Here is a 115,343-nt window from a genome sequence, read left to right as displayed (position 1 = left end):
GCTCGTCACTCGACTCAGAATTTCAATATTGGTCACTTCCAAATCGAAATCCATCACCGACAGCTGACGTTTATAGTCAATACGGCTCTTCATTGTCGTCACACTGACTTTTTCGTTCAAGAACAGGGATGTGATGTCTTTCAACAAGCCGGTACGTTCTAGCGCCTCTACACGCAGTGTTAAGATATACGAGCCTACAAAACCATCTCCCCACACCGTATCGATGATACGTTCAGGGGCATGTAGGTTAAGTTCACTTAACTGCTCACAATCGCTGCGGTGTACTGAGATACCACGCCCTTGAGTAATGTAACCTTTGATCACATCGCCAGGGATAGGCTGACAACAACGAGCCAAGTGGGTCATTAGGTTATCGACACCTTCAACGACGACGGCATCCTTTTTCGGACGACTCTGATGCGCAGGCTTATTGTCAGACTCAAGCAACTTCTCGAGTGCTTTCTTATCTTCTTCTTCAGCCGTCGGCTTATTGACCAGAGCATTGATGTGATTAACCACTTGGTTAATACGCAAATCACCGCTACCAATACCTGCATACAATTCATCAGGTGTATTGACGTTGAATCGTTTCAGCGCGTACTGCTCGGCATCTTTCAGTGTTGCACCGACTCTGCCTAGCTCGATTTCTAGGATGTCTCGCCCAGCTTCTAGGTTTTTCTCACGACTCTGAGCACGGAACCAAGCGTTAATTTTTGCTCGAGCTCGACTTGAATGAACAAAGCCTGTGGTCGGATTCAACCAATCACGTGATGGATTCGGTTCTTTTTGAGTAATGATCTCAACTTGATCGCCCATCGCCAACTTATGAGTAAACGGAACGATTCGACCTGCGACTTTGGCACCGATACAACGGTGTCCAACCATCGAGTGGATGTGGTAAGCAAAATCCAACGGCGTTGCACCCATTGGTAAATCGACCACATCACCGCGTGGTGTAAAGGCATAGACACGGTCATCAAAGACTTGGCTACGTACTTCATCCAGCATTTCGCCAGAATCCGACATCTCTTCTTGCCAATCGATAAGCTTACGCAACCACGTAATTTTCTCATCGTAGCCACTGCGTACACCGCTAGAAGCACCTTCTTTGTACTTCCAGTGCGCAGCCACACCTAACTCAGAGTCTTCGTGCATTTGCTTGGTACGGATCTGAATTTCGATGGTCTTGCCTTCAGGGCCAAGAACTACGGTATGAATCGATTGATAACCATTGGGCTTAGGGTTCGCCACATAGTCATCAAATTCACTTGGGAGGTGTTTATATTTGGTGTGAACCACACCTAGACCGGCATAACAGTCTTGCAGTTGGTCTGCAATAATACGTACGGCACGCACGTCAAAAAGCTCATCAAACTCTAAGCCTTTTTTCTGCATTTTACGCCAGATACTGTAGATATGTTTGGGACGACCGCTGACTTCAGCATTGATGCTTGAGCGGTTCATTTCGGACGTGAGATCATCAACAAAGTCAGTGATGTATTGTTCGCGCACGATACGGCGCTCTGACAACTGTTTGGCAATCTGCTTGTAGGTATCGGGTTGTTGATAGCGGAAAGCGTAATCTTCAATTTCCCACTTTAGCTGACCAATACCGAGACGGTTTGCTAGAGGCGCATAGATGTTGGCACACTCTTTTGCTGCCGCACGGCGCACAGCATCAGGGGCTTTTTTCACTTCTATAAGGTTGCAAATTCGTTCTGCTAGCTTGATAACAACGCAGCGGAAATCATCGACCATCGCCAGTAGCATTCGACGAACGTTATCGACTTGACCCGAGGCAGCACTGCCTTCAAGGGTCACGTTGAGCTGGCCTAACGCCGCCATTTCTTCAACGCCATCAATCAGCTTTACGGTTTCTTTGCCGTAGCATTCTTCAAACGCTTCACGCTCAAAAACGCCGCTTGAGACGACTGGGAAAAGTTGTGCAGCAATTAAAGTGGCACGGTCCATCGACAATGTAACCAAGATTTCGATCATCTCGCGTCCACGCCAAAGCAGGAGCGACGCTTGCTCGTGATCTTTTAATAGCTCTTCACAGTGACGATAAACTTTGGTCAGTTTATTCGAGGTTTTTACGTCTTGATTAAGTGACGCAATCCAACTTTCTAGCTCAAACTGTTCGCTTGGGTTTAAATGTGCGCTTCGTACCGCAACCATCATGCCTTCCTAGTTATTATGTTTTATACCCAATTCAATATGACTAACTGATTCCAAGTTAGTTCGACTCATATTGATATCAGCGCAGGCTTCCCTGCGCCTTTGTAATACATTTTTAAGCCTTGTTTAAGGGCTTCTAAGCCTTGATAAAGAGAGCCATCGATTCTAGATGACTGGTATGGGGGAACATGTCCAACATGCCAAGTTTGGCTAATTGATAGCCTTGTTTTTCTAAACTCTCAGAATCTCTCGCTAGAGTAGCAGGATTACACGAAACATAAACCACACGCTTCGCTCCTAACGCTGAAATTTGATCAACGATCCCACTCGCTCCAGCGCGTGCTGGGTCAAGTAATACTTTATCGAATTTCTCTTTTGCCCAAAGCTGTGAAGATAAATCTTCTTCGAGGTTCGCTTGGTAAAACTCCGTATTGCTTAATTGGTTTAACGCTGCATTGGATGTCGCCTGTTGAACCATTTCATCAACACCTTCTACACCAACGACAAACGCCGATTGTTGTGCGATAGGCAAACTGAAATTGCCTAGCCCACAAAACAGATCAAGCACACGCTCATCCGCTTGAGGCTCTAACCACTCAATCGCTTGAGCAACCATCTGCTGGTTCACTTTCTGGTTCACTTGTATAAAGTGATTTGGCTCAAAAGGTAAGGTCACACCGGTTTCGCTATAAGCTGGCGCGTCCCCGACCAAACGAACCAACTTATCGGTTTCTGGCATCGAGTACAGAGTTGCACTTTCTTCTTTCGCGAGCGTCATCAGCGCTTGCTCATCTTTTTCAACCAAAGGCTTAAGGTGACGCAGCACCATAACAGGGCCAGTATCCCCAATCACTAATTCAACGTGTCCTAAAGACGTAAGGTTGCTGAAAGTATTCAGTAAACTTTTTAGTTTTGGCAGCAGTACATTAAGGCGAGGGTCAAGCACCGCGCAGTCGGTGATGTTTTCAATCTGTTTGCTTTGTTTCTTACGGAAACCAAACTGAAGCTGCTGTGTCTTCTTATCAACAAATAGGCTGATACGCGCGCGACGTCGATAGCCGGTTTCATCCCCCACAATCGGTTCAACAACTTCGGTGTTAGACGTTTGGTATTTGCTCATCAGGTGCGTCAAAGATTGTGATTTATGCTCAACCTGAGATGAGTAACCGAGATGCTGAAGATGACAGCCACCACACTGTTCAAAGTGCTTACAAAATGGCTTTAAACGCAGCTCACTCGGTTGAAGTAATTTGATGAGTTTTGCTCGCGAAAACTTACTTTTGCTCTCTGTAAGTTGAATAACCACCTTCTCACAGGGCAATGCGCCATCAATGAAAACGGGTTTGTTCTTCTGATAAGCGATGCCAGCGCCATTGTGATCCATTCGTTCAACCAAAACCGATTGATGCTTGGTCTCGAGTTGAGTTTTCTTTTTTGGTTGGAAAAAACGTGCCATTGCTTGTGCCTAATGTATCTTTTAATAAGTAATTGGTATCCAGGACTCACTATTCTGTCTTGGAATCATTGTCGAACGTCACGGCTTTGATTAAGCTTACCGTTCACTTAACCGCCATTGTGTGCGTTATTTTCCCATATCCAGACCTCGATGTAATTAAAGAACATGACCAGATATGGCTTAAGAGCCCGTGTAATTACCTTAACTCTAGCTCCAACCCTGATTATTGGGCTGCTATTGAGTGCATTTTTCTCATTTAACCGCTATCAAGACCTTGAGGGTCAAGTGGTTAACACTGGTACTAGCATCATTGAACCACTAGCAATTGCGAGTGAGTCTGGCATGAAGCTCGAAAGTCGAGAGTCTGTTCGTCAGCTGATTAGCTATGCGCATCGAAAAAATTCTAAGCTGGTGCGCAGTATTGCGGTGTTTGATGAACGTCATGAGTTGTTTGTAACGTCAAACTTCCATCCTGATTTTGAAAGCCTGACCTATCCGAAAGATAAACCGATTCCGCATTTAAGCTCATCGAACCTGCTCGATAATACGCTGATTCTTCGGACACCCATCATAGCTGAAGGTCAATACATCAACTCAGCCAACGGTCAATCGCAAGCAAACCAAGCAATAGGCTACATTGCGATAGAGTTAGACTTGTCGTCACTTCGATTGCAGCAGTATCAAGAAGTGTTCTCTGCTTTCTTGGTGTTGATTCTAGGGCTTGGTTTATCAGGCGTGTTTGCGTTCCGTTTGATGCACGATGTAACTCAACCGATCACGCACATGAAAAATATGGTCGACCGAATTCGTCGTGGTCACTTAGATGTGCGTATCGAAGGTAAAATGCACGGTGAGCTAGATTCACTGAAAAACGGTATCAACGCGATGGCGGTCTCGCTATCAGAATATCACGTCGAGATGCAGCACAGTATCGACCAAGCAACATCTGATCTGCGTGAAACCCTAGAGCAATTAGAGATTCAAAACGTTGAGTTAGACATTGCGAAAAAACGCGCTCAAGAAGCAGCTCGTGTTAAATCTGAGTTCTTGGCGAATATGTCTCACGAGCTTAGAACACCGCTTAATGGTGTGATTGGCTTTACTCGCCAGATGCTCAAGACCCACCTATCGAACAGCCAAACCGACTACTTACAAACCATTGAACGCTCGGCTAATAACCTACTCAGCATCATCAACGATATCTTGGACTTCTCGAAACTTGAAGCCGGCAAGCTCGCTCTAGAAAACATTCCATTTGAGTTCCAATCGAGCCTAGAAGAGGTGGTTAACCTTCAAGCCACTAATGCCCATGAGAAAGGCCTTGAGCTTACGCTTAAGATCGACCCGAAAGTACCACCAGGCGTTGTTGGTGATCCACTGCGTATCCAACAGATCCTGACTAACCTCGTGGGTAACTCGATCAAGTTTACCGAGCGTGGCAACATTGATATCAGCGTTGAGCTGCGTTCACAAAGCGAAGACAGCATTGAGCTGCAGTTTATGGTTCGAGACACGGGTATTGGTATCTCAGAGCGCCAACAAGCACAACTTTTCCAAGCCTTCAGCCAAGCCGATGCGAGTATCTCTCGTCGTTATGGTGGTACAGGCTTAGGTCTGGTCATCACCCAAAAACTGGTCAGCCAAATGGGCGGAGAGATCAGCCTAACCAGTCGTCTTCACCAAGGCTCCACCTTCTGGTTCACCCTAAGACTATCGACTACCGATATGCCGATGACAGAACTAATAGAGACTCAGTGTCTGCAAGACAAGCAACTGCTGCTTATCGAGCCAAACATGCAAGCAGCATCAATTACTCAGCAGATCCTAACCCAAGAAGGTTTAGTGGTAACGTACCGTTCGGTTATGCCTGACGAATCTACCTCATATGACTACGTTCTGCTTAACTTAGCCGCGAACCAAGAGTATCAATTTGATACCGTGAGTGGCTGGGCGATTGGCGCGAAGAAGATCGCTCAGAACGTGATTATTGGTACACCAAGTACTGAGCTAGCGTTGGGTGAGCAATTGATGAAAGAAGTTGATGTTCAGTGCATTACTAAGCCTCTCTCTCGCAAGAAATTGCTGCAAACTTTGGTCTCGAATCAAGCTCCAACCTTAATTGCACCCGCTATTGAAACACATTCAGAAGAGAAACTACCGCTTACGGTATTGGCGGTCGATGATAACCCTGCCAACCTTAAACTGATTACTGCGCTACTAAAAGAGCGAGTAGAGACAGTTATCAGTTGTACCAGTGGTCAGAAAGCTATCGACAAAGCGACAGAGACTCCATTTGATGTCATTTTCATGGATATTCAAATGCCGCAGATGGACGGCGTGACCGCTTGCCAAAAAATTAAGGCGTTGGCGAACAATGCAAACACGCCTGTGATTGCCGTTACTGCGCATGCAATGATGGGGGAACGTGATCGACTACTTGAAGCAGGTATGGATGACTACCTAACTAAACCCATTGAAGAGCATGTGTTACAACAGGTTCTTATTCATTGGAGCCCTACCTCTGAGATTGAGCACATTGATAAAATAGACCCAGATCACCCGGCGGTCTCTGCTGAAATCGACCACAGCTCTGTTTCAGAAATTGAAGCCAGCGAGCACAAGAACATCATCATTGATTGGCAAGCAGCTTTGAAACAAGCCGCCAATAAAGAAGACCTCGCACGCGATATGCTGCAAATGCTCGTAGATTTTATTCCTGAAGTTTATGAAACCGCGGAAAAAGCGATCGAAGACAGTGACTACCCCGTTGAAGCGCTGACACACATCATCCACAAGATGCATGGCAGCAGCTCATACAGTGGGGTACCAAGGCTTAAGTCGGTATGTGCAACGATAGAGAAAGAACTTCGTTCAGGCACTTCTGTTGAAGACATTGAACCGGAGCTTTTTGAACTTCAGGATGAATTAGATAAGGTTCAAGCAACCGCGATTCATTATTTAAAACCAGCCAAGACCTAGCGAATATTTCTGACTCAAAATATTCATTAAACAGTTTGCCAGCCAATAAAAAAGCAGAGCTCATGAGCTCTGCTTTTTTTTGTCTAGAACCTAGGGCACTAGATATAATACCAATCACAGTAAGTAAGTGATCAAAAATAGCGTAGGAAAAAGGCTTGAGAACAAGGCGTGATTTTTTGATAAGTAGTTATTCTACAATAAAAAATTATAACGCAGTTTTCGAGCATTTTAACAAGCTAGGGTGACCAGTTATTTACTACGATTGGTATAAAGTAGCGGTAATCTATTTACGACTCGAGTAGTACCGTCGCCACCGCATAATGGCGCTCATCAGAGATAGTCAGGTGAATCGACTTAGTACCACTCGCATCTGCGATTTCACGCGCTTTTTTATGCAGGCTTAGAACTGGCTTGCCATGCTCATCGTTTGAAATCTCGAAGTCGTGGAAGGTCACACCAAGAGCGATGCCAGTGCCTAATGCCTTAGACGCCGCCTCTTTTGCAGCAAAACGCTTTGCAAGGTAACGCCCTTTTTGCTTAAGTTGCTGGAATACTTCAAATTCAGAATCCGTCAAAATACGCTGAGCGAAAGCCTCACCACTTCGTGATAATGCTTTTTCAACACGTTCAATTTCTGCGATATCTGTACCTAATCCAACAACAGCCATGTTTACCCTACTACCAACTTCTATCTATTAACTTTTCGATTCTACTGATTAACCGCTTACAACTAAGCGAATGCCGAGTTAAAGAACTAAGCGTTGTTGCGTGCTGTTTCCATCACGGCTTTCATGTCTGCAACGGCTTTATTCAAACCATCAAAGACTGCGCGGCCCATGATCGAGTGACCGATGTTCAACTCGTAAATCTCAGGAAGTGCCGCAATCGGCGCTACGTTATGATAAGTCAGACCGTGACCCGCATTCACTGTAATACCAAGGTCGTCTGCGTAACTTGCACCTGCAGCAATCTTTTTAAGCTCGTCTTGTTGGTCTTCTTCAGTTTTAGCATCAGCATAGTGGCCAGTGTGCAGTTCAATGAACGGTGCGCCACACGCTTTCGCAGCATCGATTTGCTCACGATCGGCATCGATAAACAGAGATACTTTGATACCAGCAGTCGACAATTTTTCGGTCGCCGCTTTGATCTTTTCAAGTTGACCAACCACGTCCAAGCCACCTTCCGTCGTCAGCTCTTCACGCTTTTCTGGAACCAGACAAACGAACTCAGGATTAGTATCGAGTGCAATTTGAACCATCTCGTCCGTTACGGCCATCTCTAAGTTCATGCGAGTCTGGATTGTCTCAGCAAGAATACGTACATCGCGATCAACAATATGACGGCGATCTTCACGCAGGTGAATGGTAATGCCGTCAGCACCCGCACGTTCAGCAATTTCAGCTGCGTGTACTGGGTCTGGATATTTAGTACCACGTGCATTACGTAGAGTTGCAATATGGTCGATATTAACGCCTAAAAGGATTGAGCTCATTTTCCAATACTCCGTGCTCTAGAGAGGGCTATTGTTGGCATAAATAGCTCTCTACTTTTTAATGGTTTACCGCCAAGATACGGCTTTAAGGCTATGCGTGTAAAGCGTTTTGCTGCTTTTAACTGCTCTTTAGTGATAAACCTACGTTCGCTAATTGCGATAAGTTCATCGCCCATAAATGTCAGGTTATCTCGACGCACAGAAGCGATGAAACCTTTCTGCTCTCGATAGCGATAAGTCATGCTCGGATCAATCGGTTCACCGGTGCCAGCACAATGCAAAAAGTCGACGCCGTACCCCATAGCGGAAAGTAGAGCCAATTCAAAACGACGTAGCGCTGGCTCAGGGTTCTCATTATGAGCTAGCTCTGTTAAGGCATGAAGATAGTCGTGAAAAAATGCAGGCATGGCCACTTCGGCCATCAACACTCGTCCAACTAATTCATTAACGTACATTGCTGAATACAGATTGATACCGGCAAGAGGAAGCCCCAAGCTGATCGGTTCAGCTTGGCGTAACGTTTTCATTGAACCATTGCCTGACCACTTAAGCAGCAGCGGCGTAAAAGGTTGCAGTGCACCTTTTAAATTAGAACGCTTACTCCGCGCACCTTTAGACATCAACGTCACCCGACCGTACTCTTCACTGAAGACGTCCAGAATCAGGCTCGACTCACTGTATGGTCGACGGTGCAACACAAAGCATCGCTGTAACCCTTCGCTCAATCACTTACCCTTCTTACAGATACAAAAAGAGAGAGTTCGCACTCTCTCTTGTATTTATATTCAATTCAACTTTCTTAATATCAGAAAGTGACGTTCAATATATTATAGATCGTCGATGTAGCCTAACGAGCGAAGTGCACGCTCATCGTCAGCCCAACCAGACTTAACTTTAACCCAAGTCTCTAGGTAAACCTTACGACCGAACAATTCTTCCATGTCGATACGCGCTTCACGACCAATCGTTTTGATCTTCTCGCCCGCTTTACCAATCACCATCTTCTTCTGACCAGTACGTTCAACAAGAATCAAAGCATTGATGTGGAAACCATCGTTATCAGGGTTGTAATCGAAACGCTCGATTTCAACCGTTACTGAGTAAGGTAGCTCTTCGCCTGTGAATCGCATCAGTTTTTCACGGATGATTTCAGAAGCCATAAAGCGCTGTGAGCGATCCGTTACGTACTCTTCAGGGAAGTGGTGCGTCGCTTTTGGTAAAGAATTACGAACGTGCTTACGCAGTACATCGATATTCTTACCTTGCTTCGCTGAGATTGGCACAACATCAAGGAAGTCCATCTTCTTAGACACTTCCATCATATGTTGCATCACGTCGGTACGATCTTGAACGTTGTCTACTTTGTTAATACAAAGGACAACTGGGAAATCTGTTTTTCTCAGTTTGTTCAGTACCATCTCATCGTCGTCAGTCCAGTGAGTACCGTCAACAAGGAAAAATACTAGGTTCACATCGCTCAGTGAGCTGTTCGCCGCACGGTTCATCAAACGGTTGATTGCACGCTTTTCTTCAATATGAAGTCCAGGAGTATCAACGTAGATCGCTTGGTAATCACCTTCAGTTTCTACCCCCATAATACGGTGGCGTGTCGTCTGAGGTTTACGTGATGTGATCGAGATTTTCTGACCCAAAATATGGTTCAGAAGCGTCGATTTACCTACGTTTGGTCGACCCACGATAGCGATGAAGCCACAGTGTTGATTTTCCGGTAGGCCCGTTTTTTTGCTATCAGATGAAAAGAATGCATCGATATCGAAATCTTGATTGTTATCAGACATTGCTTAGTTGCTCTAATGCTGTTTCAGCAGCCGCTTGTTCTGCCTTGCGGCGGCTAGTGCCTTTACCGATAACAGGTTTATCCACACCTGCCACTTCACACTCAACCGTAAACTCTTGGTTGTGTGCTTCACCTTTAATATTAGTCACTGTGTAGACAGGTAGGGGATTTCTTCGACCTTGCAAAAACTCTTGTAAGCGAGTTTTTGGATCTTTTTGAGATACACCAGGCTGAATAGACTCTAGGCGAGATTGGTACCAGCTTAAAATAATACGGCGAACAACCTCGGTATCACTATCTAAATAGACAGCGCCGATGATCGCTTCAACCGCATCCGCTAGAATAGAATCACGACGGAAACCGCCACTCTTCAACTCACCTGGACCTAATTTTAAGTAATCTCCTAGTTCGAATTCACGACCTAGTTCTGCCAATGTATGACCACGTACTAATGTTGCGCGCATGCGGCTCATATCACCTTCGTTTACCTTAGGGAAACGGTGGTAAAGATCATCAGCGATAACAAAACTTAAAATTGAATCGCCCAGAAACTCAAGACGTTCGTTATGTTTACCTGCGGCACTGCGGTGAGTCAGTGCCAAATGGATAAGATCGGCATCATTAAACTGATAGCCAATCTTTCTCTCTAGTTTATCAATTGGAGAATTCATGCTCTCTCGATGTGTTATGTGATCGATTAGTGAATCCCACCGATGCGATTAAAACGCACACCAGTAGGAATCCATGTTGGAAGCACGCTGTCTGAACCGCGTTCGAATTCGAAGCTGATCCAAATAGCAACGGCCTTACCAACAAGGTTTGCTTCAGGGACAAAGCCCCAGTAACGGCTGTCAGCACTGTTGTCACGGTTATCACCCATCACAAAGTACTGGCCTTCTGGAACGACCCATTCGTTAACACCATTGCGAGGCTGATACGCTTGCACACGATCACGGCGTAATGGGTTAACTAAAATCTGATGTTCTACGTCTCCAAGCTGTTCATTCAGCTGAATCAGAGGCACACCATCTTGAATAAATTGGCTTTCTTCAACATTACTTAGTTTCACTGGGTCACAGCTACTTGTACCCTTCGCCTGAATACAGATCTCTTTACGAGAGCTGTAGCGAATGGTGTCGCCTGGCATACCTACAACACGCTTGATGTAGTCGATATTAGGCTGAGGTGGGTACTTAAATACGATTGAATCACCGCGTTCTGGTTTACCTGTTTCTACCAATTGAGAGCGCCATACAGGATCTTTTAGACCATAAGCGTACTTTTCTACCAAGATGAAATCACCAACCAATAGTGTTGGCATCATCGAGCCAGATGGAATTTGAAACGGTTCATAAATAAATGAACGCAAAACCAAAACAAATGCAATTACAGGGAAAATGGACACACTGTTCTCAACCCACCAAGGCTGAGCCGTAACTTTTGCGCTGGTTGCAGCGTCTAGGCCATTCGACTGTGCTTCAACGTCAGCCAGTTTTTGTTGGCGCTTCTTCGCCCACACAAACTTTTCCAACGCCCATACAATGCCGGTCACTAGAGTTACGATCACTAAGATAAGCGAAAATGTATTAGCCATTGATATCCCTTAAATTTCATTTCTTTAAAAATAACGAAAGTGAAAGAGTAGCGAGCTACTCTTTCACTTTCAATTATTCGTTTAATGCTGGATAAAGTTAATCTTTGCCAACATGAAGAATTGCTAAGAATGCTTCTTGAGGCAGTTCAACGTTACCGATCTGCTTCATACGCTTCTTACCTTCTTTTTGTTTCTTAAGAAGTTTCTTCTTACGACTGATATCACCACCGTAACATTTTGCGATTACGTTCTTACGCAGTTGTTTCACTGTAGAACGAGCAATAATGTGGTTACCAATCGCGGCTTGAATCGCGATATCGAACATCTGACGAGGGATGAATTCTTTCATCTTCTCAACCAGTAGACGACCACGAGACTGAGCAATGTCTTTGTGTGTAATGATCGCCAGTGCATCAACCGTTTCGCCGTTAAGCAATACGTCAACACGAACCATGTTCGACATTTCAAAACGTTGGAAGTTGTAATCCAGTGACGCATAGCCACGAGATGTTGATTTCAAACGGTCGAAGAAGTCTAGAACCACTTCAGCCATAGGAAGGTCGTACGTCACAGCAACCTGCTTACCGTGATAAACCATATCAACTTGCACGCCACGTTTTTCTACACATAAGGTAATTACGTTACCTAGGTATTCCGACGGCACAAGGATATTACAACGAGCGATAGGCTCGCGAATTTCTTCTACATCATTAGTCGCAGGCAGTTTAGCCGGGCTATCGACGTAAAGAATTGTGCCATCTGTTTTTACAACTTCGTACACTACGGTTGGTGCCGTTGTGATTAGGTCTAGGTCGTATTCACGCTCTAAACGCTCTTGGATGATCTCCATGTGAAGCATTCCTAAGAAGCCACAACGGAAACCAAAGCCAAGTGCTGCTGAACTTTCTGGTTCGTAAAACAGTGATGCATCGTTCAGGCTTAGTTTGCCTAGTGCGTCACGGAAGTTTTCGTAGTCATCAGACGATACTGGGAATAGACCTGCGTATACCTGAGGTTTCACTTTTTGGAAACCTGGTAGACGTTCTGTGCTGCCGCCTTTTGCAAGCGTCAACGTATCACCAACAGGTGCGCCAAGGATGTCTTTAATACCACAAACAACCCAGCCAACTTCGCCAGTGTTTAGCTCAGTTGTGTCGATTTGCTTAGGTGTGAAGATGCCTAGACGGTCAACACCCCAAACTTGGTCTGTCGACATTACTTTAATCTTGTCATTCTTCTTCAGCTTACCGTTCTTGATACGAACCAAAGAAACAACGCCTAAGTAGTTATCGAACCAAGAGTCAATGATCAGCGCTTGAAGTGGCGCTTCTGGATCACCTTCCGGTGGCGGGATAGCCGTTACGATATTCTCAAGAACATCATCAACACCGATACCGGTTTTTGCAGAACAACGCGTCGCTTCCATCGCATCGATACCAACGATCTCTTCGATTTCTTCAGCAACACGCTCAGGTTCCGCAGCAGGTAAGTCAATCTTGTTCAAGATTGGCACTACTTCCAGTTCCATTTCGATCGCGGTGTAACAGTTTGCTAGAGTTTGAGCTTCAACACCTTGGCCAGCATCTACTACTAGAAGCGCACCTTCACAAGCGGCTAGAGAGCGAGATACTTCGTAAGAGAAGTCTACGTGTCCAGGGGTATCGATAAAGTTAAGTTGGTAAGTTTCACCATCTTTAGCTTTGTAATCTAAAGTCACACTCTGCGCTTTAATTGTAATACCACGCTCGCGTTCTATATCCATAGAATCGAGGACTTGAGCTGCCATCTCACGTTCACTTAACCCTCCACAAACTTGGATTAAGCGGTCAGAAAGGGTCGACTTACCGTGGTCGATGTGGGCGATAATCGAAAAATTACGAATGTGCTTCATAGGCTTGGTGTGACTAAACTCTTTGAATAGGGATAATAAGAAAGCCGCAACGCGTCCAATCTACAGTCAGCATTGGTGGCGGCATTTCAATCAAGTTGGCAGATTCTACCCAATTTAAGGGCAAGAAGCATCATAAATTAGATGAGAGACTTACCTAGGATTCGAATCAAGACGACTTCTTGCTTGGATTTGTCTTCCATAGGTTTGGCTAAGCGCTTCGCTAAGGCAATACCACCAGCAGTGAACAGCGCAGCACTTAAGATAACAATGCCCTCGCCCCCTTGGAGTAAGGGTTGTAACAAGAGTTGTCCAAAACCAGCACCAATCATCAACATGAAAAGTGGAATGAGGTAAACAATCGCCGCCGACTGAAGTAAGCTTTTTTCTGGAAAGCCAATTTCTACGATCTGGCCTGCTTTGACTAGACTTTGAGTTTTAAGCTGCCAAAACAAGGATTTATTACCAACAGCCTTGGTCACAATACCCGTTCCGCAGCTTTTTTGAGATGAGCAGCTGCTGCAACTGGTTTGTTGTTCGCAGCTCAATTGAACAAAATATTGCTTACCTTTTTGTTCGACTGAGCTAACGGTCGCCAACGCAGTCATCATTGCGCTGGTGCCGGTTTATTGAACGCGACGGATTGAGCGATACGCTTGGCCGTTGCTGGCGGAATATCACCAACCACAGAGATTTCTTTGTCGCCAATCACTAAGCTGTGCAAGGTTCTTCGCCCTTGGCGTACCAGCTGTCCTTTCAATGAATGTTCGTCTTTATCGGCGATATAAACCGAAAAGCTGAATAACCCATCACTGAAAAGCTGACTTTCAACCATTTTTTCGGTCGCAGCCATTTGGTAACGGCTGAGTTCTTTCGATTTAAATCCTTCTGGTACCCACGAAGCTTGCCAGTCGGTCTCACTCACCAAGCCTTCTGGCAATGACAAAACCTTCGGCAATTTAGCTTGATTCAAGCCGCTCATTGCTTCTGCAATCTTATCGTTCACTACGTAAGATATAGTACGGTACTGCTCAAGCACTTCGCCATCACGGTCTAAAAGGTCGGCACGCAAAGGAAGGTTAGTTTTCTCGTCGACCCAAACCACGTAAGAGTATCGAAGACCGTCTTTCGGCACGACGCGTAATACTTGTGTAGTACTGCCCGCCTCACGAGAGCGCCCAACTTTTACAAAATCGTAGTATTGGTTGAGAGAGTCGATATCTCGATTAATCATCGGAATGACAGGTGCAACCATGCTGCCAGACTGAATTGTAAATGGCTCTGTACCCGGTTCGATGTAGCTAACTTCATTACCACGTCGAATAACCTCACGAACAGGGCCGCTTAGATAAACAAGATGTGCAAGTTGTTGGTCGTCGTTAACTGCATGACGATAAAGCAGAGGTTCAATACTGCTCTTCTTTATCAATATGTAGGAGAGTTCGTAATTTAGATGCTGACTGGCCTCGTTCATTTGATGCAACAAGGCCTTTGCAGTGGTTTCCTCTGCAAAGGCTGTTGGAGACATCAAGCTGAACAGTGTCAGTGCACTGACCAGGATTTTCTTCATTCAATATCCGATTCTAGGTGTACATCTTTCATTGGCGATGCATCACTGTTTAATCTTAGTTGTAGCTCATAATCTTCTAACAATGCATGAACGCGTTTGCGTTGCTCTTGCATGTTAGCTTCAGATACAGGCTTCTCAACAGAGTCACGCGTTAAACTTACTGGCTCCGCAGAACCCGCAAATGGGATCGTTTGTAGCACAGGCAGCTGTTCTGGTGCTGCTGGGTCACTGCCACCATATTGTTGAACACCTAACACAACAGCAAGAGAAACACAGGCTGCAACGGCAACTTGTCCAAATTGTTGTAACCACGCAGGAAGCTGACGCTTCGCTTGCTGAGGTTTAGGCTGCTCTTCAATCGGAGCAACAATAGGTTCAACATTCACTTGGTGCAGGTTCGACATTGAACCATGCGCAGGCTCATCATCAAGCGCTGCCGCTACACTGTTAGCAATGTTCCACTCTGGAGTTTCTGGCGCATCCCCACGCATAACATCACCAATTAAATGGTAACTCTGCCAGGTATCCATGCTTTCTTGATCAGATTCGAGATCTACTATGAGAGCTTTATCGATCGTTTCACCATCCATGAGTGCCGAAAGCTTTTCTTTATCAGCCATTATTTTCACCATAATTATTACAAGTTCTAGCGTTGTAAAAGAGGTTTAATTTTCTTTTCCACCGCTTCACGAGCTCGGAAAATACGCGAACGTACGGTTCCTACAGGGCAATCCATTACTTCTGCAATCTCTTCGTAGCTCAAACCTTCGAGCTCACGCAACGTCATTGCAGTTTTTAAGTCTTCGGGTAGCGCTTCAATCGCTCCAAAAACAACTTGTTTCAATTCGTTTGACAGCGTTAAGTTCTCAGGGTTCGATATTTCTTTTAACGCGCTGCCTGTTTCGTAATATTCTGCATCTTCTGCATCTACATCTGTTGCTGGCGGCCTACGGCTCTGGGCAACGATATGATTTTTAGCGGTGTTCACGGCAATTCGGTACAACCATGTATAGAAAGCACTCTCACCACGAAAGTTAGGTATCGCGCGGTAAGCTTTAATAAAAGCTTCTTGTGCTACATCAGGTACATCACCGGAATTATTCACGTATCGAGAGATAAGATTACAAACTTTGTTTTGATACTTAACCACTAATAAGTTAAATGCCTGCTTATCTCCACTCTGAACTCGCTCAATCAACACTTGATCGGTTAGCTGCTCGTTCATTCGAGCGGGTACTCCTATTGTTATAACCCTTACCTTCACAGATATGGGTACTAATTATGCGAAATGTAGTATTGACACCACCGTCTACAAGAGCACTATTGTGACTAAGCCAAATACCGAAAGTTCCAACTTTCCTAAAATTATTTGCCATTATTGTTTCACAATGTGATGTAATAAAAATAGTTATCCCTATCAATTTGGGGAAACTTGAGCAAAAGCAATGGTATTGAGCAATTAAATATTTCTAGATAGCTGTCTATATATTGATTTTGTGTCGTGTTTTAGGATGACTAGGGAAAGATTATAACAGTCTTAGTCAAACTCCTGAAACAAGACGAAGTCAATTGAGCATGGACAACTCGACTATAGCCCGGGATTTAATAAGTTTTATGAACGCAAACCGTGAACATCAGTGTGATGTATTAGTGGTAGGAAGTGGTGCGGCAGGCTTGTCATTAGCCTTACGCGTAGCAGAACATGCAAAAGTAATTGTATTAAGCAAAGGACCACGCAGCGAAGGATCGACGTATTACGCACAAGGTGGTATTGCGGCGGTGTTCGATGAATCGGACAGTATTGAGTCTCATGTAGAAGATACTCAAATTGCTGGAGCAGGGTTATGTGAAGAAGATACAGTTCAATTCATTGCTGAAAATGCTAAAGAGTGTGTGCAATGGCTGATTGATGGTGGTGTTCCATTTGATAAAGATGAGAACAGCACAGAAGGCCAACCAAAATATCACCTCACTCGTGAGGGTGGCCACAGTCACCGCCGAATTCTACACGCTGCCGATGCAACTGGCATGGCGATGCAAACCTCACTACAAGATAACGTCAATAATCACCCAAACATCGAGATCTTCGAGCGTCATAACGCGCTAGATTTGATCACCGAAGATAAGGTTGGTGGTTCGAAAGACAAAGTTATCGGTGCCTACATTTGGAACCGTAACCAAGAACACGTTGAAACCGTGCGCGCTAAATTTGTTGTATTAGCAACCGGTGGCGCTTCAAAGGTTTATCAGTACACCTCTAACCCAGATGTCTCTTCAGGTGATGGTATTGCTATCGCTTGGCGTGCGGGTTGTCGTGTGGCAAACCTTGAGTTCAACCAGTTCCACCCAACTTGTTTATTCCACCCAGAAGCGCGTAACTTCCTACTAACGGAAGCACTGCGTGGTGAAGGTGCTTACCTGCGTCGTCCAGACGGTTCTCGCTTCATGAAGGACTTCGATGAGCGCGGTGAATTGGCGCCACGTGATGTCGTTGCTCGTGCGATTGACTTTGAAATGAAGCGCTTAGGTGCTGACTGCATGTATGTTGATATCAGCCACAAGCCTGAAGAGTTCATCACGACGCATTTCCCAATGATCCATACTCGCTTGATGGATTTGGGGATTGATATGACCAAAGAACCGATTCCAATCGTACCTGCTGCTCACTACACTTGTGGTGGTGTCATGGTTAATAAGCAAGGTCAAACTGACCTCACTAACCTTTATGCGATTGGCGAAGTGAGCTACACCGGCTTGCACGGTGCAAACCGTATGGCTTCAAACTCACTGCTTGAGTGTGTGGTATACGCATGGGCAGCAGCAAAAGATATCGTTGAAAACATCGACCAATCTCAACTGTGCGCTGAACTTCCGGCATGGGATGAAAGCCAAGTCACCAACAGTGATGAAGAAGTAATCATTCAACACAACTGGCACGAGCTAAGACTGTTCATGTGGGATTACATGGGTATTGTTCGAACGGACAAACGCCTTGAACGTGCAATGCGCCGCATTCAGATGTTGCAGCAGGAAACTCATGAGTACTACAGCTACTTTAAGGTTTCAAATAACTTATTAGAACTGCGTAACTTACTACAAGTGGCTGAGTTAATGGTTCGCTGTGCAATGCAACGTAAAGAGAGCCGCGGCCTACACTACACGCTGGATTACCCAGAACTTGCTGAAGACAGTGGCCCAACGATTCTGACACCAGAGAAAAACCAGTCTTAATTTTTGGTCATGAAAAAACGAAGGGAGCCTAGAGCTCCCTTTTCTTTTGTCTAACGTTTTCTTTTATCTGATGCTCTAGTTTATCTTGCGGGCTCGCTGTAGGTTTGCGAGAAAATGTCGATATTCACGTTCATTGCAACTATCTCGCCATAACAAGACTGAGTGTCCACACTCAAACTGCAATTTAACGAAGAACTGCGCCCAGATCTTATCAACGGACTTAAGTTCGTAGGCTTGCTCATTGAGTCTAATCTCGCCATCTTCTTTATAGTCAAAGCATCCATGTGCTGAATTCAAGATTACATGATTGGCTTTAAACAAACTGAACACTAAAGCTAAACAATAGAGGGCAACAACGAGTGGAATAGAAGAGAAAATGATGAAAAACAAAAGGCACCCAAAAACAGTGCCTTTTGCAAATAATGCGGAATACGAAGGGTTAAGCTGAAGCTTAACGAACCTTGCTGAGGTTATGCGCGACAATTTTATCAACCATTGAAGCATGGCCTAGGTTTTCACTGCGTCCATGTCCCATTACCCAAGTAAACAGGTCTGGGTCATCACACTCTAATAGAGAAACAAACTCGCGCTGTTCCTGCTCTTGCAATGAATCAAAACACTCTTCGAAAAATGGCATGATAACTACGTCAAGTTCCAACATGCCACGACGGCAACCCCATTTAATTCGTGCTTTCTGCTCTGCAGTGTACATTGGCTATCCTCACCTATAATTTTTCTTTCTCGGAGTGTAACAAGTCATACGCTCTGCAACTACTATGTGAGTCACAGTCCCTATCTAAGCTCACAAAAAAACCTAGGCTGACAAAGAAACAGAACCGGATTAACATAGAGCCAAATAAAATTCTTAGGAAAGATAAAATGGATTGGAAAAACACATTTCAGCCGCTCGCTCATACGCAAAATGAATCGCTTCCAGATCTGATGATGACACACGTGTCAGACTGGAGTGCAATCACCATGATAGGCGATGACAAAAAGTCGTACCTGCAAGGTCAAGTAACGTGCGATGTCGTCACTCTTCCTAATGATGAATCCACGTTAGGCGCGCATTGTGATGCGAAAGGAAAGGTTTGGAGTATCTTTCGTTTGTTCCACCACAATGGTGGCTACGCTCTTATGCAGCCTAAGTCTGCGATTGAAATCGAATTAGTTGAAATCAAGAAATACGCCGTATTCTCTAAGGTTGATATCGAGCAAACGTCTGACGTTGTTATCGGTGTTATGGGCGCGTCAGCTGATCAATACATTGACTCGATTTCAGAAAGCCAAGGTAAAGTACGTGTTATCTCTGGTGGCACAGCGGTTCAAGTCTCTGACAACCGTTGGGCTCTACTTGTTACGCAAGAAGCAGCAGAAGCCTTGGTATCAAGCAGCACAGCAGAAAAAGTATCAGAAGCGCTATGGCAGTATCATGAAATTCTTGATGCTCAGCCGAACCTATCGAAAGCTGAGCAAAACGAGCACATCCCTCAAGCGCTTAACCTGCAAGCGATTGGCGGTATCAGCTTTTCAAAAGGCTGTTACACAGGTCAAGAAACGGTAGCTCGTGCCAAGTACCGTGGCATGAACAAGCGTGAAATGCGCATTGTTTCAGGAACGACTTCAGATGTATTGTCTCTAGAGAATACGATTGAACTAGAGCGTAGCGTAGGTGAAAACTGGCGTGGCGCAGGCCGACTATTAAACGTCTATCAATTTGCTGATAACCAAGCGATTGGTTTGATGGTGTTGCCAAACAACCTAGATGACGATGTTCAACTTCGACTGACTGCGCAACCTGATCAAACATGGAATATCCTGCCACTGCCTTACAACCTTGACGAAGAGTAGCCACGTGGAAACACTGATTACACAATGGTTGGATCAACAGCAGGTGGACTATCGCCTGCTGGTACAAAGCAAGCCAACCACCAGCATCGAAGAGACCGCGCAAGAACGAGGCATTGATGCCTCTCAAATGGTGAAGTGCATCCTGCTTAAGGATATGGGAAACCAGTATGCGTTAGCCTGTACTCCTGGTGATCGCTCTATCGATCCAAAGAAAGTACGCTCGGTGCTGAATTGCCGTCGAATGACCTGCGTATCACTCGCTGACGTTGAAGGCATCACCGGCTTTAAAGCTGGATGTGTTGGGCCTCTTGCTCTAAAGAGATACATGCCGATCATTTTTGATCCTTCCATTCAGAGCAATTCGACCGTTACCATTAGCTCGGGTGATCGAATGGCTGGCGTTGCGTTGGATCCCAATGATCTTATAGCACTATGTGCACCGATCGTCGCTGACATCAGTCGATGATCGTTTCGAACAGATCATGCTTCGCAAACTTCATTTCAATATTTCATTGAGTACATTTTTAGTGTGAACTTCGTCATAATAAAAACACACCCACATTAAATAGTTACTCAGAATAAAAGCATAAGTAGTCACAAGATTGAATTTGCGTTATTGTGACTTTACTGACTAGCCTTTAAGCAAATCAGTACAAGTGAATCCACTGAGTAACATCAGTATCCACTTTTGTGTAATGCATCTGTGACTATTCGCCCGTTTTAGACGGGCTTTTTTTTGTTCAAAATTTACAATTTGATTACACAAACAAAAAAATCCCGCCTATTCTTATACTTGTAACATTAACACTGCTTAATACCGGACAGGAAAGTTCGTAGCAGTTCACTACTCAGTATTATTTTGGGGAGGAGCTCACGTAAAAATAGATATTTACTGAAGAAAGTGCTTAGAACAGCACAAATATCTAATTAACGTTAACTCTACTGCATATTACTCCATGCTTATCACAATAATTATCTCGGAGTTTTTCTATAATATGCAGGCTAGGTAAATATAAGGATAATTAAAAATGAGACTGTTTAAGCGCTATACACCGAGTATGATTGCTAAACATGTAAGTCGACTTTTCAAAGGACGAATCTACATTTACGGCGTAGGTAAATTTGAGTTTGATAACGGTAAACTCGTACTACCAGACCGAGCAGAGAAGCGTCACTTTCAAACCGTGAAAGAAATAAATAGTGAAATCATGAAACTGCGCTGCGCGTACGCATGATCTGATATTTTAAGAATTAGAAACAAAAAGGGTTGGCATTATGCCAACCCTTTTTTCGTGTTCGTGATGTCGTCAATTGCGATTAACTTTAGCGACTAACCCTCAACAACAGTCCATCTCACGCGACTATTGATTTGCGATTGTTGATTATTGGTGCGTAACTGGACGCTTAGCTAAATCGGGAAGATTGCCCGACAAACCTAGCGCTCGCTTCATGATCTCATCTTTCGCACCCGGTAATTGACCCGCAAGCTTCATACCGATACCACGAATCAGCTTCTTAGCTGGGTTATCGCCTTCAAACAGATCTTTAAAGCCCTGCATTGAAGCGATCATCTTCGCCGCCTCTGCTTTTCTCCAGCGCTCGTAGCCACGAAGGTTACGCTTGGTACCAATGTCCTCGCCAGCAGCCCAAAGCGTTAACAGCTCTTGCGCTAAGCTTGCAGCATCTAATAGGCCAAGGTTAACGCCTTGCCCCGCTAACGGGTGAATCGTATGAGCTGCATCACCAACCAAAGCGACACGCTCTACAGCAAAGTCACGTGCATAGCGCATGCGCAGTGGGAAGGCAAAACGCTCACCAACCACTTCACATAAACCAAGTTTTGAGTCGAACTCTGCCGTTAACTGCTTATTAAAATCCGCGTCCGACATTGATACAAGCTTCTCGGCACGATTAGGCTCCGTAGACCAAACAATCGAGCTCATATTCGCTGGCTGCATTGGTAGAAATGCCAATGGGCCTTGAGGTGTGAATATTTGACGAGCAACGCTGTGGTGCGCCTCAGTGGTTTTGATGTTCGCGACAATCGCACTGTGGCCGTAATCCCAATGTGTTAATGGAATGTCTTGCTGCTTACGAACCCAAGAGTTTGCACCGTCCGCTCCAACAACCAACTTCGCTGTCAGTGCTTGTCCATTATCTAGCGTTAGCCATGCTTCGCTTTCACCAATCGCCATCGTTTTGCACATCGCGGGCATGTACAGGCTGACATTATCTTGCTTCTTAACCTGATCAAGCAGCGCTAATTGAATCACACGGTTTTCAACGATATGCCCCAAGTTCGGCTGAGCCAAACGTGTCGAGTCAAACTCAATACGAGCGAAGCTGTCTTGTTCCCATACTTCCATCGCTTGGTAAGGTGCAGCACGTCTTTGTTCAATGCCTTGCCATGCCCCTAGGTTACGAAGAATCACTTCACTAGAGCGGCTCAATGCCGACACTCGCACATCAGGCAATTCGCTAAGCCCTTCACTGGGAGCTCTGCCTTCAATGACCGCAATTCTTAGGTCGCTGTCTTTCAGTGCAGCGGCAAGCGCTAGGCCAACCATGCCTCCACCTACAATCGCGATATCAACACTTTGCATCATTATTTATTACCTTATCTTTCTACTAGGCCAAGCGTATGACGCAAAAGTGGACCTTTAAGTGGTGGAAGGTTATCTATTACGGTTAACCCAAGATTACGCCCAATGCGAGCGGTCATAAAATCGTTTGAGAACAGATGAACGAGACTTGAAGTCAGCGTAATCGTTGTATTTCTGTCTTGTTCTCTACGCTTTCTAAAGTTAACAAGACCACGGTAACGACCCACATCATCTAACTGAGTACACAACTCTTCCGCCAAGGAAGCCACATCACGGATGCCAAGATTAAAGCCTTGCCCTGCAATTGGGTGAAGCGTTTGAGCGGCATTACCAACAATCGCAAATCGATGAGAGATATTTTGCTGTCGGTGGCGAAGGATCAGAGGGTAGCTTGCACGTTTACCGACTTTCTCTAATCGGCCAAGTCGCCAGCCAAAGTCACTCTGCAACTGCTCTAGAAATTCATTGTCGTTTAGCGTCATCACTTTTTGTGCTTGCTCCGGTGGCAAACACCAAACCAGTGATAAACGGTTCTCACTCATCGGCAACAGAGCGACTGGCCCATGATGAGTAAAACGCTCAAATGCGCGACCTTGATGAGGTTCGCTCGCCACGATATTGGCAATCACCGCGACTTGTTCGAAGTCATGCTCACTCAATGAGATATTGAGTTGCTGACAACAGGTTGAGATAGCACCGTCAGCTGCAACCAGTAACTTAGTCGTTATGGTTTGCCCACTTGTCAGTTCAACAGTCGTTTGCAACTCTTCACGTTCGACTTTACTGACAGACTCAGGGCAAAACATCGTAATTGCAGATTCTGATTCAAGCTTCTGCTGATAGATTCGCCCCACATCCGCCAACTCAACCACATAGCCGAGCGCATCAACAGCAAGCTCTTCACTGTAGATATCCGTCATTCCGGCATGCCCTCTATCCGAAACATGGATATCTTTAATTGGGGTCGCTACCGGAGCGATAGATTGCCACAAATGCAAAGAATCGAGGATCTGCACCGTGCCATAAGACAAAGCAATCGAACGAGAATCAAAACCAGGGTGAGCTTGATGATCAACCTGATAAGGCTCGACTACCGCGATCGATAGTGAACCTTGACTGAGGTGATTCAGAGCAAGGGCTAGGGTCGCCCCTGCCATTGCACCACCAGCAATTACAACATCATACTGAGCCATTATAACCTCAAACCGACAAGCGGATTAATGAATGGTTGGAGCCGCATCTTCAGATGGACGCGCACCGAATTCAGCATGAATGGTTAATGCACACGCTTTTACGTGCTCAATAACGTGCTCTAGAAGCTGCGCTTGCTCTTCCATGTCATCTTCTTCGTCAATGCCTAGCTTTGCCATCTCTTCAAGATCAGCTAATGCTTCTTTGGTACCATCAGACGCTTTATTCAATTGAGCGCCAACCAAGCCTAAGCCAGAAATAAAGTGGTTAATCCAATCAGACACGCCATCAGCCAAATCAAACAGGCTTGCGCTTGCGTCTTCGTCAGGCAACAACATAGACAGCTCCATGCCTGAACCTGTGATTTCGCTGGTCGTTACTTTCAGTGTCGCTTCCGCTAGCGTTAATGCGCGATCTGGCCAGCCCATGCCTTCATTGGTGTAATCAAAGATAAGTGGTTGCCAGCTTTTATCTGCTAGGTTTAAGCCTCCGCTCAACATACCCGTTAATAAACCATGCATCTCAGCAGGGTTTACGGCTAGGCTTGCCGATTGAAGTTCAGTCGCAACCGTTAGGTAGTCAGGTAAAGTAGTTTCGCTCATCAGATAGCTCGCTCAGTTATTCTTTATATCGATATTATAATCGTACCACTTCACCCCAATTCTGGTAAGCATCGATCCTGAGCAATTGAAGGATGACTGACTACCAATTGTTCAATTTGCTGAATTACTGTGTGCTCAAGCTCTCATTTACAAACAGTCACTCTGAAAAGCTTGAATCTTAATAGCGGTTTACCTATAGTTTCTCCCTCAGAGGAGATTGCTTCCTCATCGGTACTTGCACTTTTTCTTTCTCAATAATTGATAAAGGGCAACAGCCTTAAACAGTGCGTTAAAGAGTTCATCCATCATGAGTAATCAAGCGGTAGACGTTGAAATATTAGGAAAACTGACTCGAGTTAATTGTCCTCCTGGGCAAGAAGAGTCATTGATTGCAGCGGCGGTCGATCTTGATAATCGATTGAAAGAGATGGCTGAACGTACTAAGGTAACCAATGAAGTGAAGCTGCTAACGATCGCAGCTCTGAACATTTGCTATGAATTACAAACTAAGAAGTTTGAAGCAAATGATGAACAAAACGCACTGACCGAGCGAATGGAACAGCTCACGACATCACTTTCAGATGTCCTCAGTAAAGTTAAGCACGGACAGCAATAGCGTACACAAAATTTACCCTGGAGTGTTTGTCAGAGGATTCACGTCCCCGAGCCGATAAGCAATCCCTAAGGGTTAGTACTTGAGTGCTATTGAGCATGCTCGGTCCGCCGAGAAGCCTACGGTAATCATTGCTGATCCGCCTTGAACTCGCTGGTTCAAGGGCCATCTATTCTCAACGGCACTTTGGGGTATCCCTTCTTATGAAGACGCTCACACGCAGCGAATTTCGCAAACAGATCCGTATCAAACGTAATGCCTTATCTGGCAACCAACAAACTCAATCCGGTATAGACTTAGTTAAGCAGTGTTCTCAGCTTGATGAGATTCAGTCAGCTCAACATATCGCCCTCTATATTTCCATTGATGGCGAACTCGATACCCAGCCTTTAATTGAATGGTTATGGGCGCAAGGCAAGCAAACTTATTTACCGGTATTACACCCCTTCTCTGCCGGCCATCTCCTGTTTCTACATTACTCTCCAACCACACCCACTATGTTGAATAAGTACGGCATCGTTGAACCTCAACTCAATCAATTACTCGTCAAGCCATGTCAGCAACTTGATCTGATTCTCACACCACTGGTGGGCTTTGACTCTCAAGGGCATCGCTTAGGCATGGGCGGCGGATATTACGATCGCACCTTGGCTCGATGGTTCGAAACGGGCAATGGCGCAACACCTATTGGCCTTGCTCACGATTGCCAACATGTCGATCGCTTACCAATTGAAGGTTGGGACATTCCGTTACCTAAAATCGTGACTCCGAGTAAAACTTGGCAATGGGAAAACAACCATTAAAGCGCTATAATCGCGCCGCAAACGTTAACCTCGATATCTAAACGTTAACCTCGATATCTAAACGTTAACTTCAATACGCGAACGATTAATTCAAAGCGCAAGACCTTATTCAGGAGAATGGCATGACTCAAGATGAAATGAAAAAAGCAGCGGGCTGGGCAGCACTTCAATATGTTGAAGAAGGCAGCATTGTAGGTGTAGGTACTGGCTCAACAGTAAATCACTTCATCGACGCACTTGGCACAATGAAAGACAAAATCAAAGGTGCGGTTTCAAGCTCTGTAGCCTCTACTGAAAAACTAGAAGCACTAGAAATCAAAGTATTCGAATGCAACGACGTATTCAAGCTAGACGTCTATGTTGATGGTGCTGACGAGATTAACGCTTCACGCGATATGATCAAAGGCGGCGGCGCTGCTTTGACTCGTGAAAAAATCGTAGCAGCTATCTCTGATAAGTTTATTTGTATCGTTGATGGTACCAAAGCCGTTGATGTGTTGGGTAAATTCCCACTGCCTGTTGAAGTTATCCCAATGGCACGTTCATACGTTGCACGTGAACTCGTAAAACTTGGTGGTGACCCAGTTTACCGCGAAGGCTGCACAACCGATAACGGCAACGTGATCTTAGATGTGTACGGCATGGCGATTGAAAACCCGAAACAACTAGAAGATATCATCAATGGTATTGCTGGTGTGGTGACGGTTGGCCTGTTCGCTCACCGTGGTGCTGATGTGGTTATCACAGGCACGCCTGAAGGTGCAAAAATCGAAGAATAAATAATAGAAGATTGAGTTTTTCTGTTACTTCATTACAGACGGTGCCCTAGGGCGCCGTTTTTTTTGCTTTATTGCTGTAAAATTATGTCTTATTCCGTAATTTTCTTACCCAAAACATTTTTTTTTTGTTACTTTATTGTTCAGAAGACGCACAGGGAAAACGTTTGTCTCCTAACAAAGTGGTGAATTTGTTCCCCTTTCAGCCATTTTGTAGCACGTGCGCCGCATTTGCCCAACCTTTCCATTTTAAGGACGAGAACAATGGCCAAAGTTTCACTGGAAAAAGACAAAATTAAAATCCTACTTCTAGAAGGTCTTCACCCTTCTTCTGTAGAAGTACTGCAAGCCGCTGGTTACACAAACATTGAGTACCACAAAGGCTCACTACCTGAAGATGAACTTCTTGAAGCAGTTAAAGATGCTCACTTCATTGGTATCCGTTCTCGCACCAACATCTCCCAAGAAGTTATTGATGCGGCTGAAAAGCTGGTTGCCGTCGGTTGTTTCTGTATTGGTACTAACCAAGTCAACCTTCAAGCAGCAGCTAAGCGCGGTATCCCTGTTTTCAATGCACCGTTCTCAAACACTCGAAGCGTTGCTGAACTCGTTCTAGGTCAGGTTCTATTACTGCTTCGCGGTATCCCAGAGAAGAATGCTCTTGCTCACCGTGGTATCTGGAAAAAGAGTGCAGACAACTCTTACGAGGCTCGTGGTAAGCGTTTAGGTATTATTGGCTACGGTCACATCGGGACTCAGCTAGGTATTATTGCTGAAAACCTGGGTATGCGTGTTTACTTTTACGATATCGAAAACAAGCTGTCTCTAGGTAATGCCACTCAAGTTCATACGATGACCGAGTTGCTGAATAAGTGTGACGTGATCTCTTTACACGTACCTGAAACCAATGAAACTAAAGACATGATGGGTAAAGAAGAGTTCGAGCGCATGAAGCCTGGTTCTATCTTTATCAATGCAGCTCGTGGCACGGTAGTTGACATCCCTGCTCTGTGTGGCGCTCTGGATTCTGGTCACCTTTCTGGTGCAGCTATCGATGTATTCCCAACAGAACCAAAAACCAATGCTGACCCATTTGAGTCACCATTGATGCAGTTCGACAACGTGATTCTAACGCCTCACGTGGGTGGTTCAACTCAAGAAGCACAAGAGAACATCGGCGTTGAAGTTGCTGGTAAACTAGCGAAATACTCTGATAACGGCTCTACGCTATCAAGTGTTAACTTCCCAGAGGTATCACTGCCACTGCATACAGGCACATCTCGCTTGCTACACATTCACGAAAACCGCCCAGGTATCCTAACTCAGATCAACACCATCTTCGCTGAAGAAGGCATCAACATCGCGGGTCAGTATCTACAGACTGCGGCAGATATGGGTTATGTAGTTATCGATGTAGAAGCGGATCGTTCTGAAGAAGCACTGCTTAAGTTGAAAGAGATCGAAGGCACAATCCGTGCTCGTCTACTTCACTAATCATCGAATTAGATCATAAGTAAAAATAGAAAAGGCTCTCGTAATGAGAGCCTTTTTAGTATTTGGCCTACTGTAGGTAAATAGATCATGATGATCCAATCCCTCCCTGAGGTATGCTCACTACTCTTCTAGCTGGTAGATCACATTCACTCGATCACGAATGGTGATCGTTGAGTCTTCATAAGAGTTCGATTCTGTTCTTGCATCCATCGCCATTGAACGCATCAATACAGGCTGAGAAGATTGTGCGTTGTAGTCAACTCGCCAAACGTCACCTAACTCTCGTTCAAAGCCACTCGCTAGCGACTTAGCTTTCGACCTTGCATCTTTGATTGCTTCTAAACGTGCTTGCTCTTGATACTTAGCTTGGTCACGAACTTGAAGCTGGATGTTATCGATCTGGTTAATGCCCTGCCCAATAGCAATATCCATATACTCATTGAGATTCGCTAACTCATTCACTTGAACGGTCACATTACGTGACGCACGGTAACCAACCAGTTCAGGTTTGCCATTTTTCGGGTAATGATATTGAGGAGATAAATACAGGTTCGAGCTGTGTACGCTCGCCTCATCTACGCCGGCTTGATGCAGCTTATTAAGAAAACCCGTTACCACTTTATCAACAGTACTTTTAGCCTGTTCAGCCGTCATCGTTGACTCAACCACTCTCACTGAGAATGTCGCCATATCTGGTGTTGCGATGACTTCACCATAACCTGTTGTTGAAATATGCGGAAAGGATGGGGAGTCAGCCAGTGATGGAAAGCTCACAGCACTCAACGCTGCAGTAAGAGTAAGAGACGTTGCTAACATCTTTGGTACAAACTTCATTAGGTAGACCTATGCTAAACAAATGTCCTTTCATCATAGAGCAATTTATCGTTTAGCCAATCCTGATTGCACACATCTAACAGAACTTTGACGCTGAAAAAACCAACAACTTACTGAGGTAAGTGATTGTGAGCAAAACTTAATATCGCTTGGGATACCTCTTTTAGCACCCCGCTCTCAAGCTGCCAATGGTGCCAATAGATGCGATAAGACAGCAGAAAGCCCGGTGTAATATCAATCAAAGCACCGGACTCTAGCTCGTCGATGATCTGTAATCGAGGAATCAAGCAATAGGCAACACCCGATAATGCCAATCGCACAAATGCTTCTGAACTGCCGACCGTATGGTTAATCACACTGTCTCTGGGTACATTGAAATGATCATGCAGAAATTTCTTATGCAGATCATCGTATTGATCATAGGAAACCGCAGGCGCCTTGCTTAAGGTGGTGTAGTTAACGCCCTCAGAGAAGTAACGCTGATGAAAGTCAGGGCTCGCCACACACACATAATCCATCCTACCGAGGTAATCAGCACTGCATCCAGGAATCGCTTGGGGCTCCAAACTGATCGCACCGGCAACCTCACCGCTTTTTATTTTTTCAATGGTTCTAGACTCACCATGAATCGCGAGGTTCAACTCGACTTGACGAGACTTCATCACATCCGACAGTGCTGGTAACAACCATGTCGCCAAACTATCAGCGTTGGTGGCTATGGATATCGATAGTGGCTGAGCACCCTCTTCATTCATTAACTCAGGCACAAGCTCGTGCTCTAACAAGCGAACCCGACGATACAAACCCAACAGTTTTTTTCCTGCTGGTGTAGGCCTTGGTGGACTTTCTCTAACAAGAGCAGGTTGGGCTAACCACTTTTCTAGCTGTTTGATACGTTGAGACACCGCTGATTGGGAGATGTATAACTGCTCCGCAGCCCTCTCAAAGCTGCGTTGTTTCACCACGGCATCCAGTGCTTCTATCCATTTATAATCCAATCCACGCATCAATTTACTTCCTTTTTAAGCTAACCCAACACCACATTAGCAACTCTAATAATGGATTAAAATCATTAATTATACTTATTTTCAGGGTCGGAGTATCTTCGCCATATAGCACGTAAATATCGTTAATTAAGTGGAGGTTAAAATGAGTTTTTGGGTTTTATTACAAGGTTTTGGTCTAGGGGCAAGTATGATAATCCCGATAGGCGCACAAAATGCGTACGTCCTAAATCAAGGAATAAAACGCAATCATCATTTAACGACTGCAACGATTTGTAGCCTGCTCGATACCCTGTTTATCTCATTGGGTATTTTTGGTGGCGGAGCGATTCTATCTCAAAATGAATTGCTGCTTACCTCGGTAACATTAGGCGGTATCGCTTTTCTAACGGTATATGGTTTACTATCACTGCGTAGTGCATTCAAAACGCGCACCAGTGATGAATCAAAAGGTGAGGTATTGGCTCGTGGCAAGCGCACCGTTATTTTGGGTGCATTGGCAGTAACAGTATTAAACCCACATCTCTATTTAGATACTGTAGTAATTCTTGGGTCTATTGGTGGGCAATTTGAAGGCAACGACAGAATTGCTTTTGCTATGGGAACTATCTTAGCTTCATTCGTGTGGTTTTATTCTTTGTCATTGGGCGCAGCAAAGCTAGGTCCAACGCTATCGAAACCTAAAGTTAAGAAAGGAATCGACATCACAGTGGCAGCTATGATGTTTACTATTGCTGCTGTACTTACCAATGGGCTCATTGAGCAGTACGGGTAAATCTGTTCTTTTTAGTCATCAAACAAACGTTACTCCAACAAAAAAGGCGGATAACCTAAGTTATCCGCCTTTCCTAATAAAAGCTTATGGCTATAAAAGCCGATTAAAAAGTTAAGCTTCTACTTTATTCATGTGTACATCCATTTGCGGGAATGGGATTTCGATACCTTCGTTATCCAAGCCTTCTTTGATAGCTTGCATAAGGTCGAAATAAACATTCCAGTAGTCAGCAGTGCTAACCCATGGACGAACAACAAAATTAACTGAAGAGTCAGCTAGCGTGTGAACACCAACTTGAACACCAGGCTCTTTCAGTACACGCTCATCAGATTCACAGATCTTAGTCAGTAGCGCTTTTGTCTTCTGAAGATCGGCGTTGTAAGAAACACCAATCATTAGATCAATACGACGCGTATCATGACGAGAGTAGTTAGTAATTGGGCTACCAATAACGCTTCCGTTAGGTACTACAACCATTTTGTTGTCTGGTGTTGTTAAAACAGTTTGGAAGATCTGAATTGAATCAACTGAACCCGCTACACCACCAATTTCCACGTAGTCACCAGACTTGAATGGACGGAATGCAACGATAAGTACACCCGCTGCAAAGTTAGATAGTGAGCCTTGCAGCGCTAAGCCTACCGCTAAACCAGCCGCACCAATAACAGCAACTACAGACGCAGTTTGAACGCCTAAACGACCAAGTGCAGCAATTAAAACAATAACAAACAACAAGTAACGAACTAAACCGTGGACAAACTCCACAACTGCTCGGTCCATTTTCTTCTTCTGAAGAACCTTAGACACGCTATTCGCTACCGCTTTTACAATAATGTTACCAATAAATAGAATTATCAGTGCTGAGATAATGTTTACACCGTATTGAATAAACAGATCTGAGTTATTTGTTAACCACTGTTCTGCGTGAGACAGGCCATCCACAAGTGGGGTCTCAATCGCTGTCGAACTATCAGCCATAATGTGCATCCTTTATATAATATGCTATGAACTAAACTGCCTTAAGCCAAATTCACTCAACAATAAGAAACAGAACAACCTCCGTTAAGTCATTGTGTTGAAAGCAAATAAAAGCCAAGTCCTTTTTATAAACTGAACCAGGTCCAGATTTTCGGCACGATATCCTATCTTTGACAGATTGCAAAGTCATATTTATGTAAGCTTTTGAATTAATAAAACTTACCAATAAACACAAATACCGATAACTAAAAGATTACGAAATTTATTCACCGTAGGCTAGGTTTTTCACAAATTTAACACAAGTTTTTATCAGATATAAAAAAACCCGCTCAATGAGCGGGTTTTTAAAACTTAAAGAGTACTTAATTCAAAGAATTATAGTACGTCTACAGCATTAAGGTCAGCGAATGCTTTCTCAAGACGAGTAACCATTGAAGACTGACCAGCACGTAGCCATACGCGTGGATCGTAGAACTTCTTGTTTGGCGCAGCTTCGCCAGTTGGGTTACCGATTTGACCTTGAAGGAAGTCACGGTTCTCAGCTTCGTAAGTACGAACGCCATCCCATGAAGCCCACTGAGTATCAGTATCGATGTTCATTTTGATAACACCGTAACCGATAGACTCTTGGATTTCAGCTTCTGAAGAACCTGAACCGCCGTGGAATACGAAGTTTAGTGCGTCAGCTGCAATACCGAATTTCTCAGCACAGTGTGCTTGAGAGTCGCGTAGGATAGTTGGAGTAAGAACAACGTTACCAGCTTGGTAAACACCGTGTACGTTACCGAAAGAAGCAGCGATAGTGAAACGTGGGCTAACAGCGTTTAGTTTCTCGTATGCGTATGCAACATCTTCAGGAGAAGTGTAAAGCTCAGATGCGTCCATATCAGAGTTATCAACGCCGTCTTCTTCACCACCAGTACAACCAAGTTCAATCTCGATTGTCATGTTTAGTTTAGCCATGCGAGCTAAGTAAGCTGCACATGTTTCGATGTTCTCTTCTAGAGACTCTTCAGAAAGGTCTAGCATGTGAGAAGAGAATAGTGGCTTACCAGTTTGAGCGAAGAACTCTTCACCAGCGTCTAGTAGACCGTCGATCCATGGAAGAAGTTTCTTAGCAGCGTGGTCAGTGTGAAGAATAACTGGAACACCGTAAGATTCTGCTACTGCGTGAACGTATTTTGCACCAGCTACAGCGCCAAGAATTTGTGCGCCTTGACCTTCAAGTTTAACGCCTTTACCAGCGAAGAATGCAGCGCCGCCGTTAGAGAACTGAACAACAACTGGAGCTTTAGCTTTAGCAGCAGCTTCAAGAACAGCGTTGATAGTATCAGTGTTGATTACGTTTACTGCAGGAAGAGCAAATTTGTTTGCTTTTGCTACTTCAAATACTTTCTGTACGTCATCGCCAGAAATTACACCAGGTTTTACAAAATCGAAGATCTTAGACATGGAAATAGTCCTATTTATTCTATTCGTTTTAAGATAAAAAACTTAAGTTTAAAAATTTGCAATCGTTTGCTCACAACTTGTGCCATTCTAGCAAAAAAGTGTGATATGCAGCAAACGTTAAAAGGCGAGATTTGCATCTCGCCTTTCTAAATCAATTACGCTTTAGCACGCTCTTCAAGCATTGCTACTGCAGGAAGTACTTTACCTTCAACAAACTCAAGGAAAGCACCGCCGCCAGTAGAGATGTAAGAAACATCTGCTTTGATACCGAACTTGTCGATAGCTGCTAGTGTGTCACCACCGCCTGCTACTGAGAAACCTTCAGAGTCAGCGATTGCTTTAGAAATACCAGCTGTACCCGCTTCGAAGTTCTTGAATTCGAATACACCTACAGGGCCGTTCCAAAGAATCGTTTTCGCGTTGCCGATGATTTCAGCTAGAGCTGCAGTTGAATCTGGGCCAAGGTCGAAGATCATGTCGTCGTCTTGAACTTCAGAAACGTGCTTGATTTCAGCTTCTGCGTTTTCGTCAAATGCTTTAGCACATGCAACGTCAGTTGCTACTGGGATAGCACACTCTTTCATTAGCTTCTGAGCCGTTTCAACTAGGTCAGCTTCGTATAGAGACTTACCTACGTTGTGGCCTTCAGCAGCGATGAACGTGTTCGCGATACCACCACCAACAACAAGTTGGTCAGCGATTTTAGAAAGAGATTCTAGAACTGTTAGTTTAGTAGAAACTTTAGAACCACCAACGATAGCCACTAGTGGGCGAGCTGGGTTGTCCATTGCTTTACCAAGCGCTTCAAGCTCAGCAGCTAGAAGAGGACCAGCACATGCTACAGGAGCGTAAGTACCAACGCCGTGTGTAGAAGCTTGAGCACGGTGAGCTGTACCGAATGCATCCATTACGAAGATGTCACATAGTGCAGCGTATTGCTTAGAAAGAGCTTCTTCGTTCTTCTTCTCGCCTTTGTTAAAGCGAACGTTTTCAAGAACAGTTAGTTCACCAGCATTTAGCTCAAGACCATTTACGTAATCTTTCGCTAGTTTAACGTCACAGTCTAGTGCGTCGTTTAGGTAGTTAACTACAGGAGCTAGAGAGAACTCTTCGTTGTACTCGCCTTCAGTAGGACGACCAAGGTGAGAAGTAACCATAACTTTTGCGCCAGCTTCTAGGCAAAGTTTGATAGTTGGTAGAGATGCAAGGATACGTGCATCTGAAGTTACTTTACCGTCTTTTACTGGTACGTTTAGGTCAGCACGGATGAATACGCGTTTACCTGCAAGTTCCAGGTCAGTCATCTTGATCACAGACATGATTTGTCCTCTCAAATTTAAATAAAAATAAAGTTTTGGAAACTCAGCAACCCTGCTAAGCCTATAAATTATTCAACTGGTAATGCTTTAACTGCTAATAATATGTGGACACTTAGTATTTATTTCAAGGTAAAAAATAAATAATCCGCACATTTGCTTCTAGGTCTTACTTCTTGCCTTCAGAAGCTTGCATTGCAAGAACCGTATCCAGCATTCGGTTCGCAAAGCCCCATTCATTGTCACACCACACCAGCATTTTCACTAAGGTGCCATTGCTCACTCGAGTTTGTGAACCATCAACGATTGCGCTATGGGGATCGTGATTAAAGTCGATGGAAACGAGCGGCGCTTCAGTATAGTCAACTATATTGTGTAATGTACACTGGGAAGCATTAACAATGGTTTGATTTACGTCATTAACTTTCACATTTGTATTAATTGTGACACTTAAATCCATCGCGGTTACGTTTACCGTCGGCACACGCACAGATATAGCTTCGAACTTGTTAGAAAATTTCGGGAAGATTCTTTCTATACCTTTATGTAACTTGGTATCGACAGGAATGATAGATTGGCTTGCCGCTCGAGTTCGACGAAGGTCGCTATGGTACGCATCGATAACTTGTTGATCATTCATTGAAGAGTGAATGGTCGTAATGGTACCTGACTCAATACCAAAGGCATCATCAAGCACTTTAATGATAGGGACAATACAGTTAGTGGTGCATGAACCGTTGGAAACGATTCGGTGGTCAGCTTCGATAGTATCGTGATTTACACCATAAATAATGGTGTTATCAAGGTCGTTAGCACCAGGGTGTGAAAACAGTACCTTTTTAGCTCCAGCAGCGATGTGCGCTAGGCCGTCATCTCGGCAACCGTAAACACCAGTACAATCGAGAACAATATCGACTTCAAGATCACGCCAAGGCAACAGCTCAATATCAGCCAGATGTAAGATACGAATCGTATCAAACTCGCCTTTATCTTCAGCACCAATGCCATGATGCACATAGATGTGCTCTTGATCGTTAGATATTTTCTTGCCGAAGCGGCCGTGACTGGTGTCGTACTGCAATAGGTGAGCCATAGCGTCAGGCTGAGCAAGCTCATTGACCGCTACTACTTTGATTTGTTGGCTTTTGCCACTTTCATAGACAGCGCGTAATACATTACGCCCTATTCGTCCAAATCCATTTATCGCGACTTTTAGCATAGTTCCGTACATCTAACCAAAATTTCGTGCAACAGATGATAACTGAATCCTACTCAAAGCGCATTAGTTGAATACTAAAGCTGTCATAAGTTCAAAACTTTAAATATAAATAGACGCCACCAACCATAACGTTGATAGCGTTACTATTTATGTATAAGAGACAACAAGCTTGTTGTCATCAGCTTTATCAGAAGTAGCCCGTACTTTTAACTTGGGTTAGTTGATAGTGCACTTGGTGACTCACCAGTTCTTTCACTCATAAGATCAGCCACAAATTGAGCTCTTGAGCCCAAAATAATTTGCAGGCCACTTGAACCTACTTTTATGACCCCCATAGCACCTAGGTCTTTGATTCCTTGTTCATTAACAAGAGCCTGATCTTTAATCTGTAAACGCAATCTCGTAATACATGCTCCTATCGAAGTAATGTTAGCGGCACCACCAATCAAGATTGTGATTTCACTAGCTAAATCTTCATTGTCCAAAGTGATCGCCTTACTTTGAGTATCCTCACGTCCTACTGTTTTCAAATTGAACTTTCGAATAGCAAAACGGAAAACCGTGTAATAAATAGCGGCCATGGTTAGCCCCCAAAGAATCACATTGATCCAGTTAGTTTTGAACCCATCCATAGCGGGAAGAACACCAAAAGACACGAAATCAATAATGCCGGCTGAGAAGGTTTTACCAATATGAACATCCAACGCATAAGTCACCGCGTAAGACACCCCCGCCATGATTGCAGAAAACACATAAAGCAAAGGTGCGACAAAGATAAAAGCAAATTCAACGGGTTCTGTTATACCTGTAACAAAAGAGGTAAGAGCAGCAGAGCCTAAAATACCTGCTGCAATTTTTTTATTTTTATCATTCGCTTCATGATACATAGCTAAACATGCAGCAGGGAAAGCAAACATATAGATAGCAAAATTACCCGATAGGAATTTGCCTGCTTCTTGGTATTCACTGGTTGAGAACGTTTTTACTCCATCTTCAAGCATTTTAAACCAAATTGTATGATCGCCATTTACAATAGTACCCGCGGCAGTTGTGTACTCACCGAAAGAGAACCAATAAGGGCTATAAAAAATATGATGGAGACCAACTGGAATTAAAGCGCGCTCCATAAATCCGTAGATGAAAGTTGAGACGTACATGTTTCCGCCATTCGCCATATGCGATAGCGCATCAATACCTGATTGAATATATGACCAAATATGGGGTAAAACTAAACCAATTAGGAATGCAGAAAACGCAGTCACAATCGGCACAAAGCGTTTACCGGCAAAGAAACCAAGGAAATCAGGCAGCTTAGTATCATAAAAACGTTGATACATAACGGCTGCGAGGATACCTGCAATGAGTCCGCCAAAGACACCCGTTTGCAATGAAGGAATACCCATCACCATTGCATAACGACCACCTCCCATCGCCATCTCAGGTGTAATACCGAGCGCCACCCCCATTGTCGCATTCATCACGACCATAGCGACAATCGCGGCTAAAGCGGCAATCCCTGACTCCTTAGTCAAACCAACCGCGGCTCCTACCGCAAACAGTAAGGCTAAGTTATCAAATATAACGCCACCAGCACGCATCATTAGGGGAATGTCGAGCTTAGCACCGAAGGCAAGTAATAACCCCGCAGCGGGTAATATAGATATGGGCAACATCAATGCTTTACCAATTAAGGAAAGCTTAGATAAGCCGCTTTTAAAACTATCTAGCATAATAAAGTCCTTTAATATCGTTAGAATACCAACGAACTTTATCAAGCTAATTGAATCTCAAGGTTACAAATAGCAAGTGGTTTGTAACTCGATTTTTACAAACTAAATATCAACAGCAAAAAGGCACCTTTAGGTGCCCTTGTTTTGTAATCATTATTAGTTAATTAGCTAATTAGCTAAACGACAGTAATCTGAACCATCACAATCAATATGTGACCTTATGCTACCGTAACTCTTTGGATCCCAAACATATAACACCTCTCGTACATTCGACGTCAGTGGGTCAATATACCCTTGGTCATATTGAGTTACGTAGTATTTTTTAAACTTATTAAGTTTAATCGTCTCAGTAGTTCCTGGCTCTAGCGGAATATCATAAAATTCTTCACTTATTGAATTGAGAGGTAATCTATCTCTTAATGCTTCAACTTCAATGTCAGATTCTTGTGGGTTTGCATCTGTATAAGGTTGGTCTTGACCAAACATTATTTTGCATTTAGCTTCATTACCTAACTTATAAGCTGCTGTAATAACCGCTTCTTTTGTCATGAAATGATCAATATGAGTTCCATTAGCTATAGGGACTAATAGCGTACAGTTGTCAGATTTTAAAATTGTAGTGAAATTATCAACCATACTATTAAAAGTCTTTATTTCTGATTGTCTAAAATTCTTAAACGTTCCTCCAGGACCTCCCCCTGCGGTTTGATCACCTACGTACTTTCGCAATGGAGCATCATAGTACCCATAGCTACGAAATTTAAATTCATCCCAACTAGTAAAAAGATCGGTTAATGCATCATAGTCTTCACTATAACGATTTTTTGTAATCGTCAAAACTCGTTCATTTGTTAATACGTCATGATGGTTTGTTGAATAGTTAGAAGCACCAAACATCACATCGACAATTATCTCATCATTTTCATTAGCCAAATTCAAACTAGATATATATCCAGAGAAAACCAATAATGCATCATCATGATGTGGACTAACAATCCTATATTCTTCTGCCATAGTCGGTACAGAAAAAATCAAAGAGGTCAAAGTAGCTATTAGGGGAAGTGATTTCATAATCTAATTTTCCATTGTTTTATATTTAAACCTCCATAAATATTACCCTCTCTACAGAACCCTAGGTTTCATTTTGTAATTCATTTGTAAGTGAAAATTTAGAAACAATAGAAAAATCAATATCTAAATAATCCCCCCCACGAGAAGTTTATAGGCCTTAACTATCGAAACATTTCATTATTAATAGCATTAAGGTGACCGATAAGTGTTTTAGACGTTATCGATGAATCAATAAAATAACGATAGAGTTCATTCGACACTGCATTCTGAATGACGGGATTAACAGCCATTGAATCGGTCAAGCTTGGCATTGCCGAACCATCCCGACTCGCTCGTATATAGTCATCATAAGATTTCTGTTGGCACCGCGATAAGTCATCAATTGGAATATTAGCTTGTGCTGGTATTGAGCCCTTTTTTTCACTGAACTCTAAAAGAAACTTAGGGGCAGATAGCGCGGCCATAATTGAGGTTATATTCTGTTCTTCATTTGAGCGAGTGGAAAAAAAGGCTAGGCTATCTACATTGTAGATAAACCCATTTTCCGTGGAAGGAAATGGGCTGCATTGAATGTAATCAGGAATGCTAGAGCCTGAGCTTAGCATTTCTCCTAGAGCCCAATCTCCTGTAAATTGAAATGCGTATTCCCCCTTGAGCAGTGCTTTCGTTCCTTGATCCCAACTTATTTTTGATAAGTCATTTCCAACAATATTAGCAAGAGCTCGAAAGCGATCTAGTGCTTCTAGTGTTTTGGGGCTGTTCAAAGCTTCGGGGTCTAAATCAACAAAAGCCTGGCGATAATAGTGAGCACCACCCACTCCGAATGCAATGTTTTCAAAAATTTGAACAACTTGCCAAGGGTCTTCCCCCAAAGCAAGTGGTGTAATACCTTTGTTTTTTAGTACATTCAATGCTAGCAATAATGAATCCCAGTCATTAGGGGGGGGCAGCTGGTGTTCAGCTAATACCTCTGTGTTTATCCACATCCAGTTTAGTCTATGAATATTAAGAGGAATGGCAACGTAGTTCCCATTGTATTTGTGAATGGCTTGAATATCAGGGTACAGCGATTGATCCCAGTTATTCAATTTAGCGACTTCATTCATGTCCATTAAGAACCCTAGTGCCGCCCAAGACTGAATAGCAGGACCTTCCATCTGCGCTATATCTGGTGAATAGCCAGCAATCGCTCTCGCTTGAAGGATAGATTTAGCAGGCCCACCTCCTCCTCCTGCAATTGGATCACTTTTTAATGTAAAAGGCAGCAGACGAAACCTGTCTTCGATCACCGACAATGCTGAGTCTTCACCTTCTGCCGTCCACCAATGCAACATCTCTATAGAGGGGGTAGATAATGCTGGCTGTGTAACAAAAAGAGCAACCAAGAATACCCACATTTTCATAAGCTGCTTACCAAAATAATGTCGACTTCTAGCCCTCCTTCTGGTGCATTCGATAATTTAATATCCCCTCCATGGCTTCTTGCGATACTGCGGGAAATCGCCAAACCTAAACCGGATCCATCCACGCTGGAATCGCTACCTCTAAAATAAGGCTCAAATACTTTTTCTAGTATGCTTTCGTCAATCCCTGCACCTGAATCGCGCAGTACAATATGAATAGAATCAGAGTTAACAAACATGCTGATATTCACGACATCCCCATATTTAATGCCATTATCTACCAAATTAAAGAGACAACGCTTAATTGCTAATGGTTTACCGTAGAATTTAACATCTGGCATATCGACAAGATTTACACATAAGTTGTTTTTGTTATGGATAGCCGCACATTGCTCAAAAATATCATTCATGTCTATCCACTCAAACTCTTCATGAATATCATTATCTCGCATGCACTGTAACGCTCCGTTTAACATCATCTCGACTTCATTCAACAGCTTTTCAAATTTAAGCCTTGTCGTATTGTCGCTGAGCATTTCTGTACGAAGTTTTAAGCAGGCTAGAGGTGTTTTTATGTCATGTGAAATGGCATTAAAGAACATATTCCGGTCGCGTAAGTTCGCTTTAATACGACGATTCATTTTGTTGAAAGCATGGATCGCAGCTCTGGTTTCTGAACTTCCTTCTTCTTTGATTTCTTCAATCTGCATTTCCGACCCCATAAGCGTTGCGGAACGAGCAAGAGATCGAAAAGGACGAATTTCTTTTTGTAGCACGACGTAAGAGACCCCCATTAGCATAAAAGTGACTATTAAAAGAAAGGTGATCTGGCGACTATCTATAAATTTATCGGTCAAGCTATCGAAAGACAGAGGAATAACGGTCGCTAAATAGAGCCACTCATTATTTTCTAGTTGAACTTGAATAACCGCTATTGGGAGATCGAGCTTACCTAACACTAAGCTGTAATCTTTCCACAATGCAGGCAGCTCATCCAGCTTGATACCTGAGTTGAATAATAGAAGATCGTCTCGCTTGGTCAAAGTGACATGTACTGAGTGTGACGTTTTAAGTTGTTGTTCTAAAAGATCTGATGCTTGCACCTGCATTTGAGGCACTAAAGAGTGATGATTAAGCGAAGGAACAGGAAGCTTATGATTATTCATAGAAATAAAGAATCGTGTTCCTCCAATATTTCGTAATTGATCGAGAACCAAATGACGATAATTGACGGGAAGTCCTGAAAAGTAATTTATAGTGTCCGAAGCTGCAGAGGCTATCGCAAACATAGCGTGGCTCGCCGATTCTCGTTTAGATACGGAGGTCGTGGAAAACCAAGCAGCACCTGCGAGAACTTCAGCCATGACAATAACCAAGAACGTAGACAACGTAATACGTACGACCATTGACTGAAAGAAGTTTTTTTTCAACATTGAAGTCCATGAGAGTCGATCACAAGCATGTAGCCACGATGCCTTACCGTCATAATCGTATTTCGGTCATCGTCCCTCAATTGCCTTCTCAACCGGCTAATTTGTACATCAATCCCTCTCTCTAGTGGCTCTGCATCCCTCCCCCAGAGTGCTTGTGCAATGTCATTACGACTTAATAATTGATTGGGAGAGTCAAGCATAAGGGTAAGCAAGTTATAATCGGCGCTAGAAAGAGAGACTGCCTCACCATCTTCATGTTTCAATTGTCGTTTTAGAGTATCGAACGTCCAATCCATAAATTTTAACTTACGTTCATTTGTGCTGTGACTGAATGTTGAACGCCTGAGTAGAGCTTTGATTCTTGCTAATAGTTCACGAGGGTTAAACGACTTGGTTATGTAATCATCAGCGCCAATTTCTAACCCCGCAATACGATCTGCATCATCAGTTACTGCGGTTAGCATAATGATAGGGACTTGAGATCGTAAGCGTAATTTTTGGCACAAAGTTAAACCATCATCTCCTGGTAGCATGATGTCTAAAATAATGAGATCTGGGGTGACAGTTTCTAGCTGTTTCCACATCGCGTTACCTTCAAGAGCAGTAATCACAGTGAAGCTTGAGCGTTCTAGATATTCGCTTAAAGCATCGAGAATTTCCTGATTATCATCCACAATCAAAACAATCTTATTAGCCATGACCCAACCTATGCCACTAAATGATTATCAACACATTTACTCACTTTATAATTAGTTTCAAGAGGGTTAGTAACAAAATGCGTCAAAAACCCTAAATGTAAGTTGTAAGTTACAAATAGGTTGCCCTTATCATCCGATAATTTAGGCCTTCACCTTTATGTATACTTCCTTACATTTCAATAAAAACAAAAAGTTAGAATACAGAATTAAGTGAAATAGGCACGACACACCAATTTGAGTAATCATTACGTTTCTTCAATTTGAACGCATAAAAAAACCGAGCCTGTGGGCTCGGTTTTCTATTTTTAACTAAAAAGGTAACGATTAAGCTAGAAGCTCTTTTGCAGTGTTTACTACATTTTCAGTAGTAAAACCGAACATTTTGAATAGCTCGCCTGCTGGTGCAGATTCGCCGAACGTTGTCATACCGATGATCTTGCCACCGAAACCAACGTACTTGTACCAGAAATCAGCGATGCCAGCTTCTACAGCAATACGTGCTGTAACGTCAGATGGAAGTACAGACTCACGGTACTCAGCGTCTTGCTTATCGAACGCGTCAGTTGCAGGCATAGAGACTACGCGTACTGCTTTACCTTCAGCTGTTAGTTCAGCAGCAGCGCTAACCGCTAGCTCAACTTCAGAACCCGTTGCAATGATGATTAGCTCTGGCTTGCCTTCACAATCTTTCAGGATGTAACCACCCTTAGCGATGTTAGCCACTTGCTCAGCGTCACGATCTTGTTGTGCAAGGTTTTGACGAGAGAAGATAAGTGCAGAAGGACCATCTTTACGCTCAATTGCCAGTTTCCAAGCAACTGCAGACTCAACTTGGTCACATGGACGCCATGTGCTCATGTTTGGAGTCAGACGTAGAGAAGCGATCTGCTCAACCGGTTGGTGAGTAGGACCATCTTCGCCTAGGCCGATAGAATCGTGAGTGTAAACTTGGATGTTCTGAACTTTCATCAGAGCCGCCATACGCATTGCGTTACGCGCGTATTCCATGAACATCAGGAATGTTGCGCCGTATGGTACGAAACCACCATGCAGAGCGATACCGTTCATGATAGCCGTCATACCGAATTCACGTACACCGTAGTGGATGTAGTTACCAGAAAAATCTGTTGCTTCAAGAGACTTAGAACCAGACCACATAGTTAGGTTAGAAGGCGCAAGGTCAGCAGAGCCGCCCATGAATTCAGGTAGCATAGCACCGAATGCTTCTAGAGCATTTTGAGATGCTTTACGTGACGCGATGTTTGCTGGGTTAGCTTGAAGATCAGCGATGATTGCCGATGCTTTTTCTTCCCACTCAGCTGGAAGCTCGCCGTTTGTACGACGTTTGAATTCTGCTGCTAGCTCTGGGTGAGCTGCTGCGTATGCGTCAAACTTAGCATTCCACGCTGCTTCTTTCGCTGCGCCTGCTTCTTTCGCGTTCCACTCAGCTGCGATATCCGCAGGGATTTCGAAAGGACCGTGTTCCCAACCAAGTGCCGCTTTAGTTGCTGTAATTTCATCAGCGCCTAGTGGAGCACCGTGACAGTCATGCGTACCCGCTTTGTTTGGAGAGCCAAAGCCGATGATAGTTTTAGTACAGATAAGCGTTGGACGAGGATCCGCTTTAGCCGCTTCAATCGCTGCATTGATAGCGTCAGAGTCATGACCATCTACTGCAGGGATTACGTGCCAGCCGTATGCTTCAAAACGCTTAGGTGTATCGTCAGAGAACCAACCTTCAACTTCACCATCGATAGAGATGCCGTTGTCATCCCAGAAAGCGACTAGCTTACCAAGACCTAGCGTACCCGCTAGAGAACATGCTTCGTGAGAGATACCTTCCATCAGACAACCATCACCCATGAACGCATAAGTGAAGTGATCGACGATATCGTGGCCTTCTTTGTTGAACTGTGCAGCCAATGCTTTCTCAGCCATTGCCATACCAACAGCGTTGGTGATGCCTTGGCCCAGAGGACCCGTTGTTGTCTCGATACCAGGTGCGTAACCGTACTCTGGGTGACCTGGAGTCTTAGAGTGCAGTTGACGGAAGTTTTTTAGATCTTCAATTGAAAGCTCGTAACCTGCTAAATGAAGCAGAGAGTAAATCAGCATAGAACCATGGCCGTTAGACAGGATAAAACGGTCACGGTCAGCCCACTCTGGGTTTGCTGGGTTGTGGTTCAAGTGGCCACGCCAAAGAACTTCAGCGATGTCAGCCATACCCATAGGTGCGCCAGGGTGGCCTGAATTTGCTTGTTGAACACCGTCCATGCTAAGTGCGCGGATTGCATTGGCTAGATCTTTACGAGAAGGCATGTCTGCTCCTGGATACATAAGCGATTTAAAAAAGAGATGGATGCTAAAGTTTTCATTTTTATTAGCGCGGGTATTCTCTCAAACGACTATAGCGACTGCAAACGTTTTACTGGCACTTTAACGGTCATTTTCCGCAATTTTCGATCATTTACATCACTTAACATGGCTTTCCACAACCAACACGCAAACGTTTGGTTATGACATATCATAAAAAAGAGCTTGTAATTCGACCGTTGGAATTTAAAATAGCCGTCTAGATGTAGAAACACCTACAAAATATACTGTATTTAATGGCGGCGCTTCCTTGATTGCGACGGCATAAATTATTTGCATTTAACTATTTGCAACTAAAAACTAAACTAAAAGTGGAGCTCTCATGGCTAAGCACCTATTCACTTCTGAATCTGTATCAGAAGGCCATCCAGATAAAATTGCAGACCAAATCTCAGATGCTGTTCTTGATGCCATCATTGAACAAGATCCAAAAGCACGTGTTGCTTGTGAGACTTACGTAAAAACCGGCATGGTTATGGTTGGTGGTGAAGTAACTACGTCAGCATGGGTTGATATCGAAGAAATCACTCGTGAAACAGTACGTGAAATTGGTTACGTTCATTCTGATATGGGCTTTGACGCTGACTCTTGTGCTGTACTAAATACCATTGGTAAGCAGTCTCCAGACATCAACCAAGGTGTTGATAAAGCGGATCCTAAAGATCAAGGTGCGGGCGACCAAGGCATCATGTTTGGTTACGCAACGAACGAAACGCCAATCCTAATGCCAGCTCCAATTACTTACTCTCACCTGCTTGTTAAGAAGCAAGCTGAAGTACGTAAGAGCGGCAAGCTTGACTTCCTTCGCCCAGATGCGAAATCTCAAGTAACGTTCCAATACGACCAAGGTAAGATCGTTGGTATCGACGCTGTTGTTCTTTCAACTCAACACTGTGATTCAGTAACAACACCTGACCTACGTGAAGCGGTAATGGAAGAGATCATCAAGCCAGTACTTCCTGCTGAGTGGATCAACAAAGACACTAACTTCTTCATCAACCCAACAGGCCGTTTCGTAATCGGTGGCCCAATGGGTGACTGTGGTCTAACAGGTCGTAAGATCATCGTTGATACCTACGGCGGCGCAGCTCGTCACGGTGGCGGTGCATTCTCTGGTAAAGATCCATCAAAAGTTGACCGTTCTGCAGCTTACGCAGCGCGTTACGTTGCGAAAAACATCGTTGCTGCTGGCATGGCTGACCGTTGTGAGATTCAACTGTCTTACGCTATTGGTGTTGCAGATCCAACCTCTATCATGGTTGAAACGTTCGGTACTGAGAAAGTAGCTCACGAAATCATTATTGAAGCGGTTCGTCAAAACTTCGACCTACGTCCATACGGTCTTCAAGAGATGCTGAACCTACTTCAGCCTATCTACAAGCAGACTGCTGCATACGGCCACTTCGGTCGCGAAGAGTTCCCTTGGGAAGCTACTGATAAAGCAGCAATCCTAGCGGACTTCGCAGGCCTGTAAGCATTACGCAACACGCCTAGCTGCAACGTAATTTTAAAAGCCTCTGCTCTCAGAGGCTTTTTGCTTTCTATTCTTCTATTCTTCTATTCTTCTATTCTTCTATTCTTCTATTCTTCTATTCTTCTATTCTTCTATTCTTCTATTCTTCTATTCTTCTATTCTTCTATTCTTCTATTCTTTCACTAATCAATCCTAACCCTTTCAAGTAATACAAGCGTTAACTAATAGTTTATTTTAATAATTGTGGGGATTTTACGTGCTGAGATCAATGTTACGCAAACGTTTAAATTTTAATGTAATAGCACTTGTTAAAAACAAACCATTCTCAGTAACTCATGCTTCTTTGCCACAAACTTTCAGTTCAACAACAAAACACTCGACGACTGCACCCACTCGATCTGAAAATTAATCAAGGTGAGCGCTGGGTAGTCATTGGACGCAATGGTTCCGGAAAAACCACGTTATTAAAAGCACTGGTTAATTTGCTTCCCTTCAAAGGCGAAGTCGTCATAAACCAATTGCCGCTACGTAAGTTAACTTGCCAGCAAAGAGCAAAACAAATCAGTTACCTTCCACAACACAGTCAAGTGGATGGTCGTTTAGCACTCAGAGAGTACATTCAACTAACCGCTTCCAATCAAGCCACTTCTAGCTTTTCACTTGACCAAATAAGTAAAGCACTAAAGATCGATACTTTCCTCGAACGAAGAATGGGACAGCTCTCAGGCGGCCAGAAGCAGCGAGCGCATATTGCACGATCTTTATGTCAGAACGCCGAGTTTCTGGTGTTGGATGAGCCTCTAAACCACTTAGACCCATGCGCTCAAGGGGAAGTCTTATCGCTATTGAAAGAACTGGGTAAAACACTGATTTGCTCACTGCATGATATTTCCCTTGCTGCCAAATTCGCGACGCACATTGTGATTTTGGAACACGGTGAACTGGTCGCGAAAGGAAAAGTAGAAGAGCTACTGACCCACAAACAGCTTCAGCCGATTTTTGAAGTAGATTTAATCAGCACAACCAATAAGCGCACACAGAAAACAAGCAAGTTTTTCGACATTGAACTCGACCAAGGACAGGACCTTTCATGAATAAATTATCAGCATCAGCTTTAACTTTTACTTTCTTACTTTCCATGTCCGCACAAGCTCAAATCACGGTAGAAAACTGCGACTCGACACTTACGTTAGATACGTCGCCTAAAACCTTAATCACTCACGATATCAATATGTCTGAGATGGCATTTTCTCTCGGGCTTGAAGAGAATATGATCGGAGTGACCGGTATTAGCGGGTACTACAAAACGACTCCTGAATTTAATCGCCTTCAGGGCAGCATTCCAGAGCTCGCACCGAAATATCCTTCTTTGGAGGTGTTAGTCAATGCAAACCCTGATGTTTTCTTCGCAGGATGGAATTATGGTATGCGTCTGGGCGGCTCAGTCACGCCAGATTCACTGAAAGAGTTTGGCATTAACACTTTAATTCTTAATGAGAGTTGCAGCCACATCCGTAAAGATAAGCAACCAGCTAGCATGGAACAGATGTTCGATGACGTGACGCGCCTTGCGACTTTATTTGGTCATCAAGACAGAGCTCAAACACTGATCTCCACGTGGAAAGAGCAATTAGTACAGATTCAACAGCAAACCAAGAATCAAACTCCGCTTAAAGTCTTTTTGTATGATTCAGGGGAAGATAAACCATTCACTGCTGGGAAATACGCGACAGTGAGCGCCATGATAGAAGCAGCGGGTGGCGCCAATATAATGAAAGATCTGGATATCAGCTGGGGAACCACATCATGGGAGTCAGTTGCGATGCATAACCCTGATGTCATTATTCTTCTCGATTATCAAAATGGGACAGGCGCTAAAGGCATGCAAGCCTTTTTGGAACAGCACCCAGCGATGAAGCTGACCACAGCGGTAAAGACCATCCAATACCTTCCTCTGCGTTATGAGGAAATTACTCCCGGGCCAGCAAACATAGCTGCAATTGAAAAATTGGCACAGCGCATCCAAGAAATCCATGACAAGTCTTAGTACTAACCTGAACCGAACCGCACTGAACACCTGCGTATTCAGTTCTGTTTTTGCCCTCTTAGCGATGTTTTCTCTGAGTTTAGGCAGCGTTCATCTATCTTTTACACAAGTCGCTACGATTTTTTCAGCGGCGATGAGTCAACAGATCGACTCTCCGATAGATCAAGTGGTACTGCATTTACGCTTGCCAAGAACAATCATCGCGATTATTTGCGGTGCTGGGTTAGGTATTGTTGGGGCGTTATTACAAACCGTCACAAAAAACGACCTTGCCGACCCTTTCATTTTTGGATTGTCATCCGGTGCTGCGACTGGAGCTGTGTTTGTGATTACAGTCATCGGCAGCGCTATCGGTATTTGGACACTTCCACTCGCCGCTTTCATCGGTGGAATAATCTCGGCTTCGGCTGTGCTATTTCTAGTCAGAAAAGTAAATGGGCAAGCGTCTTCTCAAATTGTTTTAGCTGGGCTGGCTATCTCATTTTTATTTACAGCCTTAACCAATTTCTTGGTCTTCCACGGTGATCAACGAGCTGCCCATTCGATTCTATTTTGGTCGCTAGGAGGCCTAGGAAATGCGCGCTGGGACAATGTTTTAATTGTGCTTGCAGGACTTCTCGCCTTGATAGCCCTAAGTATATTTAAACATCGTCAATTAGATTGTTTACTTGCGGGAGACGACGTAGCACAAACGATGGGCGTCGACACAAAACGTCTGCAAACCGGTGTTTTTATTGTTTGCGCTTTTGCAACCGCATGTTTTGTTTCTATCATCGGTGTCGTCGGATTTATTGGCTTGATGGTTCCTCATATCGCGAAGAAAATCATCGGCCCATTGCACAAAAAGTTACTCATCACTTCAGGGCTGATTGGGGCTTTGCTTATGTTATTAAGTGATATTTTGGCGAGAACCTTAGTTGCTCCTCAAGAACTGCCTCTTGGTGTTGTCACCACCGCGTTTGGCGCACTATTCATTGTTTCCATTTTGATGGAGAAAAGTAATGAAAGCTGAACGCTTCACCATCATTGCGATTCGTCATGGCGAAACCGAATGGAACCGAATTGGCAAAATGCAGAATCAATTGGATAGCCCTCTGACAATGGAAGGCAAACGACAGATGCATAACGTCGGCCGTTATCTTGCGACTCAAAAGTCATTGACCCTCAATGCTATTTACACCAGTCAATTAGGCCGTGCTATTTCGAGCGCGAAAACGATCGCACGCTACCTGAAAGTGCCCGTCATTTCTCAAATGGAGCTCAGTGAGTTCGATTCAGAACAGCAACGAAGAACAATGGCGATTCAGTGGATCCAACGAATTTCTCGTCACCACAACAATCAGAACCCTATCTTGCTGCTCGGACATGGCGACTGGATAAAAACATTAGCCAGTTTAGGGACACCAAAGCAAATCATAGAAACACCTAATAACGGAGAAATCCTCAGAATAGATATCGAAATATAACGTCAACATCAGGGAATCAGGTGTAACTCCTGGACTGTACCCGCAGCTGTAAGCGATGAGCCCTTTACAAACCACTGAGTCACACGACTTGGGAAGGAGTAAAGCGCAATGAGAACCTCAACATCGTAAGTCAGAATACCTGGGCATACATGAATATCGAGCGGGAAAACTCAACACCTATCCATACCTTGTCTAACAAGGGAACGCTCTGTATTCGTCAATACCTCAAACGTAGATGAAGAATACTGTGGTCACAAAAGTTAAACGATCCAAAAATAAGTCCGATCTCCGCAGTGGGTTTACCACAGGTGCGTGCGCAGCTGCAGCAAGCAGAGCGGCAGTTCAAACACTGTTAACCGGACAGCAGCCTGACTATATCTCCATCACTTTACCGAATGGTGAGCCCGCTACGTTTAAGGTCGCGTTTATCCAAACATCCAACGATGCGGTGACCGCCAGCATTGTTAAAGATGCAGGAGACGATCCCGACTGCACCCATGAAGCCCATATTCAGAGCATTGCCCGCTGGCATTCAGACCCCGGTTTTCACATCGATGGGGGTGTTGGCGTAGCGCGTGTGACGCTACCCGGATTAGAGCTTCCTGTTGGTCAAGCGGCGATTAATCCCGTTCCACATAAAAACATTCTCGACATGATCACCTTAGAGTGGAATCAATCAACCGATGGGCAGAGAAAATCAGCCGGTATCTCAGTGGAAATTTGTGTCCCTGACGGTGAAGAACGCGCCAAAGAAACCATAGGCCCACGCTTAGGTTTAATCGGCGGTATTTCAATTTTAGGGACGCGCGGGACCGTAAAGCCCTACTCCACTTCTGCATTTTCAGCATCTGTCCGCCAATCGGTACAAATCGCGAAACAAAATGGCCAAGACCACTTAGTTCTCACGACAGGCTCTCGAACTGAAAAGTCAGCGATGGCCATGCTACCCACTTATGACTCGATGTGCTTTATCCAAGCAGGTGATTTTGTTGGGGTGGGACTTCGCGCTGCGAGACGTTACCAAGTGAGCAAAATTACCGTGGTCGCCATGATAGGCAAGCTCGGAAAAATGGTCGCGGGACACATGATGACTCACGTATCCGGTAAATCGATCGACTTTTCATTGCTTGCCGATCTCGCCACTCAATCGGGCGCGCCGAGTGAATTTTCCGAAGCTGTTAGCCAAGCCAACACAGGCCGCCACGTACTCGATACATGGAAAGAAGCCCAATCGGACCAAGAGACACCTAATTACGACTTTCTTACCTTGCTCTGCAAACAAGCTGCAGAGCACGCTGCTGTGTATGTCAAACATCACGTCAGCATTGAATTCAAATTGATCGACTTTAATGGCGATCTGTTAGCAGAACATCTCTGCTCAAAAGGAAGTGATGTGGGTATTCAAACCACAGACTTTGATGACGAAGCATGAACAAGGAAAACACTATGACTAATGATATGCGTCAAATGACCAAACAAGGCCGTCAAATTGAAAGTGATTCTTTCTCTATCATTGATGACGAAATCGAAACGATTCATGGTGGTCACAACTTCAATCAAGGCGAATGGAATGTGGTTCGTCGTGCCATTCATACTACGGGTGACTTTGAATACGCAAAACTGTACCAATTCAGTGAGGACGCGATCGAGTCGGCAATCACTGCATTAAAATCGGGTGCCAATATCATTACTGATGTCAGCATGATAGTGACAGGCTTAAACCAAACTCGCCTTAACGCTTACGGCAATAAAGCCCAGTGTTTCATTAGTCACCCAGACGTCATTACTACCGCGAAAGAGACTGGTGAAACGCGTGCCATTCACTCCATGCGCTACGCTCGTGATAACGGCTTACTCGACGGCTCTATCATAGGCGTGGGCAATGCGCCTACAGCACTCCTTGAGCTACTGCGTATGATTGAAGCAGGAGAAGCTAAACCTGCACTGATCATTGGCATCCCCGTTGGTTTCGTAAAAGCGGATGAATCTAAGCAAGCATTAACCGAACAAAACACAGTGCCTTACATTGCCAGCTTAGGACGTAAAGGCGGTAGCCCGCTTGTGGTGTCAACCATTCACGCCCTACTTGCCGAGTCAGTAAAATGAGCAATGTAAGTACTCACTCTTCTTTAGGGTCATGCTCTCAATCAGCCATTACGGTTGTTGGTGTACCTGAAGATGGCTGCTTAAGTTTAACCAGCCGCGCAGTTAATGCGGTTGAGTCTGCACGTGTCATAGCCGGAAATGACCGTCTACTCGATTGGTTTCCTCAATTTAAAGGTCAGCGTTTATCAATGAAAGAAGGCTATCAATCTTGGTTTTCTAAGCTCATTGATGAATGTGAAGAAGGCGGCGTCGTGGTATTGGCTTCTGGCGATCCATTGTTCTTTGGCATTGGTGAATCGTTATTAAAAAAATTGCCTAATGATGAAGTGCGCTTTATTCCCTCCCCTTGTTCAATGCAACTCGCTTGTAGTCGAGTGGGTATTGCATGGCAAGAAACCAAAGCCATTTCACTTCACGGTCGAAAGCAGCATTACGATGGCATTAAAGGTCTTGCAAGCCAAATGCAATGGGGCACTAGCTACTGCTTACTGACAGATATTCAAAATAACCCAGCTCAAATTGCGAAACACTTAGTCGACTTTAATCAACAAGGTTGGACGGCTTGGGTGTGTGAGAACTTAGGTGGCATGCAAGAAAAAATCAGCCAGTGGACACTCGAAGATCTCGCACTAAAAAATGCCGACGATTTCTCAGCCCTGAACGTGATGGTATTGCACCGAGCGCAACCACACGCATGGGGTGAGTTAGGTCAATACGCAAACGACGATGACTTCATGAAACGCATGCCAAAACGTGGACTTATCACCAAACAACCCGTTCGTCACTTAGCGTTAGCGAGCATGAGAATTCAACCTAAATCTGTGGTGTGGGATATAGGTACAGGCTCTGGTTCGATTGCGATTGAAGCTGCGAAACAGTGTAGCCAAGGGCAAGTATTTACCATTGAATCAAATGAAGAGTGTTACGAGTCTATCGAAGCGAATTTTAGAGCGCACGGTACCGACAACGTACAACTGATTCGAGATAAAGCCCCAATGCAGCTCGACACATTGCCTCAGCCAGACAGTATTTTTATTGGTGGAAGTCGCGGCAATATGCACACCATTTTAGATTTCTGTTGGTCAGCACTGAAACCCGGTGGCGTAGTGATAGGTTCAGCCGTCACAGTCGATTCAGTGTGTGAACTTCATCAATGGAGTAAAGACAGCAAAGCGCCAACACAAGTCCAACTAATCTCGATATCAACGGGCGTACCACTCGCTCACTACACCCGTTATCAATCAGAAAATCCGATTCATTTATTTATTTTTACCAAGCCGTTTATTCAGAAATAGGCGCTTAATTTTTTAATTAAGCGCCACTCAACATATTAAATAAAAACATAATTAGAGAAAGCACAGATGAAATTAGGAACTATGTACGCAGTAGGTGTCGGCACTGGAGACCCAGAATTATTGACACTGAAAGCTCACCGACTACTCAGCACCGTTGACGTTGTTGCGTTTCCAGAAAAAGACGCAGGCAGTAATCACTCTTTTGCTCAACAAATTGCAGTGGGTTCTATTAGCCCTGAGACAATGAAAGGCGAATACCTTTTTTTGCACTTCCCTATGACGCGCGACCCAAACATTAATGTACCAGCATGGCGTAAAGCCGCCGTCACAATTGTTGAACTATTAAAGCAAGGTAAAGACGTGGCATTTGCAACCGAAGGTGATCCATCGGTTTACAGCACATGGGCATACATCCAAGAAGAACTTACAGAGCTACTTCCTGAACTTGATCCGGTGATCATTCCAGGTATCACTTCAGTTACCGCTATTCCATCACAGACAAAAATTCCACTTGCTGACGGTCAGGAGCGTTTTTGTGTTGTACCTGCGACATGGGGTATCGAGTGTTTAGAAAAGCTAGTCGAAGATTTTGACACCATCATGTTAATCAAGGCAGGTCGCGTTATCCCTAAGCTGATCACTCAACTTGAGTCGATGAATATGTTGGATTGTGCAACCTACGTGTCGCATGCCACCACAGAGAAACAAGAGCTTTACTCTGATCTGCGCGATGTACCAAACGAAAACCGTTACTTCTCTATGGTTCAACTTTCCGTCCGTGCTCGTCGTGGCGTACTCCGTGGTACCAATGAATCAAAGAAGTGTGCCGTTCTTGATGGTGATAAAGCTGATAGTGATAAAGCTGACATCGATAAAACTAGTAGCGGTAAAGCGTAATGAAAATCGCTATTTATGCCATCACGCTACACGGAGCAAGACAGGCTAAACGCTTAGCCAAAACCTTTCCGTTTGCCGATGTCTTTATCGCGCCTGTTGGACAAGAAGAATACCCAGGATCCGATGAACTCACATTGCCATTGTCTGGTTTTCTACCGCCTAGATTTAAGCAATATGATCATCATATCTGCTTCTTTGCCGCGGGCATTGTGAGCCGAATGATCGGCCCCTTACTAGAAGATAAACGCACCGATCCGGGCGTGATCTGCATTGATGATCACGGTCAGTTCGTGATCCCAATGTTATCTGGTCATCGCGGTGGTGCAAATGGGATCGCGTTACAAGTATCACAAGCACTCAATGCAACGCCTGTGATCACCACAGCTTCAGACGCAGCCGGCAGCTTGTCGGTTGATATGCTGGGATCGCCATTTGGTTGGACGCTTGATCCACAATGCGAACCGGCGATCACCGCCACCAGCGCGGCGGTTGTAAACGAAAAACGCATTCTAGTGGTTCAGCATGCCGGTGAACAAAACTGGTGGCAGAACAAACGTTCCATGCCAAGACACATCATTACCCACCCGGCGTTAAGCAATACTGATCTTACACAGATCAGTACCGACGATTGGGATGGTGTAGTACTTATTTCAGATGAAGCACAACCAAAAGGTTACGCCGACTTTGAAAGCAAAACCGTACTCTGGCGACCAAAATCCCTCGTGCTTGGAATCGGCTGCGACCGCAATACCCCATTGCATGTATTGAAAGCAGGTATCGATGTTTTTGTTGCTGAATATAACCTAGCCAAAGCCAGTGTTTCTGCTTTAGCCAGCATCGCTTTAAAAGCAGATGAAAAAGGTATTTTAGAACTTTCAGCAGAAAGCCAAATCCCTTTCCACACTTATTCAGCCGAGCAACTCGACGGCGTAGAAGGGATCGAAAACCCATCCGAATACGTGAAAAAAGTCACCGGTGTCTCATCCGTTTCTGAAGCTGCTGCGTTAAAGCATGGCAAGCGTGATCAACTATTGGTACCTAAGTGGAAATTCAAACAAGACGGTTTCAACATGACTTTGTCTTGTACTCGTATCGAATACGATGAACCACTCGCCAAGAAGAAATGGAAAAACTGGTTAGATGAAAGCGTCAAAATCAACCTGCACGGTAATGAAGTGGTAGATGGTTTTCAGTGCAAACCTAAACATGTCGATTTAAACCGCCCAATGCTTTACCACCGTCATCACGTATTGCTATGTGAAGGTGGCCGCTGCGCCAAAGAAGGCAGCAAAAACCTAGCGCACGATTTAAGACAAGTGCTTAAAGCGCTCGATTTTGCAGAGGGTGAACAACGCATCAAGATAAGCCGCACACACTGTGCGGGCACCTGTCGTAACCGAGCCGCCATGGTGATTTACGAACGTTTACTTGAGCATGAAACACCTGTGAACAACGGGCTTTGGGTTCGAGGTATCGAAGAATTTACCGAGCAAGACTGGAAAGATTTTTTCACAAACCTTGTAGAAAGAAAGCCATTAAAGGCTTGTCTTGACCCTAAGTTCATTGCGCCAATTGAAAATGCAGACGGTACCACTGAGCTTTAGGAACTACTGAGCTTTAAGAACCACTTAGTTTGAAGAACTACTGAGCTTTAAGAACCACTTAGTTTGAAGAACTACTGAGCTTTAGGAACCACTTAGCTTTAAGAGCAACTGAGCTTTAGAAACATGGTAGGCCAAATACTTAGCAAGCTATGAATATGACATTTCAAAGCTCACTTTAACCTCATTACCAACATGAGATAACCCGTTTATCTTGTGATATAGATTTGATAAGGACAGCGACAATTATGAAACGACTTCGTCATTATAACCAAGGCACAGCCATCGTACTGAGCTGCTTTGGTAGCGTCGTAGAGCAACAACGTTACGAAACTCTCGCAGAACGCGTACGTCAAAGTTACCCAGATGTACCAGTGCGCATTGCCACCAGCTCCAAAATGGTGATCAAGAAATTGGCTCGTAAAGACACGCCATGTTTCAGCCTACCTCAAGTACTCGCCGATCTAGACACACAAGGTTACGAGCGTATTTTGATTGTTTCAGTGTACTTGTTCCCTACCGATGAACATCGCTACATGACATCTATTGTCGATGGCTTCAAGCAGTTCTCATTTGCACGCATCGAACAAACACCAGCGATAATGCATCACAGTCAATTGACGACCAACTTGCTTTCAGCCCTCCATGATCGTTTTGCTCCACAAGATCATTTCAACGTGTTCGTTCACCACGGTGCGCCTATGTTAGATAACCCGGGTCACCAGTCGATTCATTACTGTGATGATCTATTAGGCAAATTATCGCAACGTAATTTCACTTGTTCACTAGAAGGTGCATGGCCATTTAAATTGATGAAAGATGAAATGGTTCGCCGTATCAAAGAGCAACATACAGGCGAAGGTAAGCCTCTATTAAACCTTGTACCACTGCTGTTGGTATCGGGAAATCACTTCATCAACGATCTTAAAGAAATTAAAGAGATGCTAGCGGAAGACGCTGACGTTCAAGTGGCAGAGCCAATTCAAGGTGACAAGTTCTGTATGCTCGATATGCCAGAGCTTCTACAGATTATCGATAAGCAAATTAAAGAAGGTTTAATTCGTTTAGGCGCACCAGAGGAAGAGAAATAATCATGGCAAAATTAACACTGGTAGGCTTAGGGCCTGGCGCAATTGACCTAGTCACACCTGCAGCGCAACAAGCCGTTAAAAATGCAGATGTCGTTGCAGGCTACAAGCCGTACGTTGAATCCATTAGAACGCTTATCGACACACAAGAAGTCATTCAAAGCGGCATGACTCGCGAGTGGGATCGTGCTCAAGCGGCAGTAGAAGAAGCAGCGAAGGGCCGAGAGGTCGTTCTAGTATGTTCTGGCGATTCTGGCATGTACGCGATGGCGCCTTTGGTGCTTGAGTTATTAGAGCAAAATGCAGAATTAAACGCACAGGTGGAACTGGATATTATCCCGGGCATCACCGCGGCTAACGCCTGTGCTTCTTTAGTTGGTGCACCTCTTGGCCACGATAGTTGTACCATTTCTCTGTCTGACTTATTAACGCCTTGGGAAGTGATTACCAAGCGGATTGAAGCCGCGGCAATGGCTGATTTTGCGATTACCTTCTACAACCCTCGCTCTAAAAAGCGAACTCAGCACATTGAAACTGCGCGTGAAATCCTTTTGGAACATCGTGACCCAAATACTCCCGTTGCTATCGTGAATGCTGCGTATCGTGATGAGCAAAAAGTCACACTGACAACACTGGCTGAATTTACCAAAGTGGAATTTGGTATGAACGCCGCGGTCGTGATAGGTAACAGCAACAGCTACCGATTTGGTGATTGGATCGTAACACCGCGTGGCTACACCAATAAATATCAACTGAAAGATGGCAAGGTACTAGAAGGTCAAAAACGTGGCCATTCATTAAAAGTTGAACCTAAAACAAAATCAGTGACGGAAGAGGCAAACTAGTATGACGGTATTTTTTATCGGCGCAGGGCCGGGTGACCCAGATTTAATCACAGTGAAAGGCGCACGCTTAGTCGAAGAGTGCCCTGTGATTGTTTACGCAGGCAGTTTAGTGCCAAAAGCCGTCATCGATCGCGCTCACCCTGATGCACTGGTCTATAACTCCGCTGACATGGATCTTGATGATCTAACCAATGTGTACCTAACCGCACACAAAAAAGGTCAAAACGTTGCACGCGTTCAAACTGGCGATCTTTCGATTTACTCGTCGCTTGCCGAACAAACTCGTCGCTTGAACGAACTTGGTATCGATTGGAAAGTGGTTCCTGGTGTGTCTTCTTTCCAAGCGAGTGCTGCGGCTCTTGGCCAAGAACTGACTCTGCCTGAAAAATGCCAGACCATTATTCTTAGCCGAGCATCAGGTCGAACGCCTGTCCCTGAAAAAGAGAATCTACGCGCCCTTGCCTCTCACGAAGCAACACTGTGTTTATTTCTTAGCGCAACATTGATTCGTAAAGTAGTTCGTGAGCTATCTGATGTTTACCCACAAGACTGGCCTGTGGCTGTGGTAGAAAAAGCCAGCCATCCTGAGCAACGTATTTTCCGTGGTACATTAGGTACTATTGCGCAAATCATGCACGATGAGAACATACGCTCAACAGCGATGATCATCGTCAGTAAAGTGTTGGGCGATAATGACTTTATTGACTCTAAACTCTACGATCCCACCTTCTCACACGCTTGCCGTAAAGCTCGCGTGGTCGAAGATGATCAAAGCGCTAGCTAGCACCATTCATTATATATGCTGGCAATTTCTGTCAGCATCATTATTTAGCAGAGACTATGATCTTCTTTAATTTCAATATGAGTCATTCAACCTTGTCTATCTCTTTAATGATGATCGTAGCGTTAATGCTTGATCAGATTTTGGGTGAACCAAAAAAGTTTCACCCATTGATCGGCTTTGGCAACATGGTTCAGAAGATCGAAAATTTATTAAATCGAAGATCTAAAATATCAGGCTTCATTGCTTGGTTAATTGCCACTATTCCACTGCTACTGACTAGCTTTTGGCTTCAAGATCTCTTTTTGAGTAGCACTAGCACATTTGGTTTTTGGCTATTTAATATCGTGGTTTTGTATATCGCGATAGGTCAACGTAGCCTGCTTGAGCACGCACAATGGATCCACCAGCCGTTAAGTCAAGGTAACCTAGGTCTTGCACGAGAAAAGGTAGGTTGGATCGTAAGTCGAAATACTGAAACCATGGATCAACGCCAGATCACGTCATCGACGATTGAGTCGGTATTAGAGAATGGCAATGACGCGATATTTGGCACCTTATTTTGGTTCGCGTTGCTTGGTGCTCCGGGGGCATTACTGTTCCGATTAGTGAACACACTTGATGCGATGTGGGGCTACAAAAATGAACGTTGGCTAGAATTTGGCTATGTGGCAGCCAAAGTCGATGATGTGATGGGTTGGGCGCCTGCTCGCTTAACCGCACTTAGCTACAGCCTATTAGGCAACACTAAGTTGGCTCTGAAATGTTGGAAAGAACAAGCTAAACACTGCTCCAGTCCAAACGGCGGCCCCGTGATGACATCAGGTGCTGGCGCACTAAAAATCATCATAGGTGGCGATACTTATTACCACGGAAAGCTCGTAAAGAAACGCCCTATGGGTGAAGGCACTATTGCAACCTTGGACGATATTCCTCGTTCGATTTCTTTAGTGCGAAAAACCAGTGTGCTATGGGTAGCTGTGATGCTGACGCTTTCCCTTTCGGCTCTTTATTTATTTTAACTCTTTACTTTAAGTACGCTAATGACGATTAAACACCCCTCAAACGAACTTCCGCATCACGGTGGCAAGCTGATCGAATTTTCATTGCGCTACCAAAGGCCGGTCGATCAATGGGTCGACCTATCGACAGGGATTAGCCCTCATCATTATCCAATTCCAGAGATTCCAGCGTCAGTATGGAATCGACTACCGGAAGACGACGATGGCTTAATCACAGCAGCGCAAACCTACTATCAAAGTAATTTGTTGTTGCCTGTTGCGGGCAGTCAGGCGGCTATTCAAGCCTTGCCTAGCGCCATTAGCCAAACGCAATCAAAAATCGCACAAGTGCTTCTACCAACCACAGGCTACAAAGAGCATCAACATGCGTGGCAAAAGTACGCAGAACAAGACATACAAGCCGTCTTATTCGACTTTTACCAACATAAACCGACAATTGAACAGCTCAATACGGCAGACGTGGTCGTAGTGATCAATCCCAATAATCCAACCGCACTGAATGTGCCACCAAGTGAAGTACTGACTTGGCTAGATCATATCCAAGATCATTCAACGCTCGTGATTGATGAAGCGTTTGTAGACTGTACTCCTGAGCTTTCAGTGTTACCGAGTTTCCCAACAGGAGTTCCAGATAACCTGATTGTATTGCGCTCAGTGGGTAAATTTTTTGGACTAGCAGGGATTCGCGCAGGCTTTTGTTTTGCCTCGCCATTGCGTTTAAATATTCTTAAACAACACCTTGGCCCTTGGACACTCAGTGGCCCAACTCGCTATGTCACCACACATGCCTTGCTCAATTCTCACTGGCAAAAAGAAAACCGCCAACGCCTACATGAAGAGGCTGTGCGTATGAACCAACTCTTACAACAACATTTTGGCCAAATGGCGGGCTCGGTAAAAATAACATCACAGATACTCTTTCACCGAGTTGAAATTTCGGATTCGGCATCATGGCACCATCAACTCGCCAGGTTGGGAATTTTTACTCGTCATAGTGATGAAAACGATGCACTTCGTTTCGGGTTACCCGCCAATGAATCACAATGGCAAGCGCTCACTCGCGCACTCGAACAACTCAAGGAATAATTATGTCTACAGCTTACTGTTCTGCCCTAGTGGTGGGCGCTCCCTCTTCAGGAAGCGGAAAAACAACCGTTGTTGCCGCATTGGCGAGAGCTTTGGTTCAACAAGGAAAGAAAGTTCGAGTATTCAAAACTGGGCCTGATTTTATTGACCCACAGTTTCTTTCTATTGCGTCTGGCGCGCCAACTTATCAATTGGATTTATGGATGTGTGGCGAAGCAGAGTGTCAGCACCTTATTTACCAAGCCGCTCAAGAAGCCGACGTCATTCTTATTGAAGGCGTGATGGGTATGTTTGATGGTAAATGCTCAAGTGCTGATATTGCCGCTAAATTTAACCTTCCGATGCTCGCGGTAGTAGACGCAGGTGCTATGGCACAAACCTTTGGAGCCATTGTAAATGGCTTATCTACTTTCCGTGATGACGTGGATGTATTTGGAGTAGTCGCTAACCGCGTAGGTTCCGAGCGACACGCTGAAATGCTGAAAGAAAGTCTAAAACCTGAAACCGCATTTTGTGGCTGGTTACCAAAAGATATAGACTTATCTCTGCCTGAGCGTCATTTAGGCTTAGTGCAAGCTCAAGAATTAGATGACATAGAAGAGCGACTGAATCACGCAGCCAAGCTACTACTAAAACATGGCGATATCCCATTACCAACAGCACAACCATTTGAAAAACCAAAGCAAGTACTACCAGCCAGACATGAATCATTAACCGGTCATACTATTGCAGTAGCTCGTGATAATAGCTTTGCTTTCTTGTATCAAGCCAACCTTGATTTATTGATCGAGTTGGGGGCAACACTGTCATTTTTCTCACCGCTTGCGCATGATGATTTACCACAATGTGACGCTTTGTATTTACCAGGAGGTTACCCAGAGTTACACATGGATAAGTTGGCGCTCAATCATGCGCTAAAGCAGCAAATCATCACACATATTGAACAAGGGAAACCTTGCCTAGCCGAATGTGGAGGCATGCTGTACCTCAACAAAGCACTGACTGATACTGAAAGCCAAACAGAAAACATGGTTGGAGCGTTAAATGCCAAAGCGACTATGCAAAAGAAGCTAGCCGCGCTAGGGATCCTAGAAGCTAATTTTAATGGTCAAATGCTGCGTGGTCATACTTTCCATTATTCAAAAACAGACAGTAAGGAAACCGTGCTAACTCAACCTGAATCTCAATATGGTAGGCCAACCGATCCTGTTTGGATAAAACAAAGCACCATCGCTTCTTATGCACACTGGTACTTCCCGTATAACCCTGATTTGGTTGCGAAAATTTTCAAAGGAGAGCTTTATTAGGCATGAACGAAAAATACGCCTTGAACGCTTTTATCTCGAACAAAATTTAACCACAAAAGGTCAACACGCCCTAATAACAGCCTGTCAAAAGTTGATATTTGCCGCTTCACGGTCAATAGTTAAAATAATGTTAACGAACAAACCGAAATCAGACTTTGTTTCGTGAACTATTTAGCTGATGCGCGCTTACATCAAAGACGTCGCCAAGTCGGGCATCGAGTTTCGTTCGCTGCAATTTAATTTAACTGCAGCGCAGGTAGAAAACCGATCAAGGAGGATCTATGCCTCGTACATTGAATACACAAGACTTCGACGATAAACAAAAAGAAATCAAAGACTCAGAATACGCTCGTACAATACCATGTAATCAGGTGAGTATTTCCGCGCCCTTTCATTGGTTGTCGCTTGCTCTGCACGACTTAGTGAGAATGCCATTAATCAGCGCATTTTACGGTTTGTGCTTTATGGGTGCGGCCATAGCCATTGTTCAACTTGTCCAATGGCAAGGAACACATTTGGTCGTTATGCCAAGCTTGATTGTGTACATGCTGATAGGGCCTTTTCTTGCGCTGGGGTTGTATGACGCCGCCTGGGAAAGAGAAAAGGGACACAACGCTAGCCTGCTGCACTCGATGAAAGCCATCACACGCAACTCAACCCACCAGTGGGCGTTTGCGATTGTATTAATGGTCGCGATGATATTCTGGATGCGTATCGCTGCATTATTACACGCACTTTACCCTTCGGTACAAGGGGCACCATTAACCGAATTTGCTCCCTTCTTAATTACAGGGTCTGTGATTGGTTTTGTTATCGCTAGCCTGATATTTAGTATCTCAGCATTTTCAATTCCACTAATGATGGAGAGACGTGTAGATGTAATGAGTGCGATTTTTACTAGCTTCAACGCTGTTAAATCAAACATCCCTGCGATGGTCGTTTGGGCTGGTATCATTGGTACTGGTATCTTAGTCGGCTTCGCGACCTACGGTGTGGGTATGATTGTAACGATGCCATTACTTGGTTACGGAACATGGCATGCTTACCACGAAGTCATCAAAAAGAAACATCACGTTTAAATCGTTTCACGATCGATGAGCAATGTTATGATGAGGCCTTAGCTTAAACGCTGAGGCTTTTTTTTTTGGAGTTAACAACGCTTGTCTTACACCCCGCAACAACATCGAGTAAATAAAAAACTGGGCGAATGCCTAGCTATTGCTAATCAACATTTTTCTCGTGAATTTCCATGCCCAACCGTCACTTACAAGTTAAGAGGAAAAGCAGCGGGAAAAGCCTACCTCCAGTTAAACGAGATAAAACTCAACCAAGTGCTATTCAGCGAAAATGAAGACGCCTTTATTAACGAAGTCGTGCCTCATGAACTCGCGCATCTGATCACACATCAGGTCTTCGGACGAGTTAGGCCTCACGGCAATGAGTGGAAATACGTGATGGAAAAGGTATTCAATGTACCGGCCAGAACGACCCACAGCTTGGAAATCACCTCAGTGCAGGGCAAAACTTTTGAGTATCGCTGTGATTGCACCACTTATCCCCTATCGATAAGACGACACAACAAAGTCATCCGCAACCAATCAACGTATCGTTGCCAACAATGCCAGCAAACCTTAGCTTTTACCGGCCTTCAATTGAGCTAAGTCTTAAGCTCACAAGGTAACGCGAATAAATGTAATAGAGAGAACTAACATTTGAGTGATAGACTGTTGTTTATCATACTTTCATCAGTCTTTTTCTATGCAAAAAAACACTTCAAAAGTATTTGGCCTACCGGTGTCCTTTTACCTATCAATCGTATTTGGCTTACTGGTAACCCAAAGCGTTTTCGCCGCTCCACCAAGTTCATTCTCCAAAGCAAAAAAAGAAGCCGTGAAGATTTATCTCGATCACCCGACTTCATTTTATTGTGGTTGTGATATTACTTGGAAAAACAAAAAGAAAGGTATCCCCGACCTTAATGGCTGTGGTTATCAAGTCAGAAAACAGCAAAAGCGAGCAAGTCGAATAGAGTGGGAACACGTGGTTCCAGCATGGCAATTCGGCCACCAGCGTCAGTGTTGGCAAGATGGCGGACGCAAGAACTGCACTCGCAATGACAAGATATTCAAATCGATGGAAGCCGATCTTCATAACCTAACTCCGGCCATTGGCGAGGTGAACGGTGATCGTTCGAACTACAACTTCAGCCAGTGGAATGGAATGGATGGCGTGAGCTACGGTCAGTGTGAAATGCAGGTCAACTTCAAGCAGCGTAAAGTTATGCCGCCTGACCGAGCAAAAGGTTCTATCGCACGAACCTATCTCTACATGAGCCAAGAGTATGGTTTCAAGCTATCTAAGCAGCAGACTAACCTGATGATGGCTTGGAACAAGCAATTCCCTGTCGATAAGTGGGAATGTACTCGTGATGAGCGAATCTATGCGATCCAAGGTAATCACAACCCATTTGTTTTCCCTGCTTGTAAATAACACGACTCAGGCAACCAACATCTCCAATTGCCTCCATCTCAAACAAGAGTTTCAGAATTGCCCCTGAAACTCTTGCGCTACCCTTGTTTTTTCAACTAAAAGCATCCATGTTAGGCAGAGACAAAATACCCAAATGACACTATTTATAGGTTTACCAGCATGAGAATCCCTCGTATCCATCACCCAGAACGCATTCATCAGTTAGGTTCACTCGCTTTAGGCGAAGATGCCGCGGGTCATGTTGGTCGCGTCCTTCGAATGAAAGAAGACCAAGACGTTCTTCTATTTGATGGCAGTGGCGCTGAGTTCCCTGCAACAATTGCAGAAGTATCCAAGAAGAACGTCACGGTTAATGTTACTGAGCGCATCGAGCGCAGCAGTGAATCTCCATTAGACTTGCATTTAGGCCAAGTTATTTCACGTGGTGATAAAATGGAGTTTACGATTCAGAAATCGGTTGAGCTTGGTGTAAACACCATTACCCCACTGATTTCAGAGCGCTGTGGCGTTAAGCTTGATACTAAACGCTTCGAGAAAAAGCTCGCGCAGTGGCAGAAAATTGCTATCGCAGCATGTGAGCAATCTGGCCGTAATACGGTTCCAGTTATTCGCCCAATCATGCAACTTGAAGAGTGGTGCAGCGAACCGAGTGAAGCGTTAAAGCTAAACCTGCATCCTCGTGCAAAATACTCAATTAATACCCTTCCAGAACCCATCAGTAAGGTGCGCCTATTGATCGGTCCAGAAGGAGGACTGTCAGCTGAAGAAATCGGCATGACTGAACAATACAAATTTGAAGAGACGCTACTCGGCCCACGTGTACTTCGTACCGAGACAGCGGCTCTAACCGCAATTACTGCCTTACAAGTCCGTTTTGGCGATCTAGGCTAGGAGAAGAAAATGATCAAACTTGGCATCGTAATGGATCCAATTTCATCCATTAACATCAAAAAAGACTCTAGCTTTGCCATGATGCTTGAAGCTCAGCGTCGTGGTTACGAAATCCATTACATGGAAATGGATGATCTACATTTAGATCAAGGCGTAGCCATTGCTGACACTAAGGTTGTTGAACTCAAAGAAGATCCAAACGGCTGGTACGAGTTCAAGTCAGAACAGACTATCGCGCTATCTGATTTAGATGCGGTTCTGATGCGTAAAGATCCTCCGTTTGATACTGAGTACATCTACGCGACTTACATTCTTGAGCGTGCTGAAGAGAACGGCGCACTGATCGTCAACAAGCCACAAAGCCTACGTGACTGTAACGAGAAGTTGTTCACGGCATGGTTCCCTGAACTGACACCAATCACCATCGTGACTCGTAAAGCTGAAAAGATTAAAGCGTTCCGAGAAGAGCACGGTGACGTGATCCTAAAACCACTTGATGGCATGGGCGGCGCGTCTATCTTCCGAGTGAAAGAAGGCGATCCAAACGTATCAGTAATTATCGAAACGCTGACTAACCACGGTCAGAACTACGCAATGGCACAAACCTTTGTTCCAGATATCAGCAATGGTGATAAGCGTATTCTTGTGGTTGACGGTGAGCCAATGCCTTACTGTCTAGCGCGTATTCCTGCAAAAGGGGAAACTCGAGGTAACCTTGCTGCTGGTGGTACAGGTGAAGCTCGTCCTCTAAGTGAAACCGACTGGGCTATCGCAAGAGCAGTTGCTCCAGCACTGAAAGAGAAAGGCTTAATCTTTGTTGGGCTTGATGTTATCGGCGACAAGCTGACTGAAATCAACGTGACAAGCCCTACTTGTATCCGTGAAATTGAAGCTGCTTTTGATATTTCGGTAACGGGTAAATTAATGGATGCAATCGAGCGTCGCGTTAACGCTAAATAGCCTAAACTAAAGAAAGCCTTAGCTATTCGAAAACACAAAAATATCTAGGCAAAGAACAATGAGCGGCTTTACGCCGCTCTTTTTCCTTTACTGGGAACACACTGGCAGGAGGCTCTATGAATTTAACGAACCACTTTCTGGTCGCTATGCCCGGAATGAAAGATCCATACTTTCAGAATTCGGTGATCTATCTTTGTGAGCACAATGACGAAGGTGCGATGGGGTTGATGATTAACGCCCCTATCGATGTCACTGTCGGCAGTATGCTTAAGCAAGTTGAGGTTGATTCTGAACAGCCTAAACCCAACCAAGCAAGCCTTGATAAGCCAGTACTTAATGGTGGGCCAGTCGCAGAAGATCGTGGGTTTATTTTGCACAAACCCAAAGGCAGTTATCAATCCAGCATCAACATGACGGATCAAATCTCGGTAACAACCTCGAAAGATATTCTGATGGTGTTAGGGACAGAAGATGAACCTATGCATTATCTGGTCGCACTTGGTTATGCAGGATGGGAACCAGGACAACTGGAAATCGAGCTGACTGAGAACTCATGGTTAACCGTAGAAGCTGATCCAAAGGTCATCTTCGATACGCCCATTTCAGATCGCTGGAAAGTCGCTGTGCAGATGTTAGGAATTAATGCTGCCCAGCTTTCCGCTGACGCCGGTCATGCCTAACTCAAATTCAGTATATAAACTATCAAACACAGATTAATTTGGAAGCCCCATGTCACGAACAATTATGGCATTTGACTACGGTACGAAAAGTATCGGCAGTGCGATAGGACAAGAAATCACAGGTACAGCAAGCCCTTTAAAAGCCTTTAAAGCCAAAGATGGTATCCCCAACTGGGATGACATAGAAAAACAAATCAAAGAGTGGCAGCCGAATCTTATCGTGGTTGGCCTGCCTACCGACCTTCATGGTAAAGATCTAGCAACCATTACACCCAGAGCAAAGAAGTTCGCTAACCGCCTGAAAGGACGCTTTGGTGTTGACGTTGAACTGCATGATGAGAGGCTATCGACCGCAGAAGCGAGAGCCGATCTTTTTGACATGGGTGGTTATAAAGCACTAAGCAAAGGCAACGTTGATAATCAATCAGCTGTCGTTATTCTAGAAAGCTGGTTTGAAGCACAATATGGCTAAGTTATTTATTTAGCAAACTCGAGCAAGCTTATGATCCCTTGCCATTTTAACTGCGTAATGAAGGAGCGATAAAGGAAAAGAACTTGGGAGTTCATATGAAAATTTTTCTAGCAATATTCATAGCGTTATCTATAACGGCATGCAGCTCAATGGGAAGCGGTTCCGCGGGTTACGACGGTCAACAGTACCCGTCAAAAATCAAATTAGAAAAGGAGCGCGGTTACTCATATGATAACCATCGCTCCAACATGCAATCATCTAACATGCATTAAGCTATAAACGAATAAAACCCGCCACAGAAGCGGGTTTTGTGTTTATCAACAAAGCCGTGACTTAGCCCATATCAATCTTAACGCCAGCCAACGCACCAGTTCCGTAGTCATCATCGCCACGTTTGGTCTTGAGCATTAAACGCAAGTCATTGGCAGAATCTGCACTATGGAATGCATCATCCTCGCTAATCTTGTCCGCAACTACTAAATCATACAAAGCTTGGTCAAAAGTCTGCATACCAATCTCTTTCGATTTGGCCATGGTCGCTTTTAACTCATGCAACTCACCACGACGAATCAAGTCAGATATACGAGGGCTATTTAGCAGAATTTCGAAGACACCATGACGACCATTGCCATTTTTATCGCGTATTAACTGCTGAGCAACCACACCACGCAGATTCATCGACAGATCAAACAAGAACTGCTCTTTCTGCTCTTTCGGCACCAAGTGAAGAATACGCTCTAGCGCTTGGTTAGCGTTATTGGCATGCAGGGTTGCCATACACAAGTGACCCGTTTCAGCAAAGGTCATCGCGTATTCCATGGTTTCACGACTACGGATTTCGCCAATCAAAATCATATCAGGGGCTTGGCGTAACGAGTTTTTAAGCGCGACTTCATAGCTTTCGGTGTCGAGTCCAACCTCTCGTTGAGTCACGATGCACTTTTTATGTTCGTGTACGAATTCAATCGGGTCTTCAACCGTCAAGATATGACCTGAACGATTGGTATTGCGATAGCCTGTCATTGCGGCCATCGAGGTTGATTTACCCGACCCCGTAGCCCCAACCACCAGCACAAGTCCGCGCTTAGCGATAGAAAGGTCTTGTAGTACGTCAGGAAGCTTTAATTGCTCAAAGGTTGGGATGTTAGTCTCGATGCGACGAATTACCGCTCCAGGTAGCTCTCGCTGAAAGAATGCACTGACACGAAAACGACCAAAATCACGCACGATGGCAAAATTAGCCTCACGCGTTTGCTTGTATTCATCGCGTCGATCTTGATCCATCATTGCATCAAGTAACTGAGATACTTGATCAGCATTCAACTTCTCTCCCTGAGGTCGTAGTTCACCATCCACACGAAATAGGATTGGCGCATCGACTGTGATGTAAAGATCCGACGCCTTTTGAGAGAGCATCCCTTCAAGGATTTGATTCAATTCCATAATGTCCACCTTGATTAAAACAATGAGGTTTCAATTTCGATCTTTTTCTCGACCTCTTCTGAGTCAACCAAACCTTGCGCCATCAGCTGTTTCGCGTTTTGCTCCATGGTTTGCATGCCATGAGCGGCACCTGTTTGAATGATCGAGTACATCTGCGCAACCTTGTCTTCACGGATCAAGTTTCTGATCGCTGGCGTCGCCATCATGATTTCATGACAAGCGACACGACCACCACCGACACGCTTTAGTAACTTCTGGGCAATTACCGAACGTAGTGATTCAGACAACATTGAACGAACCATGTCTTTGTCGCTACCCGGGAATACATCGATAATACGGTCTACGGTTTTTGCGGCAGAGCTGGTATGCAAAGTACCAAAAACTAGGTGACCCGTTTCTGCGGCCGTTAACGCTAAGCTGATCGTCTCTTGGTCACGAAGCTCACCAACAAGAATCACGTCTGGGTCTTCACGTAACGCACTGCGCAGCGCCGCTTTAAAGCTGTGAGTATCACGATGAACTTCACGCTGGTTAACCAGACATTTATTGTTGGTGTGAACGAATTCAATCGGGTCTTCAATCGTCAGAATGTGTTTGTTGTGGTTACGGTTTACGTAATCCACCATCGCCGCCAACGTTGTCGATTTACCAGAACCCGTAGGGCCCGTCACCAGCACTAAGCCTTTTTCATAATTGGCAATTTTTTCAAAAATATCAGGTGCGCCTAACTGCTCTAACGTGGGAATTTCTACAGGAATGGTTCGAAAGACAGCAGCGCACCCACGAGCTTGGTTGAAAGCATTAACACGGAAGCGACCAACATTGGGTAATTCAAAAGAGAAGTCGACTTCCAATTTTTCCTCAAACTCACCGCGCTGTGAGTCGTCCATGATCTCAAAAACTAAACGATGCACATCAGCATGACTCAAAGCTGGTATTCCAAGCTTCCTTACTTCACCATCTATACGTACCATTGGAGATACACCCGCAGAAAGATGTAGATCTGACGCGTTATGCTTTACACTAAAATCTAGTAACTCAGTGATATCCATTTATTTTCCCTTAAGTAAAGTCAGCTATGAGTAGTATTCAACAAAATATCGAACAAATCACCTCACAGATTCGTAGTGCTGAGCAAAAGTGCGGACGAGCTCCAGACTCAGTGCAACTTTTAGCCGTCAGTAAAACTAAACCTATTGATGCGATTCTAGAAGCCGCACTCGGAGGCCAAGTTACCTTTGGTGAAAACTATGTTCAAGAAGGTGTCGATAAAGTAAAACACTTTTCAGAACAACATTCTAACCTAAATTTAGAATGGCATTTTATTGGCCCAATCCAATCTAATAAAACTCGCCCTATTGCGGAAAGCTTCCAATGGGTGCATTCCGTTGATCGCGATAAGATCGCACAAAGGCTTCATGATCAGCGACCAAACGAGCTTCCACCTCTACAAGTGCTCATTCAAGTGAACACCAGTGGGGAAGAGTCAAAGTCTGGTACTTCTGAAGAGACAGTTTTTGCACTTGCGGAGTTGATTTCGTCGCTCCCTAACCTCACCTTAAGAGGATTGATGTCGATTCCTGCAAACGTCTCTGACTATCAATCACAGCTTAATGCATTTTCTCAACTGGCAGAGCTTAAAGATAAGCTGGCCGCGAAGTATCCAAACATCGATACCCTGTCTATGGGCATGAGTGGCGATATGGATGCAGCAGTTGAGGCTGGAAGTACCATGGTTCGTATTGGAACGGCCATCTTTGGTGCTCGTGATTACGTAAAATAGCTACAGCACGTAACAAGGAAAAGCTACAGCAAGCACCAAGTAGCAAGTAGCAACGAAAATACAGTATTGATACCGCTTCGCTTGAACCGCGCAGCGACACGCTCAGGATTTTATATATGGAACATAAGAACATCACCTTTATTGGGGCGGGAAACATGGTTCGCTCTATTGTAGCGGGCTTAGTGGCAAGTGGTTACCCAGCGCAAAAGATTACTGCTACAGCACCTTCAGACACCAGAAGGCTGCCGCTAGAGCAAGAGTACGGCATCAATACCACCAGCGATAATATTGCCGCAGCAGAGCAAGCAGACGTTGTTGTGCTATCAGTGAAGCCACAAATGATGGCTGATGTATGTAAACCCTTACAAAGCATCGACTTTAGCAACAAACTGGTTATCTCGATTGCAGCGGGTATTAATGCGAATCGACTCAATGAGATGTTAAACTGCCAACTGAACCTTGTTCGTGTGATGCCAAATACACCATCACTGCTTGGTAAAGGGATGAGCGGCCTTTATGCCGATTCGACTGTTAGCCAAGATGATAAAGATTTTGCATCTCAGCTGATGCAAGCCGTAGGTGAAGTGAGCTGGGTTGAACAAGAGTCTGGTATCAATAATATCATTGCAGCGGCGGGCAGTGCTCCGGCTTACTTCTTCCTGTTTATGGAAGCGATGCAAGCTGAAGCAATTAACCAAGGTTTTGACCAAGAAACCGCTCGTAAATTAGTGCAGCAGTCGGCATTAGGTGCGGCAGAGATGGTGGTTGCAAATCCAGATACAGAATTATCTACACTGCGTGAACAAGTGACTTCAAAAGGCGGCACAACCGCAGAAGCACTGCGCATGTTTAACGACCATCAACTTTCAGATATCGTAGCAAAAGCCATGCAAGCGGCGGTTGCTCGAGCTGAAGAGATGGAAAAACTGTTTTAATACTAATTACAGTAAAAAAGCATTTTGTCGCTCGGGTTATATCTAAGCGGCAAGTAAATCCGAAAAAGGAAACAATATGAATTCGATGAGCTTTCTGATCTCGACCGTTTTTGATCTTTACATCATGGTTGTGATCTTGCGTATCTGGCTACAAGCATCACGTGCAGATTTCTACAACCCATTCTCACAATTTATCGTAAAAGCGACACAACCGGTTGTTGCACCACTACGCCGAGTAATTCCATCAATCGGCAGCCTTGATCTTGCGACGGTTGTTTTCGCTTATGTGCTATGTGTACTTAAGTTCGTCGCTCTAAACCTGATTATCTCTGGCGGTGCGGCTGTATTTGACATCAGCTTCCTGATCTTTGGAGCGCTATCTCTGCTTAAAGCGGCTGGTGGTTTGATCTTCTGGGTTCTGCTAATCCGTGCAATCCTGAGCTGGGTTAGCCAAGGTCGTAGCCCAATTGAATACGTGTTCCATCAACTGACTGAACCAATGCTGGCTCCAATTCGTCGTATTCTTCCAGCAATGGGCGGTTTTGATTTAAGCGTACTGGTACTGTTTATTGTTCTGCAATTCGCGAACTTCTTAATGGGTGACCTAATTGGCCCGATTTGGTATCAGCTATAATTCAAGTACGAACCTCAGGTACTTTGACGATGCCAAAAGCGGTTTGGGCCGAGGAAGACGATATTCTCCTTAGGCTCTATATCCAACCCAAGGCAAGCCGAGACAAAATTGTCGGCTTACACGGCGAGGAACTGAAAATTGCCATTACTGCACCACCGGTTGATGGCAAAGCCAATGCTCATTTAGCGAAATACCTTGCGAAACAATTTAAGGTAGCGAAAGGGCAAATTAAGATAGAAAAGGGAGAGCTCGGTCGGCATAAGCAAGTTCGAATATGCTCACCAAGCCAGATCCCAACTGAAGTCAAAGCCATCCTATGATGGCTTTTTGCTATTTATTGGAGTCATTATGCGTCTATGGATAACAGCACTACTCACCGCTCTGATTGCCCTACCAAGCTCGGCAGGACAGTTTAAAAGTATCAAGGATGTCGAGGTTCATTACTCGGCTTTCAATTCCACGTTTTTAACAGCGCAGGTTGCTAAGCAATATAAGCTAAAACGAAACGGATACTCAGCGATTCTAAATATCAGCGTGCTAGACAACGCTTCCCTAGGCAAGCCAGCAACAACGGCTAAAATTACGGGAACAGCACGAAACCTAGTAGGTAACACTCGCACGCTTAACTTCCGTGAAATAAAGGAAGGCGATGCGATTTATTACCTTGCAGAGTTCCCTATCACTCACGAAGAAAACATCACTTTTAATATTGATGTTAACGCAGGTTTGAAAGGCACTGGCCCACTGCGATTCACACAAAAATTCTATATAGAAGAGTAGCTTCAATCACCACTTTTCTGTTCACTAACTTATTAGAGCCACATCCCCATGAGTAAGATTGTTTTAGCAACAGGCAACCAAGGCAAAGTTCGCGAGATGGCAGATATTCTGTCTGAGTTTGGTTTCGATGTTGTCGCGCAAAGTGAGTTTAACGTTTCAGAAGTCGCTGAAACGGGAACAACTTTCATTGAAAATGCCATCATCAAAGCTCGCCACGCTGCGAAAGAGACGGGGCTACCAGCCATTGCTGACGATTCTGGCTTAGAAGTTGATTACCTTAATGGTGCACCCGGTATCTACTCAGCGCGTTACTCAGGTGAAGGGGCGACCGATAAGCAAAACATCGAAAAGCTATTAGACGCCATGCAAGGTGTGGCTACTGAAAAGCGTACCGCTCGTTTCCACTGTGTGTTGGTGCTAATGCGTCACGAAAACGATCCAACACCATGGGTATGTCACGGCAAATGGGAAGGTCGTATTCTGACTGAAGAACACGGTGATAATGGCTTTGGCTACGATCCTGTATTCTTTGTACCAGAAGATAACTGCGCTTCAGCAGAACTTGAATCGTCACGTAAGAAGCAACTGTCACATCGTGGTAAAGCCCTCGCGTCATTATTTAAGACTCTCAAGGAGCAAGCTCTGTAATGCACAATGCAGCGCTAATACCACCCGCACTCAGTCTCTATGTCCACATCCCATGGTGTGTACAAAAGTGTCCGTATTGTGATTTTAACTCTCACGCTCTAAAAGCCAAGATTCCTGAAAAAGAGTACATCGATGCTCTGCTTGAGGATCTCGATACCGATATCGAAAAATACCAACTCAATGGCGCACCTCGCCCATTGCATTCGATCTTTATTGGTGGCGGCACGCCGAGTCTATTTTCTCCAGAAGGAATAGGTCGATTGCTGCAAGGCATTGAACAACGCATCCCGTTCAAACCTGAAATAGAAATCACCATGGAAGCCAATCCGGGCACCATAGAGGCAGAACGTTTTGCAGGTTACCAAAAGGCAGGTATCACTCGAATCTCGGTAGGCGTACAAAGTTTTGAGCAAGAGAAACTGGAAAGGCTTGGCCGTATTCATGGTCAAGCTGAAGCGGTCAACGCAGCTCACCTAGCGCATAAAATCGGATTGAACAGCTTCAACCTAGATCTAATGCACGGCTTACCGGATCAAAGCATTGATCAGGCCTTGGCTGATTTGGACAAAGCGATCGAGCTCAATCCTCCACACTTATCTTGGTATCAGCTAACAATAGAACCTAACACCATGTTCTATTACAAAACACCAAAGCTACCTGACGATGATGACCTTTGGGATATCTTCGACTTAGGCCATAAGAAGCTCGCAGACGCAGGTTATGTACAGTACGAAATTTCAGGCTACAGCAAGCCGGGATATCAGTGTCAGCATAATCTCAACTATTGGCGCTTTGGTGACTACCTAGGTATTGGCTGTGGCTCTCATGGCAAGCTGAGCTTTGCAGATGGACGTATTGTTCGCACCACTAAGGTTAAGCACCCTAGAGGCTACCTAGCAGCGTACCAGAATCTGGTGAAGCCCTATCTGTCGGATGAACTTGAAGTCCCTAATGAGGACCGCCCTTTCGAGTTCTTCATGAACCGCTTCAGGCTAATGGAAGCGTGTCCAAAGCAAGACTTCATTGATACGACTGGGTTAGAGTTTGATTCGATTCAGCCAACGATAGAGTGGGCCAAAGATCTCGGTTATCTCAATGAAACCGACACTCATTGGCAGATCTCTGAAAAAGGAAAACTGTTCCTCAACGATTTGCTGGAAGCCTTTATGGCTGAAGAAGACGAATAGTTCGAACACTAGAATGCAAAAAGCCTCTCATCACGAGAGGCTTTTTTGTCGGACTTAGAACTTAGGACTTAGAACTTAGAACTTAGAACTTAGAAAATAGAACGACCAATTCGCTCTGAAAGCAACTCTAGCGCCTGAGTTCCCGCCAGTGAATTACCCGATGCGTCCAGTTCTGGAGACCACACCGCGATCGTCATTTCGCCAGGAACAATCGCAATAATCCCGCCACCGACACCAGACTTTCCTGGCATACCAACACGATATGCAAACTCTCCCGCCCCATCGTACAAACCACATGTCGCAAGTAAAGCATTCAGCTGTTTGGTTTGAACTGGCGTGATGATCTCTTTCTTGGTCTGAACTGACACACCTTTGTTTGCCAAATAGCTAAAGGTCTTCGCCAAATCCACACAGGTCATTTTAAGCGCACAAGCATGAAAGTAATTGTTGAGTACGGGGATAACATCGTTCTCAAAATTACCAAATGAACGCATCAAATAAGCGATAGCAGCATTACGATCGCTGTGCATCATCTCAGAAGCTGCCACAACCTTGTCATACACGATATGTGTATCACCTGATAGCTGACGGACAAATTCTAATAAACGGTGTCTTGGTGCTGATAGACGGCTTTGTAATAAGTCAGCAACGACAATCGCGCCAGCATTAATAAACGGGTTACGAGGGATGCCGTGTTCCATCTCAAGCTGAATCATCGAGTTAAAGGCTTGTCCTGAAGGCTCCTTTCCAACGCGTTGCCAAATTTCTTCCGGCTTATACAACACCATCGCCAACGTCAGGCTTAAAGCTTTAGAGATTGATTGCACGGAAAAGGCTTCATCAGCATCGCCAGCTTGAATGACTTCACCTTCATTGGTGTATACCGCAATCGCCAATTTCTGGTTCGATACACGAGCCAATGCAGGAATATAATCAGCGACCTTTCCCTGACCAATTAAAGGGCGAACTTCATCTAAAATCTCGGCCAAAATAGCTTGAGTTGGTTTCATGTGTGCTTACTTCTTTATTGTTATTTTTGTAGGGGGTACGACATTACTTTCTGTCCTTAAACCTTTATCGCAATAAAAGCCTAAGGACAAAAAAGCCAACACTACAATAATGTTGGCTTTTATCAATCCCATAAAGTGTAGGGGTTAATCCTAAGTCGGATTCACCTTCACTTAATTTGATTCAGAATTACTTAGTACGCTTGAACTTAATGTCCCAAACACCATGACCTAAACGGTGGCCACGAGCTTCAAACTTAGTTAGCGGGCGCTCATCCGGACGAGGGATGTAATCACCATCTTCAGCGATATTCTCGAAACCTGGAGCTACGTTCATCACTTCAATCATATGTTCTGCGTAGTTTTCCCAGTCTGTTGCCATGTGGAAAATACCAGTATCAAGTTGCAGCTTACCGCGAACCATCTCTGCAAACTCAGCCTTAACGATACGACGTTTGTGGTGACGAGCTTTATGCCATGGGTCAGGGAAGAACAGTTGCAGTGTATGCAGGCTGCTGTCTGGGATCATGTGTTCAAATACTTCTACTGCATCGTGACACATTACACGCAGGTTAGTTACGCCAGCATCGCGAGCTGTACCTAAACACGCACCAACACCTGGGCTGTGAACTTCAATACCTAAGAAGTTTTTCTCAGGCGCATTCTTTGCCATTTCAACCAGTGATGCACCCATACCGAAGCCAATTTCTAGTACAACAGGGTTGTCGTTGCCAAACACTTCTTTCCAATTAAGAAGTTCTGGGTTGTAGTCGATACCCATTGTTGGCCAACATTCGTTCATCGCGTTTTCTTGGCCTTTTGTTAAGCGGCCTTCGCGGCGAACAAAACTACGGATCTTACGAACCAGTTTACCGTCTTCAGTATATTCGTTAGTGGTCACTTCACTCATTGATTTTTGCCTGCACATTGATTAATCAAAGCGGGGATTATCCAAAGAATTGCCTCCGGTGCAAGTCTTTCCGTGGATAAATTCCCACACAATTTGTCTGTTTTACATCCAACCGTAAGTGTGGTGCAATTTCACTCCTAATAATAGCAAAGCATAGAGCATGTCGTGACTCCTTTCGCAACCGCCATATTAAAGTGGTATGACGCCTTTGGGCGTAAAGAATTACCATGGCAACAAAACAAAACCGCCTACACCGTTTGGCTATCTGAAATCATGCTTCAGCAGACTCAAGTGGCCACGGTGATTCCATACTACCAGCGCTTTTTAGAACGCTTTCCAACGGTTATTGACCTAGCGAACGCCGAACAAGATGAGGTGCTGCACTTATGGACAGGGCTTGGCTATTACGCGCGAGCTCGTAACTTGCACAAAGCTGCCAAGATTGTTGCCGAGCAATACGGTGGTGAGTTTCCGCTTTCTATCGAAGAAATGAACGCACTACCAGGTATTGGGCGCTCAACTGCCGCAGCAGTGCTGTCTTCTGTACATAAACTCCCTCATGCGATTCTTGATGGCAACGTCAAACGCACCTTAGCGAGAAGCTTTGCAGTAGAAGGTTGGCCGGGGCAAAAGAAAGTCGAGAACCAACTGTGGGAGCACGCAGAAGCACACACTCCCAATCAAGATGTTGATAAGTACAATCAAGCCATGATGGACATGGGTGCGATGGTTTGTACTCGTAGCAAGCCTAAATGTACCTTATGCCCGATTGAAAGCATGTGTGAAGCTAAGAAGCTCGATAGACAACTCGATTTCCCTGGCAAGAAGCCTAAGAAAGAAAAACCGATAAAAGAAACATGGTTTGTGATTCTGTACCACAACAATCAAGTATGGCTCGAACAACGCCCTCAATCTGGTATCTGGGGAGGACTATTCTGTTTTCCTCAAAATGAAAACGCAGAGATCGAACATCAGTTAGACCTTCGTTCGATCAAAGACAATGAAACCGATTCGATCAAGACCATGATTGCGTTTCGACATACTTTCAGCCACTACCACTTAGATATCACGCCTGTATTAGTAAAATTAGATAAACAACCAGATTTGATAATGGAAGGGACTAAAGGTCTCTGGTATAACTTATCAAAACCGGAAGAAATTGGCCTAGCCGCTCCTGTAAAGCAGCTTATTGAGAGCCTACCCTTTGAACTGAACGACGTTTGAATCAACGAACGCGATAAGAGGAACCACTATGAGCCGCACTGTATTTTGTGCTCGCCTTCAAAAAGATGCTGAAGGCCTAGATTTTCAACTTTACCCGGGTGACCTAGGTAAGCGTATCTTTGACAACGTATCTAAAGAAGCTTGGGGACAATGGCAAAGTAAGCAAACCATGCTTATCAATGAAAAGAAGCTGAACATGATGGATCCTGAGCATCGTAAACTTCTTGAAACTGAGATGGTTAACTTCCTTTTCGAAGGTAAAGATGTCGTTATTGATGGCTATACCCCGCCTAGCGAATAAGACATTTATTTAAATAAATTTTAATGACATCATGGTTTACGCCGCGATGTCATTTTTGTATGAGGAACTATGAAAAAGCTAAGTTACTTCCTAACAGCCATGTTGTTAACAGGGTGCAGTCGTGAATTTGTCGAAAGCATTTATGATGTTAACTACGAACCAACCAACCGGTTTGTAAGTAATTTGGCAGAACTACCGGGGCAATTTGAAAAAGATACTGGGGCGTTGGATGCTTTGATTAGTAGCTTTTCAGGCAATATCCAAAAGCGCTGGGGCAGCAGTGAAGTAAAGATGGCAGGTAAGAGTAACTATGTGAAATACATAGACAATTATCTAAGCCGTTCAGAAGTTAACTTCAGTCAAGGTATCATAACGGTAGAAACCATCTCCTTAACAGATCCTAAAAAGCACCTCAAAAATGCGATCATGACGACGCTCCTGACACCCGATGATCCAGCTCATGTCGATCTATTTTCGTCCAAAAGCATAAAGCTAGAAGGTCAACCTTTCCTCTACAACCAAGTCGTAGACCAAGAGAAAAAGCCCATCCAATGGACATGGCGTGCTAACAAATTCGCAGATTACCTGATCGCCAATAACCTAAAAACCAAAGAGGTAGACTTTAAAAAAGCCTACTACGTCGAAATCCCAATGGTGGCAGATCATGCGAGCAAACGTAGTTATAAGTATGCCGACATAGTACAACGAGCATCTCAACGCTATGACATCCCTGAAGACTTGATCTATGCAATCATCAAGACAGAAAGCAGCTTCAATCCTTACGCGGTGAGTTGGGCAAATGCTTATGGTCTTATGCAGGTGGTACCTAAAACCGCTGGACGAGATGTCTTTAAGCTCGTTAAAAAGAAACCTGGAGAACCAAGTCCTGAGTACTTATTCAATCCAGAAAACAACATTGATGCAGGCACCGCATACTTTTACATCCTTAAAAATCGTTATTTAAAAGACGTAAAACACCCAACCACGCTTGAGTACAGTATGATCTCTGCATACAACGGCGGCACTGGTGGCGTGCTCAATACTTTCAGTAAGGATAGAAAGCGAGCAATGCGTGACTTAAATTCATTGCAACCGAGTCAAGCTTACTGGGCACTAACAAAGAAACATCCCAATAAAGAGTCGCGCCGATACTTAGAGAAAGTAACAAAATTCAAGAAAGATTTTAACCAAGGTAAAACGTAAGCCTCACTTTTGAATAAAAAAACAACTAACGAACGTTTTTTTTAGTTATTTTCAAAAAAGGTGTTGACGGTTATGCAGAAAATCCGTTTAATAGCGCTCCGTTGCCCGGATAGCTCAGTCGGTAGAGCAGAGGATTGAAAATCCTCGTGTCGGTGGTTCGATTCCGCCTCCGGGCACCACAATTTGATTTGTTGGTGTCAACACTCTTTAACAGGGAGTAGCAACACGGACAAAAGCATAAAGAATTTAGTGTGCCGACTTAGCTCAGTAGGTAGAGCAACTGACTTGTAATCAGTAGGTCACCAGTTCGACTCCGGTAGTCGGCACCATTCTTTTGCCTCGATAGCTCAGTCGGTAGAGCAGCGGATTGAAAATCCGCGTGTCGGTGGTTCGATTCCGCCTCGAGGCACCATTATTTGGTACTTAACAAATAATGGTCTTTATAGACCTGATGTTGAGACAAGTAATTCCCCTTTAGTTCAGTTGGTAGAACGGCGGACTGTTAATCCGTATGTCGCAAGTTCAAGTCTTGCAAGGGGAGCCATTTTAAAGAACTTCATTTTATATGAGGTTTTAACTAGAGAGTTTACTCTTTAAAAGCAAAGAATTTAGTGTGCCGACTTAGCTCAGTAGGTAGAGCAACTGACTTGTAATCAGTAGGTCACCAGTTCGACTCCGGTAGTCGGCACCATTCTTTTGCCTCGATAGCTCAGTCGGTAGAGCAGCGGATTGAAAATCCGCGTGTCGGTGGTTCGATTCCGCCTCGAGGCACCATTATTTGGTACTTAACAAATGATGGTCTTCATAGACCTGATGTTAAGACAAGTAATTCCCCTTTAGTTCAGTTGGTAGAACGGCGGACTGTTAATCCGTATGTCGCAAGTTCAAGTCTTGCAAGGGGAGCCACATTCAAAAAGGCCAAGTCGAGAGACTTGGCTTTTTTTCGTTTGAATAAAAGTTAACGCCATTCAATAACACATCAACCCAACATTAAACCTTGATGATCTTCGAGTAAATAGACTACGTCCACCACCCTCAATAGAGTAATTACTCTTTCTTCTGTTTATTCACTTAACAGCGAAAAAATGTTCTTTTAGGGACTTTTTTTTCTTCGTAAATTTAATCTTCATCATGTTTTGATACCTTTCTGATACCTGCACTACACGACTTAGCTTAAGATTCGTGAATGATACACCATACTTATTATTAGATCGCTGCACGGGGAAATATGAAATTAAAAACGCAAGCTTATTTATTATCGGGAATCATTTTGATTGCCCTGCTCGCACTTACGGCTACGGGTTTATGGACCTTAAGAGTTGCCAGCAACATAGACAACAAAGCTCGCGTGACAGAGCTATTTAAAAGTGCATACAGCACTCTTACTGAAGTCGAAAAAATGGCTATTGATGGCACTCTAGAAGAGCAACAAGCCAAACAACTTGCCACCCGCCTGCTACGTAACAACATCTATAAAGACAATGAATATGTATACGTTGCTGATGAAGATATGACATTTGTCGCAACACCTTTAGATCCGCAACTACACGGAACCAGCTTTAATGATTTTAAAGATGGTGATGGAAATAGCGTAGGCCAACTTATTCAGCGAGTACTTGGCAATAGAACAGGACAAATAGTCGAGTACACCTGGACACAAAAACTACCTGACGGAAGTATTGAAGAAAAACTGTCCATCGCAGAAAAAACACCTCATTGGGGTTGGGTTGTAGGTACAGGTATTGGATCCAATGAAGTCAACGCAAGGTTTTGGTCAACAGCACAATGGCAACTGATTTTATGTTTGGTTATTGCTGGTGTCATTCTTTCAAGCTTGATTATCTCAATTAAACGTATGCTATCGCTACTTGGCGGTGAACCCAAAGACGTAAGAGAAGCAGTACAAGCTGTCGCAGAAGGAAAAATCCAAACATCATTTGATACTCAAGCTGAGCAAGGCAGTATCTATCACGCTGTACAACAAATGAGTCAATCACTGGCAGAGTTAGTCTCAAACCTTAACTCTTCAATGCTAGCGTTGAGAGGCGAATTACAGCGCGTGGAAGATCGCGCAGGTTCTATCGCTCAACTTACTGAAACTCAGCAACAGTCAACTGAAATGATCGCGACGGCAATGACAGAGATGGCGTCTTCAGCAAATAATGTTGCAGATTCAGCTAGCGATACTGCTCGTAACACCGATGAGGCCGATAAGCAGAGCCAACATACTCAGCACCTAATTAACAACACAGTAGACAATATTCAAGGCCTAGCTGGACAGTTAGGTACTGCGAGTGAAGCTGTCGCTAACCTAGATAACGACGTAAACAATATTGTAAAGGTACTGGACGTTATAGGGGATATCGCAGAGCAAACTAACCTGTTAGCACTTAACGCTGCTATTGAGGCTGCACGTGCTGGTGAACAAGGCCGTGGATTTGCAGTAGTGGCGGATGAAGTACGTAATCTTGCCGGTCGAACGCAATCGAGCACCAAAGAGATTCAGTTAATGATCAATAACCTTCAAGAAGGCTCCCGTAACGCCATTCAAACAATGAATGTGTGTGCAGAGACGAGTGAAAGTACTGTGACAGAGTCTCAGAATGCCTCTGAAGCGCTACAACAGATTGTTATTGCATTAGAGTCTATATCATCAATGAGCCATCAAATCGCAACAGCAGCTGCTGAGCAGACTCAGGTGAGCGATGATATATCGAAGCGTATCAATATGATCGAAGAAAGTGGTAACCAATTGAGCGATGTCGTAACAGAAAGCCATAACAGCACTCAAACTCTAGCTTCTCTTTCTAACGAATTAGAGACTTGGGTAAATAGGTTTGAAGTAAAACACTAAACTCTCAGCAAAATTCTTAAATATAAAAGCACGTTTTCATACGTGCTTTTTTTTATTTCGACGCCCATTCAGTGTAGTTAACCGTTGTTTTACTATCTTTTAGAGCATGCTAGACCTAGGCTTTTCAGCCCAAACGAACAAAAACACCCCACTAAGTATAGAAAAACATCAAACAATACTTTTTTTGCAATTTAATGTTGACCCAGAACGCGAAAACACGTTTAATACACCTCGTCGCCCGGATAGCTCAGTCGGTAGAGCAGAGGATTGAAAATCCTCGTGTCGGTGGTTCGATTCCGCCTCCGGGCACCACAATTTATTTGTTGGTGTCTTAGACAACAACAGTAAAGCACAAAGAAATATCATGTGCCGACTTAGCTCAGTAGGTAGAGCAACTGACTTGTAATCAGTAGGTCACCAGTTCGACTCCGGTAGTCGGCACCATTTCTTTAAAGCTTTAAGAATAATTCCCCTTTAGTTCAGTTGGTAGAACGGCGGACTGTTAATCCGTATGTCGCAAGTTCAAGTCTTGCAAGGGGAGCCAAGTTAATCATTAAGCGTAAGCTTCTTGATACATGATGCCGACTTAGCTCAGTAGGTAGAGCAACTGACTTGTAATCAGTAGGTCACCAGTTCGATTCCGGTAGTCGGCACCATTCTCTTGATTAGAGATAAAACAATCAATTCCCCTTTAGTTCAGTTGGTAGAACGGCGGACTGTTAATCCGTATGTCGCAAGTTCAAGTCTTGCAAGGGGAGCCAATTAAAGAAAGCCGCATCATTGATGCGGCTTTTTTGCATCTAAAGATCCTAGCGTGCCTCCATCTCCCTCACCTTTCTAATCGCTCATTCAGTACAGAAACTCTCAGTCTTAATTTTCTTGTAAAACAATTAGGCCTTACTCTTTTGATTTAGCTTTAATCACCCAACGACATGTCGAAACCTTTCTAGCGAGCTTGCTACTTGTGTTATCTAAGAGTGAACCAAATAAGCGCTAGAATGGCTCTGTTGATGACTTAACCTGGGTGATATACGGTTTCACTCTTTATCGAAACTATCCACTATAATAGCCCCCATAGACGCGGGCATTGATATAACAACGACACGTTTAAACGAGACTATTGGATCGCTTAATAGAGGCAACTTATCCAAACATGTCAGTACCAAAGCAACTACCAACGCCGTCATAGCATAAGCAATAACAATTCTGAAAATAAACACCGGCATGCGCGCAACAACATTTTTTTGAAAGACACTTTCATAAGTATAAAAGCCTAAGAACACAGCTGATAATAAAAATAGCAGCAACAGATTAGCAGTAGGCAAAGTCTCCCCTAACTTCCAGGCTTCTTCGGAAAAAGAAATCGGAACAGCCAAAGCAAAAGATCCTACAAAGATCTGACTGGCATCTTCAAAGTTAAAGCTTAATTTCATAGTTCGCCCCATTAGGTTTTAAGGCTTTATCTATTTGTTAAAATAATCGCTAAAATATCACCCGATGATTTTTTTTGAGTCTATTCTTACAAAGCGAACAATAACGCCCTTCTAGCTTCATATTAGTCGCAATAGCCAAAACATAGCTTGAACTAACCAGCAAGAAATCAATATGTTCAGAGTAAAGTGGTCAACACAACTAATTCATATCGAGTCAACAAACATATCAGAGTAGAAAAGAGACCGGTAAATATCTCCTAAGAGCCTAGAGCCAGAGAGTCTCGATCTGATTGAATGATAAATATCACTGCACGAATACGAGAAATTCTCTATTTCTTAGCATATGTATCCCACCGGCACCAATTTGGGCCCTTAATCTAGCGACTATCTCCTTCAACCTGAAATATAATCCACTTCCCCTTTGAGATACTTTTCAAACAGGGTCCTCAATACAATTAAGAGTGGTTTAAGCTTAATGCATAACAAGAGGATGAAGTCACCTCATTAAAGGCTATAGCGCTCTTAGCAGAAACATCCATGATCGATCCCTAATTACACATCAGAAGTACCCTCTAGATTCACAGATAAAAACAGAAGTCAGGTATCGTAGACGAAGGGCTGTTAACTAATACTAAAGTGCACTCGCTTGATAAAGCAAACATCTGCAAACGCAGGGCACATAGGATGAGTTGTAAGGCTTATATAACTTCGATATTGAATGGATACAGCTGAGTCAGAACAGTCTCATTAACCGGACTTACAACGTCGCATAGCTCGAGTATTTGAGTGCTAAGCTTAAAGCTATATGCGTTTGTGAAACGCATGCTCGTTTCAAATAACAACTGGTGTAGAAAATACAAATAAAAAGACTCTAATCGTAGAGTTAGACTTTCTAATAAATAATACCAATTAAAGTAAAAATATGATCTAATTAAGGCCGTCGAACTCTTACAGAAAATCGCCATGGATAGCCTTAATAATACTGATTTTAAAAAGCTAGCAAGCCAACAAAAAACCATTCAAATGAAGGTTCGCTTGCTAGCACTTGCCCACTTCAAAGAAGGTCACTCGCGCACTCAAATTGCCAAATACCTTAAAGTCAGTCGAACTAGTGTAAACAAATGGGTTCAAGTATTTCTTGAAGAAGGATTGGAAGGGCTTCAAGAAAAACCTCGCACAGGCAGACCTGCATACCTCAATGCAGAACAACGAAAACAACTCAGTGCATTCATTAAGAAAGAAGCAGAGTCCCCTTCAGGCGGGCGCCTTGTCGGGAGCGATATACATGACTACATCGTGAAAAACTTTGATAAATACTACCACCCTAATTCTATCTATTATCTCCTCGACCACATGGGCTTCTCTTGGATAACTTCTCGCTCCAAACACCCTAAACAATCACAGCAAATCCAAGACGATTTTAAAAAAATTCAAAATAGAAACGATCCTTAAGATCCCCGGCCATATTGGGCTAGAGAGTGTTGATGTCTGGTTTCAAGACGAAGCTAGGTTTGGCCAACAGAACACAACGACACGTCTTTGGGCGACTCGTGGAACGAGGCCTCGCGTGGTAAAACAACAGCAATTTGAATACGCTTATTTGTTTGGTTCGGTATGCCCTGAAAGAGGAATTGGCGAAGCCATAGTGGTTCCTTGGGTTAACAAGGACATAATGACAAATCACTTAGAGCAGATATCTAAAGCTACTGAAAAAGGACGTCATGCTGTCGTTATAATGGATGGTGCAGGCTGGCATACCGATGATATTGCGAGAGAGTTTAATAACGTCAGTACTATTAAGCTTCCTCCCTACTCGCCAGAGCTTAACCCTATAGAGCAAGTTTGGAGTTGGTTGCGACAACATTATCTAGCGAATCAAAGTTTCACTGATTATAACGACATTGTTTCCAAGGTTTGTCGCGCTTGGAATGAATTTCTTGAGTGCAAAGATCGTGTCACAAAAATGAGCAGAAGGGATTGGATAAACCTGATCAGTTAATTTTCCGGATTGGTATTAGATGCAAAAAGCCCCGCGATTTCTAGCGAGACTTCTTATAAATGGTGGAGTGCTTGGGGTCGCAAGCGACCGGGACTCGTTGCTCGAAGACAAAATTATCGTATCCAGAAACGACGAAAGCCTAGTCATAAGACTAGGCTTTCTAATAAGTGGCGGAGTGGACGGGACTCGAACCCGCGACCCCCGGCGTGACAGGCCGGTATTCTAACCAACTGAACTACCACTCCGCAGTGTCTATCAGCATAATGCAATTTAAGCCTGACGATGTCCTACTCTCACATGGGGAAACCCCACACTACCATCGGCGCTATTATGTTTCACTTCTGAGTTCGGCATGGAATCAGGTGGGTCCACAATGCTATGGTCGTCAAACAAATTCTTTTGTTAACTTGATGAATCAAATCAACTAAATAATGGTGCTGATACCCAGACTCGAACTGGGGACCTCACCCTTACCAAGGGTGCGCTCTACCGGGCTGAGCTATATCAGCAAATTGAAAATCGTTAAAAACGATTCTCTAAATTTAAAGCCTGGCGATGTCCTACTCTCACATGGGGAAACCCCACACTACCATCGGCGCTATTGTGTTTCACTTCTGAGTTCGGCATGGAATCAGGTGGGTCCACAATGCTATGGTCGCCAAGCAAATTTTAAAATTCGGAAAGCTTATCTAAAATATCTCTTCAAACTCATTCAAGGTCTGTCTTTGAGTCCACAAAACCCCTTGGGTGTTGTATGGTTAAGCCTCACGGGCAATTAGTACAGGTTAGCTCAATGCCTCGCAGCACTTACACACCCTGCCTATCAACGTCGTAGTCTACGACAACCCTTTAGGACACTTATAGTGCCAGGGAAAACTCATCTCAAGGCTCGCTTCCCGCTTAGATGCTTTCAGCGGTTATCGATTCCGAACTTAGCTACCGGGCAATGCCATTGGCATGACAACCCGAACACCAGAGGTTCGTCCACTCCGGTCCTCTCGTACTAGGAGCAGCCCCTTTCAATTTTCCAACGCCCACGGCAGATAGGGACCGAACTGTCTCACGACGTTCTAAACCCAGCTCGCGTACCACTTTAAATGGCGAACAGCCATACCCTTGGGACCGACTTCAGCCCCAGGATGTGATGAGCCGACATCGAGGTGCCAAACACCGCCGTCGATATGAACTCTTGGGCGGTATCAGCCTGTTATCCCCGGAGTACCTTTTATCCGTTGAGCGATGGCCCTTCCATTCAGAACCACCGGATCACTATGACCTGCTTTCGCACCTGCTCGAATTGTCATTCTCGCAGTCAAGCGGGCTTATGCCATTGCACTAACCACACGATGTCCAACCGTGTTTAGCCCACCTTCGTGCTCCTCCGTTACTCTTTGGGAGGAGACCGCCCCAGTCAAACTACCCACCAGGCACTGTCCGTAATCCCGATTCAGGGACCAACGTTAGAACATCAAAACTACAAGGGTGGTATTTCAAGGACGACTCCACCACATCTAGCGACGCGGTTTCATAGTCTCCCACCTATCCTACACATGTAGGTTCAATGTTCAGTGCCAAGCTGTAGTAAAGGTTCACGGGGTCTTTCCGTCTAGCCGCGGGTACACTGCATCTTCACAGCGATTTCAATTTCACTGAGTCTCGGGTGGAGACAGCGTGGCCATCATTACGCCATTCGTGCAGGTCGGAACTTACCCGACAAGGAATTTCGCTACCTTAGGACCGTTATAGTTACGGCCGCCGTTTACCGGGGCTTCGATCAAGAGCTTCGACCGAAGTCTAACCCCATCAATTAACCTTCCGGCACCGGGCAGGCGTCACACCGTATACGTCATCTTACGATTTTGCACAGTGCTGTGTTTTTAATAAACAGTTGCAGCCACCTGGTATCTGCGACTCTCGTCTGCTCCATCCGCAAGGGACTTCACTGATAAGAGCGTACCTTCTCCCGAAGTTACGGTACCATTTTGCCTAGTTCCTTCACCCGAGTTCTCTCAAGCGCCTTGGTATTCTCTACCCGACCACCTGTGTCGGTTTGGGGTACGATTCCTTACAATCTGAAGCTTAGAGGCTTTTCCTGGAAGCATGGCATCAATGACTTCACTACCGTAGTAGCTCGACATCGTATCTCAGCGTTAATGAAAGTCCGGATTTACCTAAACTTTCCGCCTACGTACTTGAACCTGGACAACCGTCGCCAGGCCCACCTAGCCTTCTCCGTCCCCCCATCGCAATTGTAAGAAGTACGGGAATATTAACCCGTTTCCCATCGACTACGCCTTTCGGCCTCGCCTTAGGAGTCGACTTACCCTGCCCCGATTAACGTTGGACAGGAACCCTTGGTCTTCCGGCGAGGGAGTTTTTCACTCCCTTTATCGTTACTCATGTCAGCATTCGCACTTCTGATACCTCCAGCAGCCCTTACAGACCACCTTCAACGGCTTACAGAACGCTCCCCTACCCCACATACCCTAAGGTACGTAGCCGCAGCTTCGGTGTATAGCTTAGCCCCGTTACATCTTCCGCGCAGGCCGACTCGACCAGTGAGCTATTACGCTTTCTTTAAATGATGGCTGCTTCTAAGCCAACATCCTGGCTGTCTGAGCCTTCCCACATCGTTTCCCACTTAGCTATACTTTGGGACCTTAGCTGGCGGTCTGGGTTGTTTCCCTCTCCACGACGGACGTTAGCACCCGCCGTGTGTCTCCCGGATAGTACTTACTGGTATTCGGAGTTTGCAAAGGGTTGGTAAGTCGGGATGACCCCCTAGCCTTAACAGTGCTCTACCCCCAGTAGTATTCGTCCGAGGCGCTACCTAAATAGCTTTCGGGGAGAACCAGCTATCTCCAGGTTTGATTGGCCTTTCACCCCTAGCCACAAGTCATCCGCTAATTTTTCAACATTAGTCGGTTCGGTCCTCCAGTTGATGTTACTCAACCTTCAACCTGCCCATGGCTAGATCACCTGGTTTCGGGTCTAATCCTAGCAACTGTACGCCCAGTTAAGACTCGGTTTCCCTACGGCTCCCCTAAACGGTTAACCTTGCTACTAAAATTAAGTCGCTGACCCATTATACAAAAGGTACGCAGTCACACCACGAAGGTGCTCCTACTGCTTGTACGTACACGGTTTCAGGTTCTATTTCACTCCCCTCACAGGGGTTCTTTTCGCCTTTCCCTCACGGTACTGGTTCACTATCGGTCAGTCAGTAGTATTTAGCCTTGGAGGATGGTCCCCCCATATTCAGACAGGATATCACGTGTCCCGCCCTACTCGTTTTCACTGATTATGATGTGTCGGTTACGGGGCTATCACCCTTTATTGCGAGACTTTCCAGACTCTTCACCTGCATCATTAAAAGCTTAAGGGCTAATCCAATTTCGCTCGCCGCTACTTTCGGAATCTCGGTTGATTTCTCTTCCTCGGGGTACTTAGATGTTTCAGTTCCCCCGGTTTGCCTCCTGTTGCTATGTATTCACAACAGGATACTTGCTTATGCAAGTGGGTTTCCCCATTCAGGAATCCCAGACTCAAAAGGTTATTACTACCTAATCTGGGCTTATCGCAAGTTATTACGCCTTTCATCGCCTCTGACTGCCAAGGCATCCACCGTGTACGCTTAGTCACTTAACCATACAACCCGAAAGGGTCTTAGCGTATGGCAACTAACCAAGGTTTTTGGTTGTCATCAAGAAGGGTTAATTCTTGATGACTGTTTGCCGGACTCAATTGTGAATCAAATAAATTTGATTCGAATACAAGACACTTGAATGTGTTTGTTGTGTTTATCTAATGAAAGATAAACATTGAGAACTTTTAAATTTGATTGAATTACTCGTAAGTAAATCAATCAGTCAGCTTTCCAAATTGTTAAAGAGCTAGATTTCTTTCGAAACCATTTTTAAATATTTTCAGATAAAAACACTTAAAGATGGTGGAGCTATGCGGGATCGAACCGCAGACCTCCTGCGTGCAAGGCAGGCGCTCTCCCAGCTGAGCTATAGCCCCATCTTTGTTTCTAGTCGATATTGGTGGGTCTGAGTGGACTCGAACCACCGACCTCCCGCTTATCAGGCGAGCGCTCTAACCAGCTGAGCTACAGACCCAATATCGTCTCTTTTACTTTCTAAACCTAATCAATCTGTGTGGACACTCATCGTGGTATCTTCGTATAAGGAGGTGATCCAGCCCCAGGTTCCCCTAGGGCTACCTTGTTACGACTTCACCCCAGTCATGAACCACAAAGTGGTGAGCGTCCTCCCCGAAAGGTTAAACTACCCACTTCTTTTGCAGCCCACTCCCATGGTGTGACGGGCGGTGTGTACAAGGCCCGGGAACGTATTCACCGTGACATTCTGATTCACGATTACTAGCGATTCCGACTTCATGGAGTCGAGTTGCAGACTCCAATCCGGACTACGACGCACTTTTTGGGATTCGCTCACTATCGCTAGCTTGCTGCCCTCTGTATGCGCCATTGTAGCACGTGTGTAGCCCTACTCGTAAGGGCCATGATGACTTGACGTCGTCCCCACCTTCCTCCGGTTTATCACCGGCAGTCTCCCTGGAGTTCCCGACATTACTCGCTGGCAAACAAGGATAAGGGTTGCGCTCGTTGCGGGACTTAACCCAACATTTCACAACACGAGCTGACGACAGCCATGCAGCACCTGTCTCAGAGCTCCCGAAGGCACACCTGCGTCTCCGCTGGCTTCTCTGGATGTCAAGAGTAGGTAAGGTTCTTCGCGTTGCATCGAATTAAACCACATGCTCCACCGCTTGTGCGGGCCCCCGTCAATTCATTTGAGTTTTAATCTTGCGACCGTACTCCCCAGGCGGTCTACTTAACGCGTTAGCTCCGAAAGCCACGGCTCAAGGCCACAACCTCCAAGTAGACATCGTTTACGGCGTGGACTACCAGGGTATCTAATCCTGTTTGCTCCCCACGCTTTCGCATCTGAGTGTCAGTGTCTGTCCAGGGGGCCGCCTTCGCCACTGGTATTCCTTCAGATCTCTACGCATTTCACCGCTACACCTGAAATTCTACCCCCCTCTACAGCACTCTAGTTCACCAGTTTCAAATGCAGTTCCGAGGTTGAGCCCCGGGCTTTCACATCTGACTTAATGAACCACCTGCATGCGCTTTACGCCCAGTAATTCCGATTAACGCTCGCACCCTCCGTATTACCGCGGCTGCTGGCACGGAGTTAGCCGGTGCTTCTTCTGTTGCTAACGTCAAGATGCGCAGCTATTAACTACACACCCTTCCTCACAACTGAAAGTACTTTACAACCCGAAGGCCTTCTTCATACACGCGGCATGGCTGCATCAGGCTTTCGCCCATTGTGCAATATTCCCCACTGCTGCCTCCCGTAGGAGTCTGGACCGTGTCTCAGTTCCAGTGTGGCTGATCATCCTCTCAGACCAGCTAGGGATCGTCGCCTTGGTGAGCCATTACCTCACCAACTAGCTAATCCCACCTAGGCATATCTTGACGCGAGAGGCCCGAAGGTCCCCCTCTTTGGCCCGTAGGCATTATGCGGTATTAGCCATCGTTTCCAATGGTTATCCCCCACATCAAGGCAATTTCCTAGGCATTACTCACCCGTCCGCCGCTCGACGTCCATTAACGCACCCGAAGGATTGTTAGTGTCGTTTCCGCTCGACTTGCATGTGTTAGGCCTGCCGCCAGCGTTCAATCTGAGCCATGATCAAACTCTTCAATTTAAGATTTTGTGACTCAACGAATACTGACTTCAAAACTATTCTTTATAAATAAAGAGTGTAATTTTAAAGCTATTACCATTCCAACAGAATGATAATGAATTGACTGTGCCAAATAACCGAGGTTATTCGTATTGGTCACTCAGTTCATTGAAATCAATTTTGTTACCGAAGTAACTGTTACTACCTAAGTAATAACGTTTTGATATTCATCAACGAGTGCCCACACAGATTGATAGGTTTAAATTGTTAAAGAGCTTTGCTTTCAGTGCTTTAGCACGTAAGCAGGACGCGTATAATACGCTTTCCACTTTGAAAGTCAACATAAAATACTAAGAAAACTTAGAATTCTATGGTGACTTGTCTACTTAGTAGACAAAGTCGAAATTAAAGCCTGGCGATGTCCTACTCTCACATGGGGAAACCCCACACTACCATCGGCGCTATTGTGTTTCACTTCTGAGTTCGGCATGGAATCAGGTGGGTCCACAATGCTATGGTCGCCAAGCAAATTTTAAAATTCGGAAAGCTTATCTAAAATATCTCTTCAAACTCATTCAAGGTCTGTCTTTGAGTCCACAAAACCCCTTGGGTGTTGTATGGTTAAGCCTCACGGGCAATTAGTACAGGTTAGCTCAATGCCTCGCAGCACTTACACACCCTGCCTATCAACGTCGTAGTCTACGACAACCCTTTAGGACACTTATAGTGCCAGGGAAAACTCATCTCAAGGCTCGCTTCCCGCTTAGATGCTTTCAGCGGTTATCGATTCCGAACTTAGCTACCGGGCAATGCCATTGGCATGACAACCCGAACACCAGAGGTTCGTCCACTCCGGTCCTCTCGTACTAGGAGCAGCCCCTTTCAATTTTCCAACGCCCACGGCAGATAGGGACCGAACTGTCTCACGACGTTCTAAACCCAGCTCGCGTACCACTTTAAATGGCGAACAGCCATACCCTTGGGACCGACTTCAGCCCCAGGATGTGATGAGCCGACATCGAGGTGCCAAACACCGCCGTCGATATGAACTCTTGGGCGGTATCAGCCTGTTATCCCCGGAGTACCTTTTATCCGTTGAGCGATGGCCCTTCCATTCAGAACCACCGGATCACTATGACCTGCTTTCGCACCTGCTCGAATTGTCATTCTCGCAGTCAAGCGGGCTTATGCCATTGCACTAACCACACGATGTCCAACCGTGTTTAGCCCACCTTCGTGCTCCTCCGTTACTCTTTGGGAGGAGACCGCCCCAGTCAAACTACCCACCAGGCACTGTCCGTAATCCCGATTCAGGGACCAACGTTAGAACATCAAAACTACAAGGGTGGTATTTCAAGGACGACTCCACCACATCTAGCGACGCGGTTTCATAGTCTCCCACCTATCCTACACATGTAGGTTCAATGTTCAGTGCCAAGCTGTAGTAAAGGTTCACGGGGTCTTTCCGTCTAGCCGCGGGTACACTGCATCTTCACAGCGATTTCAATTTCACTGAGTCTCGGGTGGAGACAGCGTGGCCATCATTACGCCATTCGTGCAGGTCGGAACTTACCCGACAAGGAATTTCGCTACCTTAGGACCGTTATAGTTACGGCCGCCGTTTACCGGGGCTTCGATCAAGAGCTTCGACCGAAGTCTAACCCCATCAATTAACCTTCCGGCACCGGGCAGGCGTCACACCGTATACGTCATCTTACGATTTTGCACAGTGCTGTGTTTTTAATAAACAGTTGCAGCCACCTGGTATCTGCGACTCTCGTCTGCTCCATCCGCAAGGGACTTCACTGATAAGAGCGTACCTTCTCCCGAAGTTACGGTACCATTTTGCCTAGTTCCTTCACCCGAGTTCTCTCAAGCGCCTTGGTATTCTCTACCCGACCACCTGTGTCGGTTTGGGGTACGATTCCTTACAATCTGAAGCTTAGAGGCTTTTCCTGGAAGCATGGCATCAATGACTTCACTACCGTAGTAGCTCGACATCGTATCTCAGCGTTAATGAAAGTCCGGATTTACCTAAACTTTCCGCCTACGTACTTGAACCTGGACAACCGTCGCCAGGCCCACCTAGCCTTCTCCGTCCCCCCATCGCAATTGTAAGAAGTACGGGAATATTAACCCGTTTCCCATCGACTACGCCTTTCGGCCTCGCCTTAGGAGTCGACTTACCCTGCCCCGATTAACGTTGGACAGGAACCCTTGGTCTTCCGGCGAGGGAGTTTTTCACTCCCTTTATCGTTACTCATGTCAGCATTCGCACTTCTGATACCTCCAGCAGCCCTTACAGACCACCTTCAACGGCTTACAGAACGCTCCCCTACCCCACATACCCTAAGGTACGTAGCCGCAGCTTCGGTGTATAGCTTAGCCCCGTTACATCTTCCGCGCAGGCCGACTCGACCAGTGAGCTATTACGCTTTCTTTAAATGATGGCTGCTTCTAAGCCAACATCCTGGCTGTCTGAGCCTTCCCACATCGTTTCCCACTTAGCTATACTTTGGGACCTTAGCTGGCGGTCTGGGTTGTTTCCCTCTCCACGACGGACGTTAGCACCCGCCGTGTGTCTCCCGGATAGTACTTACTGGTATTCGGAGTTTGCAAAGGGTTGGTAAGTCGGGATGACCCCCTAGCCTTAACAGTGCTCTACCCCCAGTAGTATTCGTCCGAGGCGCTACCTAAATAGCTTTCGGGGAGAACCAGCTATCTCCAGGTTTGATTGGCCTTTCACCCCTAGCCACAAGTCATCCGCTAATTTTTCAACATTAGTCGGTTCGGTCCTCCAGTTGATGTTACTCAACCTTCAACCTGCCCATGGCTAGATCACCTGGTTTCGGGTCTAATCCTAGCAACTGTACGCCCAGTTAAGACTCGGTTTCCCTACGGCTCCCCTAAACGGTTAACCTTGCTACTAAAATTAAGTCGCTGACCCATTATACAAAAGGTACGCAGTCACACCACGAAGGTGCTCCTACTGCTTGTACGTACACGGTTTCAGGTTCTATTTCACTCCCCTCACAGGGGTTCTTTTCGCCTTTCCCTCACGGTACTGGTTCACTATCGGTCAGTCAGTAGTATTTAGCCTTGGAGGATGGTCCCCCCATATTCAGACAGGATATCACGTGTCCCGCCCTACTCGTTTTCACTGATTATGAGATGTCGATTACGGGGCTATCACCCTTTATTGCGGCACTTTCCAGAGCCTTCATCTGTCTCATTAAAAGCTTAAGGGCTAATCCAATTTCGCTCGCCGCTACTTTCGGAATCTCGGTTGATTTCTCTTCCTCGGGGTACTTAGATGTTTCAGTTCCCCCGGTTTGCCTCCTGTTGCTATGTATTCACAACAGGATACTTACTTATGTAAGTGGGTTTCCCCATTCAGGAATCCCAGACTCAAAAGGTTATTACTACCTAATCTGGGCTTATCGCAAGTTATTACGCCTTTCATCGCCTCTGACTGCCAAGGCATCCACCGTGTACGCTTAGTCACTTAACCATACAACCCGAAAGGGTTTCTATTTGCTTTCACTTTAAAAAGTGAAGACAAATAAGCGTATGGCAACTAACCAAGGTTTTTGGTTGTCATCAAGAAGGGTTAATTCCTGATAACTGTTTGCCGGACTCAATTGTGAATCAAACTAACGTTTGATTCGAATACAAGACACTTGAATGTGTTTGTTGTGTTTATCTAATGAAAGATAAACATTGAGAACTTTTAAATTTGATTGAATTACTCGTAAGTAATCAATCAGTCAGCTTTCCAAATTGTTAAAGAGCATAAAGCAAAAAGCTTTAATCAATAACTTACGTTATTAATTAAAGCTCTGGCTTTAACTAAATCTAAACCATCAATCTGTGTGGACACTCATCGTAAGTATCTTCGTATAAGGAGGTGATCCAGCCCCAGGTTCCCCTAGGGCTACCTTGTTACGACTTCACCCCAGTCATGAACCACAAAGTGGTGAGCGTCCTCCCCGAAAGGTTAAACTACCCACTTCTTTTGCAGCCCACTCCCATGGTGTGACGGGCGGTGTGTACAAGGCCCGGGAACGTATTCACCGTGACATTCTGATTCACGATTACTAGCGATTCCGACTTCATGGAGTCGAGTTGCAGACTCCAATCCGGACTACGACGCACTTTTTGGGATTCGCTCACTATCGCTAGCTTGCTGCCCTCTGTATGCGCCATTGTAGCACGTGTGTAGCCCTACTCGTAAGGGCCATGATGACTTGACGTCGTCCCCACCTTCCTCCGGTTTATCACCGGCAGTCTCCCTGGAGTTCCCGACATTACTCGCTGGCAAACAAGGATAAGGGTTGCGCTCGTTGCGGGACTTAACCCAACATTTCACAACACGAGCTGACGACAGCCATGCAGCACCTGTCTCAGAGCTCCCGAAGGCACACCTGCGTCTCCGCTGGCTTCTCTGGATGTCAAGAGTAGGTAAGGTTCTTCGCGTTGCATCGAATTAAACCACATGCTCCACCGCTTGTGCGGGCCCCCGTCAATTCATTTGAGTTTTAATCTTGCGACCGTACTCCCCAGGCGGTCTACTTAACGCGTTAGCTCCGAAAGCCACGGCTCAAGGCCACAACCTCCAAGTAGACATCGTTTACGGCGTGGACTACCAGGGTATCTAATCCTGTTTGCTCCCCACGCTTTCGCATCTGAGTGTCAGTGTCTGTCCAGGGGGCCGCCTTCGCCACTGGTATTCCTTCAGATCTCTACGCATTTCACCGCTACACCTGAAATTCTACCCCCCTCTACAGCACTCTAGTTCACCAGTTTCAAATGCAGTTCCGAGGTTGAGCCCCGGGCTTTCACATCTGACTTAATGAACCACCTGCATGCGCTTTACGCCCAGTAATTCCGATTAACGCTCGCACCCTCCGTATTACCGCGGCTGCTGGCACGGAGTTAGCCGGTGCTTCTTCTGTTGCTAACGTCAAGATATGCAGCTATTAACTACACACCCTTCCTCACAACTGAAAGTACTTTACAACCCGAAGGCCTTCTTCATACACGCGGCATGGCTGCATCAGGCTTTCGCCCATTGTGCAATATTCCCCACTGCTGCCTCCCGTAGGAGTCTGGACCGTGTCTCAGTTCCAGTGTGGCTGATCATCCTCTCAGACCAGCTAGGGATCGTCGCCTTGGTGAGCCATTACCTCACCAACTAGCTAATCCCACCTAGGCATATCTTGACGCGAGAGGCCCGAAGGTCCCCCTCTTTGGCCCGTAGGCATTATGCGGTATTAGCCATCGTTTCCAATGGTTATCCCCCACATCAAGGCAATTTCCTAGGCATTACTCACCCGTCCGCCGCTCGACGTCCATTAACGCACCCGAAGGATTGTTAGTGTCGTTTCCGCTCGACTTGCATGTGTTAGGCCTGCCGCCAGCGTTCAATCTGAGCCATGATCAAACTCTTCAATTTAAAGTTTTGATTACCTAAATTAATAGGTGTGACTCAACGAATACTGACTTCAAAACTAATATTCATGTAAACATGAACATGTAATTCTAAAGCTATTACCCCTCTCTTCTTAAATAAATAGGAACAGAATGGTAATGAATTGACTGTGCCGAATAATTTCTTTCTACAAGAGAAAGTCATTAAACGTATTGGTCACTCAGTTCATTGAAATCAATTTTGTTACCGAAGTAACTGTTATTACGCTCTTTCGAAAAAGAACCAATAACGTTTTGATATTCATCAACGAGTGCCCACACAGATTGATAGGTTTAAATTGTTAAAGAGCTTCTCTTCGTTGTGACTTACATCACTTCGGAAGAGGCGGCCATTCTAGCGATTTAACTCTCAGTGTCAAACACTTATTTTGAATTAATTTCTACTTTAGAAAAGTAGAAGCGAATCATCGCTTAAAGCTAGTTGCCTTACTAACATTCTTCGCTGAAGCCTTGTGGCGTCTACCGTGTCAGTGAGGCGGCATTATAGAGATACAACTCTTATTGGCAAGCATTAAATGCGTTTTTTATTTAAAAAAGAGGTTAAGCGAAGACATTTCAACCAAGGGCTTATTTATACCACTTTTGCCCCAAGTTTCGAACAAACTACCCACAAACACCTGTGGATAACTACTCTCCACTATCAAAAAAGTAAGATAAGCGAGCCCTAGGGTTTAGATATTCTCTAACTTGTTCCGGTAACTTGCTTGGATGAACTGCATTGACAATTTTTATCTCTTTAGTGAATAGGTCAATGATCGGGGCTTGGGTTCTTGGAACGCTCGGGTCATAGATCAATACGTTCGGATAAAGCATATGTTTGGCATTAACAGATATAACAATTCCAATCGATTCATTTGAAAGCTGCACTATTGTTCCTGGCGGGTAGACTCCCATAAACTTAACCAATAAGCTCAAATTATCCTGACTATATAGGTGTTTGCAGTTCTTATATAAGTGGGACAGTGCCAGATACGGAATCATTTGTTGAGATTGCGCTTTACCATGACAAAGGTTATCAAATGCATTAGCCACTGATACAATCTTTGTAAGCTCATCTATCTCTTCTTCTTTTAAGCCTTCTGGATAACCAGAGCCATCATTCATTTCATGATGTTGAACGATTACTTTTTTGGCACTTTCAGGAAAGTCATCAATTCCAGCGACAATATCAGCACCATACTTGGTATGAAGTTTTAGGTAATTCTCTTCCGGTGTCGTCAGCGTGCTCTGTTTTCTAAGTATTGCAGCTGGTATTTTGATTTTTCCTACATCATGGAACAACGCAGCAAAAGAAAGCGCTTTCAATTGTTGTGTATTGTAGCCTTTAGCTTTACCTATCATTAACGCAACGACAGAGACATTTAATGTATGAAAGTAAATGTCTTCAAAATCACCTTTAGCATTCATAAGATGTAAGGTAACGCTATCGTCACTTGCCAGTATTTCAACAATATCATCAACTAGACTTTTTACCTCTCCTACCGCATCTATAGGTCGGTTACGAATTTTTGTCATTACTGAACGCATTCGAGCAAGCGAGCGCTCGAACTCTTTCTCACAATGACTGACTCTACGACGGTAAGAGCTTAGGGTTTCGATACGTTCATGCTTATCTTTCCACATCCTTTCAGTTTCAAGGCTTATCTGTAGATCTGAATCGGCACCTTTCTCTATCTCGTGATTAGAAGGTAAAGGTGCAGTGTCGCTTTGACTTAGATTTATATAGACATGCTTAATCCCAAGATGCCGAATTATGTTCACTTGAACGTCATCTTTTATTTTGAAGCTGTTGAATAAAAATGGGTGTTCATTCCATTTTAGGGGGAGTCGTATATGTAGGCCGGGCTGGATGCGATCTACAGTAATCTTTATGCTGCCCATATTTATATAATATTGATTAATAATCTATATTTATAATTCTAATAAAACCACGCAGGAATTTCACTATCCAATTTCACAGGTTCAACTTAAAGAATCACAATGCACCATCCAACGAATACCGAACTTATCTTCCACTTTGCCAAATCTAGCACCCCAAAACGTGTCTGCGAGTGGCGTCATTATTCGCCCCCCTTGTTTGAGCTTCTCAAAAATTTTTTCTTGAGTCGCGGTATCCTCTGTAACCAAGGAAAGTGCCAGATTGTTCCCTTCAAGTTCTTTAGCTTTAACGCCATCAGACATCATGAGCTTCATACCAAATGCTTCGAACTCAGCGTGCATAACCCAATTAGGCTTTGCGCCCTCTATCACCTGCGGAGCATCACTAAAGAGTTGCTTAGATAAGACCACACCACCAAAGCACTTATGATAAAAATCTAACGCTTCACTACAACGACCATCAAAAAACAAGTAAGGGGTTACTGTCAGCATATGTTTCTCCTCTGTTAGTCCTTTAAACATAGACAATAGACGTGAGAATGACAGATAACATTCTGATTTAAGATAATTAATTTACTAAGGAATCGCATTACGAACGGAAATGGTAATATTTTGGAATGGCACAATAAGGACTGACTGATTGGACAGGCATTCCTGCCACCACCAAGGCAACGTTTTCTGCTCTCCAGATACAACAAAGCCCCGACTTGAGTCGAGGCTTTGTCATCTAAATATGGTACCGGTAGGCAGGCTTGAACCGCCACGCCCGAAGGCAACGGATTTTGAAAGCGTGAAGGTTACTGATACTTACTTAGATCTACAGGTACCTATTTTGTTCTCAGGTTGTCAGCAACTAGATCTAGATGTATCGGCTTAACTTTCGAGTATTCACATGACACTCACACAACCAAAACCTGGACAGGATGAGTACAACCTCCCCCCATTTAGTTCGCACAACGAAATTTATGGTAAATCAATCATTATTGAGGATGCTTGCGACAATTCTTTCTCACAATGACTGACTCTACGACGGTAAGAGCTTAGGGTTTCGATACGTTCATGCTTATCTTTCCACATCCTTTCAGTTTCAAGGCTTATCTGTAGATCTGAATCGGCCCCTTTCTCTATCTCGTGATTAGAAGGTAAAGGTGCAGTATCGCTTTGACTTAGATTTATATAGACATGCTTAATCCCAAGATGCCGAATTATTTTCACTTGAGCGTCATCTTTTATTTTGAAGCTGTTGAATAAAAATGGGAGTTCGTTCCATTTTAGGGGAAGTCGTATATGTAGGCCGGGCTGGATGCGATCTACTGTAAGTTTAATTTCTGCCACTTTTCCACTACTGACTTTTCTTTATAATCTTTTAATAATAGATTTTGTAAACGAATTCATCAATAAACACACCATGTAGATGGTGTGCAGTATGGCTTTAAATAGAAGCTATATGGGCCTCTCTGCTTTGCGTATTTTTAAATGAGTTTCAAAGAGCAGCTTGTTCTCTAATTGCTGATCCTTTACTAGCCCCATAAGTGTTTGTACTGCGGCTCTAGCCATATCACTGATAGGGAAATGTACTGCTGATACCGTTGGATAAAGGCTTTCACATAAATCAACACTATCAAAGCTCACCATCGAAATTTTCTCTGGGACCGGAATTTTATGTTCATGTAGAAATTGCATAGCGCCAACCGTCATCTCCTCACTACAAGAAAAAAGGGCGGTCATTTCTTGATGTCGTCTATATATAGCAGCCATTGCATCGTAACCACTTTGACGTCCGTAATCCCCTTCTTCACACCAGCTCTCATCAATATCAATCCCTGCGCTTGTCATTGCATCGACATAACCAAGCTTCCTCAGCAAACTATTATGCCGTTGTGAAGGTCCCATAATACAAGCAATGTTTCTGTGACCACTTGTTATAAGGTGCTCTACAGCAATACGACTCGCACCATAATGATTAAATGTAACACATCGTTCTTCAATACCTTCTACATGGCGATCTAGCAATACAAATGGTGTCGGCAACTTGGCAAGCTCACGTAAATCATCATCAGAAAGGTAGCGACTATGGAGCACATACCCATCACAGCGAAGATCATGAAAACGTTGAATCGCCTCTCGCTCACCATATGCAGAATGATGGCCTTGCGCGGTAATCAGGAACTTTTCATGGGTGTCTAATTCAGTTTGAACTTGCTCCATCATCTCCCCAAAGAACCCACCTGTATAGTAGGTCACTAACAAGCCAACCATGTTGCTTGATGAAGTAGCGAGAGAGCGAGCAATAGCACTTGGGCGATAATTGAGCTGTGCCATGGCCGCTTCGACTTTTTTTCTTGTCTCGTCTCGAAACTTACCCTCCCCATTAATAATACGAGAAACGGTAGAGCGATTTACTCCGGCGAGTTCGGCGACATCTTTAATCCTTGCCATATGACTACTTAATCCAACTACTTGTTTTATTGAAAAGGGAGACCAAAAATAAAGCGGCCACCAGCAAATCGTAAGGTGATTATAGGGGGTCGACGCTGGCAGCCTAAATCATACACTGACGACTTGGTAAGAAGAACTAAGTGCAGAGTAATCCGTGACTGCGATACCACACTGAAGAAGTTCCTGTTTAAGTATCGAAGAGGTCAGTACTTGTAGCTCTAACTCTCGCTGTAATGCGTAACCACTTTTATGTATTAGAGATTTATCGATTTCTGCAGGATGGCACATCACTTCGACAATATCGTATCGAGCCTTTAGTCTGAGCAAGTTCCTCATTAGTCCATCTAAATTCACGCCCTGGTCGTAAAACTCATCAGTAAAGAAATATCGAGTAGAATTACTTTCATGGCATAGTCCACTCCCGCGTAAAGGCACTCGATACTTTGCAGCAAGCTCTCTAATTACGGGCAGTAATTGAGGGTGAGTGTGTGCATGATGGTGGCTGTCGAGATGACTCAGGGATAAACCTAAAGCAAGGAAATGCTCTACCTGACTTTCAGCTTCTTCATACACTACCTTGGCATCGAAATCTTGTTTCTTCCACAGGTCAGCGTAATTAACAAACTCCTCCTTATTGTTAGTAAGATTAGGGTGCCCCGTTATTGGAGCCCCCGCTGTAAAACGCAGATGCACACCAATTTTTAAATCTGGATTTTGTTTCGCCAACTCAACAGCATGCTTCTCTGCATCCATGCCTACCATCATAGTGGTCGAGTTAACAACGCCTTGCTGGTGTGCTTTGATGATTCCAATATTTACTCCTGACGTTAAGCCAAAGTCATCTGCGTTAAAAATCACTTTCATGACGATACAACCTTATCTATAACGTTGTTAATTTGAATTGAGGAAGGTATGACGCATTGACTCTCAATATGTCATCCAAAATGGATTTCGCTCGACCAATATCAGGCACTAACGGATTATTGGTCAACGCCATAAGTGCTTTGTCATAACTGCCTTCAACGGCGGCTTCAATCGCCAATTGTTCGTAAGCCTTCACTTGATAGAGCAAACCTTTGATGTTGTTAGATAGCTCCCCTACCGCGAGTGGTTTTGCCCCCCAACTACCAATCACTGCACTACACTCAATCACAGCACTATCTGACAAACTGTTAATGGCCCCATTATTTAACACGTTAACGACGTGAATACTGTTGCGGTTGTTATAAATCGAATCAACTAGGTTCAATGACGCGTCGGAATAATAAGCTCCGCCTCGTTCCTCTAGTTCCTTCGGTTTATGGTCCAAATTAGGGTCTTGATACAACTTAAAAAGGGCAGATTCTGTTTCCATGACTTGTTCAGCACGAGTACCTTGCTCCCTAGCACTCTTTTTCTCTTCTGCTAACATAGCGTCGGTCTGATAAAAATAGCGATGGTAAGGACAAGGAATAGCACCTAAAGCTTTAAGAAAAGCAGGGTCCCATGGCTCTTCCCAAATATTTTTCATACTGAAGTTGGCACCATCTCCGACTTTTTCCAACACAGTTTGAGTAATATCTTCCCCTCTAAGCCATGCTTTGTGTACCCATACCAAGTGATTCAAACCTGCGAACTCAAGCTGCAACTCTTTTGGCTCACAATCCATCATTTCAGCGATCATCATCTCCATCGAGACTGGTACATTGCACAAGCCAAGACTCTTCACTTTGGAGTGTTTACTCACTGCTTCAGAAACTAAGCCTGCTGGGTTTGTGAAATTCAGCATCCATGCATTTGGCGCTAACTCTTCAATGTCTTTACAAATATCGAGAATCACAGGGATGGTTCGTAGTGCTTTGGCAAAGCCACCTGGCCCAGTGGTTTCTTGACCGATAACGTCATACTTGATAGGGATACGTTCGTCATTAGCTCGTGCAGCTAAGCCTCCTACTCTAAATTGAGTCATTACAAAGTCAGCACCTTTGATGGCTTCTCGACGATCAAATCCCGCTTTGATTTCAATATCGGCGCCAGCCTTGTCAACCATACGCTGAGCTAACCCTTTGATGATTTCGAGCTTCTCTGCCCCCACTTCGATATCAACAAAGTGCATTTGTTTCACTGGTAGAAATTCCAAGCGCTTGATTACGCCCTCAACGAGTTCTGGTGTATAGCTACTACCACCACCAATGATGGCAAGTTTGATTGCATCTCTCGACATAATTGCTTCCCTACTTCTCTGCAAGTTGCTTGTTCAATGCGACGATTTCAACGGCCATTTCTTGAGCCAATATTGTAGTCATTAAGTGATCTTGAGCATGCACCATCACTAAGGTCATTGGCACTTTGCCTTCTCCCTGATCTTCTTCAATTAGTTGAGTTTGAACCAAATGCGCCTTGTTAATACATTCTCTTGCTTGGGATAGCTTTTCTTCAGCCGTTGCAAAATCTTTTTCTCTAGATAGACGCAATGCTTCATAGCTTAAACTTCTGGCCTCGCCCGCATTACAGATAATTTCCATTACCACTAATTCTTGTTCCATATCTTCTCTCCAGAAAGGAGGGCTGCCAAATGACAGCCCAAATAATCATTAGGCTGTCACGCCTTCGCCTGTTGGTTTTTCTGCATCTTTCGTTTCTTTATTAGCTGGTAGCTCTTGCTCCAGCACCTGTTTCTCGAACATTTTGAAGAAAGGTAAATAAATGAAGAGGTCGAGAATAAGAAGAGCAATAACCAACAACACTGGTGAGAACGTCCAACCACTACCCCATGAGGCCCCTATGATTGCAGGGGTTGTCCAAGGTGTTGTCGCCACCCCCATACCAACAAAACCAATATGTATCGCAAAATAAGCGATGGTTGCGTTTAAGATTGGCGCGAAAACGAATGGAATAAACAAAATTGGGTTCATCACAATTGGGCTACCAAAGATCACCGGTTCATTGATTTGGAAGAAACCCGGCACCGCACTCATGCGACCTATACTTTTGAGGTGCGCTGAACGGCTGAAAGACATCAACAAGACTAGCGCTAGAGTTGCACCCGAACCACCAATGAAGATGTAGAAATCCCAGAAGGGCTGGGTAAATACATTTGGAATTGGTTGACCGGCAACAAACGCATCGATGTTGACGCTAATGTTTGTAAGGAAGATTGGAGACAATAGTCCAACAACGATCGCTGCACCGTGAATGCCTGCAAACCATAATAATTGGCAAACAAGCAGCGCGCCGATGATCGCTGGTAAGGTATTTGAAGCACTGATCAGTGGTTTAAACATTGCCATCACTGCATCTGGGATCAGCATGTCGTATTGAGTCTGAACAAAAATACTTAATGGATATAACGTAATGAAAATCGCTAAGACAGGTAAAAGAACTTCAAAAGAACGAGCGATTGCAGGTGGGACCTGCTCTGGCATACGAATCGTAATGTTATACTTCTTCATAAAGCGGTAGAGTTCTACCGAGAAGAAAGCACACATTACAGCAGTAAAGATACCAGTACCACCCATGTGCTTCATCGCCAAGGCACCATCTTTTGCAGGTGCAGCAACTAATAAAAAGCTCATGAGCGATAATACTGCGCTGGTGATCCCATCCATTTTGTACGCTTTAGCCAAGCTATAGGCGACCCCAAGCGAGACAAATATGGTCATTATCCCCATCGACATATTAAACGGCATCATAATAGTATCGAAATGCGTCGTCGCAAAGTCCAACCATATTTGACCTAAAGTAAACGAGGTACCCTCTTCAAATGGGGGGAAAGCAAAAATCAAAATAAAGCTACCGACAATAATAAACGGCATTGCCACAATAAATCCGTCTCTCATTGCTCTAACATGGGGCTGATTACCCACTTTAGCCGCTATTGGGGCTATATGCTTTTCGACGATTCCTATAATCGCATCATAAAGCTTCATAGAGTCCATCCTTATTTTCAGACAAAAGAATCCCGCACCAAAAATTAATATTCAGTGGTACTCTTATTTATATTTAAAATTATTGAATTAGTTAATCAGATCTAAAGCTTGCTGTAGTACTTCTTCCCCTTTCATCATTCCATAAGCCTGGGGGGAAATCGCTTCTATATTTTTACCATGCTCTTGTGCGGTTTTACGTAGTTCTTCTAGCTGGAAACGAACCTGAGGACCAAGTAAGCAAACATCGTACTCTTTGATAGCCTCATCGAATGCGTTCACAGACAAAGCGTTAATCTCACATACAATCCCTTGCTTTTCAGCTGCTTGTTCCATTTTCTTAACCAGCATACTGGTCGACATTCCTGCGCTACAGCATAAAAGGATCTTTTTCATAGCCTTACTCCCATTGTGTAAATTTCAACCTGCAAAAATTGTAGCAAAAATAACCAACGCAAAAAAGCGCAACCGGTTGCATTGTTCGTGAACTGAATCCCACTTTAGAAAATACGGCCTATTTTTTATTAATTATTTAGGTCTAGGATAAAAGCCAGAAAGAAATTAAAAGCAACAACCTATATTTATAACTATCAATATATTATTTCTGACAACGTCATAATTAATTTCTACTAAGGAATATAAAATAAAATTAAATAAACTGGCTATAATTACACTTTTAGGCACTGCCCTGTCTCAATTTTCTCATGCCCAAGAAGCACCAAAAGGTACCATATATTTAACCTTCGATGACGGCCCTATTAATGCATCTATCGATGTAATTAATGTGCTGAATGAACAAGGTATTAAAGGTACTTTTTATTTTAATGCTTGGCATTTAGATGGCATTGGTGATGAAAATGAAGATCGTGCTTTAGAGGCCTTAAAACTTGCTCTTGATACGGGGCATATCGTGGCTAACCACAGTTACGCACACATGATTCATAACTGTGTTGAAGAGTTTGGCCCTAACAGTGGCGCAGAGTGTAATTCAACCGGCGATCATCAAATCAACTCTTACCAAGATCCTGCTCATGATGCGGGTACTTTTACCGAAAACTTAGCCGTGTTAGAACGATACTTACCAAGTATCAACAGCTATCCAAACTATCGTGGAGAGGAATTTGCTCGACTGCCTTACACCAATGGCTGGCGTGTAACAAAGAACTTTAAGGCAGATGGTTTATGTGCAACATCTGATGATTTTAAACCTTGGGAGCCTGGTTACTTCTGTGACACTGAAAACCCTTCAAACAGCGTTAAGGCCTCGATTGAAGTGCAAAACATCTTAGCGAATAATGGATACCAAACCCATGGTTGGGACTTAGACTGGGCACCTGAGAACTGGGGCATAGCGATGCCAGCAAACAGCTTAACAGAAGCAAAACCATTCCTTACCTATGTTAATGCAGCGCTTAATAGTTGTGCACCAACTACCATTAATCCTATCAACTCCAAAGCACAAGAATTTCCTTGTGGTACACCGTTACACGCAGACAAAGTGATCGTGTTAACGCATGAATTCTTATTTGAAGATGGTAAACGTGGTATGGGAGCAACCAAAAATTTACCTAAGTTAGCTAAGTTCATTCAAATAGCTCAAGAAGCAGGATATGTCTTCGACACCATGGATAACTACACTCCAGTTTGGCAAGTTAGCAGCGCTTACGCAGCTGGCGATTACGTCACTCACTCAGGCACCGTTTACAAAGCCGTAACGACACACGTTGCACAACAAGACTGGGCGCCATCTTCAACCTCTAGCCTTTGGACTAATGCCGACCCAGCAACCAATTGGACGCTAAACGTTGCTTATGAGGAAAGTGATGTAGTGACATATCAAGGTTTACGTTACCTAGTAAACGTACCACATGTATCACAAGCCGAGTGGACTCCAAATACACAGAAAACCTTGTTCACAGCTCTATAGACTGTTCCTACTATCACCATGTAGTAGTTTGCGCGAGGCATACCCCTCGCGCTTTTTTCTTTTTGGGGATTCAGAAATAACAAAGCCCCGACTTGAGTCGAGGCTTTGTTATTTAAATATGGTACCGGTAGGCGGACTTGAACCGCCACGCCCGAAGGCAACGGATTTTGAATCCGTCGTGTATACCAATTTCACCATACCGGCATTATCTTGGGGCATTGCCCTTTCGATGTCTGGCATTATACGTATGCGCACCGATGTGGCAAGTATAAAAACTTGAATTTATGTGTGTTTGCCGATAATTTCGCCACTAAGTCATAAGCTGTGCGTCATGTCTCTTTTCAGGCCAAGCCTTAAACTATATTCTGACGCCTCAATTTTTAAAGAAGTAATAACACCATGACATCAACAAACACTCTGCCACCAGCAGGGGTAATGCGCCGATTCGGTGCCTTGTTCTATGACGCCCTTATCGTAATCGCCATTGAAATGATGGCGGCCGGTATCATTGTTGCTCTACTGCACGCGCTCATGGCTCTTGGTATTTTTAACCATAGCGGCTACGCCGATGTCAGTGACTTCTTAACCAACCATCCTATTTGGAGCCCGACGTATACTTTTTACTTAGTCATCGTTTGGGTGTACTTCTTTGTGTTCTTCTGGACTAGAGCTGGCCAAACGCTAGGAATGAGGGCTTGGAAACTACGTGTTCAAAACAAAGACGGCTCTGCGATCACAGTAACTCAAGCGCTAATACGCTTAGGTACTTCGGGATTTGGATTAGCAAATTTATGTGTTCCATTCGATCCTCAGAAACGTGGCTTTCACGATATCTGGGCAAAGACCGAAGTCGTTGTGTTACCACAGGCACAATAACGCAATTAAGCGAACTTAATGCAAGATCAAAAAAGGAAGGCTTAATGCCTTCCTTTTTCATTTATAGTTTCCGCCTCAAGAGCATGATGGCAATTCCGAAGAACACCACGCTAGGGGCTATCGCACCAAAGGCAGGTGGTATTTGATAAACCAAGCTGATTGGCCCAAAGAACTCACTGGATATATAGAAAGTAAAGCCAGCAATCACACCAGAGAGAATCCTTGCTCCCATGGTCACGCTACGTAAAGGACCAAAGATAAACGATAATGCCATCAACATCATGACCGCTATCGAAATAGGTTGAGTTATTTTTCTCCACAACGCTAGCTCATAACGTGCTGCATCTTGCTCTGATGCTTTGAGATAAGAAACATAATCATACAAACCACTCAACGACAGCTCTTCCGGTTTCACCGTCACTATCGCGAGTTTGTCTGGAGCTAAAGACGTTTCCCACGAGAAAGTCGGTAGATTCTCTTTAGTCACTTGAATTTCGTTCTCAAACGAGGTGAGCTCTACATCGCGCATAGTCCAAACGTTGTCTCCAACGTAATCGACTTCTTTTGAGTATATAGCCGTTTTCAGAGCCTTGTTCTCATCATAGCGCCACATGTTCAAACCATATAACTTATCATCGTCTATTTTGACAATGAAAATGAAGTCATTGGCATCACGAGCCCAAACACCGCTTTGAGTAGAGATAATACTACCACCAGCAACCGAGATAGTTCTTAAGTCACGAGCCATCTTCTGTGCTTGCGGAGCTCCCCACTGCCCAAGTAATGTCACTATCACCATTAACGGAATCGCAGTCTTAAGTACCGATAAACCAATATCTAACTTAGAGAAACCAGCCGCCTGCATAACCACAAGCTCAGAACTCGCAGCAAGCATACCAAGACCAATTAATGCGCCAAGTAATGCCGCCATTGGGAAGAACATTTCGATATCACGAGGAATACTCAGTAAAACGAAATACAACGCTTGTAATAGATCGTATGTACCACGACCTACCTTCCGCAACTGCTCTACGTACTTGATAATTCCAGAGAGACCGACAAACGTCACCAATACTAATGACGTGGTCGCGATGATGGTTCTGCCTATATATAAATCGAGAATCTTAAACACGGCTTAAGCCAACCTCTTATTCTTGAATTTTTCTTTCAAACGCCTAACAGGCACACTATCCATAAAGTTGGCACCAATCGCGACAAACAATAATAATGCATTGATTGGCCACATGCCGATTGCAGCAGGAATGTCCCCTTCTTCAATTGAAGATTTGGTTGCACTGATTGCTAAGAAGTAAGTCAGATAAATCAGGATTGCCGGACCTATTTTTGCAAAACGACCTTGTCGTGGGTTAACTGCTGACAGCGGCACAACGAGCATAGTCAATAATGGAATACAAAGCACCAGTGACATACGCCACTGCAATTCAGCCTTGGCACGATTATCTTGATTTCCAATAAGGTCAATAGTTGGAATCGCTTCCCACTCTCGACCTTTTCTCTCTACTTCACGCTGACCAATTAAGCCTTCATACTCTTCAAAATGCGTCACTCTATAGTCAAGGCGAGTAGGCACACCTTCATGACGAGTACCATCGTACATCACAATAACTTGGCGGCCATCGCTCAATTCTTTTACGTCTCCCGACTTAGAGAACATCACACTAGGAAGCACTGAGTCACGAGGTCGCATTTGAGAAACGAACACATTGTCTAATTGATTGCCATCGATACCCTCGATAAACACAACAGAAGAACCATCGGGAGTCCTTGCAAACTTGCCTTTTGGTAGTAAATCGACGCTGTTCTCTGCAGCTACTTCCTCATACATTTGTTCTACTTTATCTTGTGACCATGGAGACAGCCAAAAGGAGTTAAAAGCAGCGACAGTTGCGGTAATCAACGCCAAATAAAGTGCTGACTGGATAAGGAATTTATTACCAATACCAGTAGCGTTCATCACTACTATTTCACTTTCTGCGTAAAGACGACCAAAAGTCAGCAAAATGCCGATATAGATACTGAGTGGAAGCATCAAGAGCCCCATCGCTGGCATATTTAAACCCACGATCGATAATACAAGGCTTGCAGGAATATCACCATCAGAGGCATCCGCTAAAACACTGATGAACTTTTGGCTGAGAAACACAAGAAAGAGAACAAAAAATATCGCGAATTGGCTCTTGATTGTCTCTCGGATCAAATATCTAACAATAATCACGCTCAAATTACCTATACAAAACTTGTTTTTTTGATTGAATCACTATAATTTCCCGTTGAACCTTTTATTTTTTAAATTTTTAGCTAAGTGTTAACGTTCTTCTTTAAGGTCAGTTCCATTATAGGATCCAACAAGTAAGAACCCATTATCCAACATTTAGTTCGATTTGTCTTCAGGATGTAGGAGTACGCATGGAGTTCAGTGTAAAAAGTGGCAGCCCAGAGAAGCAGCGCAGCGCATGTATCGTTGTCGGTGTATTCGAACCGCGCCGCCTTTCTCCAGTAGCCGAGCAGTTAGATAAGATTAGCGATGGCTATATTAGTTCACTGCTTCGTCGCGGTGATCTAGAGGGTAAACCTGGCCAGATGCTACTACTGCATCAAGTACCTGGTGTACTTTCAGAACGAGTTCTACTTGTAGGCTGCGGTAAAGAACGTGAGCTAGGCGAGCGTCAATATAAAGAAATTATCCAAAAAACCATCAGCACACTAAACGAAACGGGTTCTATGGAAGCAGTATGTTTCCTTACTGAACTGCACGTTAAAGGTCGTGATACTTACTGGAAAGTTCGCCAAGCGGTAGAAGCGACTAAAGATGGCCTTTACACTTTTGATCAATTCAAGAGTAATAAACCAGAGACTCGTCGTCCACTACGTAAACTGGTATTCAACGTACCAACTCGTCGTGAATTGAGCCTGGGTGAGAAAGCGATCTCTCACGGTCTTGCGATTGCTTCTGGTGTGAAAGCGTCTAAAGATCTAGGCAACATGCCACCGAACATCGCAAATCCAGCTTACCTTGCTTCTCAAGCTCGCCGTTTAGCTGACGATTATGAGACAGTGAAAACTAAGATCATTGGCGAAGAAGAGATGGAAAAGCTGGGTATGACGTCATACTTAGCGGTAGGCCGTGGTTCTAAGAACGAATCTATGATGTCTATCATGGAATATAAAGGGGCTGCTGATCCAGATGCAAAACCGATTGTTCTAGTCGGTAAAGGTCTGACTTTCGATTCAGGCGGTATCTCACTTAAGCCTGGTGAAGGCATGGATGAGATGAAGTACGACATGTGTGGTGCTGCATCGGTATTCGGCACAATGAAAGCACTGGCGAAACTTAACTTACCAATTAACGTTGTCGGTATTCTTGCGGGCTGTGAAAACATGCCAGGCAGCAATGCTTACCGCCCAGGTGATATCCTAACGACTATGTCAGGCCAAACGGTTGAAGTGTTAAACACGGATGCTGAAGGTCGCTTGGTTCTATGTGATGCGCTTACTTACGTTGAACGATTTGAACCAGACTGTGTTGTTGACGTTGCAACACTCACTGGCGCGTGTGTTATGGCATTAGGTCACCACATCAGTGCTGTACTGTCTAACCACAATCCACTATCTCACGAGTTAGTGAATGCTTCTGAGCAAGCAAGTGACAGAGCATGGCGCATGCCAATGGCCGATGAATACCATGAGCAACTAACGAGCCCATTTGCAGATATGGCAAATATCGGTGGCCGTCCTGCAGGTACAATCACAGCAGCATGTTTCTTATCTAAATTTGCTAAAAAGTACCACTGGGCACACATTGACAGTGCTGGTACTGCGTGGAAATCAGGTGCAGCGAAAGGCTCGACAGGTCGTCCTGTCTCAATGCTAGTCCAATTCCTATTGAACCGCAGTGGCCAAGAGACTGAAGAACAATCTTCAAAATAATGAAAAGGGCCTACGGGCCCTTTTTTAATAAGCGCTATTTGTTAGAGTCTGTTGACCAACTAAGATTGATAGCCACGATTTTCAGTTCAAGTTTCGAGTATTCAGTATGCAGACTGCTACGTTTTACATTGTGTCTCCAGACAGCCCGCAAGCCAGCGAAGAAGGTTTTGCTCACTATGTGTTGTTTCTTGCGCAGCATTTTGCAAAACAAGGCGCTAAACTTTACCTCAACTGTAACGATAAAGATCATGCTGAGCGTATCGCTGAAGTTTTTTGGCAGGTAGAGCCTACTGAATTTATCGCGCACAACTTGGTAGGCGAAGGTCCAAAATATTCAACGAATATTGAAATAGGCCATCAAGGAGTCAAACCTAATTGGAACCGCCAATTGGTAATAAATCTGGCCGATAATCATACAACCTTTGCGAACGCCTTTGCTCAGGTGATAGACTTCGTTCCTTGCGAAGAAAAAGCTAAGCAACTCGCTCGAGAAAGGTATAAAATTTACCGTCAGGCTGGATATCAGCTACAAACTATCGAGATTCAACATCCATAGTCAAACCTCATAGTTAAAGCTATCTTTGGATTTAGATTCAAGAAGCTTCACTTATGAAGTTTGACCACGATTAACCATTCACAGTATCCGTTATAAGAGCACTATGGAAAAGACATACAACCCAACATCAATCGAACAAGCTCTGTATAAGACTTGGGAAGAGAAAGGCTACTTTAAGCCACACGGTGACACATCAAAAGAAGCTTACAGCATCATGATTCCGCCACCGAACGTCACTGGTAGCCTACACATGGGTCACGCGTTCCAAGATACGATCATGGATACGCTTATCCGTGCTCAACGTATGAAAGGCAAAAACACGCTTTGGCAAGTGGGTACTGACCACGCAGGTATCGCAACTCAAATGGTTGTTGAGCGTAAGATCGCTGCTGAAGAAGGCAAAACAAAACACGACTACGGCCGTGAAGCTTTCATCGACAAGATCTGGGAATGGAAAGGCGAATCAGGTGGCACGATCACTCAACAACTTCGTCGTCTTGGTGCATCTGTAGATTGGGATCGTGAGCGATTCACTATGGATGACGGCCTATCGGCTGCGACTCAAGAAGTGTTTGTTCGCCTATACGAAGAAGACCTAATCTATCGTGGTAAGCGTCTAGTAAACTGGGATCCTAAACTGCACACTGCAATTTCTGATCTTGAAGTTGAAAACAAAGACAAAAAAGGTTTCATGTGGCACTTCCGCTACCCACTAGCGAATGGTGTTAAAACCGCTGATGGCAAAGACTACATTGTCGTAGCGACTACACGTCCTGAAACCATGCTTGGTGATACAGGCGTTGCAGTTAACCCTGAAGATCCTCGCTACAAAGATCTTATCGGCAAAGAAATCCTGCTTCCTATCGTAAATCGTCTTATCCCTATCGTAGGTGATGAGCACGCTGACATGGATAAAGGCACGGGTTGTGTGAAAATCACGCCAGCTCATGACTTTAACGATTACGAAGTGGGCAAGCGCCATAGCCTACCAATGATCAACATCCTAACGTTCAACGGTGATATCCGTGATGCGGCTGAAATCTTCACAACTAACGGTGAAGAAAGCGATGTGTATTCAACAGAGCTTCCAGCTAAATACCAAGGTATGGAGCGCTTTGCCGCTCGTCGTGCAACGGTTGCTGAATTTGAAGAGCTAGGCCTACTTGAAGAGATCAAAGATCACGATCTAACCGTTCCTTACGGTGACCGTGGTGGCGTAGTTATCGAACCAATGCTGACCGACCAATGGTACGTGCGTACTGCGCCTCTTGCTGCTCCAGCAGTTAAAGCCGTTGAAGATGGTGAGATCCAATTCGTACCTAAGCAGTACGAAAACATGTACTTCGCGTGGATGCGTGACGTGCAAGATTGGTGTATCTCTCGTCAACTTTGGTGGGGCCACCGTATCCCAGCATGGTACGACAACGATGGTAAAGTTTACGTAGGTCGCACTGAAGAAGAAGTTCGTGAAAAGAACAACCTTTCACCGGTCATTGTTCTTAAGCAAGACAACGACGTTCTTGATACCTGGTTCTCTTCTGCACTTTGGACGTTCGGCACACAAGGCTGGCCTGAAGATACTGAAGCAATGAAAACATTCCACCCATCAGAAGTACTAGTATCTGGTTTTGATATTATCTTCTTCTGGGTTGCTCGTATGATCATGATGACTATGCACTTCGTGAAAGACGAAGATGGCAAGGCTCAAGTACCTTTCAAAACAGTTTACATGACGGGCCTTATCCGTGATGAAAACGGCGACAAGATGTCTAAGTCGAAAGGTAACGTACTTGACCCAATCGATATGATTGACGGCATCGGCCTTGAAGAGCTAGTAGAAAAGCGTTGTGGCAACATGATGCAACCTAAACTGGCTGCTAAGATCGAAAAAGCAACACGTAAGACTTTCGAAGATGGTATCGAACCATACGGTACCGATGCACTGCGTTTCACTCTTGCTGCTATGGCTTCAACTGGCCGTGACATCAACTGGGACATGAAGCGTCTTGAAGGTTACCGTAACTTCTGTAACAAGCTATGGAACGCAAGCCGTTACGTACTGATGAACACAGAAGAGCACGATTGTGGCATGTCACTATCTGTTGAAGACCGTGCAAACATGGAATTCTCTCTAGCAGACAAGTGGATTGAATCTCAGTTTGAAGTTGCTGCGAAAGAGTTTAATGCTCATCTAGACAACTACCGTCTAGACATGGCAGCAAACACGCTTTACGAATTCATCTGGAACCAATTCTGTGACTGGTACTTAGAACTAACTAAACCTGTTCTTTGGAAAGGCACTGAAGCTCAACAGCAAGCGACTCGTTACACGCTTATCACGGTTCTAGAGAAGACTCTACGTCTTGCTCACCCAGTTCTTCCTTACATCACTGAATCTATCTGGCAGAGCGTTAAGCCGCTAGTAGACGGTGTTGAAGGCGAGACAATTATGACTCAAGCGCTTCCTCAGTTTAATGAAGATAACTTCAATGCTGAGATCGTTGACGATATCGAGTGGGTTAAAACTTTCATCACCGCTATCCGTAACCTACGTGCGGAATACGACATTGCCCCAAGCCAAGGCTTAGAAGTAATGATCAAAGTCGCTGATGAGAAAGATGCAGCTCGTATCGAAGCAAACAAGATCGTTCTTACTTCTCTCGCTAAGCTAGACGATATTAAAGTTCTTGCTACTGGTGAAGAGACTCCGGCGTGTGCAACTAAGCTAGTTGGCAAGTCCGAGCTGATGATCCCAATGGCTGGTCTTATCGACAAAGATGCAGAGCTTGCTCGTCTAGATAAAGAAGTGGCTAAGACTCACGGCGAAATCAAACGTATCGAAGGTAAACTGGGTAACGAAGGTTTCGTTGCTAAAGCACCAGAAGCGGTTATCGCGAAAGAGCGTGAAAAGCTTGAAGGCTACCAAGAAACTCTTGTTAAGCTAGAAGAGCAAAAAGCGACTATCGCTGCGCTTTAAAACTAATTGAACGAGAAGGCTTCAAACTTCTCGCTCTAAATAGAAAGGTTGGTCTTCATGACCAACTTTTTTTATACCTATCACTCCAAGCCTTATCGTCAGTCACTTATTTATTGATAGGTTTCATCTATCGAATTAATCCCTATAACCCATTTTAACTAATGATAATAATTCTCAATAATAGCTCTATCGAAACAACACAACGATTGAGTAATTATCATGAAAAAGACACTAACCTTTGCTGCATTACATTTTACTATCGCATTTAGTGTCGCTTACGTACTAACAGGCGACATCTTAATTGGTAGCTTAATCGCCATGATTGAGCCCTCTGTGAATACTGTTGCCTTCTATTTTCATGAAAAGGCATGG

Annotated in this window: 96 protein-coding genes, 17 tRNA genes, 7 rRNA genes, 1 other RNA gene, 1 pseudogene and 1 riboswitch (2 of these 123 cut by a window edge); of the genes and pseudogenes, 64 read left to right on the top strand and 58 right to left on the bottom strand. The window is 44.5% G+C overall.

Annotated elements, in window-relative coordinates:
- Both relA and rlmD read right to left on the bottom strand, forming a co-directional pair.
- Positions 1-2,178 carry the 5' portion of a GTP diphosphokinase gene (gene relA, locus OCV44_RS02520; RefSeq protein WP_139685041.1) on the bottom strand. It extends 48 nt beyond the left edge of the window, so 2,178 of the gene's 2,226 nt are visible here — the first part of the coding sequence; it begins with the start codon at positions 2,176-2,178; its stop codon lies off the left edge, out of view.
- Between the two features lie 136 nt (positions 2,179-2,314).
- On the bottom strand, positions 2,315-3,634 hold the full coding sequence (gene rlmD, locus OCV44_RS02515) for a 23S rRNA (uracil(1939)-C(5))-methyltransferase RlmD (RefSeq protein WP_139685042.1): 1,320 nt from the start codon (positions 3,632-3,634) through the stop codon (positions 2,315-2,317).
- 165 nt (positions 3,635-3,799) lie between these two features.
- Here rlmD and barA point away from each other — a divergent pair, with 165 nt between their 5' ends.
- A complete protein-coding gene (barA, locus tag OCV44_RS02510) occupies positions 3,800-6,613 on the top strand; it encodes a two-component sensor histidine kinase BarA (protein ID WP_139685043.1) in 2,814 nt (937 codons plus the stop codon).
- Positions 6,614-6,900: 287 nt separating this feature from the next.
- Here barA and acpS read toward each other — a convergent pair whose 3' ends face one another.
- From acpS to rpoE, 11 genes are all read right to left on the bottom strand, one after another.
- The gene (gene acpS / locus OCV44_RS02505; protein ID WP_009847650.1) at positions 6,901-7,281 is read right to left on the bottom strand and encodes a holo-ACP synthase; all 381 of its coding nucleotides are present in this window, start codon (positions 7,279-7,281) and stop codon (positions 6,901-6,903) included.
- A gap of 86 nt (positions 7,282-7,367) precedes the next feature.
- The gene (gene pdxJ / locus OCV44_RS02500) at positions 7,368-8,105 is read right to left on the bottom strand and encodes a pyridoxine 5'-phosphate synthase (RefSeq protein WP_102448374.1); all 738 of its coding nucleotides are present in this window, start codon (positions 8,103-8,105) and stop codon (positions 7,368-7,370) included.
- Positions 8,102-8,830, bottom strand: coding sequence for a DNA repair protein RecO (recO, locus tag OCV44_RS02495; protein ID WP_017108686.1), 729 nt, complete (start codon positions 8,828-8,830; stop codon positions 8,102-8,104). The genes pdxJ and recO overlap by 4 nt, the downstream gene beginning before the upstream one ends.
- Before the next feature lie 102 nt (positions 8,831-8,932).
- Positions 8,933-9,904, bottom strand: a complete 972-nt coding sequence (gene era / locus OCV44_RS02490; protein ID WP_004735384.1) for a GTPase Era — start codon at positions 9,902-9,904, stop codon at positions 8,933-8,935.
- A complete protein-coding gene (gene rnc, locus OCV44_RS02485; RefSeq protein ID WP_004735383.1) occupies positions 9,897-10,574 on the bottom strand; it encodes a ribonuclease III in 678 nt (225 codons plus the stop codon). The genes era and rnc overlap by 8 nt, the downstream gene beginning before the upstream one ends.
- A 26-nt stretch (positions 10,575-10,600) precedes the next feature.
- On the bottom strand, positions 10,601-11,497 hold the full coding sequence (gene lepB / locus OCV44_RS02480; protein WP_139685044.1) for a signal peptidase I: 897 nt from the start codon (positions 11,495-11,497) through the stop codon (positions 10,601-10,603).
- A gap of 97 nt (positions 11,498-11,594) precedes the next feature.
- Positions 11,595-13,388: a translation elongation factor 4 gene (gene lepA, locus OCV44_RS02475; RefSeq protein WP_139685045.1), complete on the bottom strand. Its 1,794-nt coding sequence runs from the start codon at positions 13,386-13,388 to the stop codon at positions 11,595-11,597.
- Between the two features lie 137 nt (positions 13,389-13,525).
- Positions 13,526-13,996, bottom strand: coding sequence for a SoxR reducing system RseC family protein (locus OCV44_RS02470; RefSeq protein WP_139685046.1), 471 nt, complete (start codon positions 13,994-13,996; stop codon positions 13,526-13,528).
- Entirely contained in the window at positions 13,993-14,955 is a 963-nt protein-coding gene (gene rseB, locus OCV44_RS02465) for a sigma-E factor regulatory protein RseB (protein WP_139685047.1), read from the bottom strand. Before rseB ends, OCV44_RS02470 begins: the two co-directional genes overlap by 4 nt.
- Positions 14,952-15,575 carry a sigma-E factor negative regulatory protein gene (locus tag OCV44_RS02460; RefSeq protein WP_139685048.1) on the bottom strand — a complete coding sequence of 208 codons (624 nt, stop codon included), beginning with the start codon at positions 15,573-15,575 and terminating at the stop codon, positions 14,952-14,954. Before OCV44_RS02460 ends, rseB begins: the two co-directional genes overlap by 4 nt.
- Before the next feature lie 26 nt (positions 15,576-15,601).
- Complete coding sequence (rpoE, locus tag OCV44_RS02455) at positions 15,602-16,180, bottom strand: RNA polymerase sigma factor RpoE (RefSeq protein ID WP_004735377.1); 579 nt, start codon at positions 16,178-16,180, stop codon at positions 15,602-15,604.
- 389 nt (positions 16,181-16,569) lie between these two features.
- Between rpoE and nadB the strand changes: the two genes are divergently transcribed.
- Complete coding sequence (gene nadB, locus OCV44_RS02450; protein WP_139685049.1) at positions 16,570-18,186, top strand: L-aspartate oxidase; 1,617 nt, start codon at positions 16,570-16,572, stop codon at positions 18,184-18,186.
- A gap of 75 nt (positions 18,187-18,261) precedes the next feature.
- On the opposite strand, the gene OCV44_RS22235 is transcribed toward nadB, so the two are convergent.
- Positions 18,262-18,690, bottom strand: coding sequence for a protein YgfX (locus tag OCV44_RS22235; protein ID WP_315973218.1), 429 nt, complete (start codon positions 18,688-18,690; stop codon positions 18,262-18,264).
- On the bottom strand, positions 18,638-18,898 hold the full coding sequence (locus OCV44_RS02445; protein WP_004735374.1) for an FAD assembly factor SdhE: 261 nt from the start codon (positions 18,896-18,898) through the stop codon (positions 18,638-18,640). Before OCV44_RS02445 ends, OCV44_RS22235 begins: the two co-directional genes overlap by 53 nt.
- Positions 18,899-19,065: 167 nt before the next feature.
- Between OCV44_RS02445 and ygfZ the strand changes: the two genes are divergently transcribed.
- The 3 genes from ygfZ to OCV44_RS02430 all read left to right on the top strand — a co-directional run bounded on the left by ygfZ (position 19,066) and on the right by OCV44_RS02430 (position 21,272).
- A complete protein-coding gene (gene ygfZ, locus OCV44_RS02440) occupies positions 19,066-20,037 on the top strand; it encodes a tRNA-modifying protein YgfZ (RefSeq protein ID WP_139685050.1) in 972 nt (323 codons plus the stop codon).
- A 4-nt stretch (positions 20,038-20,041) separates the two neighbouring features.
- On the top strand, positions 20,042-20,503 hold the full coding sequence (locus OCV44_RS02435) for an aminoacyl-tRNA deacylase (protein ID WP_139685072.1): 462 nt from the start codon (positions 20,042-20,044) through the stop codon (positions 20,501-20,503).
- Between the two features lie 562 nt (positions 20,504-21,065).
- Positions 21,066-21,272: a DUF1107 domain-containing protein gene (locus tag OCV44_RS02430; RefSeq protein ID WP_009847660.1), complete on the top strand. Its 207-nt coding sequence runs from the start codon at positions 21,066-21,068 to the stop codon at positions 21,270-21,272.
- Positions 21,273-21,419: 147 nt separating this feature from the next.
- Here OCV44_RS02430 and OCV44_RS02425 read toward each other — a convergent pair whose 3' ends face one another.
- From OCV44_RS02425 to OCV44_RS02415, 3 genes are read right to left on the bottom strand one after another with little or no spacing between them, the layout of a single operon-like run.
- Positions 21,420-22,643, bottom strand: coding sequence for an FAD-dependent 2-octaprenylphenol hydroxylase (locus tag OCV44_RS02425; RefSeq protein ID WP_139685051.1), 1,224 nt, complete (start codon positions 22,641-22,643; stop codon positions 21,420-21,422).
- An 11-nt stretch (positions 22,644-22,654) separates the two neighbouring features.
- On the bottom strand, positions 22,655-23,833 hold the full coding sequence (ubiH, locus tag OCV44_RS02420) for a 2-octaprenyl-6-methoxyphenyl hydroxylase (RefSeq protein ID WP_139685052.1): 1,179 nt from the start codon (positions 23,831-23,833) through the stop codon (positions 22,655-22,657).
- A 24-nt stretch (positions 23,834-23,857) separates the two neighbouring features.
- The gene (locus OCV44_RS02415) at positions 23,858-24,433 is read right to left on the bottom strand and encodes a YecA/YgfB family protein (RefSeq protein ID WP_017075399.1); all 576 of its coding nucleotides are present in this window, start codon (positions 24,431-24,433) and stop codon (positions 23,858-23,860) included.
- A gap of 307 nt (positions 24,434-24,740) precedes the next feature.
- Between OCV44_RS02415 and zapA the strand changes: the two genes are divergently transcribed.
- The 5 genes from zapA (at position 24,741) to serA (ending at position 28,119) form a co-directional block, all read left to right on the top strand.
- Positions 24,741-25,049 carry a cell division protein ZapA gene (gene zapA / locus OCV44_RS02410; RefSeq protein WP_139685053.1) on the top strand — a complete coding sequence of 103 codons (309 nt, stop codon included), beginning with the start codon at positions 24,741-24,743 and terminating at the stop codon, positions 25,047-25,049.
- A gap of 11 nt (positions 25,050-25,060) precedes the next feature.
- Positions 25,061-25,243: non-coding RNA, 6S RNA (ssrS, locus tag OCV44_RS02405), on the top strand.
- Positions 25,244-25,249: 6 nt separating this feature from the next.
- Positions 25,250-25,849, top strand: a complete 600-nt coding sequence (locus OCV44_RS02400) for a 5-formyltetrahydrofolate cyclo-ligase (protein ID WP_139685054.1) — start codon at positions 25,250-25,252, stop codon at positions 25,847-25,849.
- 122 nt (positions 25,850-25,971) lie between these two features.
- Entirely contained in the window at positions 25,972-26,628 is a 657-nt protein-coding gene (gene rpiA, locus OCV44_RS02395) for a ribose-5-phosphate isomerase RpiA (protein WP_139685055.1), read from the top strand.
- A gap of 261 nt (positions 26,629-26,889) precedes the next feature.
- Positions 26,890-28,119 carry a phosphoglycerate dehydrogenase gene (serA, locus tag OCV44_RS02390; RefSeq protein ID WP_139685056.1) on the top strand — a complete coding sequence of 410 codons (1,230 nt, stop codon included), beginning with the start codon at positions 26,890-26,892 and terminating at the stop codon, positions 28,117-28,119.
- Between the two features lie 120 nt (positions 28,120-28,239).
- On the opposite strand, the gene OCV44_RS02385 is transcribed toward serA, so the two are convergent.
- Together OCV44_RS02385 and OCV44_RS02380 are read right to left on the bottom strand one after the other, a co-directional pair.
- Positions 28,240-28,953 (bottom strand): oxidative stress defense protein, encoded by a 714-nt coding sequence (locus OCV44_RS02385; RefSeq protein WP_086048729.1) that lies wholly within the window; start codon positions 28,951-28,953, stop codon positions 28,240-28,242.
- A 110-nt stretch (positions 28,954-29,063) separates the two neighbouring features.
- Entirely contained in the window at positions 29,064-29,960 is an 897-nt protein-coding gene (locus OCV44_RS02380; protein WP_139685057.1) for a LysR family transcriptional regulator ArgP, read from the bottom strand.
- Positions 29,961-30,102: 142 nt separating this feature from the next.
- Here OCV44_RS02380 and OCV44_RS02375 point away from each other — a divergent pair, with 142 nt between their 5' ends.
- On the top strand, positions 30,103-30,732 hold the full coding sequence (locus tag OCV44_RS02375; RefSeq protein WP_139685058.1) for a LysE/ArgO family amino acid transporter: 630 nt from the start codon (positions 30,103-30,105) through the stop codon (positions 30,730-30,732).
- 111 nt (positions 30,733-30,843) lie between these two features.
- Here OCV44_RS02375 and mscS read toward each other — a convergent pair whose 3' ends face one another.
- The 10 genes from mscS to tkt all read right to left on the bottom strand — a co-directional run bounded on the left by mscS (position 30,844) and on the right by tkt (position 44,351).
- Positions 30,844-31,710: a small-conductance mechanosensitive channel MscS gene (mscS, locus tag OCV44_RS02370; RefSeq protein ID WP_139685059.1), complete on the bottom strand. Its 867-nt coding sequence runs from the start codon at positions 31,708-31,710 to the stop codon at positions 30,844-30,846.
- 375 nt (positions 31,711-32,085) lie between these two features.
- On the bottom strand, positions 32,086-33,162 hold the full coding sequence (fbaA, locus tag OCV44_RS02365; protein WP_139685060.1) for a class II fructose-bisphosphate aldolase: 1,077 nt from the start codon (positions 33,160-33,162) through the stop codon (positions 32,086-32,088).
- A gap of 155 nt (positions 33,163-33,317) precedes the next feature.
- Positions 33,318-34,481, bottom strand: coding sequence for a phosphoglycerate kinase (locus tag OCV44_RS02360; RefSeq protein ID WP_009847672.1), 1,164 nt, complete (start codon positions 34,479-34,481; stop codon positions 33,318-33,320).
- A gap of 166 nt (positions 34,482-34,647) precedes the next feature.
- Positions 34,648-35,697, bottom strand: coding sequence for an erythrose-4-phosphate dehydrogenase (epd, locus tag OCV44_RS02355; RefSeq protein WP_029222970.1), 1,050 nt, complete (start codon positions 35,695-35,697; stop codon positions 34,648-34,650).
- Between the two features lie 206 nt (positions 35,698-35,903).
- Positions 35,904-37,427 (bottom strand): PTS transporter subunit EIIC, encoded by a 1,524-nt coding sequence (locus tag OCV44_RS02350; RefSeq protein ID WP_029222971.1) that lies wholly within the window; start codon positions 37,425-37,427, stop codon positions 35,904-35,906.
- A 168-nt stretch (positions 37,428-37,595) separates the two neighbouring features.
- On the bottom strand, positions 37,596-38,498 hold the full coding sequence (locus tag OCV44_RS02345; RefSeq protein ID WP_139685061.1) for a PIG-L family deacetylase: 903 nt from the start codon (positions 38,496-38,498) through the stop codon (positions 37,596-37,598).
- Between the two features lie 161 nt (positions 38,499-38,659).
- Positions 38,660-39,901 (bottom strand): ABC transporter substrate-binding protein, encoded by a 1,242-nt coding sequence (locus OCV44_RS02340; protein ID WP_139685062.1) that lies wholly within the window; start codon positions 39,899-39,901, stop codon positions 38,660-38,662.
- Positions 39,898-41,265, bottom strand: coding sequence for an ATP-binding protein (locus OCV44_RS02335; RefSeq protein ID WP_246091766.1), 1,368 nt, complete (start codon positions 41,263-41,265; stop codon positions 39,898-39,900). Before OCV44_RS02335 ends, OCV44_RS02340 begins: the two co-directional genes overlap by 4 nt.
- A gap of 62 nt (positions 41,266-41,327) precedes the next feature.
- On the bottom strand, positions 41,328-42,032 hold the full coding sequence (locus OCV44_RS02330; RefSeq protein WP_139685063.1) for a response regulator: 705 nt from the start codon (positions 42,030-42,032) through the stop codon (positions 41,328-41,330).
- A gap of 324 nt (positions 42,033-42,356) precedes the next feature.
- Complete coding sequence (tkt, locus tag OCV44_RS02325) at positions 42,357-44,351, bottom strand: transketolase (RefSeq protein ID WP_139685064.1); 1,995 nt, start codon at positions 44,349-44,351, stop codon at positions 42,357-42,359.
- A gap of 376 nt (positions 44,352-44,727) precedes the next feature.
- Between tkt and metK the strand changes: the two genes are divergently transcribed.
- The 23 genes from metK to ruvX all read left to right on the top strand — a co-directional run bounded on the left by metK (position 44,728) and on the right by ruvX (position 66,913).
- On the top strand, positions 44,728-45,879 hold the full coding sequence (gene metK / locus OCV44_RS02320) for a methionine adenosyltransferase (protein ID WP_009847676.1): 1,152 nt from the start codon (positions 44,728-44,730) through the stop codon (positions 45,877-45,879).
- A 335-nt stretch (positions 45,880-46,214) separates the two neighbouring features.
- The gene (locus OCV44_RS02315) at positions 46,215-46,973 is read left to right on the top strand and encodes an ABC transporter ATP-binding protein (protein WP_139686165.1); all 759 of its coding nucleotides are present in this window, start codon (positions 46,215-46,217) and stop codon (positions 46,971-46,973) included.
- Entirely contained in the window at positions 46,970-47,926 is a 957-nt protein-coding gene (locus OCV44_RS02310; RefSeq protein WP_139686166.1) for an ABC transporter substrate-binding protein, read from the top strand. Before OCV44_RS02315 ends, OCV44_RS02310 begins: the two co-directional genes overlap by 4 nt.
- A complete protein-coding gene (locus OCV44_RS02305; RefSeq protein ID WP_246091853.1) occupies positions 47,913-48,938 on the top strand; it encodes a FecCD family ABC transporter permease in 1,026 nt (341 codons plus the stop codon). Before OCV44_RS02310 ends, OCV44_RS02305 begins: the two co-directional genes overlap by 14 nt.
- Positions 48,928-49,392, top strand: a complete 465-nt coding sequence (locus OCV44_RS02300) for a phosphoglycerate mutase family protein (protein ID WP_170213766.1) — start codon at positions 48,928-48,930, stop codon at positions 49,390-49,392. Before OCV44_RS02305 ends, OCV44_RS02300 begins: the two co-directional genes overlap by 11 nt.
- 10 nt (positions 49,393-49,402) lie before the next feature.
- Positions 49,403-49,533: riboswitch (cobalamin riboswitch) on the top strand.
- A 94-nt stretch (positions 49,534-49,627) separates the two neighbouring features.
- Complete coding sequence (locus tag OCV44_RS02295) at positions 49,628-50,824, top strand: cobalt-precorrin-5B (C(1))-methyltransferase (protein WP_139686168.1); 1,197 nt, start codon at positions 49,628-49,630, stop codon at positions 50,822-50,824.
- A gap of 14 nt (positions 50,825-50,838) precedes the next feature.
- Positions 50,839-51,498 carry a precorrin-8X methylmutase gene (locus OCV44_RS02290; protein WP_086048717.1) on the top strand — a complete coding sequence of 220 codons (660 nt, stop codon included), beginning with the start codon at positions 50,839-50,841 and terminating at the stop codon, positions 51,496-51,498.
- A complete protein-coding gene (cbiE, locus tag OCV44_RS02285; RefSeq protein WP_139686169.1) occupies positions 51,495-52,793 on the top strand; it encodes a precorrin-6y C5,15-methyltransferase (decarboxylating) subunit CbiE in 1,299 nt (432 codons plus the stop codon). Before OCV44_RS02290 ends, cbiE begins: the two co-directional genes overlap by 4 nt.
- Before the next feature lie 66 nt (positions 52,794-52,859).
- Positions 52,860-53,690 (top strand): precorrin-2 C(20)-methyltransferase, encoded by an 831-nt coding sequence (gene cobI, locus OCV44_RS02280; RefSeq protein WP_139686170.1) that lies wholly within the window; start codon positions 52,860-52,862, stop codon positions 53,688-53,690.
- Complete coding sequence (locus OCV44_RS02275; RefSeq protein WP_139686171.1) at positions 53,690-55,294, top strand: cobalamin biosynthesis protein; 1,605 nt, start codon at positions 53,690-53,692, stop codon at positions 55,292-55,294. The genes cobI and OCV44_RS02275 overlap by 1 nt, the downstream gene beginning before the upstream one ends.
- A gap of 245 nt (positions 55,295-55,539) precedes the next feature.
- Positions 55,540-56,382, top strand: a complete 843-nt coding sequence (locus OCV44_RS02270; protein ID WP_139685997.1) for a sirohydrochlorin cobaltochelatase — start codon at positions 55,540-55,542, stop codon at positions 56,380-56,382.
- Positions 56,383-56,384: 2 nt separating this feature from the next.
- The gene (cobJ, locus tag OCV44_RS02265) at positions 56,385-57,224 is read left to right on the top strand and encodes a precorrin-3B C(17)-methyltransferase (RefSeq protein ID WP_139685998.1); all 840 of its coding nucleotides are present in this window, start codon (positions 56,385-56,387) and stop codon (positions 57,222-57,224) included.
- A gap of 1 nt (position 57,225) precedes the next feature.
- Complete coding sequence (gene cobM / locus OCV44_RS02260) at positions 57,226-58,008, top strand: precorrin-4 C(11)-methyltransferase (protein ID WP_139685999.1); 783 nt, start codon at positions 57,226-57,228, stop codon at positions 58,006-58,008.
- 56 nt (positions 58,009-58,064) lie between these two features.
- Positions 58,065-59,027: an adenosylcobinamide-phosphate synthase CbiB gene (cbiB, locus tag OCV44_RS02255; RefSeq protein ID WP_139686000.1), complete on the top strand. Its 963-nt coding sequence runs from the start codon at positions 58,065-58,067 to the stop codon at positions 59,025-59,027.
- Between the two features lie 21 nt (positions 59,028-59,048).
- A complete protein-coding gene (locus OCV44_RS02250; protein ID WP_139686001.1) occupies positions 59,049-60,113 on the top strand; it encodes a threonine-phosphate decarboxylase in 1,065 nt (354 codons plus the stop codon).
- Positions 60,114-60,115: 2 nt separating this feature from the next.
- Positions 60,116-61,420 carry a cobyrinate a,c-diamide synthase gene (locus tag OCV44_RS02245; RefSeq protein WP_139686002.1) on the top strand — a complete coding sequence of 435 codons (1,305 nt, stop codon included), beginning with the start codon at positions 60,116-60,118 and terminating at the stop codon, positions 61,418-61,420.
- A gap of 281 nt (positions 61,421-61,701) precedes the next feature.
- Positions 61,702-62,499, top strand: coding sequence for a DUF2189 domain-containing protein (locus OCV44_RS02240; RefSeq protein ID WP_009847692.1), 798 nt, complete (start codon positions 61,702-61,704; stop codon positions 62,497-62,499).
- 81 nt (positions 62,500-62,580) lie between these two features.
- The gene (locus tag OCV44_RS02235; RefSeq protein WP_012604825.1) at positions 62,581-63,081 is read left to right on the top strand and encodes a SprT family zinc-dependent metalloprotease; all 501 of its coding nucleotides are present in this window, start codon (positions 62,581-62,583) and stop codon (positions 63,079-63,081) included.
- 97 nt (positions 63,082-63,178) lie between these two features.
- Positions 63,179-63,910: an endonuclease gene (locus tag OCV44_RS02230; RefSeq protein WP_139686003.1), complete on the top strand. Its 732-nt coding sequence runs from the start codon at positions 63,179-63,181 to the stop codon at positions 63,908-63,910.
- A 159-nt stretch (positions 63,911-64,069) separates the two neighbouring features.
- Entirely contained in the window at positions 64,070-64,801 is a 732-nt protein-coding gene (gene rsmE / locus OCV44_RS02225) for a 16S rRNA (uracil(1498)-N(3))-methyltransferase (RefSeq protein WP_139686004.1), read from the top strand.
- Positions 64,802-64,810: 9 nt separating this feature from the next.
- Positions 64,811-65,761 (top strand): glutathione synthase, encoded by a 951-nt coding sequence (gene gshB / locus OCV44_RS02220; RefSeq protein WP_017077777.1) that lies wholly within the window; start codon positions 64,811-64,813, stop codon positions 65,759-65,761.
- A gap of 116 nt (positions 65,762-65,877) precedes the next feature.
- On the top strand, positions 65,878-66,441 hold the full coding sequence (locus OCV44_RS02215; protein WP_102340779.1) for a YqgE/AlgH family protein: 564 nt from the start codon (positions 65,878-65,880) through the stop codon (positions 66,439-66,441).
- Positions 66,442-66,490: 49 nt separating this feature from the next.
- Entirely contained in the window at positions 66,491-66,913 is a 423-nt protein-coding gene (ruvX, locus tag OCV44_RS02210) for a Holliday junction resolvase RuvX (protein ID WP_139686005.1), read from the top strand.
- A 333-nt stretch (positions 66,914-67,246) separates the two neighbouring features.
- On the opposite strand, the gene OCV44_RS02205 is transcribed toward ruvX, so the two are convergent.
- Both OCV44_RS02205 and OCV44_RS02200 read right to left on the bottom strand, forming a co-directional pair.
- Complete coding sequence (locus tag OCV44_RS02205; RefSeq protein ID WP_041472921.1) at positions 67,247-68,356, bottom strand: PilT/PilU family type 4a pilus ATPase; 1,110 nt, start codon at positions 68,354-68,356, stop codon at positions 67,247-67,249.
- Positions 68,357-68,370: 14 nt separating this feature from the next.
- Entirely contained in the window at positions 68,371-69,408 is a 1,038-nt protein-coding gene (locus OCV44_RS02200) for a type IV pilus twitching motility protein PilT (protein WP_139686006.1), read from the bottom strand.
- Between the two features lie 26 nt (positions 69,409-69,434).
- Between OCV44_RS02200 and OCV44_RS02195 the strand changes: the two genes are divergently transcribed.
- From OCV44_RS02195 to hemW, 7 genes are all read left to right on the top strand, one after another.
- Positions 69,435-70,139: a YggS family pyridoxal phosphate-dependent enzyme gene (locus tag OCV44_RS02195; RefSeq protein WP_139686007.1), complete on the top strand. Its 705-nt coding sequence runs from the start codon at positions 69,435-69,437 to the stop codon at positions 70,137-70,139.
- A gap of 116 nt (positions 70,140-70,255) precedes the next feature.
- Positions 70,256-71,074: a pyrroline-5-carboxylate reductase gene (gene proC, locus OCV44_RS02190; RefSeq protein WP_139686008.1), complete on the top strand. Its 819-nt coding sequence runs from the start codon at positions 70,256-70,258 to the stop codon at positions 71,072-71,074.
- Positions 71,075-71,150: 76 nt separating this feature from the next.
- Positions 71,151-71,708, top strand: a complete 558-nt coding sequence (locus OCV44_RS02185; RefSeq protein WP_012604836.1) for a YggT family protein — start codon at positions 71,151-71,153, stop codon at positions 71,706-71,708.
- A gap of 29 nt (positions 71,709-71,737) precedes the next feature.
- Complete coding sequence (yggU, locus tag OCV44_RS02180) at positions 71,738-72,028, top strand: DUF167 family protein YggU (RefSeq protein WP_009847703.1); 291 nt, start codon at positions 71,738-71,740, stop codon at positions 72,026-72,028.
- 28 nt (positions 72,029-72,056) lie between these two features.
- Entirely contained in the window at positions 72,057-72,488 is a 432-nt protein-coding gene (locus OCV44_RS02175) for a DUF4426 domain-containing protein (protein WP_004735472.1), read from the top strand.
- 48 nt (positions 72,489-72,536) lie between these two features.
- On the top strand, positions 72,537-73,136 hold the full coding sequence (locus OCV44_RS02170; protein ID WP_139686009.1) for an XTP/dITP diphosphatase: 600 nt from the start codon (positions 72,537-72,539) through the stop codon (positions 73,134-73,136).
- Positions 73,136-74,323 (top strand): radical SAM family heme chaperone HemW, encoded by a 1,188-nt coding sequence (gene hemW, locus OCV44_RS02165; protein WP_139686010.1) that lies wholly within the window; start codon positions 73,136-73,138, stop codon positions 74,321-74,323. Before OCV44_RS02170 ends, hemW begins: the two co-directional genes overlap by 1 nt.
- Positions 74,324-74,412: 89 nt before the next feature.
- On the opposite strand, the gene glsB is transcribed toward hemW, so the two are convergent.
- Both glsB and trmB read right to left on the bottom strand, forming a co-directional pair.
- On the bottom strand, positions 74,413-75,333 hold the full coding sequence (gene glsB, locus OCV44_RS02160; protein WP_009847707.1) for a glutaminase B: 921 nt from the start codon (positions 75,331-75,333) through the stop codon (positions 74,413-74,415).
- Positions 75,334-75,520: 187 nt separating this feature from the next.
- Entirely contained in the window at positions 75,521-76,240 is a 720-nt protein-coding gene (trmB, locus tag OCV44_RS02155; RefSeq protein ID WP_004735468.1) for a tRNA (guanosine(46)-N7)-methyltransferase TrmB, read from the bottom strand.
- A 165-nt stretch (positions 76,241-76,405) separates the two neighbouring features.
- Between trmB and mutY the strand changes: the two genes are divergently transcribed.
- The 16 genes from mutY to OCV44_RS02075 all read left to right on the top strand — a co-directional run bounded on the left by mutY (position 76,406) and on the right by OCV44_RS02075 (position 82,583).
- On the top strand, positions 76,406-77,464 hold the full coding sequence (mutY, locus tag OCV44_RS02150) for an A/G-specific adenine glycosylase (RefSeq protein WP_139686011.1): 1,059 nt from the start codon (positions 76,406-76,408) through the stop codon (positions 77,462-77,464).
- A 28-nt stretch (positions 77,465-77,492) separates the two neighbouring features.
- Entirely contained in the window at positions 77,493-77,765 is a 273-nt protein-coding gene (locus tag OCV44_RS02145) for an oxidative damage protection protein (protein ID WP_010435637.1), read from the top strand.
- Positions 77,766-77,834: 69 nt separating this feature from the next.
- A complete protein-coding gene (mltC, locus tag OCV44_RS02140; RefSeq protein ID WP_017097514.1) occupies positions 77,835-78,968 on the top strand; it encodes a membrane-bound lytic murein transglycosylase MltC in 1,134 nt (377 codons plus the stop codon).
- 103 nt (positions 78,969-79,071) lie between these two features.
- A tRNA-Phe gene (locus OCV44_RS02135) sits at positions 79,072-79,147 on the top strand.
- Between the two features lie 74 nt (positions 79,148-79,221).
- Positions 79,222-79,297: transfer RNA gene (locus OCV44_RS02130), tRNA-Thr, on the top strand.
- A 7-nt stretch (positions 79,298-79,304) separates the two neighbouring features.
- Positions 79,305-79,380: transfer RNA gene (locus OCV44_RS02125), tRNA-Phe, on the top strand.
- A gap of 56 nt (positions 79,381-79,436) precedes the next feature.
- Positions 79,437-79,512 (top strand) — tRNA-Asn (locus tag OCV44_RS02120).
- A 71-nt stretch (positions 79,513-79,583) separates the two neighbouring features.
- A tRNA-Thr gene (locus OCV44_RS02115) sits at positions 79,584-79,659 on the top strand.
- A gap of 7 nt (positions 79,660-79,666) precedes the next feature.
- Positions 79,667-79,742: transfer RNA gene (locus OCV44_RS02110), tRNA-Phe, on the top strand.
- 56 nt (positions 79,743-79,798) lie between these two features.
- Positions 79,799-79,874: transfer RNA gene (locus OCV44_RS02105), tRNA-Asn, on the top strand.
- 322 nt (positions 79,875-80,196) lie between these two features.
- Positions 80,197-81,822 carry a methyl-accepting chemotaxis protein gene (locus tag OCV44_RS02100; protein ID WP_139686281.1) on the top strand — a complete coding sequence of 542 codons (1,626 nt, stop codon included), beginning with the start codon at positions 80,197-80,199 and terminating at the stop codon, positions 81,820-81,822.
- Between the two features lie 236 nt (positions 81,823-82,058).
- Positions 82,059-82,134, top strand: a tRNA-Phe gene (locus OCV44_RS02095).
- Between the two features lie 56 nt (positions 82,135-82,190).
- Positions 82,191-82,266: transfer RNA gene (locus OCV44_RS02090), tRNA-Thr, on the top strand.
- 24 nt (positions 82,267-82,290) lie between these two features.
- A tRNA-Asn gene (locus OCV44_RS02085) sits at positions 82,291-82,366 on the top strand.
- A 36-nt stretch (positions 82,367-82,402) separates the two neighbouring features.
- A tRNA-Thr gene (locus tag OCV44_RS02080) sits at positions 82,403-82,478 on the top strand.
- A gap of 29 nt (positions 82,479-82,507) precedes the next feature.
- Positions 82,508-82,583, top strand: a tRNA-Asn gene (locus OCV44_RS02075).
- A 276-nt stretch (positions 82,584-82,859) separates the two neighbouring features.
- Here the strand turns inward: OCV44_RS02075 and OCV44_RS02070 are convergent.
- Positions 82,860-83,255 carry a DUF2391 family protein gene (locus OCV44_RS02070; RefSeq protein ID WP_139686282.1) on the bottom strand — a complete coding sequence of 132 codons (396 nt, stop codon included), beginning with the start codon at positions 83,253-83,255 and terminating at the stop codon, positions 82,860-82,862.
- 963 nt (positions 83,256-84,218) lie between these two features.
- Here OCV44_RS02070 and OCV44_RS02065 point away from each other — a divergent pair.
- Positions 84,219-85,254 (top strand): IS630 family transposase gene (locus OCV44_RS02065; RefSeq protein ID WP_157665725.1). Its coding sequence is split into 2 segments (ribosomal slippage): positions 84,219-84,677 and positions 84,679-85,254, totalling 1,035 coding nucleotides; the frame shifts between segments, so codons are not numbered across the junction.
- 168 nt (positions 85,255-85,422) lie between these two features.
- Here the strand turns inward: OCV44_RS02065 and OCV44_RS02060 are convergent.
- The 20 genes and pseudogenes from OCV44_RS02060 to OCV44_RS01965 form a co-directional block, all read right to left on the bottom strand.
- Positions 85,423-85,499: transfer RNA gene (locus OCV44_RS02060), tRNA-Asp, on the bottom strand.
- 29 nt (positions 85,500-85,528) lie between these two features.
- A 5S ribosomal RNA gene (gene rrf / locus OCV44_RS02055) occupies positions 85,529-85,644 on the bottom strand.
- A 42-nt stretch (positions 85,645-85,686) separates the two neighbouring features.
- Positions 85,687-85,763 (bottom strand) — tRNA-Thr (locus OCV44_RS02050).
- Between the two features lie 38 nt (positions 85,764-85,801).
- Positions 85,802-85,917: ribosomal RNA gene (gene rrf, locus OCV44_RS02045) — 5S ribosomal RNA — on the bottom strand.
- 91 nt (positions 85,918-86,008) lie between these two features.
- Positions 86,009-88,902: ribosomal RNA gene (locus OCV44_RS02040) — 23S ribosomal RNA — on the bottom strand.
- A gap of 299 nt (positions 88,903-89,201) precedes the next feature.
- Positions 89,202-89,277, bottom strand: a tRNA-Ala gene (locus OCV44_RS02035).
- Between the two features lie 21 nt (positions 89,278-89,298).
- Positions 89,299-89,375, bottom strand: a tRNA-Ile gene (locus OCV44_RS02030).
- 66 nt (positions 89,376-89,441) lie between these two features.
- Positions 89,442-90,996 (bottom strand): 16S ribosomal RNA (locus OCV44_RS02025).
- Positions 90,997-91,385: 389 nt separating this feature from the next.
- Positions 91,386-91,501 (bottom strand): 5S ribosomal RNA (gene rrf / locus OCV44_RS02020).
- A 91-nt stretch (positions 91,502-91,592) separates the two neighbouring features.
- Positions 91,593-94,486 (bottom strand): 23S ribosomal RNA (locus OCV44_RS02015).
- Positions 94,487-94,875: 389 nt separating this feature from the next.
- Positions 94,876-96,430 (bottom strand): 16S ribosomal RNA (locus tag OCV44_RS02010).
- Together the 16S, 23S and 5S rRNA genes with 4 tRNA genes alongside form the textbook arrangement of a ribosomal RNA operon.
- 662 nt (positions 96,431-97,092) lie before the next feature.
- Positions 97,093-98,346, bottom strand: a complete 1,254-nt coding sequence (locus OCV44_RS02005; RefSeq protein WP_139685404.1) for an HD-GYP domain-containing protein — start codon at positions 98,344-98,346, stop codon at positions 97,093-97,095.
- Positions 98,347-98,427: 81 nt separating this feature from the next.
- Positions 98,428-98,835, bottom strand: a complete 408-nt coding sequence (locus tag OCV44_RS02000) for a VOC family protein (protein ID WP_139685405.1) — start codon at positions 98,833-98,835, stop codon at positions 98,428-98,430.
- A 486-nt stretch (positions 98,836-99,321) separates the two neighbouring features.
- Positions 99,322-99,678: pseudogene (locus tag OCV44_RS01995) on the bottom strand (DUF3391 domain-containing protein); the annotation flags it as partial.
- A 108-nt stretch (positions 99,679-99,786) separates the two neighbouring features.
- Positions 99,787-100,782, bottom strand: coding sequence for a LacI family DNA-binding transcriptional regulator (locus OCV44_RS01990; protein WP_139685406.1), 996 nt, complete (start codon positions 100,780-100,782; stop codon positions 99,787-99,789).
- A 108-nt stretch (positions 100,783-100,890) separates the two neighbouring features.
- Positions 100,891-101,646, bottom strand: a complete 756-nt coding sequence (chbG, locus tag OCV44_RS01985) for a chitin disaccharide deacetylase (protein WP_139685407.1) — start codon at positions 101,644-101,646, stop codon at positions 100,891-100,893.
- A gap of 16 nt (positions 101,647-101,662) precedes the next feature.
- A complete protein-coding gene (locus OCV44_RS01980; protein WP_139685408.1) occupies positions 101,663-102,985 on the bottom strand; it encodes a 6-phospho-beta-glucosidase in 1,323 nt (440 codons plus the stop codon).
- A 10-nt stretch (positions 102,986-102,995) separates the two neighbouring features.
- On the bottom strand, positions 102,996-103,307 hold the full coding sequence (locus OCV44_RS01975) for a PTS lactose/cellobiose transporter subunit IIA (protein ID WP_017100049.1): 312 nt from the start codon (positions 103,305-103,307) through the stop codon (positions 102,996-102,998).
- 48 nt (positions 103,308-103,355) lie between these two features.
- The gene (locus tag OCV44_RS01970) at positions 103,356-104,690 is read right to left on the bottom strand and encodes a PTS sugar transporter subunit IIC (protein WP_170213736.1); all 1,335 of its coding nucleotides are present in this window, start codon (positions 104,688-104,690) and stop codon (positions 103,356-103,358) included.
- Positions 104,691-104,777: 87 nt separating this feature from the next.
- The gene (locus OCV44_RS01965) at positions 104,778-105,083 is read right to left on the bottom strand and encodes a PTS sugar transporter subunit IIB (RefSeq protein WP_029225390.1); all 306 of its coding nucleotides are present in this window, start codon (positions 105,081-105,083) and stop codon (positions 104,778-104,780) included.
- Positions 105,084-105,330: 247 nt separating this feature from the next.
- Between OCV44_RS01965 and OCV44_RS01960 the strand changes: the two genes are divergently transcribed.
- Positions 105,331-106,614, top strand: a complete 1,284-nt coding sequence (locus tag OCV44_RS01960; RefSeq protein ID WP_139685410.1) for a carbohydrate-binding protein — start codon at positions 105,331-105,333, stop codon at positions 106,612-106,614.
- Between the two features lie 119 nt (positions 106,615-106,733).
- On the opposite strand, the gene OCV44_RS01955 is transcribed toward OCV44_RS01960, so the two are convergent.
- A tRNA-Leu gene (locus tag OCV44_RS01955) sits at positions 106,734-106,818 on the bottom strand.
- Positions 106,819-107,013: 195 nt separating this feature from the next.
- Between OCV44_RS01955 and OCV44_RS01950 the strand changes: the two genes are divergently transcribed.
- Positions 107,014-107,490: an RDD family protein gene (locus OCV44_RS01950; RefSeq protein WP_139685411.1), complete on the top strand. Its 477-nt coding sequence runs from the start codon at positions 107,014-107,016 to the stop codon at positions 107,488-107,490.
- Between the two features lie 61 nt (positions 107,491-107,551).
- On the opposite strand, the gene lptG is transcribed toward OCV44_RS01950, so the two are convergent.
- The gene (gene lptG, locus OCV44_RS01945) at positions 107,552-108,622 is read right to left on the bottom strand and encodes an LPS export ABC transporter permease LptG (RefSeq protein WP_139685412.1); all 1,071 of its coding nucleotides are present in this window, start codon (positions 108,620-108,622) and stop codon (positions 107,552-107,554) included.
- A 3-nt stretch (positions 108,623-108,625) separates the two neighbouring features.
- The gene (gene lptF / locus OCV44_RS01940) at positions 108,626-109,726 is read right to left on the bottom strand and encodes an LPS export ABC transporter permease LptF (protein WP_139685413.1); all 1,101 of its coding nucleotides are present in this window, start codon (positions 109,724-109,726) and stop codon (positions 108,626-108,628) included.
- Between the two features lie 191 nt (positions 109,727-109,917).
- Here lptF and pepA point away from each other — a divergent pair, with 191 nt between their 5' ends.
- The 4 genes from pepA to OCV44_RS01920 all read left to right on the top strand — a co-directional run.
- Positions 109,918-111,438, top strand: a complete 1,521-nt coding sequence (gene pepA / locus OCV44_RS01935; protein ID WP_139685414.1) for a leucyl aminopeptidase — start codon at positions 109,918-109,920, stop codon at positions 111,436-111,438.
- A gap of 106 nt (positions 111,439-111,544) precedes the next feature.
- Entirely contained in the window at positions 111,545-111,994 is a 450-nt protein-coding gene (locus OCV44_RS01930; RefSeq protein WP_139685415.1) for a DNA polymerase III subunit chi, read from the top strand.
- A gap of 103 nt (positions 111,995-112,097) precedes the next feature.
- Positions 112,098-114,971, top strand: a complete 2,874-nt coding sequence (locus OCV44_RS01925; protein ID WP_139685416.1) for a valine--tRNA ligase — start codon at positions 112,098-112,100, stop codon at positions 114,969-114,971.
- Between the two features lie 219 nt (positions 114,972-115,190).
- A protein-coding gene (locus OCV44_RS01920; RefSeq protein WP_139685417.1) for a DUF2061 domain-containing protein crosses the window boundary here: on the top strand, positions 115,191-115,343 show its beginning. Its footprint extends 252 nt past the window's final position; 153 of the gene's 405 nt are visible here — the first part of the coding sequence; the start codon lies at positions 115,191-115,193; the stop codon falls past the right edge of the window.

Origin of the sequence: Vibrio tasmaniensis (assembly GCF_024347635.1) — a bacterium.
GTDB lineage: Bacteria > Pseudomonadota > Gammaproteobacteria > Enterobacterales > Vibrionaceae > Vibrio > Vibrio tasmaniensis.
This window is presented reverse-complemented; position numbering and strand designations above follow the sequence as displayed.

What these genes read in the sequence shown, in the direction of transcription:
- rpiA (WP_139685055.1), top strand. Translation starts at nt 25,972, where the DNA reads ATGACTCAAGATGAAATGAAAAAAGCAGCGGGCTGGGCAGCACTTCAA.
- OCV44_RS02315 (WP_139686165.1), top strand. Translation starts at nt 46,215, where the DNA reads ATGCTTCTTTGCCACAAACTTTCAGTTCAACAACAAAACACTCGACGA.
- metK (WP_009847676.1), top strand. Translation starts at nt 44,728, where the DNA reads ATGGCTAAGCACCTATTCACTTCTGAATCTGTATCAGAAGGCCATCCA.
- OCV44_RS02145 (WP_010435637.1), top strand. Translation starts at nt 77,493, where the DNA reads ATGAGCCGCACTGTATTTTGTGCTCGCCTTCAAAAAGATGCTGAAGGC.
- OCV44_RS02245 (WP_139686002.1), top strand. Translation starts at nt 60,116, where the DNA reads ATGTCTACAGCTTACTGTTCTGCCCTAGTGGTGGGCGCTCCCTCTTCA.
- OCV44_RS01970 (WP_170213736.1), bottom strand. Translation starts at nt 104,690, where the DNA reads ATGAAGCTTTATGATGCGATTATAGGAATCGTCGAAAAGCATATAGCC.
- proC (WP_139686008.1), top strand. Translation starts at nt 70,256, where the DNA reads ATGGAACATAAGAACATCACCTTTATTGGGGCGGGAAACATGGTTCGC.
- OCV44_RS01975 (WP_017100049.1), bottom strand. Translation starts at nt 103,307, where the DNA reads ATGGAACAAGAATTAGTGGTAATGGAAATTATCTGTAATGCGGGCGAG.
- OCV44_RS01950 (WP_139685411.1), top strand. Translation starts at nt 107,014, where the DNA reads ATGACATCAACAAACACTCTGCCACCAGCAGGGGTAATGCGCCGATTC.
- cobM (WP_139685999.1), top strand. Translation starts at nt 57,226, where the DNA reads ATGACGGTATTTTTTATCGGCGCAGGGCCGGGTGACCCAGATTTAATC.
- OCV44_RS02445 (WP_004735374.1), bottom strand. Translation starts at nt 18,898, where the DNA reads ATGTACACTGCAGAGCAGAAAGCACGAATTAAATGGGGTTGCCGTCGT.
- hemW (WP_139686010.1), top strand. Translation starts at nt 73,136, where the DNA reads ATGCACAATGCAGCGCTAATACCACCCGCACTCAGTCTCTATGTCCAC.
- OCV44_RS02380 (WP_139685057.1), bottom strand. Translation starts at nt 29,960, where the DNA reads ATGCGTGGATTGGATTATAAATGGATAGAAGCACTGGATGCCGTGGTG.
- OCV44_RS02295 (WP_139686168.1), top strand. Translation starts at nt 49,628, where the DNA reads ATGAAGAATACTGTGGTCACAAAAGTTAAACGATCCAAAAATAAGTCC.
- OCV44_RS01980 (WP_139685408.1), bottom strand. Translation starts at nt 102,985, where the DNA reads ATGTCGAGAGATGCAATCAAACTTGCCATCATTGGTGGTGGTAGTAGC.
- acpS (WP_009847650.1), bottom strand. Translation starts at nt 7,281, where the DNA reads ATGGCTGTTGTTGGATTAGGTACAGATATCGCAGAAATTGAACGTGTT.
- ubiH (WP_139685052.1), bottom strand. Translation starts at nt 23,833, where the DNA reads ATGGCTCAGTATGATGTTGTAATTGCTGGTGGTGCAATGGCAGGGGCG.
- fbaA (WP_139685060.1), bottom strand. Translation starts at nt 33,162, where the DNA reads ATGTCTAAGATCTTCGATTTTGTAAAACCTGGTGTAATTTCTGGCGAT.
- zapA (WP_139685053.1), top strand. Translation starts at nt 24,741, where the DNA reads ATGAGTAATCAAGCGGTAGACGTTGAAATATTAGGAAAACTGACTCGA.
- trmB (WP_004735468.1), bottom strand. Translation starts at nt 76,240, where the DNA reads ATGAGTGAAGTGACCACTAACGAATATACTGAAGACGGTAAACTGGTT.
- OCV44_RS02170 (WP_139686009.1), top strand. Translation starts at nt 72,537, where the DNA reads ATGAGTAAGATTGTTTTAGCAACAGGCAACCAAGGCAAAGTTCGCGAG.
- cbiE (WP_139686169.1), top strand. Translation starts at nt 51,495, where the DNA reads ATGAGCAATGTAAGTACTCACTCTTCTTTAGGGTCATGCTCTCAATCA.
- OCV44_RS02430 (WP_009847660.1), top strand. Translation starts at nt 21,066, where the DNA reads ATGAGACTGTTTAAGCGCTATACACCGAGTATGATTGCTAAACATGTA.
- OCV44_RS02270 (WP_139685997.1), top strand. Translation starts at nt 55,540, where the DNA reads ATGAAACGACTTCGTCATTATAACCAAGGCACAGCCATCGTACTGAGC.
- rpoE (WP_004735377.1), bottom strand. Translation starts at nt 16,180, where the DNA reads ATGAACGAGCAGCTAACCGATCAAGTGTTGATTGAGCGAGTTCAGAGT.
- serA (WP_139685056.1), top strand. Translation starts at nt 26,890, where the DNA reads ATGGCCAAAGTTTCACTGGAAAAAGACAAAATTAAAATCCTACTTCTA.
- OCV44_RS02385 (WP_086048729.1), bottom strand. Translation starts at nt 28,953, where the DNA reads ATGAAGTTTGTACCAAAGATGTTAGCAACGTCTCTTACTCTTACTGCA.
- OCV44_RS02000 (WP_139685405.1), bottom strand. Translation starts at nt 98,835, where the DNA reads ATGCTGACAGTAACCCCTTACTTGTTTTTTGATGGTCGTTGTAGTGAA.
- OCV44_RS01965 (WP_029225390.1), bottom strand. Translation starts at nt 105,083, where the DNA reads ATGAAAAAGATCCTTTTATGCTGTAGCGCAGGAATGTCGACCAGTATG.
- ygfZ (WP_139685050.1), top strand. Translation starts at nt 19,066, where the DNA reads ATGGATTGGAAAAACACATTTCAGCCGCTCGCTCATACGCAAAATGAA.
- nadB (WP_139685049.1), top strand. Translation starts at nt 16,570, where the DNA reads ATGAACGCAAACCGTGAACATCAGTGTGATGTATTAGTGGTAGGAAGT.
- OCV44_RS02330 (WP_139685063.1), bottom strand. Translation starts at nt 42,032, where the DNA reads ATGGCTAATAAGATTGTTTTGATTGTGGATGATAATCAGGAAATTCTC.
- chbG (WP_139685407.1), bottom strand. Translation starts at nt 101,646, where the DNA reads ATGAAAGTGATTTTTAACGCAGATGACTTTGGCTTAACGTCAGGAGTA.
- OCV44_RS02425 (WP_139685051.1), bottom strand. Translation starts at nt 22,643, where the DNA reads ATGATGCAAAGTGTTGATATCGCGATTGTAGGTGGAGGCATGGTTGGC.
- rnc (WP_004735383.1), bottom strand. Translation starts at nt 10,574, where the DNA reads ATGAATTCTCCAATTGATAAACTAGAGAGAAAGATTGGCTATCAGTTT.
- OCV44_RS02215 (WP_102340779.1), top strand. Translation starts at nt 65,878, where the DNA reads ATGAATTTAACGAACCACTTTCTGGTCGCTATGCCCGGAATGAAAGAT.
- yggU (WP_009847703.1), top strand. Translation starts at nt 71,738, where the DNA reads ATGCCAAAAGCGGTTTGGGCCGAGGAAGACGATATTCTCCTTAGGCTC.
- OCV44_RS22235 (WP_315973218.1), bottom strand. Translation starts at nt 18,690, where the DNA reads ATGCTTCAATGGTTGATAAAATTGTCGCGCATAACCTCAGCAAGGTTC.
- pdxJ (WP_102448374.1), bottom strand. Translation starts at nt 8,105, where the DNA reads ATGAGCTCAATCCTTTTAGGCGTTAATATCGACCATATTGCAACTCTA.
- rlmD (WP_139685042.1), bottom strand. Translation starts at nt 3,634, where the DNA reads ATGGCACGTTTTTTCCAACCAAAAAAGAAAACTCAACTCGAGACCAAG.
- OCV44_RS02005 (WP_139685404.1), bottom strand. Translation starts at nt 98,346, where the DNA reads ATGGGCAGCATAAAGATTACTGTAGATCGCATCCAGCCCGGCCTACAT.
- OCV44_RS02305 (WP_246091853.1), top strand. Translation starts at nt 47,913, where the DNA reads ATGACAAGTCTTAGTACTAACCTGAACCGAACCGCACTGAACACCTGC.
- tkt (WP_139685064.1), bottom strand. Translation starts at nt 44,351, where the DNA reads ATGCCTTCTCGTAAAGATCTAGCCAATGCAATCCGCGCACTTAGCATG.
- OCV44_RS02360 (WP_009847672.1), bottom strand. Translation starts at nt 34,481, where the DNA reads ATGTCTGTGATCAAGATGACTGACCTGGAACTTGCAGGTAAACGCGTA.
- rseB (WP_139685047.1), bottom strand. Translation starts at nt 14,955, where the DNA reads ATGAAGAAAATCCTGGTCAGTGCACTGACACTGTTCAGCTTGATGTCT.
- OCV44_RS02175 (WP_004735472.1), top strand. Translation starts at nt 72,057, where the DNA reads ATGCGTCTATGGATAACAGCACTACTCACCGCTCTGATTGCCCTACCA.
- OCV44_RS02185 (WP_012604836.1), top strand. Translation starts at nt 71,151, where the DNA reads ATGAATTCGATGAGCTTTCTGATCTCGACCGTTTTTGATCTTTACATC.
- OCV44_RS02350 (WP_029222971.1), bottom strand. Translation starts at nt 37,427, where the DNA reads ATGCTAGATAGTTTTAAAAGCGGCTTATCTAAGCTTTCCTTAATTGGT.
- mscS (WP_139685059.1), bottom strand. Translation starts at nt 31,710, where the DNA reads ATGGCTGATAGTTCGACAGCGATTGAGACCCCACTTGTGGATGGCCTG.
- mltC (WP_017097514.1), top strand. Translation starts at nt 77,835, where the DNA reads ATGAAAAAGCTAAGTTACTTCCTAACAGCCATGTTGTTAACAGGGTGC.
- lepB (WP_139685044.1), bottom strand. Translation starts at nt 11,497, where the DNA reads ATGGCTAATACATTTTCGCTTATCTTAGTGATCGTAACTCTAGTGACC.
- glsB (WP_009847707.1), bottom strand. Translation starts at nt 75,333, where the DNA reads ATGAAACCAACTCAAGCTATTTTGGCCGAGATTTTAGATGAAGTTCGC.
- OCV44_RS02290 (WP_086048717.1), top strand. Translation starts at nt 50,839, where the DNA reads ATGACTAATGATATGCGTCAAATGACCAAACAAGGCCGTCAAATTGAA.
- OCV44_RS02375 (WP_139685058.1), top strand. Translation starts at nt 30,103, where the DNA reads ATGAGTTTTTGGGTTTTATTACAAGGTTTTGGTCTAGGGGCAAGTATG.
- OCV44_RS02335 (WP_246091766.1), bottom strand. Translation starts at nt 41,265, where the DNA reads ATGGCTGAAGTTCTCGCAGGTGCTGCTTGGTTTTCCACGACCTCCGTA.
- OCV44_RS02205 (WP_041472921.1), bottom strand. Translation starts at nt 68,356, where the DNA reads ATGGAATTGAATCAAATCCTTGAAGGGATGCTCTCTCAAAAGGCGTCG.
- cobJ (WP_139685998.1), top strand. Translation starts at nt 56,385, where the DNA reads ATGGCAAAATTAACACTGGTAGGCTTAGGGCCTGGCGCAATTGACCTA.
- OCV44_RS02345 (WP_139685061.1), bottom strand. Translation starts at nt 38,498, where the DNA reads ATGAAATCACTTCCCCTAATAGCTACTTTGACCTCTTTGATTTTTTCT.
- pepA (WP_139685414.1), top strand. Translation starts at nt 109,918, where the DNA reads ATGGAGTTCAGTGTAAAAAGTGGCAGCCCAGAGAAGCAGCGCAGCGCA.
- OCV44_RS02310 (WP_139686166.1), top strand. Translation starts at nt 46,970, where the DNA reads ATGAATAAATTATCAGCATCAGCTTTAACTTTTACTTTCTTACTTTCC.
- cbiB (WP_139686000.1), top strand. Translation starts at nt 58,065, where the DNA reads ATGATCTTCTTTAATTTCAATATGAGTCATTCAACCTTGTCTATCTCT.
- OCV44_RS02100 (WP_139686281.1), top strand. Translation starts at nt 80,197, where the DNA reads ATGAAATTAAAAACGCAAGCTTATTTATTATCGGGAATCATTTTGATT.
- OCV44_RS02250 (WP_139686001.1), top strand. Translation starts at nt 59,049, where the DNA reads ATGACGATTAAACACCCCTCAAACGAACTTCCGCATCACGGTGGCAAG.
- OCV44_RS02300 (WP_170213766.1), top strand. Translation starts at nt 48,928, where the DNA reads ATGAAAGCTGAACGCTTCACCATCATTGCGATTCGTCATGGCGAAACC.
- OCV44_RS01990 (WP_139685406.1), bottom strand. Translation starts at nt 100,782, where the DNA reads ATGGCAAGGATTAAAGATGTCGCCGAACTCGCCGGAGTAAATCGCTCT.
- OCV44_RS02340 (WP_139685062.1), bottom strand. Translation starts at nt 39,901, where the DNA reads ATGAAAATGTGGGTATTCTTGGTTGCTCTTTTTGTTACACAGCCAGCA.
- OCV44_RS02195 (WP_139686007.1), top strand. Translation starts at nt 69,435, where the DNA reads ATGAGTAGTATTCAACAAAATATCGAACAAATCACCTCACAGATTCGT.
- OCV44_RS01925 (WP_139685416.1), top strand. Translation starts at nt 112,098, where the DNA reads ATGGAAAAGACATACAACCCAACATCAATCGAACAAGCTCTGTATAAG.
- lepA (WP_139685045.1), bottom strand. Translation starts at nt 13,388, where the DNA reads ATGAAGCACATTCGTAATTTTTCGATTATCGCCCACATCGACCACGGT.
- era (WP_004735384.1), bottom strand. Translation starts at nt 9,904, where the DNA reads ATGTCTGATAACAATCAAGATTTCGATATCGATGCATTCTTTTCATCT.
- OCV44_RS02460 (WP_139685048.1), bottom strand. Translation starts at nt 15,575, where the DNA reads ATGGCTGATAAAGAAAAGCTTTCGGCACTCATGGATGGTGAAACGATC.
- OCV44_RS02200 (WP_139686006.1), bottom strand. Translation starts at nt 69,408, where the DNA reads ATGGATATCACTGAGTTACTAGATTTTAGTGTAAAGCATAACGCGTCA.
- rsmE (WP_139686004.1), top strand. Translation starts at nt 64,070, where the DNA reads ATGAGAATCCCTCGTATCCATCACCCAGAACGCATTCATCAGTTAGGT.
- OCV44_RS02275 (WP_139686171.1), top strand. Translation starts at nt 53,690, where the DNA reads ATGAAAATCGCTATTTATGCCATCACGCTACACGGAGCAAGACAGGCT.
- OCV44_RS02400 (WP_139685054.1), top strand. Translation starts at nt 25,250, where the DNA reads ATGAAGACGCTCACACGCAGCGAATTTCGCAAACAGATCCGTATCAAA.
- barA (WP_139685043.1), top strand. Translation starts at nt 3,800, where the DNA reads ATGACCAGATATGGCTTAAGAGCCCGTGTAATTACCTTAACTCTAGCT.
- OCV44_RS02415 (WP_017075399.1), bottom strand. Translation starts at nt 24,433, where the DNA reads ATGAGCGAAACTACTTTACCTGACTACCTAACGGTTGCGACTGAACTT.
- cobI (WP_139686170.1), top strand. Translation starts at nt 52,860, where the DNA reads ATGAAATTAGGAACTATGTACGCAGTAGGTGTCGGCACTGGAGACCCA.
- epd (WP_029222970.1), bottom strand. Translation starts at nt 35,697, where the DNA reads ATGCTAAAAGTCGCGATAAATGGATTTGGACGAATAGGGCGTAATGTA.
- OCV44_RS02470 (WP_139685046.1), bottom strand. Translation starts at nt 13,996, where the DNA reads ATGATGACTGCGTTGGCGACCGTTAGCTCAGTCGAACAAAAAGGTAAG.
- OCV44_RS02070 (WP_139686282.1), bottom strand. Translation starts at nt 83,255, where the DNA reads ATGAAATTAAGCTTTAACTTTGAAGATGCCAGTCAGATCTTTGTAGGA.
- gshB (WP_017077777.1), top strand. Translation starts at nt 64,811, where the DNA reads ATGATCAAACTTGGCATCGTAATGGATCCAATTTCATCCATTAACATC.
- ruvX (WP_139686005.1), top strand. Translation starts at nt 66,491, where the DNA reads ATGTCACGAACAATTATGGCATTTGACTACGGTACGAAAAGTATCGGC.
- OCV44_RS02240 (WP_009847692.1), top strand. Translation starts at nt 61,702, where the DNA reads ATGCCTCGTACATTGAATACACAAGACTTCGACGATAAACAAAAAGAA.
- OCV44_RS01930 (WP_139685415.1), top strand. Translation starts at nt 111,545, where the DNA reads ATGCAGACTGCTACGTTTTACATTGTGTCTCCAGACAGCCCGCAAGCC.
- OCV44_RS02230 (WP_139686003.1), top strand. Translation starts at nt 63,179, where the DNA reads ATGCAAAAAAACACTTCAAAAGTATTTGGCCTACCGGTGTCCTTTTAC.